This is a genomic window from Paraburkholderia nodosa, from assembly GCF_001718195.1.
Lineage (GTDB): Bacteria > Pseudomonadota > Gammaproteobacteria > Burkholderiales > Burkholderiaceae > Paraburkholderia > Paraburkholderia nodosa_A.
In genome coordinates this window covers 1-115,343 of sequence record NZ_MCNV01000021.1, presented here as the reverse complement: position 1 = coordinate 115,343, position 115,343 = coordinate 1, and the positions used below count along the sequence as shown (strand labels likewise).

Here is a 115,343-nt window from a genome sequence, read left to right as displayed (position 1 = left end):
GGAATCTTCGGCCGCGCGAAAGAAAGGCTGTTGGCGACCTTGGCCAGATCGTCGACGACGCCCGACATCATGCGCGAGTGGAACGCGTGCGAAGTGTGCAGGCGTCGATGCTCGATGTCGCGCGCCTTGAGCGTGGCCTCGCATGCCTCGATGGCCGCGAAGGGGCCTGCCACGACGCTGAGCGTCGGCGCATTGATCGCGGCGAGATCGACGTCGGCGGGCAGCATCGCGCTGAGTTCGGCCTCCGACAGGCGCACGACCAGCATCGCGCCCGGTTCGGCCGACTGCATGAGCGCGCCGCGTTGCGCGATGAGGCACAGCGCATCCTCGAAGGCGATCGCCTCCGCCACGCACGCCGCAACCAGTTCGCCGACGCTGTGGCCGATCATGGCTGCCGGCTTGATGCCGCGCGAGATCCACAACTGCGCGAGCGCATATTCGACGAGGAAGAGCGCAGGCTGCGCGTAGATCGTCGAGCGGATCGGGTGCGGGGTGTCGTCGCCTTCCGGGGCTTCGCTCAACAGCAGCGTGCGGATGTCCAGGCCGAGATGGGGGGCGAGCGCCTCGGCGCCCCTGTCGATCCACTCGCGATAGACCGGTTCGGTGCGATAGAGCGCGGCGCCCATGCCCGGATACTGCGCGCCCTGGCCGGGGAACATGAAGACGACTGCAGGCGTGGCCAGCGGGGCCTGTGCTTCGATCGCGCCTTTCTGCAGCTTGGCCTGGGCCTGCTCCACGCTCTCGGCGACAACAACGGCGCGGTGCGCGAAATCGCGGCGTCCCGTTTGCAGCGTCGCGGCCACGTCGGCCAGTGCGATCTCCGGATGGTTTGCGAGGTGCGTGGCGAGATTCGCCTTCGCGCGCTCGAGTGCGGCGGCGCTGCGGGCCGATACCGGCAGGATCTGGAGTTGTTCGCTTTGCTCGCCCGGGGCGGTACGGCTAGGCGCCTCTTCGAGCACCACATGCACGTTCGTCCCGCCGACGCCGAGGGAACTCACGCCGGCCCGGCGTGGCGTAGCGCCCTCAGCCCAGGGACGCTCGGCTGTATTGAAGAAAAACGGACTGCTGGCCAGGTCGATGCCGGGGTTGGGCGAACGGAAATGCGTGAGCGGCGGCAAGGTGCGGTTGCGCAGCGCGAGCGACGCGGCGATGAAACCCGTCACGCCCGCGGCCGCGTCGAGGTGCCCCACGTTGGCCTTCGCCGAGCCGAGTGCGCAGAACTGGCCGCCCTCGGCGCCGCCCAGGCGAAACGCCTGCACGAGGCCCGCGAATTCGATCGGATCGCCAAGCGGCGTAGCCGTGCCATGGGCCTCGATATAGCCAATCGAGGCCGGATCGATGCCGGCCTCGGCATGCGCGATCGCAATGGCGCGGGCCTGGGCATCGACGCTCGGCGCGGTGAAGCCGACCTTGTCGGAGCCGTCGTTGTTGATGCCCACGCCGCGGATCACCGCATAGATCGGATCTTCGTCGGCGATGGCGTCTTCGAGACGTTTGAGCAGGACGACGCCCGCGCCGCTACCGAACACCGTGCCCTTCGCATCGGCATCGAACGGACGGCACACGCCGTCGGGCGCGCCCATACCGCCTTCTTCGTAGAAGTAACCGCGCTTTTGCGGGAAGGTGATCGAGACGCCGCCGGCCAGCGCCATGTCGCAGCGTCCGGCACGAAGGTTCTCGACGGCGAGGCTGATCGCGGTGAGCGAGGTGGAGCATGCCGTTTGCACGGAGATGGCCGGCCCCGTGAGCCCGAGCTTGTAAGCGGTGCGGGTCGCGACGAAATCACCGGCCCCGACGAGCTTTTGATACTCGCCGATCTGGAACTGGCTCGTAAATTCGTCGATGACCGCGCGATCGGTGAGGATGTGCTTGAGGAAGTACGTGTTCATCGACGTGCCGGCGAACACCCCGACGGCACCAGCGATCGTCGCCGGGTCGTAGCCAGCATCTTCGAACGCTTCCCAGGCGATCTGGAGGAAGAGGCGCTGTTGCGGGTCGGTGAGCGCGGACTCGCGCGCGAGCATGCCAAAAAAGCCGGCATCGAAGTGATCGACATCCGCCAGTATCGGCCGCGCCTTGACATAGCTCGCGTCGCGGCGCGACTTGTCGTCGAAACTGTCCTCCAGTTCCGCCAGGTCGAAATGCGTGATGCAGTCGCGCCCCGCGAGAATATTGGCCCAGAATTCGGAGACGTTGCGGGCGCCCGGAAACCGTCCGGACATGCCGACGACTGCGATGGCCCCGCCTTGCACGCCTCGGCGCTGGAGGATTGCGTCTTTGCCCGCTGCGGGGAGCGTCGTACGCAGTTGCGCAGCCAGCGCCTCGACATTGGGGTGACGGAACAGATCCACCAGCGCGACCTTGGCCGCGATGTCGCGCGCGATGATGGCGTGCGCGCGCATCAGATCGAGCGAGCGCAAGCCGAGGTCGAAGAAGTTCGCGCGGCGATCGACGGATTTGCCGAGAAGCCCTTCGAATACGGACGCCAGCTTGTCGGCAATGTCGTCGTCCATGGGCGTGGGCGCTGCCGATGCTTCGGATTGCGTATCGATTTCCGCAAGCAGCGCTTTGCGGTTGATCTTGCCGTTGGGCGTCAGCGGAAAATCCGGCAGCACACGCAGCTCCGACGGCATCATGTAGTCGGGCAGGGCGGACTTGAGATAGGCGCGGATTTCTTTCAGGAGAACGTCCGCGTCCGCAGCATCGGCTTTCACGAAACCAGCGATGGCCTTGCCCATGCGGCCATCGAATGCTGCCACGGCCGCGTCAGCGACGCCGGGCGCCACGCGCAACGCATGTTCGATTTCGTCGAGTTCGATGCGTTTGCCTGCAATCTTGATCTGCCGATCGTTGCGGCCGAGGAATTCGATTGCGCCGTCCGCGCGGCGGCGCACGAGGTCGCCCGTGCGGTAGAGCTTCATGCCGGGAGCGAAAACGTCGTCGACGAACTTCTCGGCCGTCAGTTCGGGGCGATTGAGATAGCCAAGCGCGACGCCGTCGCCGCCGGTAACCAGTTCGCCGACCTCTCCATCGGCAACAGACATGAGCTTGTCGTCCACGATGTAGGCGCTCGTACCCGCGATGGCGTAGCCGATGGGAATGGCATCGCCATGCGCGAGCGCCTCGCCGTCACGCGGAATGCGGTAGCAGCAGGTGAAGGTCGTGTTCTCGGTCGGGCCGTAGCCATTGATGATCTGCAGACCCGGATGAGCCTCCATGACCTTTCGAACATGGACGGGGGACAGCACGTCCCCGCCCGTCAGCGCCTCCTTGAGCGGAAGAAAGGCTTCCAGCCGATAGTCGGCGAGCGCATTGAAGAGGCCAGCCGTGAACCAGGCGCTGGTAACGCCAAGTCGCGCTATCTCGGACGCGATCGTGTCGAGAGAGGGCTGGACCTCGTTGATGATGGCGGCACAGCCGCCGTTCAGGAGCGGTCCCCAGATCTCCAGCGTGCTCGCATCGAAGGCGAGCGGCGCGAGGTTGAGGAAGCGCGTGTGGGGTGAAAGGTCGGTGAACGTCTGGCCCTGCACGAGGCGCAGGATCGCGCGCTGCGGCACGATCACGCCCTTGGGTTTGCCGGTCGAGCCAGAGGTGTACATCACGTAGGCAGCGTCGTCACGAGCGCTAGCGTAGAGCGGTGCGGGCTCGGCCGCCTCGGCCGCGGCCACGACATGCTCGAGATCGACGCAGACGCCGTTCAGTTCGCCAACGCTGGCGAGCGCGGCCGCTTCAGCGATGATGAGCTTGGGTGAGCAGTCGGAAACGATGAAATCGAGTTGCGTCTTGGGATAGGCGCGGTCCAGCGGCACGTAGACGGCGCCCAGCCGCAGGATCGCCAGCATCAAGGCCAGCGTGTCGCGGCTGCGCGCAACCATGATCGCGCAGCGCTCGCCCGGCTCGAGTCCCATTTCGTGCAGGACGGTTGCGAGCCGCGCCGAACGTTCGCCGAGGGCGGCATAATCTTCTTCGCCGGTGGCGTCAATCACAGCAAGATGATTGCCGAACTCGGCACATACGACATCGAAGCGCGCTGCCACGCCAGGTACGTGATCGGTCCCGCCCGGCAAAACGCCTGAAAGTCCATCTCTGTGTGACATTTGCTACTCCCCCATAATTTGGACGAAGGTCCGGGGTTGAGCCAGGCCTGGCGATGTACACGCGGCGTTTGCGCATAACGGCTGCCGGTGACGGGATACGCAAGCCGCCCGCAGTCCTGCGCGGCTGGCGTGTCTCCCACGCCCGAAGCCTGCTGTAAGAGGAAGTTAAACTTCCACGTGATGCCTATCCGTTCGCCTTCGCACACACGATGTGCTGCAGCAACACATCGCGCTGGGGCGGCGGGGGCGCACGGAGCGCAGGCCGCGGCCTGCATTCCGCCATGCGAGCGGGTTTGGCGGTATTCGCGGCGTGGGTCCAGGGTGCGTTGTTTCGAGGCGAAGACTGGCGATTCCTGTGTTGCGTTGTGCGTGGCAACAAGCGGATCGTGCGGCCGGAATGGACGATGCCGGCGTTCCCGAGGCCTTGGGAAGTCAGTTCATGTCGATGATCGACCAGCCACTGTGGCGGGCCGCCACTGCCCCCGCACAGGTCGGACTGGGTGACAGGGCGCGAACGCGCCAATGCGAGGCTTCCTGAGCCGCGCCCCCGACGAAGCGCGGTGTCGTGTCGCCATGAACGGCAAGATCGAACTCGAAATGCTCCGGCGGCAGGATGAAGCCGCTCCCGAGCGCCTTCAGGCAGGCTTCCTTGCGCGCCCAGGTTTCAAAGAAAACCATTTGCCGTTCCGATGCCGGGAGCGCGTCGAATTGTTCGCGCTCCCTGGCGGAGAAGACCTGGAGCGGCATGTTTTCCTCGATCGCACGAACCTGTTCAACGTCGATGCCCACCTCGAAGCCGTTCGAAATGGCGAGCGCCGCCGTATTTTCGCTGTGGCTCAGGTTGAAGCAGATCCGCCATCCAGCAGGTTGGCTCGTGCAAAACGGTTTGCCTTCCGGACCATACTCAAGTGCGACCGCCCGCGGGGATCGCGCGAGATAGCGGCCAAGAACTTGTCTGACTTCTCCCCGTCCAATTACGTACCGGCGGCGATGCAACTCGAAGCGAAAGTTGCCGGCGCGCTCGTGTTCCTGCGCGGATAGCATCGCCCAGTACCGATCGAAATCGCTCCCACAGGCATCGAGGTCCCATTGCCAGACATGGACCTCTTGCATGGTGGGCGGCGTGAGCGGCGACGAGGACATTGAGGGCCTGGTTCGACTTGCTGTTGGAAGTGTCGGGGCGGCAGGGCTTCGCGCCCATCCGGTTGAGTGCGCAACGAGCGGCCGACACACAAGATAATGTACAGATACAACTCTCGCGGATTTGTTGGGCAACCCACGGAACAGGTCTCGCGACACGGCCTACGATTCGTCAGAGCGTGAAGAAATTACGCTGTACTGCGTGCGCGCGTGTGTACGGGGATCGACGAGCCGACGCGACAATTGCCGAAACGAGGCGTCGACACAAATCCTGTGAGGCTCTCCGAAAGTAGCTGGGCTGCACGGTCCTTTGTGACTCGAGGCAGTGCCGGACGAATCGTCTATTGGTTTGGCATCCAGAACGCCTGTCGATTGTGTTCGTTATTGAACTGAGTCAGTTCCATGATCTCCTTGAAAAGACTGGTCCGAAACCCGTTTGGGGAAGGCATGTCGCTCGATTCTGTATGGAATTAGAAAGTATGTTTAATTGTTATGTAAGAAATATTGCCGGATTTCCAACCGCTAGATCGATTTCCGGTAATGAACGGTAAGAATGGGTGCGATTGACGCGCTACCAGATCAAGATCGATAGTTTTACTCTTTGCACGAGGAAGTTGTCGAAATTCAGATTCGAGGTGTGGGATGGGGCGTGTTTTTGACAATGTCTACAACGTGAGTGTGATCATTCCACACTACAACAGCCTTGATTTGCTTTGGGTTGCAATAGAATCGATTTCCAGTCAAACCGTTGTTCCGCGGGAAATTATCGTCGTCGATGATGCATCGGGGCTGCAGTTCGAATTGCCGAGCCGTTGCGGAGACAACATTGTCTTGCGCCTGATTCGTGAAAGCGAGAACCATGGCGCGGCGTGGTGTCGTAACCGGGGCATTGAAGAGGCCACCGGTGATCTGATCGCCTTCCTGGACGCTGACGACCGATGGCTCCCGAACAAGCTCGAATGCTGCATCGCCGCATTCGGACCCAAGCCTGCCGGCAACGAAGCAAAGGTACTCTTCAGTAATGTCGTGCTAACGGACGCAGGCCGGCGCATCCTGGGCAACCGCTCTCCCTACGATGGCCAGTCGATGCTCGACTTCGTCCTGCTGGAAGGGGGCTATATTCAGACCTCGTCGATCATGATGTGGCGTCATCAGTACCCGCTGATCAGTTTCGATGGCTCGTTGCGCCGTCATCAGGACTGGGATTTCGCCATTCGGGCTGAAATGGCTGGCTGCGTCTTTGTTTATTTGCACGATGCACTGGTGGAGTATTCCCTGAGCGAAAGTCCCGCCAGAATATCGAAGGCGGTCAGTTGCGAACCTAGTCTCGAGTTTTTCGAAAAATATAGCAAGCTGATGTCAAAAGGGCATGTCTCGTCGTTTATATTTAATGTCCTGATTTACAAGAAAATGAGTATTGCCTTGAGGCTTGCCATTGTTGAGCGAGTTTTGTTGAGGGAGATTGAGATGCCCAGCAAGGATTGGGCGTCGCTGTTCGCCAGGCTGGTCATCGGATGGGGCGGAGTGAATCTAATCAAACAGTTGAGACGGATAATCCACGCTGAGGATTATTCGACGTGAGATGCATCGGCCTTAAAAAATAAAAGTCATAGCCAGCGACCCGGTAAGCTTGCCCCCTCCAGTTGGATCGCCTCGAAGTTCGACGCTCTTGTCAAGGGCTGGTTCTTCCCCTTTATATTCTCCGCGCGGCCCCGTTATGTCGAGGACGTTTACAAACGTCGCGCGCGCTGCATCCGGCTGGGGTTGTGTATGTCGGCGCACAGAGGGTGCGCCTGCGCTCTGCTCTAATCTCAAGGCCGCAAGCGGCAGCGTGTGGAGAACGTTTCGACTTCGAGGCCCCAAATGCGTCAATTTGTCCGCGATTTGTTTTACTCATCCGTCGCCGATAAACAGGTCAATTTACCGTTGCCGCCGACGTCGCTCGCGATCCATTCGCGCAAGCTCAATATATTGCTGCTCGGCACGTGTTCTGTGGAGATGCTCGTTAAGCGAAGCGCAAACTCGGGGCACAACATCCGCCACATACTGATGGGCTCGAGACGCCACGCTCCGATCCCGGAGGCCGCGCCAACCGATGACGTCGTCGTCGTGAATCTCACGCTCCGTCACATTCTGGGCGAAGTGACGCAAACGCCTGAACCTGTCGTGGACATGGTCTTCTCGCGTCTGCGTTCCGACGACGAAGCGCACGCTTTTCTGGAAAGAACAGGGGAGTATCTCGCCCAGAAAGTGGCACAAGTCGCCGCGCAGATCACGACGGCTCCTGTCGTCTTCATGTCGTTTTTCGAGCCGAGCTTCAACTACGACGGCGATCTCATCGATCCATTCGGTATGACATCGCCTGGATATCTGGCGCGGGAGATCAACCGACTTTTGTCGGACGCCGTGCGCAAGACGAATAATTGCTACTTTCTCGACGCCAATGAAATATTGAATTTTATTGGCCGCCGACACCTGCAGGATGATGTCCTGTTGAGCAGCTCGCATGCGTCGTTCATCAACGATTGGGACTTCAAGCTGGACGCAAATCGCCTGATTGCGCCCAAGGCAATCGGGAATATCATGACCTACGAGGTCGCGTCCCGCGAATTTACCCTCGCATTCCTTGCGCGGATTGAAATGATAGTCAAGGTCATCGAGCAGCAAGACCCGGTGAAGCTGATTATCGTCGATCTCGACGACACCATGTGGCGCGGCGTGGCGGCGGAAGGCGAGAGCGTGAGCCTGGAACAGCGCATCGAAGGCTGGCCTATTGGCCTCGCTGAAGCCTTGCTGTTCTTCAAGAAGCGTGGCGGATTGCTGGCGATCTGCAGCAAGAATGAAGAAGCGCCCACCATTGAACGGTTCAACGCCATCTGGCGCGGCGCCATCACCATGGACGACTTCGCGTGCGTGCGTATCAACTGGAAGCCCAAGTCGCAGAACATCCTTGAAATCCTCAAGGAGGTGAATCTGCTTCCAGGCAACTGTGTCTTTATCGACGACAACGACCGTGAGTTGTCGGAGGTGAAGGCGGCGATCCCGGCCATTCGTTGCCTCGGCGGAAATCACTACGACTGGCGGCGAATCATTTTGCGATCGGCCGAAACGCAGGTTCCCATTTTCACCGAAGAGTCAGCGCGCCGCACCGAACTCGTGCGCGCTATTTCGCAGCGCGAAGCCAGTGCCGACGCGAACAAGGGTGTTTCGCGGGAAGAGTGGCTAGCTTCGTTACAGCTTCGCCAGTCATTCTTCTTGATCAAGACGCCGCAATCCAGACACTTCGATCGCGCGTTCGAGCTTATCAACAAGACGAATCAATTCAATACGACGGGGAAAAGATGGGAGCGGTCAGAGTTCGAGGCGTTCATAACGCAGGGCGGGTACTGCGTGGTCTCTTCGCTGCGAGACAAATTGATCGACAACGGCATCATCTCTGTTTGCCTGATCAATGGCGGGAAGATTGTCCAGGTCGTCCTGTCGTGCCGCGTGTTTGGGCTCGGCGCTGAGTTGGTCGTCGGGGCGATAGCTACGCGGTTGGCGCTGAAGTCGGGCTCGGAAGTCCGCGCCGAGCTGGTCGATACCGGAAGAAATGCGACCTGCCACGACTATTTCAAACGGCTCGGTTTCTCCGAAACGGCCGCGGGTTTGTACTCGCGCGCCGCGAACGAAGTGCCGGCCTACATCGAGATCGAGAATCTGGGCGCGGCCGAGTTTCCTCCTGTGCGGATCTAGTGCAGCGCTCGATTGAGGCGTTTGCAAAGCAACACAAGCGCCCCGCTCGCCACCGACGGCGCCCGATGAAGGCAACCGGGGGGGAAGGTCCGGTGTGCTGACTAGGCGTTCGCGCAGCGCTGGTTCTACAGATCAGCCTTGATTGGAGGTATTCCGTCGTTTTCGGTAACGATGACGACCTATGCGCGGATACCGTTAGCGCTGCTTTCCCTGAGCTTTGCCGTGATCGCGGGCGGCGCCACCTTATTCGCCCTCTGGAGCACTGGTTCACGATCCTGTTGGCCACTCCGGTCCTGATTGTTGTCAGCTATACGACCTTCCGCTTGATCGAGAAGCCCGCCATGCAAAACACCGAAAGTGTTAGCAAGCGGGTGCGAGGCAATGTTTGCGAAACGCGGCGCTTATGCATTACTTCTCATGCCCAACGCTGGCCGGCGCTTTTATCCGCGAGTTGCGCAGGGGCCAATGGCAGGCCACTGCCGCAACCAGCAAGACATAGGTCGCGAGGAAGTAGTAGGTTAAAGAATGCACTCGAATATCAAACAATCCTTCGAGGCATAGAGGCAGGATAGTCAGGAAAGGGAAAATCTTCAAAAATAGGCCCACCCACCCATCGCCTCGTGACGAGAGGATCATGGACAGATAGAGGCAAACCGCAAAAACGCTGAAATCATACGACATCAACCTCGGGTTGAGCAGAATGAGGATGGCGAGGAAATAAAACAACTCGCTGGCGGAGCTGATCTGCATAGCGCGTTGCCCATGCCTGTATCGAAGAGCTGCCGATATCAGTACAACGAGAAGCATCAGGAGAAGATGGAGAACAAAGCCGACTTTCCCCATGCCGAACCTGGAAAACACGCCGAAAATTGTCAACCCGGCATCTCCATGCTGGATGATCTGATTGTAGATGGCGCCCTGGAATCCAGCCCACAGTTGCGGATAGAGAGCAGGCTGCGCAATGTAGATGCCGGAAACCGATAGCAGCACCGCGACGAATGCGAACAAACTGCGGCGGGGCAGAAAAAGATAGAGCAAGGCATAGGCAAGGAAGTAGGGCTTTATGGCAGAAAATAATATGATCGCGATCGCATGTGGTATCAACGTATAGACCGACCGTCTCGTGTATAGAAAGTACGATAGCGAAACGAGAAGCAGGTGTGCGAAGACGCTGATGTTTCCCGTCTGGATCGAAGCGAAGCCCGATCCGCTAATCAGGAATCCGAGAACCAGGCAAGGCGCCAGGCGGTGATAGGGGATTTGAGACTTGAGACTCAGGCTAACGCAGGCGATGCCTGCCGCGGAAGCTAGAACCAGGAAAGCAAATGCTGTCGGGAAGTCGACAGCGGAAAATACCTTGAGGAAAGCGGGCGGGTAGACAAATGGAATGGCGCCCGATGCGCACGCATAGGGGTTTGGTCCCTGTGAATAGCAACTCAAACCCTTCTCATAGACATGGTAGTCCCAGAAAAATGAGCCACTTGGTCCGCTGAATGCGAGAACTAGTAAGAAACAAGCGGCGGCAGATAAGCTCCAAAGAAGCCATGCTTTGTCTTCGGTAACGCTCGCCATATCTAGCTTCAAGTACGCCCCCATCTCTGTTAATGACCGTCAAACTCCATGGCGCGAAAATCGCTGAGCATGAATCTCGTCTGCGAATTCCTTAACCGGTCGCCGCGCAGATTTTGATCGTGCGGTCGATCGCGTATTCGGGTATTCGTTGGGGAAACTTGAGGAAGCCACTACGACTAGTCCATAGAGCGAAAACGCGAGCGCTGTCCACGCTCCCTAGGTTCTCGGACGGCCGCACACGCACGCTACCGGATGCAGTGCTCAACCGTAGAGCATGGTTGGAAGTGGGTCTGTGCGCCAGCGTACGTCGCCCGAGCATGTAAATACGAAACGCCGCGCGACTTGTGAGTGCTGCGCGCCGTAGCAGAGCACTCGTGCGCATGTGTCATCGATGTGTTCGTCAGTCCGAGGGCATTCGCCCTGGGCCTGCCGCCGGAACGGGAAGTGCACCGCGCCCGGCTTCTCGTCGTTGTCAGATAGCGAGCAGCATGCTCAGGCCGGACAGCGCAATCACAGCAAGGCTCGCACGATCCTTGAACGCAAACACGATCGGGTCGTCGTGCATCATGCCGCGAAACGCGCACATCCAGATCCGGCTCACCCAGAAGAGCGTGAGTGCGAATGTGGCCCACAATGCCTTCGGGTGGTGATACAACGCCTTCATTTCCGGCGTGTTCAGATAAAGTGCGAGCACGAGCACGGCGAGGTATGCGGAAGCCGTGCCGAACGAGCGCAAGATCGAGATGTCCTGCGTGATGTAGCCGCGGCCGGCGGCTTCGGTCTTGCCTTCGCGCACGATCATGTCGAGTTCGACATAACGCTTGACCATGGCAAGCGAGAGGAAAATCGGCACACAGAACAAGATTAGCCAGTACGACAGCGGGATGCCAGTTGCCGCGCCGCCGGCGATCACACGCACGGTGTACAGACACGCAAGCGTGAACACATCGACGAGTGTCATGCGCTTGAGCGCGAACGAGTAGGCAACGGTGGCCACGAAATAGCCGGCCATTACGACGCCGAACTCGCGCGGCAGGAGTGCTGCGAGGCCACCGCCGGCGGCGAGCAGTCCCGCGGTAAGCACGATGCCGAATTTCAACGACAGCTTGCCCGACGCGAATGGTCGGCTGCGCTTGCGCGCGTGCCGCCTGTCGGCGTCGAGGTCGAGCATGTCGTTAAGCAGGTACACCGACGAAGCAGCCAGGCTGAACGACAAAAAAGCGATACAGGCGGCAGCGAGTGCGGAACGCTCCGTGAATTGGTGTGCGGTGAGAAGCGGCACGAAGATCAGCACGTTCTTCACCCACTGATGCACGCGCATTTCCTTGAGCACGAGCGGAATCAGCCGGCGCTTTTCCTCGAAAAAGATGATCGCCGCATTTGTCTTGCGGGCCGCGGCGGCAATGTGCTTGTCGCCGACCACGATCGCCTGGCGGGCCTGGCGCCATACCGGCAAGTCTGCACGCGCATCGCCGCAGTAGTCGAAGCCGTGGTCGCCGAACTGCTCAACGAGCGCCCGCGCCTTGTTTTTGCCGAGCAGGTTGTTGCTGACCGTGCTCGCGAGCACACCGGTAAAGAGTCCAACGTGTGTGGCGATCTGGGAGGCGAGGCGCTGGTTAGTGGCCGTGCACAGATACAGATCGCGCCCGCTTGCTCGCTCGTCGCGCAGCCAGGCGAGCAATTCAGTGTTGTAGGGCAGGACGCCAACGTCGATGTTTACGCGTTGGGCGATCTGCTCCTTCAGATAGGCGCGCCCGCGCAACGCCCAGGCGAAGCACAGAAAGATCGACAGCGGACTTTGTTTGACGAGCACAAAGAAGGCTTCAAACAACAGGTCGGTGCGCGTGAGCGTTCCGTCAAGGTCCACACACAGCGGGACAGGGTGTGCTGCGGGCGTGGCCATGTTCATTCTCCGTGCCGGGACAGGAACAGGTGGACAGGTTGTCGGGGCATTGGTCGGAGCGCAGCACAGCCCGCGCTCGCATAATCTGCGATCCGGAAAAGGATCGTAACGACGGCGGCGTAGGGCCTCTGTGCTGCAGCGCACACGTGCTCAATAAAAAACGAAGCGTTTGTCGAGGTGGTATTTCGTGACATAGCCGATCACCAGACCGAGTGCGCCACCCGCCAGGCGCGCGATTTCCTCGTGAAAGAGCGCATCCGCGGCGAATTCCACCGTCCAGAAAACGACTGTGGTGCCGAGTCCCATGGCAACGTACAGCGTGAACGTGCGCACACCGTGTGCAACGCTGCGGTGCTCGTAGCGGAATATCCACGCCTTGTCGAGCAAGTATTTGACGACCAGCCCGACGCCTGTTCCGATGCAGACCGAAATTGCAACTGCATACAAGCCCTGGTACAGGTGGAACGCGAGGCTCTGGCTGCCTAAATTCGCGCCGATTGAAATGGCAGCGAACACCGCGTACCAGAACACGAGCCGCGAACGGCTGAGCGTCATGCTGGCGGCCGGACTGCTCATAGGGAAATCCTCTTGAATACGAAACCAGGCAACGAGCGGATCACGAGCATGATTTCTGCCCAGAACCACGGCGTGTAGATCGAATCCTTGCCGCGCTCCACGGCGCGCACGATGTCTGTCGCCACGCGCTCGGGCGAGGCGACGAGCGGGCCCGGCAGCGCGAGTCCAGCTGTCATTGGCGTGTTCACGAAACCCGGCTTGATCGTGAGGACCCTCACGTTCGACTTGAACAGCCGCGCGCGCAGCCCTTCGCAGAAGGTCGTCACCGCCGCCTTGGCGGTGCCGTAGACGTAGTTCGAAGGGCGGCCGCGGTCGCCTGCCACCGACGAGATGACGGCGATCGAACCGCTCTTTTGTGCCTCGAACACGGTGGCCAGCAGGGTGAGCAGGGCGATCGTCGAGAGGGCGTTGACGGTGATCTCGCGCACCGCGGCCTGTGGATCGCGTTCGCACTCCGACTGATCGGAGAGCGTGCCGTGCGCGAGTAGAACGATGTCGATGCGGCCAAGCTCTGTCATGGCGGCGTCGAGCATGGCGCGGTGCTGTTCGAAATCGTTCACGTCGAGCACGAACGTGCCGACTCGGCCTGCACCGCGCACGCGCAGGTCCTGGGCAACCGCGTCGAGACGCGTCGCATGGCGCCCAGCCAGCATGAAGTTCGCCCCACGTTTGATCCATTCCCGGGCACAGGCCACGGCGATGGCGGAAGAGCCGCCCACGATCAGAATGTTCTTGTCCATTACCGGGTTGTCCGTTGCCAGAAGCGCGACATCAAGGCCGGGTCGCGCAGTTGTTCGAGTGTCTGCCACGCTGGATAGGCGGCACGAAAATCCGCACCACTCATGTGGGCGTCCTTGGCCGGATATTGGCGGCCGCCCGCTTCGCGCACGATCGCGTCGAGTCGCGCGAAAAGCGTCGCGTTGCGCGTGTCGTGCTGGGGAAAGTCGAGGGCGAGCGAAATTCCCTGCATGGGGAACGAAAGCAGCCCTGGAGAGACGAGAGGACCACAGCGCTTGAGCACCGCAAGGAAGGAGCCCGCGTGGGTCGAGGCGATCGCGTCGAGGAACGCGTACAGAGCGTCGCGGGCCGTGTTATCAGGCACGACGAATTGATACTGCTGAAAGCCGCGTCGCCCGTACAGACGGTTCCATTCCTCGATGCTGTCGAGCGGATAGAAGTAACTCGCGCAGTTGACCACGGCGGGCCCTGCCTTGCTCGTCGCGCGGCGATAGTAGAACTCGTTGAAGAGCTTCAGCGTGTAGCGATTCACGGGAGACCACGGCGGGGCGAACGGCACGCGCCGCACGGGGCGGCGCGGCATGTCGAAGCAATGGTCGGTTGCGTGGTCGGCGCTGGCATAGATGCCGCGCCCAAGCGAGGCGCCGCGTCCTAAACAGTCGATCCACGCCACGCCGTACTCGTGCTTTGCGTCGTACTCGTTCGACAGCGCAAGAAACTCATCGAGATTGCCGAAGGGACGTGTGTGGGTGGCCAGGCGGCTCGACTCGACAGGCATCAGTTGCAGTTCGACCCATTCGACGATCCCTGTCAGGCCAAGGCCGCCGATCGTTGCGCGATAGAACTCAGCGTTTTCCTCGGGCGCGCATTCAATTGGCTCGCAATCGGAGCGCAGTAGCGAAAAGCGACGCACATGTCGTCCGAAGGTGCCGCGCACGTGGTGGTTTTTACCGTGCACGTCGTTGGCAACCGCGCCGCCGAGCGTTACGAATTGCGTTCCGGGCGTGACAGGCAACATCCACCCGCGCGGGACCGCAAGCGCAAGCACATCGCCGAGCGTGACGCCCGCCTCAGCACGAATGACGCCGGTTTTCCAATCGGCGGCAATGAAGCGGTCAAGACCGCGAAGCATAAGGACGTGGTCGGTGGCGGCAAGACAGCTGTCGCCATAGCTGCGACCATTGCCGAAGGGTAATGTCGTGCCGAAACGCGTGGCGGCGTCGCGCAGTGCAGCCTGCGCGTTCTCTCGCCAACCGGGCTCGCGGCCGGTTTGCGGTGCATACGGGTAGTGGCCCCAGGAGCTGAGCTTCGAGACGCTCATGACGTGCGGTCGCCGGTTAATGGATTAACAGTAGGCGCATATTAGGGACCCTGCGCGGGGATGACCGTGCGCCGGAACACAAAGACCGTCCGCCGCTCGCGAACTCTGCCCCGACGGCAGCGTTCCGGATCGCAGGCTTTGCATGCGATCTCGATACGTTCCTCAGGAGAAGCGACACATGGCGTCGCTTAAACCGGGGCGAGCGAACTGCCTGGCGATCTCGTGGTCCGAGCCGTGTATTTCTATCGCATCTGTGAGTGGCGCAGCTTTATATGGCGGAACAAGCCTGCCATTTGTCTGGGTACAAACGATTGCGATCATGTATGGCCGGGACCAACATCCATCTGCGTATGCAGGTCATTTTCGGCGCTCGCGTTGATTGATTGCGGCAACCGCTCTCACTTACAAGATCGCACTTCTGACATGCACGGTCGTCCGCGACGCTCATATTCTGGGCGCTCGTGTTCATCGCGCGTTTCCCCGATCTGTCGCACACTGCTGATGCAGTGTCAAATTACTTGCAAAGCAGGAGCAGGCGCTCCTGGTCCGAACACGGCCGTGCATTGACTTGTTCTGTGGCGACGGCGCGCGGCGCCGCGGCCGCCTGCATCGCGGCACGATGCGCGAAGCACGCCTTCAGGCGTCGCTCAACGGGCGGATAGTATTGCCAGCCTTTGCCGAGGCCCGGCAGTTCGAGCTTCACTTGCTTCCATTTCGGATGCCCGTGCTCCTGCAGGTTGTCGAAGTTCGCGCAGAGCGAATCGGCAAAGCGCTTCAGGTTGCCGACCGTATCGCGCAGGTTGTAGTCATAGGTGACGAGAAAGGCCTTGACCGTCCACGTCGGCACGTCTTCCTTGAGCCAGTTCGGGTAGCTCGACACGTGAATCGTCGCGGGATAGTAGGTCTGCTTTGCGCGCGCCGTTTCCGGCGCGTTCGCATCGACGCGCAGGAAGCGGATCTGCTGAAGCAGTTCGGGGTTCATGTCGGTAAAGAGCTTGGCGGGTTGCCCGGCGACGATGATCGCCACGTCGATCTTCTTGACGATGAGTGCGGCGAGTGCGTCCTCGTTGCTCAGGTGCTGCGCGTTCTGCTCCGGAATCGGCTGGCCGAACATGAGGCGGTACAGCGTCGTCGCCGACTGCGCGGTGCCGCTGCCGATCAGCCCGACGCTCATCACCTTGTCCTTGATCTCGTTGATCGTCTTCATCGGCGAGTCGTTACGCACCACGAAGTAAATCTCTTCGTCGTAGAGCGGCATGATGAGCCGCAGTGGCCGTATCAGCGTGCCGGCCTCTTCGTTGCCGGAATTGGCCATGTCGACGTAGGCCTGATAGACGTCGGACTGCACGAGCGCGAGCTTGACGCCGGGCTCGAAACGCATACGCTGCACGTTTTCGGCCGAGCCTTTCGATGGGATCACTTCGAGATCGATGCCCGCTGGCTGCGCGACCCATTTTGCGAGGTCCTGGCCGATCTGAATATACGTCCCGCGCTCCTGGCCGGTCACGATCTTGTAGTTCGCGTCTGCGGCAGCGGCGAGCGCGAGTGTCGAAAAGAGCAGGGTAATCAGCGCCGCCAGTCCTGCGAGCATCGTTTTCAGCATGGTCTCTCTCCCGCCTTGGATACGTTCTACGACAGACTTCGATTTAATCTGTAATCGTTTTCAATGCGTGCCGTCGGTGGATGGGGCGTCCTTCCACCCAAGTTGACGAATCGCGCGCTCCTGGGTATCGACGCCGTCGTCGTTGTTGGCAGGGACGCTGGCGCCGGCGGCAGCAGATTGATTTGCAGCTGCCGACGTGACGCTCGTATCCGCACTTTCGACGTCCGTTGGATGTCCGTTAGCTGGCGTGCTACTCGCGCTCGGCAGCGGGGGAGGTGACGCGACTATGGCCGGGGCGTTCGGCGCGGCCGGCGCGGTGGCACCCCAATCCCGCGACGACGGCAGCGGAACGCTGCTTGCATCGCGCGGCCGCGGCACAGCCGCGTCCGATTGCGCGGGGCCGATCGGCGTACGAAGCGGCGACCAGCCCGTCGCCAGGATGGCGCGCTCCATCAGCGATCGTGCGTGCAGGCTGGCCGGATCTATCGCGAGCGCCAACGATGCCTGTTCTCGCACGCAATCCCAGGCACGTTGCGAGGCACATCGGTCCGCGCTTTGCAGCGCATCATCGCGGCGTTGCTCCGCAGGTGCGCTGTCGCGCTGTATCTCGCGCGCTGCCTGATTGTTCGCGCCACGTGAAAGTGTGGCATTCGCGCTTGGCAAGCTTTTCTCAGCGAGGCTCGCGCGCGTCACGCGTACTTCTCTTTCCTGGCCGCGCCTTTCGCCGTATAGCAGAAACGCAGCGTATGCGATTGCGACAATGAACCAGGCGAGCAAAACGCCCTTCACGAAGCGCCCTTTACCGGTGCGCCAGAACGGCCGGTGTTCCTCGAGTTGATAGTGGTGCAAATAGTCTGCGTGCACCGCCGGGCGATGGGATGCGGCCGCGCCGGCAAGCGACACCTTTGCAACGGCAGGCATAGGCGCTGCCGAGGAACCGATGACTCTTAAGGTGGCTTTCGGGCGCGCGTGCGCAGCCGCGTCGAGCGGGCGATCCGTGCCGCAATAAGGGCAGGAATCGACGTGCTGATAGAGCGTCCCGCCACAGAACTTGCATGGTGTGGGGAAACTCTGGTTACGAGTCATCTGAACTGACATGCTGTCGTTCCACCGTCATGGCGACGCCATTTCGGCATGTTCAGGATCGTCGTTGAAGCGATCGGCGAAGCCTCGCGGAACTCACGATCTGCATGCGCAGGAGAGTGGCGGTGCCCGACCGGGCGCAGCCGCTCGAAAGATCATATGAGTGATTTTCCGTTCATCCGTTGATTGCCGGTGTTGCCTACCGCACATATGCGCTGCCTGCGAGCAGTGGGGCACCAACAAACCGCTTGTGCGTATAAATCGTGCCTGATCATGGCGGGATCGGGGATTTCCCCGAGAGACGTCCCGGAGGACCCGGCAGCCCGGGGCCCGCTCGCTGGATGCCGGGGCTTCCTGAGGCACGCGGTTTGTTGTCGGGGTCGGTGTTGAGGCAATCTATCATATTGTTTTTATTGAAGAATATTTTGATATGGCACTCAATCTCGACATCCAATAGTTCCAACCTGAACTAGCAAGAGTGCCTCTGGGGTTGAATCAATTTCAACGGAAATTCGCCATTCCGCCCCTTCTTGAATTTGTCACTCCCCGTCCATATAATTAGCACTCACCGCATGAGAGTGCTAACAACTCCGGTGCGAACAACATCTCTGGCTGGCGGTAGTCGGCAGCCAGGTTTTCTTGAGTCGCTTCAAGTCCTAATCAAGAGAGGATCTATCCATGAACCTTCGTCCTTTGCATGATCGCGTGATCGTCAAGCGCCTGGATCAAGAAACCAAGACCGCTTCGGGCATCGTGATCCCGGACGCAGCGGCAGAAAAGCCGGATCAAGGCGAAGTCCTGGCCATCGGCCCGGGCAAGCGCGACGACAAGGGCGCCCTGATCGCGCTCGACGTGAAGGTCGGCGATCGCGTTCTGTTCGGCAAGTACGCTGGCCAGACCGTCAAGGTCGATGGCAACGAACTGCTCGTGATGCGTGAAGAAGACATCATGGCCGTGGTGAACAAGTAAGTTCATTCCACCGCTCACTATTCAAGAATTCAAGGAGTTAGAAGATGGCAGCTAAAGACGTCGTGTTCGGCGATTCCGCCCGTTCCAAGATGGTTGAAGGCGTGAACATTCTCGCCAACGCAGTGAAGGTCACGCTGGGTCCGAAGGGCCGCAACGTGGTGCTCGAGCGCTCGTTCGGCGGCCCGACGGTCACCAAGGACGGTGTCTCGGTCGCAAAGGAAATCGAGCTCAAGGACAAGCTCCAGAACATGGGCGCGCAAATGGTCAAGGAAGTTGCTTCCAAGACCAGCGACAACGCCGGTGACGGCACGACGACGGCTACGGTTCTGGCCCAGTCGATCGTCCGCGAAGGCATGAAGTACGTCGCATCGGGCATGAACCCGATGGACCTGAAGCGCGGCATCGACAAGGCCGTCGCAGCAGCAATCGAAGAGCTGCGCAAGGTCAGCAAGCCCTGCACGACCAACAAGGAAATCGCTCAAGTCGGCTCGATCTCGGCAAACAGCGACACGTCGATCGGCGACCGTATCGCTGAAGCGATGGACAAGGTTGGCAAAGAAGGCGTCATCACCGTCGAAGACGGCAAGTCGCTGCAAGACGAGCTGGAAGTCGTCGAAGGTATGCAGTTCGACCGCGGCTACCTCTCGCCGTACTTCATCAACAACCCGGACAAGCAAGTCGCCGTGCTGGAAAGCCCGTTCGTCCTGCTGTTCGACAAGAAGATCTCGAACATCCGTGATCTGCTGCCGGTTCTGGAACAAGTCGCGAAGGCTGGCCGTCCGCTGCTGATCATCGCTGAAGACGTCGAAGGCGAAGCGCTCGCAACGCTGGTCGTCAACAACATCCGCGGCATCCTGAAGACCGTCGCCGTCAAGGCTCCGGGCTTCGGCGACCGTCGCAAGGCCATGCTGGAAGACATCGCGATCCTGACCGGCGGTCAAGTCATCGCTGAAGAAACCGGCCTCACGCTCGAAAAGGCAACGCTGGCCGAACTCGGTCAAGCCAAGCGCATCGAAGTGGGCAAGGAAAACACGACGATCATCGACGGCGCTGGCGAAGCCGTGAACATCGAAGCGCGCGTGAAGCAAATCCGCACGCAGATCGAAGAAGCGACGTCGGACTACGACCGTGAAAAGCTGCAAGAGCGCGTTGCCAAGCTGGCAGGCGGTGTCGCAGTGATCAAGGTCGGCGCTGCGACCGAAGTCGAAATGAAGGAAAAGAAGGCACGCGTGGAAGACGCGCTGCACGCAACCCGCGCTGCCGTTGAAGAAGGCATCGTCCCGGGCGGCGGCGTTGCGCTGATCCGTGCACGCACGGCAATCGCCAGCGTGAAGGGCGCCAACGCAGACCAGGACGCCGGTATCAAGATCGTCCTGCGCGCCATGGAAGAGCCGCTGCGCCAGATCGTCACGAACGGCGGCGAAGAAGCTTCGGTCGTCGTGGCAGCAGTTGCTGCTGGTCAAGGCAACTACGGCTACAACGCTGCGACCGGCGAGTACGTCGACATGGTCGAAGCCGGCGTGGTCGACCCGACGAAGGTCACGCGCACCGCACTGCAAAACGCAGCTTCGGTTGCCGGCCTGCTCCTGACGACGGACGCAGCCGTTGCTGAAGTGCCGAAGGAAGATGCTCCGATGCCTGGCGGCATGCCCGGCGGCATGGGCGGCATGGGCATGGACATGTAATTGCGATCCGGAGTTGGTGCTTCAGCGCCTACTCCGGTCCCATGCAGAGCCAGGCTCACGCCGAAATTACATTGAAGTGCACAAGTGCAGGGGACGCGCCGTGAGGCGTGTGCCCCTAGCCCGAAAAGAAGAGCCCGCAGCGATGCGGGCTTTTTTTCGTCTGTGCGGTTTGCACGCCTGGCCTCCGCGTAGAACGCCAAGCCGTGGTCTTATTGCTTCGCTTCGCCGGGCGATGCTTCGTCGGCGTCGGTGTCGTTGCTGCGCGCCCAGAAGAACCGGTCGGGCAGCCACGCGCCCATCCCCGGCCTGAACGCGTTCTGCACGGCCTGATACACATATTCCTGCGCTTCGCGCACGGCCTCTGGCGGCTCTTGCCCATTGGCAAGCAGCGCGGCGATGGCGGCGCCGAGCGTGTCGGTCACGCCCATCATCGGCTGGGTGGAGCGGTCCCACAGATCCTGGCGCAACTGGCCGTCTTCGCAATACAGCGTGTTGACCACGCGATGCGTGCCCGTTTCCATCGCCAGGATGTACTCGCAACCGGTGGCGAGCAGGTGCGCAATGGCCGCGTCGACGCTGGGCGCTTCCGCGTCGCCGTCCGGCTGTGCGAGCGCGATCAGCGTGGCGGAGTCCGCCACGAGCAGCGTGGTCTGCGGCACGAGCAGGTCGGCCATCGCTTCACGCAGTTCGTCGGCGGCGAGGACGTGTTCGTCGTCGAGCGTGAAGTCGGGGGCGAGGATGAGCGGCAAGTCGTCATAGTCGGCGACCACCTCGGCGATCGCGCTCACGACCTCGGCGCGCGCGCCCGCGCCGACCTTGAACGCCGCGATGGGCATGTCTTCGAGCAGCATGCGCGCCTGCGTGGCGACGGTTTCCGGGTCGAGCCCAGTCACTTCGTCGCAGCCCGCGGAGTCGCGCACCGTGTAGCCGGTCAGCGCGGTGACGCCGTGGCAACCCATGCTGGCGAGCGTGAGCAGGTCGGCTTGAAGTCCGCCGCCGCCGGTCGGGTCGGAAAGGCCGAAGGTGAGGACGATGGGAGGGGTGTCGCTGGGCATGAACGTGGCGAGATGGATTGGACTTCGGGCGCGGCGTACCGTGCCGTCATAAGCGAATGCTTTAATTATGCGGCCTATCGACGAATCCGGGGGACGGATGACCCCGGCGCGCGCGAGGATTTCTCCGCGCTGCGCGCGCCGCCCGCGTCAACGCATTCCGTTTGATCCCATGCAGGCCAGATTTCCTCTTGCTAGGCATGGAAACGGCAACAAGGTACCATCATGGCTCTCGTTTCCCCGATTTTTTTCCGACTGGTTTCGGACTTTTCGACGCGGCATAAGAATGGAATATAGAAGCTGGATGTGCCTGATCTGCGGCTGGATTTATGACGAAGAAGCCGGTTTGCCAGACGAAGGCATTGCCCCCGGCACGCGCTGGGAGGATGTCCCGATCAACTGGACCTGTCCTGAGTGCGGTGCGCGCAAGGAAGACTTCGAGATGGTCCAGATCTGAGCGCGTTGTTCAGGTAGCTGGCGATAGCCGGCGCGCAGTCTGGCTGCAGATTCCGGAAGTGTGGCGGGTGTGGAGTGCGGTGACGCAACAGCGGGCACCGTATTTGCGCTTGCCGTCGCGGTCGTCGACGTCAGCGTCGACGCCATAGTCGAGATTGCCCGCCTGGTCGGCCCGCTAACGTTTTCGGCGCTGCCCTATGAGTCATCCTTCAAGCTCTGATGTGCGGTTCGAAGCGTTGCCGAATCCGCGCGGCGGCACGGTGCCGTTCGCGCACGGCGCGCTCGCCCAGGCGCTGGACGCGCTCGAGGAGCAGCGTGATGTGGCCCGGCCGCTGCGCCAGGCTGCCCGCACGCTGCACGACGCCGGCTGGCTTGCCGCCGCGCGCTTTGCCGATACGCTGCTCCTCGCTTCCCCGCTCGCGCTCGCTGCGCCCGTGCCCGTAGAGCCGCCGCCGGGCTTGCCCGTGCGGCCGCTCCACGCACCCGAGGAAGCGCAGGGCGCTGAATTCCGCGTCTTGTTCAGCGAGGCGCTCAAGGAACTCGTCGCCGCGCTCGAGCGCCGCAATTTGCGCGAGCTGGCGTGCTCGCCCGCGCTTTTTGCGCGGCAGCATGCGCTCGTGGCCGCGCTCGCGGAGCACGTGCCGGGCATCGCGCTCGCCTATGAGGACGTGGCGCTGCAGGGCCGGCCGCTCGCGCCTGCTTCGCTACATCCGCAGCCGGCGCAGCGCTTTGGCCAGGTGCGCGCGCGCTTCGAGCAGGCGCTGCTGCATGCGCTGAAATCGCACGTCGGCAACGGCAGCCGTGCGGCCAACGCGCTCGCGCTCGCGGCATTCGACGAGATGGACGCCTGCATGGCCGAGCTATCGAGTCCCGATCCCTACGACTTTTGGCGGCTTGCATCCGCGTGTGGACGTGCGCTGCGACGTGGCGTGGCGTCGTGGGGCGATGAGGGCGTGCGGCGGCTTTACGCGCGCTGCAATCTGCTGATCGGCGAGCACGCGCGCGGCCTGCGCTTCGCGCCGCAAACGCTCGTGCGCTCGACGCTGGCGTTGTTCTGGCGGGACTACGCGCTCTTCGGAGCGGCTGCGGAAGACACCGCGGACGTCGATCTGCTGCATGACTACGGGTTGACCGTCGAATGGCATATCGCCGGCACGCAAGCCTCGGAGGCGCTGTGGGAAGCCGGCAGCGCGCAGGCCGGCGCGCTCGCGGCACGCGTGGCGCCCACGCGCGAGCTGGGCGCGCTGGTCGTGAACGGCAACGCGTATGAAGATTTTCTGCAGACTGCCGATGCGGCGATGATCGCGCTCAGCACGCACTCACGCACGCTGACGTTGCGCGGCGCGGGCGCTGAGGCGGCCGACGCGCTGGTCGCAGCCGAGGCGGCGTACCGCATAGGCGCCGCGGCCTGGGCGCTCGGGCTCGGTCACGTCGGCCAGCTCGCGGATGCGCTGGGCCTCGCCTGGCGGCGCACCGCGCATGCGGCAACGCTCTCGGCCCTCGAGGCGCGGGGCGCGCCGTCGGTACAGGCGCCCGGCGCCGAGGCAATCGAGCACGCCAGCGAGGCGCTGCGCGCCATGCTGCACAAGGTCGCTGCAGGCATCGCGCAGCCCGACGCCACGCCGGCGGTGCGAGCGCTTGGGGCGGCGATCGTCGGCGGCGCGGCGCAAACTGCGGCGCAGCCCGCATTGCAATCCATTGCGCACTGAATGCACGGGGCGGGCGGATCCACGGCGCGCGTCTGGCTGCCGAGGCACCGGGCACCGGCCTTGCGCCATCGGCCCAGTGCCTTGCAAGGGCACAGCGCGCGCGTGTTAGAGTGAGCCATTCCCTGCAATGCGCAACGCGTAGCGGCTGGCAGAGCGAGGCGGCCATCGGGCGCCCGACTTCCGGCCTGGCAGCGCGCCGCCATTGCGCATCGTCTTTGCTAGAATTCAAACCATGTCCAAGAGTACCGATCGCATCAATCTGACCAACCAGTTCCTGATCGCCATGCCGAACATGGCGGACCCCACGTTTTCAGGAACGGTGGTCTACCTTTGCGATCATTCGGAGCGCGGCGCGCTCGGTCTCGTCATCAATCGGCCCACCGACATCGATCTCGAGGCACTCTTTTCCCGCATCGACCTCAAGCTCGAAATCGAGCCGCTCCTGCACGTGCCCGTCTATTTCGGCGGCCCGGTGCAGACCGAGCGCGGCTTCGTGCTGCACGCGCCCGCCGAGGGCACGAGCTATACGTCTTCGATGTCGGTGCCGGGCGGGCTCGAAATGACCACGTCGAAGGACGTGCTCGAAGCCGTTGCCAACGGCAGCGGCCCCGAGCGCTTCCTGCTCACGCTCGGCCATGCGGGCTGGGGCGCGGGTCAGCTCGAAGACGAAATCTCGAAGAACGGCTGGCTCACGGTCGAGGCCGATCCGAAGATCGTATTCGACGTGCCCGCCGAGGAGCGCTTCGAAGCGGCGCTCGCGCTGCTCGGCATTTCCTCGACGATGCTGTCGGGCGAGGCGGGTCACGCATGAGCGTGGCCGCTGGGCGAGGGGCCGGCGAGGCCACCTTGCTTGCGTTCGATTACGGCGAAAAGCGCATCGGCGTGGCGCTCGGCAACGCGCTCACGCGCAGCGCCCGGGCGCTCACCGTCATTCCCAACAAGAGTCGCGACTATCGTTTCGAAGCGATAGGCGAGTTGCTGCGCGAATGGCAGCCTGATGTGCTCGTGGTCGGCTTGCCGTGCCATCCGGACGGCACGCCGCACATCATGACGCAGCACGCGAAGCGCTTCGGCAACCAGCTCAACGGCCGCTTTGGTTTGCGGGTGGTGTGGGTGGACGAGCGCTATTCGTCTGTCGACGCCGAAGCGCGGCTGCGTGAGCGCGGCGAACGCATCGAACATGTCGACGCCGAAGCGGCCTCCGTGATTCTCCAGCAGTACCTCGACGAACTCCCGCTCTGATTAGCCCGCGAGTTGCCCGATGCGAGTTGCCTGATGATTACTCCCGACGCTGAAGCGCTGTACTTCGCCCTTCTCGACGAGATTCGCGCGGCTTATCACGCCGATGCGTTTGGCGCGCCCGACGGCGTGGCGATCGTTGGCATTCATAGCGGTGGCGCGTGGATCGCCGAGCGGCTCGCGCAGGACGTCGGGACGCTCGAGTCGGGCGTGCTCAACGTTGCGCTGCACCGCGACGACTATGCGAAGAAGGGCCTGCATCGCAAGGCGAGCCCAACGGCGCTGCCGTTCGCGGTGGAAGGCCGCCACATCCTGCTCGTCGACGACGTGCTGTACACGGGCCGCACCGTGCGCGCCGCGCTCAACGAGCTTTACGATTACGGGCGCCCGGCCTCCGTCGAACTCGCGGTGCTCGCCGAGCGCGGCGGTCGCGAGCTGCCGGTGTCTGCGCGTTTTACCGGCGGCGCAGTGAGCGTCGGCGCACACGAAACGCTCGTACTTGCGCACAGTCCCGACGGCCGCTTCGCCTTTGAAGTGGAGCAGGGTAGCGGCAGCTGACGCGCGCATCGAACCCATTCGGCGGCAGCGACGGCAGACGCACAGGCATGCACGCTGGCCACACGCCGCCCATCACATCCAGGACACGCGATGAACACACAGCCCACGCCCGCCGCGTCCCCAGCGGACGATACGCGTTTTCGCTACGGCTTCCTCAAGGGCAATCCGCAGCTCACGAAGAACGGCGAGCTCAAACACCTGCTGTCGATCGAGGGGTTGTCGCGCGCGATCCTCACGCATGTACTCGACACCGCCACGCAGTTCGTGAGCGTGACCGACCGCGACGTGAAGAAGGTGCCGCTGCTGCGCGGCAAGTCGGTGTTCAACCTGTTTTTCGAGAACTCCACGCGCACGCGCACCACGTTCGAGATCGCGGCCGCGCGTCTTTCGGCAGACGTGCTCAACCTGAACATCAACGCTTCATCGACGAGCAAGGGCGAGTCGCTGCTCGACACCATCGGCAATCTTTCGGCGATGCACGCCGACATGTTCGTCGTGCGCCACGCGTCGAGCGGCGCGCCGTACCTGATCGCCGAGCACTGCGCCCCGCACGTGCACGTGATCAACGCCGGCGACGGCCGCCACGCGCACCCGACGCAAGGCCTGCTCGACATGTATACGATTCGTCACTACAAGCGTGACTTCACGAACCTGCGCGTGGCGATCGTGGGCGACATCCTGCATTCGCGTGTGGCGCGCTCGGACATCCACGCGCTCACCACGCTCGGTGTACCTGAGGTACGCGCCATCGGCCCGCGCACGCTGTTGCCGGGCGGCCTCGAGCAGATGGGCGTGCGCGTGTTTCATAACCTCGACGAAGGCCTCAAGGATGTCGACGTCATCATCATGCTGCGCCTGCAGAACGAGCGCATGAGCGGGGCGCTGCTGCCTTCCGCGCAGGAGTATTTCAAGAGCTGGGGCTTGACGCCCGAGCGCCTCGCGCTCGCCGCGCCCGATGCGATCGTCATGCATCCGGGGCCGATGAATCGCGGCGTGGAGATCGACTCGCAGGTCGCCGACGGTCCGCAGTCGGTGATCCTCGACCAGGTGAGCTTCGGCATTGCGGTGCGCATGGCCGTGATGGGCATCGTCGCCGGTAACAACGATTGAAGCGCTCAAGCGGCAAGAACGAAAAGGGCAGCAGATGAAGATCCATATTCAAGGCGGCACGCTGATCGATCCGGCGGCCGGAACCGAACAGCAGCAGGACGTGTATATCGAAGCGGGCAAGATTGCCGCGATCGGTGCGGCGCCCGCGGGCTTCGAGGCGGACCGCACGCTCGATGCGCGCGGCCTCGTGGTCGCACCCGGTCTCGTCGACCTGAGCGCGCGCCTGCGCGAGCCGGGTTACGAGCACAAGGCCACGCTCGATTCGGAGATGAACGCGGCGCTCGCGGGCGGCGTGACGACCCTCGTGTGCCCACCGGACACCGACCCCGTGCTCGACGAGGCCGGCCTCGTCGAGATGCTCAAGCACCGCGCGGGCAAGCTCGCGCGAGCGCACGTGCATCCGCTGGGCGCGCTGACCGTGGGGCTGAAAGGGCAGGTGATCACCGAGATGGTGTCGCTGACCGAGGCGGGCTGCATCGGCTTCACGCAAGCCGACACGCCGATCGCCGATACCCAGGTCCTGCTGCGGGCGCTGCAGTATGCGAGCACCTACGGCTACGCCGTGTGGCTGCGGCCGCAGGACGCGTATCTGTCGAAGGGCGGCGTGGCCGCGAGCGGCGCGCTGGCTTCGCGCCTCGGCCTCTCCGGCGTGCCGGTGAGCGCGGAGACGATCGCGCTGCATACGCTCTTCGAACTGATGCGCGTGACGGGCGCGCGCGTGCACGTGCAGCATCTTTCGTCGGCGGCGGGCGTGGCGCTCGTGCGTGCCGCGAAGGCCGAGGGCTTGCCCGTGACCTGCGACGTGACGGCCAATCACCTGCATTTGATCGACATGGACATCGGCTATTTCGACGCCCAGTTCCGGCTCGACCCGCCTCTGCGCCAGCAGCGCGATCGCGAGGCGATTCGCACGGGTCTCGCCGATGGCACGATCGACGCGATCTGTTCGCAGCACACGCCGGTGGACGACGACGAAAAGCTGCTGCCCTTCGCCGAAGCGACGCCTGGCGCGACGGGGCTTGAACTGTTCCTCTCGCTCACCGTGAAATGGGCGCAGGACGCGCGCGTCCCGCTCGCGAAGGCGCTTGCCCATGTGACATCGGCGCCTGCTGCTGTGATGCAGCGCGACGCGGGGCGGCTCGCCGTGGGCGCGAGCGCGGACCTGTGCGTGTTCGATCCCAATGCGCACTGGCGCGTCGAACCGCGCGCGCTCAAGAGTCAGGGACACAACACGCCGTTCCTCGGCTACGAATTGCCCGCCGTGGTGCGCGCAACGCTCGTGGCGGGGCGCGTTGGCTTCGAGCGGGGGGGCGATCGAGTTGCAAGCGCATGACAGATTTGTGTCACGCAGGTCTGCTAGGATCTCGCGATTCAGCCTATCGTCAAACATGAGCCTCTTCATTCGCAAGACCCGCCTGCTCGTGCATCTGCTGCGCGGCGCCTGCACCGTCGCACTGCGCTTTCCGCGTGCGAGTGCCGATCAGCGCCACGCCATGAACCGTGCATGGTCCCTCAAGATGCTCGAGCTGTGCGGCCTGAAGCTCGTCGTGCACAACGACGCGGCTCGGCTCGACGCGGGCGCGCTCGTCGTGAGCAACCATATCTCGTGGATCGACATCTACGTGATCAACGCTTGGCGGCCCACGCCGTTCGTCTCGAAGGCCGAGATCCGCAACTGGCCCCTCATTGGCTGGTTCGCGCAGAATCTCGACACGGTGTTCGTCGAGCGTGAGAAGCGCAGCGATGCGAAACGCATCATGCATGAGCTGGCGGCGCGGCTCGAGCGCGGCGAGCTGATGTGCGTGTTTCCCGAAGGCACGACCTCGGATGGCCTCGCGCTCAAGCCATTTCACTCGAACATGTTCCAGGCGGCGGTATCGGCTGGGCGGCCCGTGCAGCCGCTGTGCATTTTGTATGAGGATGCGCAGGGGCGGCAGTCGGTGGCGCCGGCGTATATCGATGACCTCTCGCTCAAGGATTCGCTCGACGCGATGCTCAAGTCCGGGCCGCTGACCGCTCACATTTATGTCGGCGAGGCGATCGAAGCGGGGGATGACCGGCGCAAGCTGGCGGCGCGTGCGCAGGAAGCGGTGGGGCTGGCGTTGGAGACGATGCGTGGGGAGGCGGCGGCGCTTCCGCATGGCGTCGCGCAGGCGACTTGACGCCAGACGGCGTGCGCCTGCGCGCTCGTGGGTGCGTTAGTCGTTCGTAATAGCGCGACAACTCTCGCAGGGCACCTGCGTGAGGATGCGTTTGCCCGGATCGCCGACGAGATGGATTGCCGAAAGCTCTTCGCCCCAGACGCAGCCCGAGTCGAGCCCGACCAGGTTCCTGCGCAGAGTGAGGCCAAGCGCCGCCCAATGGCCGAACACCACGGTGATGTCTTCGGTTTTCCGGCCCGGCACGTCGAACCACGGCATGAAGCCTGGCGGCGCGGAGTCGAGGCCGCCGCTGGTTGAGAAGTCCATCACGCCGTCACGGTCGCAAAAACGCACGCGTGTGAGCGCGCTGCAGGTCACGCGCAGGCGCTCGATGCCCTTGAGATCCTTGGACCAGCGGTTCGGCTGGTTGCCATAGAGACCGGCGAGTGTTTCCCGCCAGTTGTCACGGCGCAACGCTTTTTCGAGTTCGTGCGCGAGTTCCATCGTGAGATCGACGTCCCACTGAGGCAACACGCCTGCATGCACCATCAGCATGCCGTTCTCGTAGTGCGCGATCGGGCGATGGCGCACCCAGTGCAGCAGGTCTTCGGCGTCGGGCGCACCCAGGATGTCGCCGATGGTGTCGTCTTTCTTCGCCTTGCGAATGCCCGCCGAAACGGACAGCAAATGCAGGTCGTGATTGCCCAGCACCGCCACCCCGCGATCGCCGAGTTCGATCACCTCGCGCAACGTTTCGAGCGACGCGGGACCGCGATTGATCAGGTCGCCCGCAAACCAGAGCGGCGTGTCCGGGGAGGGCGCAGCTTTGGCGAGCAGTTCGCGAAATGGTGAGAGGCAACCCTGAAGGTCGCCAAAAGCGAGAGGGGCGAGATGCGGCGCTTGCTCTTTCATTCGGTGGATGGCTGGCGGTGTACGGCGTGGCGCGAGGCAATGACGGTATCACAAGATGAGTGCCGTCGCGTGACGCCGCGGAAACCGCCGAATGCGTGGCGGATGAACGATTCGACCCCGGCATGGCACGAAAAATGCCAAACGAATTTGTCAAGCTGTTTCAAGATGTTAGGGGGGTGGCGTTCGTGCACGGTATCCTTATAATTCTCTATCGATAAAATTAGAACCAGAATCTGCGGGGTAGGTAAGGCTGAATCTGCTGGATCGGGCGCTTCTCCCGCACGAAGGCTATTTCTACAGTTAGCTTTCAGGTCGTCTGGTGTAAAGATTGACGCCAGAATTGCTTCCGCACTCGCGCAATACAAGGAGTTCCATGATTCTGGTTACGGGCGGTGCCGGCTTTATCGGCGCCAACTTTGTGCTTGACTGGCTGAGTCAATCGGACGAAGCCGTACTGAACGTCGACAAGCTCACCTACGCGGGCAATCTCGGGACGCTGAAGTCCTTGCGGGACGACACGAAGCACGTGTTCGCGTGCGTGGACATTTGCGACCGCTCAGCGCTCGACGCGCTCTTCGCCCAGCACAAGCCGCGCGCGGTGCTGCACTTCGCGGCCGAAAGCCACGTCGATCGCTCGATTCACGGTCCGGCTGATTTTGTTCAGACCAATGTCGTCGGCACCTTTACGTTGCTCGAAGCGGCTCGTCAACACTGGAGCGACCTGGCCGCCGCCGAGAAGGCCGCATTTCGTTTCCTGCACGTCTCCACGGACGAAGTGTTCGGCTCGCTTTCGGCAACCGACCCGCAGTTCTCGGAAACAACACCGTATGCGCCCAACAGCCCGTACTCCGCGACCAAGGCGGGTTCGGACCATCTCGTGCGCGCCTACCATCACACGTACGGCCTGCCCGCGCTGACGACGAATTGTTCCAACAATTACGGCCCGTACCAGTTTCCGGAGAAGCTGATTCCGCTGATGATTGCCAACGCACTCGCTGGCAAGCGGCTCCCGGTGTACGGCGACGGCCAGAATGTGCGCGACTGGCTCTACGTGAGCGACCATTGCAGCGCGATCCGCGAAGTGCTCGCCCGCGGCAAGGTTGGTGAGACCTATAACGTCGGCGGCTGGAACGAGAAGAAGAATCTCGAAGTCGTGCACACGCTGTGCGCCTTGCTCGATGAACTGCGCCCGAAGGCGGCGGGTTCGTACCGCGATCAGATTGCCTACGTGACGGACCGACCGGGCCATGACCGCCGTTATGCGATCGATGCGCGCAAGCTCGAACGCGAACTCGGCTGGAAGCCCGCCGAGACGTTCGAAACCGGGCTTGCGAAGACAGTGCGCTGGTATCTCGACAATCAGGCATGGGTCGACGGCGTGGTGTCGGGCGACTATCGCAAGTGGGTCGAGACGAATTATGCGAAGCGCGGGTGAGGAACAAGGCGATGGCACGTAAAGGCATCATTCTCGCGGGTGGCTCCGGAACGCGGCTGTATCCGATCACGCACGTCGTGTCGAAACAGCTGCTGCCGGTGTACGACAAACCGATGATCTACTACCCGCTGTCGACGATGATGATGGCGGGCATTCGGGACGTGTTGATCATCTCGACGCCGCAGGACACGCCGCGCTTCGAGGCGATGCTCGGCGACGGCAGCCAGTGGGGGATGAATATCCAGTACGCGGTGCAGCCGTCGCCCGACGGACTCGCGCAGGCGTTCATCATTGGCAAGGATTTCATCGGCAACGATCCGTCGGCGCTGATCCTTGGCGACAATATTTTCTACGGACATGATCTCGCAAAGCAGCTCGAGCATGCTAACGGGCAAGAGACCGGCGCGACGGTGTTCGCCTATCACGTGCACGATCCTGAGCGTTATGGCGTGGTCGAATTCGATCAGTCGTTCCGTGCGATATCGATCGAAGAGAAGCCCGCGAAGCCGCGTTCGAACTATGCGGTCACGGGGCTGTATTTCTACGACAACCGCGTGTGCGATATCGCCTCCGACATCAAGCCTTCGGCGCGCGGCGAGCTCGAAATCACCGATGTGAATTCGCGCTATCTTGCTGACGGCGCGCTCAGTGTCGAGATCATGGGGCGTGGGTACGCCTGGCTCGATACCGGTACGCACGATTCGCTGATCGAAGCGGCGACCTTCATTGCGACGCTGCAGAAGCGCCAGGGTCTCGTGGTTGCGTGTCCCGAGGAGATCGCGTATCGCAAGCAGTGGATCGATGCGGAGCAGGTGTTGAAGCTTGCAAAGCCGCTGGCGAAGAACAGCTACGGGCAGTACCTCCAGAACATTCTCACTCATCAGGTTGCATGGCTATCCAGGTAACGGCGACGGCACTGCCCGAAGTCAAGATCATTGAGCCCAAGGTGTTCGGTGACGCTCGCGGGTTCTTCTACGAGAGCTTCAACGCGCGCGAGTTCGCCGAGCACGTGGAGCAGGGCGTCGAATTCGTGCAGGACAACCACTCGCGTTCGTCGCGAGGGGTGCTGCGCGGGCTGCACTATCAGATCGAGCATGCGCAGGGGAAGCTCGTGCGTGTGGTCGAAGGTAAAGTGTTCGACGTGGTGGTCGACGTCCGCAAAAGCTCGCCGCGGTTTGGCAAGTGGGTTGGCGTGAATCTGTCGGTCGACAATCATCGCCAGCTGTGGGTGCCGCCGGGTTTTGCGCATGGCTTTGTCGTGTTGTCGGAGTCCGCGCAGTTCCTGTACAAGACGACCGACTACTGGTACCCGGAGCACGAGCGCAGCATCATCTGGAACGATGCGGACATCGGCATCGAATGGCCGATCGAAGGCGAGCCGGTGCTGGCGGCGAAGGACGCAGCCGGCGTGCGTCTGGCCGAAGCCGTACTCTACGCTTGAGGCTGTTATGAGTCGGGAAATGACGATCCTCGTGACGGGCGTGAACGGCCAGGTTGGATTCGAATTGCTGCGCTCGCTGCAGGGGCTTGGCCGCGTGGTGCCGTGCGACAGGTCGACGCTCGATCTCTCCGATCTAGAGCGTGTGCGAGCCTTCGTACGGGACCTGAAGCCGTCGCTCGTTGTGAATCCGGCTGCGTATACGGCGGTGGACAAGGCCGAGACCGATACCGAGGCTGCACGACGCTTGAACGTCGACGTGCCGCGCGTATTCGCGGAAGAGGCTGCGCGTGCCGGTGGCTCGTTCATCCACTATTCGACCGACTACGTGTATGACGGTGCGAAATCGAGCGCGTACGTGGAAACCGACGCAACGAATCCTCAGAACGTGTATGGGGAAACGAAGCTAGAAGGCGAACGTGCGATTGCGGCGACGGGATGCGCGCACCTGATCCTGCGTACGAGCTGGGTGTACGGCCGGCGCGGTAAGAATTTCTTGCAGACGATGCTGAAGCTGGGCAGCGAGCGGAAAGAATTGCGAGTCGTTGCGGACCAGATCGGCGCGCCGACCTGGGCGAAGACGATTGCGGCTGCGACGTCGCACATCGTCGCGCAAGGTGCAGCGGCAGACGACATCGACTGGTGGGTGTGTCGTTCCGGCGTCTACCATCTGACGTCGGCCGGAGCGACGTCGTGGCACCGCTTTGCTGAAGCGATATTCGCGGCTGCGATGGGCGTGGATGCGCCGACGGTCTTGCCGATTCCCGCAAGCGACTATCCGACGCCTGCGAAGCGGCCGGCCAATTCGAGAATGTCGCTGGACAAGCTGACTGAGGTGTTCGGTTTGCGGATGCCGGATTGGCAAGATGCGCTGCAGTTGTGTTTGGCTGAGTAGATTAGACAGCAGTTTGAGAAGGTTGCGGTAATGGAAGCATGTGCGAGTCCAACAGAAGAACCGCGGCGTTCATTTTCGATTTGTGACGATGTATATGAATCCTGTTTATTTTCTCCATATCCCTAAAACGGGAGGCTCTTCGCTCATATCCTATCTGGAGGATCAGTTTGACACGGGCGAAGTTTGTCCGGCGCAGGTGCTGGAGGAGTTGTACGCACTGCCCGCGGGGGCTATGGACCGATATAGGTTGTTTCGCGGGCATCACTGGTACGGCTTGGGGGGGTACGATGCGCGAGCGTTGACCTATATCACGATGCTGCGAGACCCAGTTCAGCGGACTGTTTCGTGGTATCTGCACGCCCGCCGTCATGCAGATACGTATCGCCATCAGCAAATGAATGATGAACGATGGTCGCTGCTTGACTTTGCTCGAGATCCGCATACGAACTGGGATATCGTCAATACGCAGACTCTCTTTTTGGCAGCCGACTTTGACTTCGAGAAGCTGACCCGTGATCCAGTTGGTTATGGGCGCGCGGCTGTACAGGAATTTGCTGCACGCAGGCATGACCGGACACTGCTGGATCGTGCCAAAAGACGGCTTGAATCGTTTGCATTTTTTGGAATCACTGAGCGCATGCGTGATTCCATGAGTCTTCTTGTTCACTCGATGGGATTTTCTCCCGAATATTCCATTCCACAACTCAATACAGCATCAGACCGCCCGGGAACCCATACCCTTTCAGCGGAGGAGCTCGAAGCGATCAATGAGTTGATCCCGCTGGACCAGGAACTCTACGCTTGGGGTTGCCAACTATTCGAAGACCGCTTGGGTGGCATGATGCGCTCTCTGCTGACCGAGCGCTTTGAGCGATCTGACGAATTGGTCAAAAAGTCTTGGCATGTGCCAATTCATGAGCGGGCGAGGACCCAGATCGAGGTGGCGGTGCAAGGTGCTCCGTCAGAAATTGCCGTGGAGGAATCTTTCTCCGTTCGCGTGCGGTTGTCCAACCGGTCCCGCTACCAGTTGTCCAGTCGCGCGCCGAATCCGGTGCATGTTTCGTATCACTGGTTTGATGCCCAGCGTTCGCAGGTTGTGGTGTTCGACGGTGAGCGAACGAGGCTGCATGCATCGTTGATGCCGGGTGAAGAGAAAGAAATGCAGGCGTCTATCGTGGCGCCATCCGCTGGTGGGCGGTACGTTCTACGTGTGACCCTGGTGCAGGAAGGTATCGCCTGGCTCGATCATGGCAATTCCAGTGCCTTTGGGGATGTCGGGATTACCGTTAGGTAAAGCTGGCTTTCAGCGATGACAGGTCCCTGCCAAGTGGATTCTATTTAGGGGCCGATTATTACCAAGCGTTGCAGGCGACTGGAGTTCGCCAGCTATAATTCTTGCCCAACCCGGTTGGCCTGATCGGCTGACACCACGTTGGCGGCGCATCGATATGACTGGCGAAGGACTTCCTTCGCCAACGGATACTAAATTTGGAGTGAGTGTGATGTTAATTCCCGTCATCCTGTCCGGTGGTGCTGGCACGCGACTTTGGCCAGTTTCCCGCGAAGGGCACCCCAAACCGTTCATGAAACTCGCCGATGGTGAGAGCCTGCTCCTGAAAACGTACCGCCGGGCGGCTGCGGTGGTTGGCGGCGATGCGCAATCACAATGCGGAGAGATCTTGACGGTCACCAACCGCGATTACTACTTCATGAGCAAGGACGAATTCTCCAGCGCGAAGCTCGGTGAACTTCAGTCCGGCACGTTCATGCTTGAGCCTATGGGCCGGAACACTGCCCCCGCCGCGGCAATGGCAGCGCGCTACGTGGCGGAAAAGTACGGCCGCGACGCATTGATGCTGGTTCTCGCGGCCGATCACCTCGTTCAGGACCAAGCAGGGTTCGCCGCGGCCGTTGCGAGTGCAGTCGAATTAGCGAATCGAGGCAAGCTGGTCACGTTCGGCATCGTGCCGACGAGTCCGGATACCGGTTTCGGCTACATCGAAGCAGGAGAGAAAATCGGAGACGGCCGCACGGCGCTGCGCTTCGTCGAGAAGCCGGACGCGGTGAAGGCCGCGGAATACGTCGCCGCGGGCAACTACCTGTGGAACTCGGGCATGTTTTGTTTCAAGGCAGGCGTCATTCTGGACGAGATGGCTCGTTCTGCCCCGGACGTCGCAGCGGCGACCGACGCATGCTGGGCGGCGTTGCAGGCGAGCAAGCCGTCGGCGCAGATGCTCGAAATTCCTGCCGAGTCGTTCCAGGCGGTGCCGGACATTTCGATTGACTATGCAGTGATGGAGCGCTCGCCGAACGTGGCGGTGGTGCCGTCCACGTTTGGTTGGAGCGATATCGGCTCGTGGGGGGCGATTCGCGATCTGGTCGCTCCGGACGAGGACAGTAACCGTGCCGTCGGCGATGCAATCTTTGTCGATAGCCACAACACCTATGTGCAGAGCCCGGATCGTCTGGTGGCAGCGGTCGGCGTTGCCGACTTGATGATCATCGATACGCCGGATGCCTTGCTGGTCGCGAATCCGGATCGCGCGCAGGACGTGAAGCAGGTCGTGGCGCGCCTGAAGAAGCAGAATCACGATGCATACAAACTGCATCGCACCGTGAGCCGCCCGTGGGGGACTTACACGGTGCTGGAAGAAGGCCCGCGTTTCAAAATCAAGCGCATCGAGGTCAAGCCTGGTGCAAGCTTGAGCCTGCAGATGCACCATCACCGCAGCGAACACTGGATCGTTGTGTGCGGGATGGCCAAAGTCGTCAACGGTGATAAGGAAATCTTCGTTCACACCAACGAGTCGACTTACATTCCTGCCGGGCACAAGCATCGCCTCGAAAACCCGGGCGTGCTGGACCTCGTGATGATTGAAGTCCAGAGCGGCGAATATTTGGGCGAAGACGACATCGTTCGCTTCCAGGACGTCTACGGGCGGACTTGATGCTAGGGATGCTGAGAGCCCTTTGGGCCTATCGAGGCTTCATTGTCGGCAGTGTGAAGCGGGAGTTTCAGTCCAAGTACCGCAACTCGTTGCTGGGTGCTGCCTGGACGGTGCTCAATCCGCTTGCGATGATCGTCGTTTATACGGTGATCTTCGCGCGGGTCATGCATGCACGGCTGCCTGGCGTGGATAGCAATTTTGCATACAGCATCCATTTGTGTGCCGGTGTCCTGCCTTGGGGCATGTTCGTCGAAATCGTCAGTCGCGCACAGAACACGTTCATCGAAAACGCGAACATGATCAAGAAGCTGAGCTTCCCCCGGTTGTGCTTGCCGGTGATCGTGGTGGTCAATTCGCTCGTCAATTTCTTGATCGTGTTCGGATTGTTCACGGCGTTCCTGTTGATCACGGGTAATTTCCCTGGCGTAGTGTTTCTTGCGGTCATTCCCCTGCTGGTCCTGCTGACATTGTTCGGTATTGGCCTTGGCATTACGTTGGGCGTACTGAACGTGTTTTTCCGTGATGTCGGGCAGTTCTTCAATATTGTGCTGAACTTCTGGTTCTGGCTGACCCCGATCGTCTACTCGGTAGACATTTTGCCGAAGCAAATCCAGTCCGGAATGCAGTTCAACCCGATGGCGCCGCTGGTCGAGTCTTTCCAGGTCGTAATGATGCAATCCAAATGGCCTGACTGGCCACAGCTCTGGTTCGTTACCGTCCTGGGCATTGCGTTGTGCCTTGCAGGCTTCAGCTTGTTTCGGAAACGTGCAGGCGAAATGGTGGATGAACTCTGATGGGCACCATTACGGTTACTAATCTTGGCAAGGCCTACAAGCAGTACCCGACACGCTGGTCGCGTCTCGTCGAGTGGATGGATCCGCGCGGCAAGCCGCATCACACTCCGCACTGGGTGCTGCAGGACGTGAACTTCTCCGTTCGTTCCGGTGAAGCGCTAGGCATCATCGGTATCAACGGTGCAGGCAAGAGCACCTTGTTGAAAATGATTGTCGGCACCACGCAGCCGACCGTCGGCAGCGTGAGCATGACAGGGCGTGTCGCTGCGTTGCTGGAGTTGGGCATGGGGTTCCATCCCGACTTCACCGGGCGCCAGAACGCCATGATGGCTGGGCAGTTGCTGGGTTACAGCGTAGAAGAGATTCTTTCGCTGATGCCGGAAATCGAGGCGTTCGCAGAGATCGGCGAATATATCGATCAGCCGGTGCGGGTGTATTCGAGCGGTATGCAGGTGCGTCTCGCCTTCAGTGTGGCGACGGCCCGGCGGCCGGACGTGCTGATCGTCGATGAGGCACTCTCGGTCGGCGACGCTTATTTCCAGCACAAAAGCTTTGATCGCATTCGGGAGTTTCGCAAGCAGGGCACGACGTTGCTTATCGTCGCGCATGACAAGGCGGCAATTCAGGCGATCTGCGATCGCGCCATTCTGCTGAATGCAGGGCGTCTGGAGATGGAAGGGCCGCCTGAGGCGGTCATGGACTACTACAACGCGATGCTCGCAGAGCGCAAGAATCACGAGGTCAAGCAGGAGACGCTCGAAGACGGAACGGTGCAAACCGTTTCGGGAACAGGCGAAGCCGTGATCGAGGAGGTTGCACTGCTGGACGCATCGGGGCAACCCATCGAGGTCGCAGGAGTCGGGCAACCGGTCGCACTGCGAGTCAAGGTCAAATGCGTGCATGCGATTCCCGAACTGGTGGTCGGGTACATGATCAAGGATCGCCTAGGGCAGACGGTGTTCGGAACGAACACCTATCACCTGAAGCAGGTGTTGGTCGATCTGGCCGCTGGCCAGTCGCTAGAACTGAATTTCGAATTCATGGCCAATCTTGGCGTGGGGAGTTATTCGGTCGCTGTGGCGCTGCATACCGGGAATGTCCATCTCGCCAATAACTATCAATGGCGCGATCGTGCGTTGGTGTTCAACGTCGTCAACGTGAAGATGGACGATTTTGTCGGAGTGGCGTGGCTGCAGACGACGGTGAGGAGCGTGTCGTAGTGGATAGTTTCTATCGTGCGTTTGAAGATCGGTACCGGGGCTCGCGCGAGCTGATCAAAAGTCGGCTGGCGAAATACGTGCCGTTCTTCCAGCCGCTGGCGTCGCTGTATCCTGGGGCGAAAACCTTCGACCTGGGTTGCGGCCGTGGAGAGTGGCTGGAGCTCATGAGCGAAGCCGGCTTCGCCCCGACGGGCGCGGACCTGGATGCGGACATGCTGGAAGCCTGTCGGGAGCGCAATCTGCCAGCGATTCAGGGCGATGCGATCGAGCATCTTGCGTCGCTCGAATCGGGTAGTTGCGCGTTGATTTCGGCCTTCCACGTCGTCGAGCACGTGAGCTTCGAGCAATTGCGCAGGATCGTCGGCGAGGCGTTGCGCGTGCTCTTGCCTGGCGGCCTGTTGATTCTCGAGACGCCGAATCCGGAGAATCTCGCAGTGGCGACGTCCAATTTTTTCCTGGATCCGTCGCACCAGAAGCCTATCCCCGCGTTGCTGCTTTCGTTTGTGGCAGAACATGCCGGGTTCGATCGCGTCAAGGTGGTCCGTTTGCAGGAGTCCCCGGAACTTCGCAACGCTGCCGCGCAGATTCATCTGCTGGATGTCGTGGGTGGAGCGAGCCCTGACTATGCGATTGTGGCGCAGAAAGATGCGGGCTCGACGCAGGGGGCGTTTGACGATGCCTTTGCTGCGGACTACGGTCTGACACTCGCTGCATTGGCTGATCGTTACGACGCGAAGCTCGAATCGAGCATTGCACGCATCTTCCCGATGGGTGATCGGCTTCAGTCCGTCGAGGGGCGGTTGGGAATTGCCGAGGGGCGATTGCAGCTCGCCGAAGGGCGACTGCAGCTCGCCGAGGAACGATTCCAGTTTGCCGATGAGCAGCGTGCACGTTCGGAGCGCTTGCTGCAAGACATGGAGTCCCGGGCACTTCGGGCGGAAGACCTTGCGAGACAAGCGAGCACTCAGGTCGTCGAAGAGCAACTGCATCATGCTGAGGACCGGTATCAGTTACTCGAGGCGCAACTGGAACGCACCGAGGCGATGCTGCGCGACGCTGAAGCCCGAGTCCAGCAGGCAAACGCCCACTTGCAGGCCGTCTATCGCAGCACGTCATGGCACGTCACCGCGCCCATGAGGTGGGTAAGCCTTGGCTTGCGTGGCAAGGCATTGGCGCCGGCAAGGCAGGCAGTCAAATCGACGCTCCAGAGCGGCGCGCGCTATGCGAGCAGCCGACCCTGGTTGCGTCAGCTAGCAGTAACCGTGCTGAATCGAATGCCGCGAGCGAAAGCTCGCCTTGTGCCTATCGTGGCAGCGTCAATGTTCACCCAACCTGTCGACACCAACATTGGGTCCATTCGTGTTGAGGATCTGGATGAACATGCAAATCGTATTCACGCCACTCTGATTGCCGAATTCGATAGATCGCAGCGGGAGAAGAATTGATGCGCATTGTTATCGACATGCAGGGTGCGCAGACCGAGAGTCGATTCCGTGGAATTGGCCGCTATGTGCTGGGGTTCGCCAAGGGAGTGGCGCGTACCCGAGGCAAGCATGAAGTCATCCTTGCCCTGAACGGTATGATGCGCGAATCCATTGAGGCGATTCGCGCGGAGTTCGAAGGGCTGCTGCCTCAGGAGAATATTCGGGTTTGGCACGCGCTGGGTCCCGTAGAGGAAGTCAGCGACGCGAATATAACCCGTCGTGAGATCGCTGAACTCAGTTGGGAAGCATTTCTGTCGAGTCTGAGGCCGGATGTTGTCCATGTAGGTAGCCTTTTTGAAGGCGTGACCGGATATGGGGTATCCAGCATTGGTCAGTTCGATCAGATCGCGCCGGTCACCATAACGTTGCATGACCTGATTCCGCTTGTTCATGCAAAGCGATATCTTGAGCCTCATCCGGTCACATCTCGGCATTACTATCGAAAGCTTGGCTACCTGAAAAAGGCAGCCAGGCTGTTGACGAATTCCGAATTCTCCAGGCAAGAGGGTATCGAATATCTGGATTATCCGGCTGACCAAATCGTTGCAGTCTCTTCCGCGATTGAGGATTCCTTTAAGCCCAGGTCCGTCGATGCTCTGGAGGCGGGGCGTCTGCGCCAGAAGTTTGGCATCAACGGCGCTTTCCTGCTGTATACGGGGGGGGCGGACGAACGCAAGAATCTTCCTCGTTTGATAGAGGCCTATGCGTCCCTGGCGCAGGGTATTCGTGCCGATGTGCAGCTAGTGCTTGTCGGCAAGATTCCAGAAGAAGTTGTGGCCGAATTGCGTAATCACGCAGATCAGGCGGGCGTGACGGAGTCAGAGCTTAAGTTTGCGGGTTTCGTGAGTGACGACGATCTGCATTCTCTGTACGCAATCTGTGACGCATTTGTATTCCCGTCGTGGCACGAAGGGTTTGGCCTTCCCGCGCTTGAAGCAATGGCCTGCGGAGTCCCGGTAATTTGTGCGAGTGCAGGCAGCTTGCCGGAAGTCATGGGGTGGGATGATGCGATGTTTGACCCGATGGATGTCCCGGCCATGTCCAGAAAAATCGCTCAGGTACTGACCGATACAGACTTTCGCGAGAAGTTGCGTGAGCATGGTCTTGTGCAGTCGAAGAAGTTTTCCTGGGATGCAGTCGGTCGCAGAGCGATTGCCGAATGGGAGAAAATCGAGCGACCTTGCAGCAAGACATGGTTCGAGCAATCACGTGAGCAGGAGCGCCTGTTCGAGCTGGTCGCAGCTAAGGTCGCTCGAGCGAATGCATCGGATATGCTCGTGCCGCTCGCCGCTTGCCTTGCGCAGAACCAGAAGACCGGATACGTTCGCCAAATATTGGTCGATGTTTCGGAGTTCTGCAAGAATGACGCAGGCACGGGAGTGCAGCGGGTCGTTCGGAGTTATCTGCGCTGTCTGCTGAACGATCCGCCTAAGGATTATCGGATCGAGCCCGTCTACGCGACGCTCGACGGCGGGTATCGGTACGCGCGCCGGTTTACCCAGGAATTCCTTGGGGCGTCAGTCGATGATGCGGTCAAGGATACCAACGTGCAGTGGCAGCGCGGTGACGTCTTTCTGGGGCTCGATATGCAGCATTCGGTCCAGATCGCGCACGCGCAATTTTATCAACAACTCAGAAGGCAAGGGGTTTGGGTCAAATTCCTGCTTTATGATTTGCTGCCCATCGAGTTTCCAGAATATTTCTTTGATCCGAACTTAAAGGCGCTGCATGAAAGACTGCTGGCGGTGATGGCATCGACGGATGGCGCGATATGTATATCGAAGGCGACATCCGACGCACTGCAGAACTGGATTCGAGAAAACGAAATACCGAGGTCTCAGAATTTCGAGAGATCATGGGTGCATATTGGCGTTGATTTTCCAGAGGTAGTGGAAGGCGCATTGCCGCCAGATGCCGGTGGCGTAATTGCAGCGATGCAAGGCCGCCCGAGTTTCCTGTGTGTATCGACGATCGAGCCGCGAAAGAGGCAGGTTCAGATACTGGAGGCCGTTGATGCGCTGTGGTCGGCAGGACATGACGTGTGCGTAACGTTTGTGGGCCGCCTCGGATGGAAGATGGACGCTTTTGCGGAACAGATGCGCACTCATCCCGAGTTCGGCAAACGTCTGTTCTGGCTGGCCGGGATCGACGACAACTATCTGGTCAGTCTGTACAAAGCCGCGAGCGGGTTGATTGCTGCAAGTATCAATGAGGGCTTCGGCCTCTCGTTGATCGAGGCGGCATACTACGGACTTCCTGTCATTGCGCGTGACGTTCCGGTATTTCGCGAAGTGGCGGGCGAAGGGGCCTACTATTTCAACGGGGACTCGGCCGGCGAGTTGAGCACGGCGTTGATTCAATGGCTCGAACTGTACAAGACAGGTTCGTACCCAAAACCGTCGAGCATTTCGTGGTCGACCTGGGACGAAAGCGCCCAGGAGCTGAAGTCCCGTCTTCTCGATGGGGCGGCGACTACTCGCCAACTGCTCGTAGACATTTCTGAATTGGTCCAGCGCGATGCCAGGAGCGGTATTCAACGGGTCGTGCGCAGTATTCTCCGGGAATGGCAGAAGAAGTCTCCCGAGGGATATCGCGTGGAACCCGTCTATGCGACGGCGGACCAGCCCTATCGGTACGCTCGGAAATATATGGCTCGCTTTCTGGGTGGAGACGACAGCCGAGTGAACGACGAACCGATGGAATACGGTGTCGGCGACATTTTCCTCGGGCTGGATCTCGCGCCGGCGGTCGCACCGCACTATGCCGATTTTTATCAGCGTCTGCGTGAGCAGGGTGTGCGAGTCAAGTTTGTTGTTTATGATCTCCTGCCGCTGAGAGACAACCATTTCGAGCAACACGTCGTCGATCACTATGTGCGTTGGTTGGACGTGGTGGCTCAAAGTGACGGAGCGATCTGCATTTCGAAAGCGGTTGCCGATGAACTTGATACGTGGATGGCGGAGCGGAAGGTAACGCGGCAGCGTCCATTTAGCTTGAACTGGTTCCATCTCGGGGCGGATATTGAGAATTCCGTTCCGACGAAGGGAATGCCAAACGATGCGGCGAGCGTATTGACGAATCTCGACGCGCGTCCGAGCTTCCTGATGGTAGGAACGTTGGAGCCACGCAAGGGGCATGCTCAGGTACTCGATGCATTCGAGCAATTGTGGGCGACAGGTCTCGACGCCAATCTCGTCATTGTCGGCAAGCAAGGGTGGATGATGGACGCTTTGGCGAACCGCATTCGCTCGCACACTGAGCGGGACAGCAGGTTGTTCTGGCTGGAGAGTATCAGCGACGAGTATCTCGAGAAGGTGTACGGGGCGAGCGATTGTCTGATTGCCGCTTCCTCCGGCGAGGGCTTCGGACTTCCTTTGATTGAAGCGGCACGGCATGGAGTGCCGATCATGGCGCGCGACATTCCGGTCTTCAGGGAGGTAGCGGGCGAGCACGCCTGGTACTTCAAGGCGGACGCAGCGTCGCAACTTGCCGCTGCGGTTCGCGAATGGATTGCAGGTAAGGAGGCCGGAACCATCCCAATGCCGACCGACATGCCGTTCTTGTCGTGGGAGCAGAGTGCAATGATGCTCGCACAGAACGTGTAGTCAAAAGAATCTTGGAGTGCCTGGCGTCGCAGGAAAGCTGATGAGCCGGAGGTACGTTTTATGAGTTGGAGAGTTACGTTGGAGCGAATTTGAGGGGATTATGAAGACTTCTATTATTACTGGCATCACTGGCCAGGACGGTGCCTACCTTGCTCAGATCCTGCTCGAAAAAGGCTATTCCGTTTACGGCACCTATCGCCGCACGAGTTCGGTGAACTTCTGGCGAATCGAAGAGTTGGGTATTGCGAAGCACCCCAACCTCCATCTGGTCGAATACGACTTGACGGATCTGTCGTCGAGCATTCGCCTGCTGCAAACTACCGGCGCGACTGAGGTATACAACCTCGCTGCGCAAAGCTTCGTCGGCGTTTCCTTTGACCAGCCGGCCACCACGGCGGAGATCACCGGCATCGGCCCGCTGAATCTGCTCGAGGCCATCCGCATCGTCAACCCGAAGATCCGCTTCTACCAGGCGAGCACGTCCGAAATGTTCGGCAAGGTGCAGGCCATTCCGCAAATCGAGTCGACGCCGTTTTACCCGCGCAGCCCGTACGGTGTCGCCAAGCTCTACGCGCACTGGATCACGGTGAACTATCGCGAAAGCTACAACATCTTCGGTTGCAGCGGCATCCTGTTCAATCACGAATCGCCCCTGCGTGGCCGCGAGTTCGTGACGCGCAAGATCACCGACTCCGTCGCAAAGATCAAGCTCGGCCAACTCGACGTGCTCGAACTGGGCAATATCGACGCGAAGCGCGATTGGGGTTTCGCGAAGGAATACGTCGAAGGCATGTGGCGCATGTTGCAGGCCGACGAGCCGGATACCTACGTGCTGGGCACGAATCGTACCGAGACCGTACGCGATTTCGTGCGCATGGCATTCAAGGCAACTGGGGTCGACCTCGAGTTCAGGGGGCGTGACGAGAACGAGACCGCGGTCGACGCTGCGACCGGCAAGACGCTCGTCAAAATCAACCCGAAGTTTTATCGTCCGGCCGAAGTGGATCTGCTGATCGGCAATCCGGAGAAGGCAAAGATGCAACTGGGCTGGGAGCCGAAGACCACGCTCGAGCAGCTGTGCGCGATGATGGTCGACGCGGACCTGCGTCGCAACGAGTGCGGCTTCTCGTTCTGAGGCATCTCTGGCGCCGGTGACGGGGCTCGCCGGCTGCATGAGCCGTGTTTTTGCACGGTTGTTTGCTGCAGCAGGTGACCCCGTCGTCGTCGCTTAAAAGAATAATGCGGAAAGACACACCGCGCTGGATGTACAACAAGGGGCATGGGTGAAGGTTGGTTTTGGTACGACGGCATTGGCCCGTAGCATTGCGCACGGCGGGGTGGACGGCATTGGCTCGTACACCCGGGAGCTGGGGCGAGCCCTGCTTGCCGGCGGCGGGGTCGATCTCGTCCCCGTCGGCTTTCGTGCGTTCGTCGGCGAAGACGTGTTGCCGGGTGCCCGCCCGCCCGTGAATCTCGGCCGCCACGCGGTCATGGCGACACTGGGCGCCGTGAGCCCGTGGAAGTGCGTCGCCGAGAAGGACCTCGTCGCACAGCACGTGGACGTGTTCCATGCAACCGATCACCTGATTCCAAAACTGTCTGCGATACCTGTTATCGCGACCTTGATGGATGCCATTCCGCTGTCGAATCCCGAGTGGACGACCGTGAAGTTGGCCGCGTTGCGCCGTTGGCTGTTGCGGCGCTCGGGCGCGTGGGCGGATCATGTCGTCACGATTTCCGAGTATTCGAAGCGCTCAATCGTGGAGCACTTCGGCATCGCACCAGAACGCATTTCCGTCGTTCCTCTGGGTGTGCACCCGCGTTTTTTTGAACAGATCGACCAGTCGGCTCGCGATGAGGTGCTGAAGCGCCTGGATCTGCCTGAGCGGTTCTTCCTGTGCGTGGGCACCTTGCAGCCGCGCAAAAATATCGAGCGGGTTCTGGACGCGCATGCGAGTCTGCCGGCCGGGCTGCGTCGGGATGTGCCATTGGTCGTCGTGGGCCGGGCCGGGTGGGGGTGCGAAAGCCTTGTCGCCCGCCTGCGCGCGAGCGAAGCTGAAGGCAGTGCGCGCTGGTTGCAGTATTTGCCGGATTTCGACGTGCGCGCTCTGATGCAATCGGCCACCGCGCTGGTGTTTGCGTCGCTGTGCGAAGGATTCGGACTGCCGGTTGTGGAAGCGTTCGCTTCTGGCCTCCTGGTCATTGCGTCCAATACGACGTCCGTTCCCGAAGTGGCGGCAGATGCCGCCATCATGGTGGATCCCAGCAACGCAGGTGACATTGCCGATGCCATGCGCCAGGTGACCGAACATACACGCGATGCCGACGCGCTCCGCGAGGCGGGGCTCGCGAGGGCGCGCGAGCTGACGTGGCAGGCCTGTGCCGAGAAGACCGTTGCGGTCTATCGATCTGTCCTGGATGGTTCATGTCGCTCCTGATTCAATCCACGCGGGAGAATGCAGCGTGAAGTTAGGGGTCGATATCACCTGGATGGTTGGCAACTACCGCGGCATGGGGCGATTCGCGCGCCGTTTGATCGAACCGGTGAGTGCGTCGGTGCTGGGTCTCGCCCCGAGTGGCGTGACCACGACGGACTGGCCGTGTGTCAGCGGTGGCCGCGGTTTCTTTCCATGGTGGGAGCAGGTCGAGTTGCCGCGACTGTGCGAGTCACAGAAGCTCGATTACCTGCTGTGCCCGTACAACACGGGACCATTGCGATCAACGGGGCGGACCCGGCTGATCTCGGTCATCCACGATCTGATTTATCTGCAGCCCTGGCGTGTGCTGCCTCCGGCAAGATCCCCGTATCAGACGTTTGGGCGGGTGTACAGGCGGCATGTGGTGCCGAGGCTCGCTCGCCGCGCTGACGTCGTGCTGACCGTATCCCGATTCACCCAGCGGGAACTCGTCGAGCAGTTCGGACTGTCGGAGCAGGGCGTGCATGTGATTCCGAACTCGATTGCGGACGACTGGTTCGTTCGCCCGCTGAGTCAGGCGGATCGCCAGCCTTACCTGTTCACCGTGGCGGGCGAGGTGCCCAGCAAGAACGTCGATCGCCTTCTGCAAGCGTTCGCATTGGCGAGGCCGAAGGTGGGCGAGGACGTCAGCTTGCGCATTGCCGGGATCAAATCCACGCATCACGAACATTATTTGCAACGCGCAGCTGCTCTGGGACTCGCGGGCCATGTCGAGTTGCTCGGGTATGTTTCTGAGAAGGAGCTGAAGCAGCACTACCGGCAGGCACGCGCATTCATCTTCGCTTCGTTGTTTGAAGGATTCGGCATTCCGGTGCTGGAGGCGATGGCTTCGGGTACGCCAGTCGCGTGCAGCAACACGACCTCCATGCCTGAGATCGTCGGCGGCTGCGGCCTGAGTTTCGACCCTTGGTCGGTTGACGATATCGCCGGACAGATCCGGGGGATATGGACCGGCGGCGAAACGTTCGAAGCGAGAGTCCGCGACGGGGTAGAGCGCGCGCGTATGTTTTCAGAGACGAGCGTAGCGCCGTCGATTCAGCAATTCTGGGAACGTTTGTCGTGACCACAGACAAGAAAAAACTGCTGGTGCTGACACCCAGGCTTCCTTACCCAGTGATCGGCGGAGACAAACTGCGGATCTATCATCTGTGTAAGGCGCTGTCGTGCCAGTACTCGCTGACGCTGCTGAGCCTGTGCGAGACGAGCGAAGAGATGGACTGCGAGCTGCCTGACGACGGCGTGTTCGACCGGGTCGAGCGGGTCTTTCTGTCGAAGGCGCATTCGTATATGAACACGCTGCTTGCATTGCCCACGCGAACGCCGTTGCAGGTTGCTTACTATCGGAGTCGGGCATTCGCAGCGGCAGTTGAACGGTTGTTGCCCTCGCACGATGGCGTACTCGTCCATCTGGTGCGCTGTGCCGAGTACGTGCGCAAGTCGGACAAGCCGCGCGTGCTCGAAATGACCGACGCGATTTCGCTGAACTACAGCCGGGTCAAGCAGCTCAAGAATGCACGGGGGCTCAAGTCGCGCGTGCTCAGTCTCGAAGCGCAGCGCCTCGGCGACTACGAGCGAACGATCGTCAACGACTTCGATTTGTCCGTGCTGGTTTCGCAGACCGACAAGGATTACCTGTTTCCCGGTTCGAACGCCGAGAACGTCATGGTGTGTTCGAACGGAGTCGACCTGTCTGGGTTGCCGTATTCGGTGCGTAGTACGGCAAGCCGCATACTGATCTTCATCGGCGACATGCGGACGGTCCAGAACGAGGACATGTGCCACTTCTTTGCGCAAGAGGTGTTGCCCTTGCTGCGCAAGCGTGCCGACTACCGGTTCAGGATCGTGGGTTCGATTTCGCCCGCGCTTGCAGAGCGATTCAGGGCCTATGACGGTGTCGAGGTGACCGGGCGGGTTGCGTCGGTGGCAGACGCCGCCAGGGACGGCGCCATAGGCGTGTGCCCGATGCGCATCGGGGCAGGTGTGCAGAACAAGATTCTGGAGTACATGGCGCTGGGGTTGCCTGTTGTGGCGACGTCGTGCGGGCACGAAGGGCTCCATGCCGAGGCCGGTCGAGATCTGGTGATCGCGAACACGCCTGAGGAAATTGTTGATCGAATCGAGTGGCTTATGCTCAACGAAGCCGCGGCGGTCGAAATGGCGGTGCACGCTAGGCAATTTGTGGAGCGAGAGCATGCGTGGGGGCGGATGGTTGAACCGCTTATTGCGCGGCTAGGAGCGCTGCTCGCGTGAGATTTGGTGCGCTTGTTCCCGATGGTGCAGCCCACTCGGGCCTGCCCGTGAAGTTATCAGTGATCTTCTATTCTGGACTTAGGCCGCCCAGTCGGCTTGAGCCATTCAAGGCATCGTCCCAATCATCGCGCTAAACGCACGTTTAGCGAAATGCCAATTGAGACGCTAAGTGGCGCCAATTTGCGTGCGCCGCTGCACTTCCTACGTTATTGCATCGAACCAATGCCTGGTTATTTCGCGGCGATCTTCCAGAGTCCCCGTGTCGCCGCATCCCGCCATATTCGATAACGTCGCGCATCGCGCCTGGGGTTCGCCTGAAACCAACCCGCCGTCGCTCCCTCGTTTTCTACGACAAGACGCTTCTGCACAGTTTGATAGACGAGATTTCCGTTGATGAAAATTGGCTGATTCTCGAACTGAACGACGTCGCCGTCTCGTACATTGTCAAGAAGGCCACTATGTAGCGCGGATACGAACGAATCACGTGGCTCTCGGTATATCGCATCAAAATATGCCGATTGATGCATATTCATTTCCCAGTTGGCCCCAACGTAGACGCCAGAAGGAATTGCCAACAGGAGGGCCCACACTACTCGGTGCGCCGGGAGTAGGCGATCGATCAGCGTGGCGGCCAAAATAGCCAGCCCAAAGTACTCGTAGTAGACAGGAAGGTGTGCGGATCCCCAGTTGAGAGAGGATTGGTACTTGGAGGAAACTGCTATCAATACAGGAGTTATGAACAAGAAGACGCTCGCACCGAGTAGCGTCGACTGAGGCAGCGATTGTCTCGGGCGCTTAGCGTTCGCCAGCGCCATGAACAATAGTATCCAGACGCAACCAGCAATCCACGCAAGCTTGCTGTGCATGACTAGCTGCAAAAGGCTGCTGGGGGCAACTGCATCACGCCCGCTCAGTGCGTAGAAACTGCCTGGCAGAGCCCCGACAAGCTGCTTGAAATAGGCCAGTGGAATGGCAGAGAAGCTTCCGACCCGTGAACCGTCGTAGGCGTTCGTGGCCGATCGTTTCAAGATGAGATCGGCAAAGACGAAGCAGAAGAATGGAGCAAGCACGATATAGCCATTACTCATCCTTTTCCGCGTTCTTGAAACTACCGCAATCAGCGCTATCGGGACGTAGATCACGTTGACTTCGTAGCACAGCATCGATGCGATGGCGACGGTTGTCGAAGCAATCAGCAACCACGTACGCTCTGTTTCATGCCAGCGCTGCAACAGCAAAAGCGACACGCTCAGTAGAATTCCCAGCACTTGACTGAACGTCGCATATGCTGCGATTGGATCGTCTCCATTCCGTATCTGAAACAGAGGCATCAAGAACAACAGGAAGAAGCCGACGACATGCCACCTCACGCCAACGCGGCGTAATAGCACAACGGTAAGGCCGACGTGAACGAGCAGAAGGGAGATATCAATCAGGCGTACCGCGAGTACGTCACGGACGAGATAGAAGAATCCGTACAGTGCGGGCCAGCAAAATAAAATTCGTCCATACTCGGTCAACCACGCATAGACCACCGTGACCGAAAAAGACCAAACGTCGGAATGAAATCGGTTGATCAACCCCCACGTTTGACTGTTGAGCGAGTCATCGAACCAGAAGCCATTCTGCGCATACGGAAGCATCAAGACACCCGTTAGGATAAGCCCCAGCGCTGCAACAGTACCAATTCTCCAGGGGGGTGGAATACGCTCGTCCATTCAGCTAATCCGTTATCTTGGGTTGGGCAGGATCATACACTGCGTGCCGGCGACACCGGATGCACCCTCGACACGCAACTTCCTGACCACTACCAGTCGCATCTCCTTGACCGTCTGCCAACATTCGGGTCCCTGCAAACAGGCCGCCTGGTCTTAAAGAAGGAGAGACCTGGCAGGCAACCGATATGTAGTTACTCGGTCACGGTGACGCTTCGATCCATAGCTTTTGTAGGCCGATTGCGAGCTTCCGAGCATCTGCGCTTATCCCGAGCTCGCTCGGGGATACCGGTTGCGGCGGGCGAATCTCGATGCGTTGTGCCCCATTTACGCTATCAAATTGTAAAGAGAACTCCTGCATATCGGTGGTTGGAACGAAGCTTCGAATTTGCTGACCGATGACCACGATAACGGGGTGCCCTGCATTCGGACCAAAAGCCTGAGCACGCAGGTGAAGGATAAAGCGCTTCGGGAGTGGGTCCGTGAACTGTAGGTTGACCTCGGGGGCAATATTGGCGTCCGACCAACGCCCCCAGCTCTCTCGGGCCGACAAACCATCGAGGTTCTCCACAAAACTCGGCAGGCCAGAGCGCGTAAAGTCGACGCCTTCGGAAAGACTTCCGTGATACCTGACACCGAATGCGTCCACGATAAAACCTGCGCGCTCCATGATTTGGGCGGGGGACAGGCTGGAGGGGAGCCTGTCGATGCTTTCGCCTTTCACTCTTAAGTCAAAGAAAACTTGGCAGCCGTCCTCGCTAGTTATCGCGGGCGGGTGCCCCAAAATGTGAGTAAGCTCCGATTCGATCGCAGCTCCTCTGTCTGCGTAGCCACGCCGGTCCAAATAAAGTCCGCTAAAGCCGATCTTCCGGGCAATCTCAATTTGTTGGTTCAGAGGCTCACGTGCCAAGGCACGGAAAAAGAGATCACCGGGTCGGCCCTTCATTGCCCCGTAGCTCCACGCCAGCGAGGTCGAGTGCAGATACCCTCTGGCGAGATCATATGTCTGTAGTCTATCGACCGGCGGTGTTTCGGGAAAGCCGACGTAAGGGAGTTGATAGATCGCACTTTCCCGGGGGACGGCTCGTTCGATCTTGGCGATGAACTGGGCGTCGCTGCGATATTCCACTTTGTCTGCGGCAAGGCCCGCTATCGAAGGTGATGCAGTCTGATCCCATACCGCAAATGCGCAAAGGAAGAGGCTAACAACCGCGGCTAAGGAGGGGGAACTATTGCGGCTCTTGCTGCGCATGAGCCATTGCTCGATTGCGATCAATGTTGCAGTAATCGAGGTGAATGCTATAAAGACGCTGACTCGATTCCATGCGCGAATCAATGGGCTGATCAAGAGGCTAAAGATCGATGAAAATCCACCTACGGTACAAAATAGTGTTAGAACTATTGTAAGTGCGGCAAGAACGTAGAGTCGATCCTCAGATCCTCCCTTATTTTCTCGGCGTGCTATCAGAGCGATAAGTAGCGTGATGAAACCGACGCTTCCGATGATCCCCAGCGATGCGGTGCTGTTCTCGTTTACAAGCGGAAAATCATTCGAATATGCAAGATTCAATTTGGCAAAAGCGGGAAGCCGATGCCCAGGGCGAGGCAATAGGAGCTGCACAATCTTTAAGCCGTATATTTCCGTGCTCTGCGGAGATCGATCTGCCACCTCCTGATCTACACCGTGTTCGGCGCGATAAATAACGTTAGGAGCCACATTTGCGACTATGCCGGTGGTTACAATCGCCACAGAAATCAAACACGCTCCGATGGACCTGATTGAGCGCGTGCGGATGTAACGCACCATTCCGGCGGTAAAAAATGTAAGAGCGCCAAAGAAAGAATAGTAGACTCCAAAGCAGGAGAGGGCAGCCAGGGTGGCGATATCAAGGATGCGACTCGATAGGGGACGCCTGTTGTCGAAAAAAATAAGATCGCCAATATGAATTCGGTACGCATACCAAATAAAAATCGGTGCAGCAAAATACCATGTGTAAAAAAGATGACCGGCGCGCAGAAAGTGAAATGCCAGGGTTGTGAAGATGAATCCGCCGGCGAAACTAAAGGACCGAGATACGGACAGTTTTCGCAACACAAAATATGCGGCGAGGGCATTTATCGGGAAGCCTGAAAGATAATAAATATTGAACGCCATTCCGGCGCTCCCCGAAAGAATGCCCAGAATCTTCAGTACAAGAATGCTCCCAGAGTCTGGAATCGGATAGTCGTAAAGTTCCGCACCAAATGGTGCTCCCATCATGTCTGTATGGAAGATCCATGGATTTTCCATGGCGCGTTTGATCCATGTAAGGATCAACAAGCCATCGCCTGAGTAGGTAAGCGGGACACTAATGTCAAAATATCTTCCGCCAATGGCTAACCATCCAGTGGCTAGCGTGGCCAAAGCTAATACTGACGGGACGCCCCACACGACGCCCCTGTTTCTTGTCGGCGAATGCGTACTCAACGTATCTTTTGCGGTGAGATCTGTCACGGAGGTGAATTTAAGAATTAGGCTGCGGGCGCAATAGAGTCCGATTTTTCAACGGCAGCCGAGCTAGCATCGTCAGACGAAGCGATGCCGTTGATTCTCTCTCGTTCAATCACTAACGGACGTCTCTGGGCATAAGTCAGAATTGCGCCCACGTACTCACCCAGCAAACCGATGAAAAACAATTGCACTGACGAAAAAAAGAACAACCCGATGAGCATCGGGGCGCTTCCCATGGAGAAGCTGTTCCAGTACATCAACTTCAACACCAGGTATACGAGCGACAGACAGAGGCTTACACCTGACAGGAAAAACCCTCCGATAGCAGCAAGCCTGAGCGGCACCTTCGAATGCGAGGTGATGCCAAGCATCGCGATGTCGTACAGCGTATAGAAGTTGTTCTTGGATATCCCACGTTTGCGTCGCGGTTGCACATAAGGCAACTGGATCACATCGAAGCCGATCTCGCAGATGAGCCCGCGAAAGTACGGATAGGGATCGTCAATCTTCCGCAGAATTTCAATAATTTTCCGATCGTAGAGCCCAAACCCGGTGAAGTTTTGAATGAGCTTCACGTTTGCAATGCGCGTGACTAGACGGTAGTACGCACGACGCAGCGCAAAAAAAAGCGCAGACTCTTTCGACTCAGGCTTCACCCCGATCACGATCGGTGCGCCCGCAAGCCACTTCTCGACAAAATCACGCATCAGGTCAGGCGGATCCTGGAGGTCGGCGACCAGAAGAATCACAGCGTCACCCTTTGCCTGCATCAGTCCATGCATCGGAGAACGGATGTGCCCGAAATTTCGCGCATTCACAATCACGCTAACGGCAGGGTCTGTCGCCGCAATACTGCGCAGCTTGCTGACAGTCGCGTCTGTGGACGCATTGTCGATGAACAGGTGATCGTATGTCACACCGGGAATCGTCGAGAATACTCGGCGAGCCTCGTTGTACACCGCCTCGATGTTTTCCTCCTCATTGAAACAGGGAGTGACGACCGTAACGTGCTTCATGGGAAATTGAAAACAAACTGACGGTTAAGGATGAATGCAAGCAGACTGAGTGGAATCAGCATGAGTGCATTTGCGACGTAAACGCTGGCGCCATGATCTAGCAACAAACGTACGCCGCCGAGATTCACCAGGTAGACGACACAATAGACGCCCACGAAACGCCAGAAACGCGAGCGAGGCGCACCGGAGAAAACCAGTCGCCCTACGCTCTGGAAGTTGAACAGGACGCCACCGACCGTTGCGAGGCCGATTGCGATTGGGTAGACGACACCAACGTAGGTGAGTACGGCGAACAACGAGTATCCGAATGCGGTGTTCAGCCCGCCGACAACCAGAAAGCGAACAAGCTGAATTGCCGTTTTTCGCATTGGCTCGCCAGCGAGACCACGCTCGCTTCCCGTCTCGCCTACAAACTCGTCGGGCTTACTGTTGGAGTTGGGCGCTTGCATCAAGTGCCTTTCTGATCCGTTTCTCAACACTCTCAGGGGCCAAACCGTGGCTCTCCATCAGATACGTATAGTTACCGCATATCTCGCTGAAACGATCTTGAATGCCGACGCGTACAAATGTTCCAAGGTAGTGACCCATCAACGTTTCAGCGACCAGGCCGCCAAGTCCGCCGTAGATCGAATGTTCCTCGAACGTGATTATTGCCTCTCGGCCCTTGGCCAAGGTGCGCAGTGACAATTCCGGGAATGGTTTGAGACAAGGGGCGGAAACGACGTCTGCATTGCCCAGTGCTGCAGCCACTTTTTGTGCCAACTTGACGCCAGAGCCAGTGGCAACAAACAGAAACGGCGCGCCAGTGTTAGTCGCCGCAATCAAATCGCCGTTTGACCAGTTGCTTAGAGGCGCACTATGGATGTCACCGAGGTCGGCCTTGCCAATTCGAAGGTACGCGGGACCCGGATTGCGCATGATACGCTCTGCGCATGCAGTTAATTCGAATCTGTCGCCAGGCGAATAAATCGAAATTTGGGATACAGCGCGCAACGCGGCGATATCTTCGGTGGATTGATGGCTAGTGCCAAGCTGCGCGTAAACGACTCCAGCTCCGTCGCCGATAAAGGTAACGGGCAAATTCTCATAGCAGACATCGATCTTGATCTGCTCAAGCACGCGGATCGGTACGAACGCTGCCAAGCCATAGACGATTGGGCGGAACCCCGCCTTCGCGAGTCCGGCAGCGACGCCAACCATATTTTGCTCGGCTATGCCGCAATTCAGATACTGATCGGGGCATGCGTGCCGGAACGCATCGAAAAGCGCGTAACCGTGGTCGCCTGTCAGCAGCAACACCGTGGGGTCTTGTTTGGCTGCAGTTACCAATGCGTTCGAAAATGCGTCTCTCATTGCTGGCCTCCCAGTTCAGACACGGCAGCTTCATAGGTCTGCGATGTGAGCCGCGTGTAGTGCCAGATATTGTCGTGTTCCATGAACGAGACGCCTTTCCCTTTGACTGTCTTGGCTATTAGCGCCTTTGGGCGTCCGTTCTTCTGGTTTTTGAATTGGTGATAGGCGGCACCAATCGCAGCTTCGTCGTGGCCGTCGATGCTCAACGTGTCGAAATCGAAAGCCGCGAACTTCGCGGCTATATCGCCAAGGCCGATGACCTCATCGGTCGAACCCATGGCTTGAAAACCGTTCACGTCTACGATTACTACCAGGTTGTCCAGTTTGAACTGAGCAGCGAAAAGGGCGGCTTCCCAGATTGGCCCTTCGTTCAATTCGCCGTCTCCAACAAGCGCATAGCACATTTGCTCCGTCTTTTTTCTCTTCGCACCCAATGCGAGTCCGACGCCAACAGACAGGCCGTGTCCTAACGAACCGGAAGTGACTTCGATACCCGGCACGTGTGCATCTGCCAGCCCTTTAAGATGGGTGCCGTTTCCGAAATACCGAGCGATGTCCTGCGCCGCGAGCCAGCCGATTTCATGCAGGCAGGCATATTGCGCCATAACACCGTGCCCCTTACTGAGCACCATGTAGTCGCGGCGTGCGGAGCGTGGGTCGTTTGCATCGAAGCGCAAATGGCTTCGGTAAAGCACTGCAAGCAACTCCACGATTGAAAATGCGCAGCCAATGTGGACTGTCGACCCCGCAAATGCCATATCCAAGATGGTCTTGCGCAGGCGAACTGCATCGAATTTCGTCATGCCGTGACCGCCATGCGGTTCCAGTTGATCGTCTTGAGTAAGGCGTCTTCGAGAGGCGTTATTTCTGCGACATTGAGGACGCTGCGCGCCTTTGTCGTATCCGGAACGTACCTCGGGGCGGGGGCGCCTGTCGGGGATATGCGCGGCGTCGCCAGGATGTTGGAGCCGCACAGGGCTTCGATCATGCGTGCCAGATCAATAATCGAAATCTCACGCTCGGATCCTACGTTGTATGCCTGGCCGCGTTCGCCGGAATGCAACATTTGAAGGAGCCAAACGCAGGCGTCCGCCATATAGAGATAACTGCGCATCGGGCACCCGTCACCGTTGATGGTGATAGGGCGACCAGCCAAAGCATCACGAATAAAATTTCCAGCCGCGAACGGGCCGTCAAGCGGGATGCCTGGACCGATGAGTGCGTAGATCCGGGCAATAGTGGCGCACATATTGCTCTGGTGCCCGTACGCCGACACCAGCCATTCCGCTGCGCGTTTGCCTTGACCATACGCAGCGCTCACGTCGAGCGGATCGGGTGCTCCGCTAAATGTCTCCGGTACGTGGGTGAGCGCTGGCGGCTGAGTACCATATATCGCGCCGCTCGATGTGAGCAGAAAGCGCGACGCGCCGTGTGCCTGGGCGAAGTCGAGCACATTTCGCGTACCGATGATATTCGTATCGAATATTCGTAGCCTGTCCGAGGCCTTCGCTGGATCGGCAACATCAGTTGCCGCATGAATGCATAAATCGATTGGTCCGGCGTTTGCCCTGAAATCCGCCACATCGCCTCTGATTAGCGTTACTTCAGCGCTATTGAATAGATGAGGCGCGTGGCCTTGTGCCTTGTCGGGGTCACGACTCAGCGCGACGATTTCGATCCCGCTACCTCGTACGCGGTTGGCATGCTGCACCACCTCGAGCAGCCAGGAGCCGATAAAACCTGTTCCACCGGTGATGAAAAGCCGCGCGCGATCGAACGCAGACCAGACCTCGGCGGTCTGGTCGACGATCAAATCGAGATCCTCAACGGGCAGCGGCTTACGCATATTTTTAAATCAGAAGTTGACGCCGAGGAATGTTTCGATCTTTTCGGCGACGAAGTCGAGCATCTCCTTGCTGAGGCCAGGGTACACGCCGACCCAGAAGGTGCGGTTCATGACGATGTCGGTATTCGTCAGTTCGCCGCTGACACGGTATTCCCTGCCAATCATGTACGGCTGACGCGTGAGGTTGCCAGCGAAAAGCAGTCGCGTACCGACCTTGTTCTGATCGAGGTAGTCAAGCAGGTCAACGCGGTTGAACTCGGCTTCTGGCTTCAAGGTAATCGGGAAGCCAAACCATGACGGATCGGAATTCGGCGTCGCGTCGGGCAAAATCAGAAAGTCCTTGCAGCTTTGCAACCGGTCATGCAGATATGCGAAGTTCTCGCGACGCGCCTGCACGAAACCATCGAGGCGATCCATCTGCGCAAGCGCACACGCCGCCTGCATGTCCGTGATCTTCAGGTTGTAGCCGAGATGCGTGTAGGTGTACTTGTGGTCGTAGCCTTCTGGCAAGTTGCCAAGCTTCCAGCAGAACCGTTTGCCACAGGTGTTGTCCTTGCCAGGTGCGCAGTAACAGTCACGCCCCCAATCGCGGAACGATTCCGCGATCAACTTGAGTTCGGGGTTATTCGTGAAGACAGCGCCGCCTTCACCCATAGTGATGTGGTGCGCGGGATAGAAGCTGAGCGTGCCGATGTCGCCGAACGTACCTACGAGTTGACCGTTATAGGTCGCGCCAAGCGCATCGCAGCAGTCTTCGATGAGCCACAGGTTGTACTTCTTGCAAAGGGCGACGATGACTTCGAGATTGTAAGGATTGCCCAGTGTATGAGCGAGCATGATCGCTTTCGTCTTCGGCGAAATGGCTGCTTCGATCTTGCTTGCGTCGATGTTGTACGTACCTAGTTCTACGTCGACAAAAACCGGTACTGCGCCGAACTGGATAATAGGATTGACGGTGGTCGGGAAACCCGCCGCAACTCCGATTACTTCGTCACCGCGTTTGATCGCGCGATCGCCGAGCTTCGGGGAGGTCAGCGTTGAGAACGCAACCAGATTAGCGGACGAACCCGAGTTGACGGTAATCAGGAAATTCACGCCGAGATACGCTGCGAGTTTCTTTTCGAACTCGTCATTGAAACGCCCGGTCGTAAGCCAGCCGTCGAGCGATGCTTCGACCATGAGCTCCATCTCGCGTGCGCCAATCACCTTGCCGGAGGGCGGGATCACGGTTTTTCCGGGTTCGAATGCGGGCCGTTGCGTGGCAAGCGAACCGTACTGCTGCACGAGTTGGATAATCTGCTCGCGGATCTGATCTTTATTCATGGCGGGTAGTCTTAAGACTGAGTGTATTCGTCAATTTGGGCTAGTGTAACTGCGCGCATATCTTCACCACGGGCGGCGGCCTTGTACCAGCTGACAATGTTGTCAAGTGTCCGGTCGAGACTCCACCGGGGGCGCCAGCCGAGGCGCGTACGCGCTTTCGAGCAGTCCAGTTTCAGATAAGTGGCTTCGTGCGGGTGCTCATTGCCGTCCAGCGCCCAGCGCGCATTGTCACCCCATTGTGATGTGAGCCGCTCGACGATCGCTTGAACAGGCTGAGCATCCGAATCATTTGGCCCGAAGTTCCACGCGTCGGCATGACGCGGTCCAGCGGTATGCAGGCTTTCTGCGAGGGCAAGGTAACCACTGAGTGGTTCGAGGACGTGTTGCCACGGCCGAATCGCGTGCGGACTGCGGATGCTGACTGTCTCTCCATTGCCGATTGCGCGGATGATGTCGGGGATGAGCCGGTCTACTGCCCAGTCTCCGCCCCCGATGACATTGCCTGCGCGAGCGCTTGCGATTGCTACGCCGTGTTTATCGTAAGCTGCGGGATTGAAGAAAGAGCTACGGTAGGCGGCGGTGACCAACTCAGTGCAGCCCTTACTGCTGCTGTACGGATCGTAGCCACCCATTGCTTCGTTTTCGCGGTAGCCCCATTCCCATTCCCGATTCTCGTAACACTTGTCAGTGGTGACAATAACGACGGACCGCACGGTGGGGACGTGTCGAACAGCCTCGAGCAAGTGCACTGTACCCAGTACATTCGTCTCGTACGTCTCCACCGGATTCACATACGATTCGCGCACGAGCGGCTGGGCTGCCATATGAATCACAACGTCTGGCGCAGCCTCTTTGATCGCATTCAACAGGGACTCGCGGTTGCGTATATCCCCGATGATCGATTCAATGCCGTCAGCAACCCGCGCAAGCGCGAACATGTTCGGCTCGGTAGTGGGGGCGAGCGAAAAGCCCGTGACTCTGGCGCCGAGCGCCTGTAGCCAGAGCGTCAGCCAGCTGCCTTTGAAACCGGTATGCCCCGTAAGAAAGACTTTCTTGCCACGCCAGAATGAACTGTCCGTCATCACCACACCTTCCAGGGCGCCTTGCCACTCTGCCAAAGCTCTTCCAGGTAATTCTTGTCCCTCAACGTATCCATGGGCTGCCAGAAGCCTTCATGCTCGTACGCCGAAAGTTGACCACTACTGGCGAGTTGTTCCAGCGGCTCGCGTTCCCAAATGCATTGGTCGTCCGGGATCAGGTCGATCACCTTCGGCGATAGCACAAAGAATCCGCCATTAATCATTCCGCCGTCGCCCTTCGGCTTTTCCTTGAACGAACTGACTTTGTTTTCCCGGATATCCAGTGCGCCGAAACGGCCTGGCGGGTAAGTGGCGCTGAGCGTCGCAAGGGTTCCGCGCTGCCTGTGATACTCCGTGAGCGTATTGATGTTGATGTTGCTAAGCCCATCACCATAGGTGAAGCAAAAAGATTCCTCATCCTTAACGAAGTCTTTCACCCGACGCAGACGGCCGCCCGTCATCGTCGATTCTCCGGTGTCGACTAACGTCACCTTCCAGGGCTCGGCATATTGCTGATGAACCTTCATTTCATTCGTACGCATATCGAACGTCACATCCGACGTATGAAGGAAATAGTTCGCAAAATATTCCTTGATTACATAGCCCTTATAGCCGCAGCAGATCACGAAATCGTTGACCCCGTAAGCCGAGTAGATCTTCATGATGTGCCACAGAATCGGTTTCCCTCCGATTTCTATCATTGGCTTCGGGCGATTGGCCGTGTCTTCGGAAATTCGAGTCCCAAGTCCGCCTGCGAGAATGATAGCTTTCATCGAAATCCTGTGGTGTATTCGGTAGATTCTGGAAGGCAATGATTGGCTTACGGGCCGGAGCGACGGAAGTCGCAAAACTGCACGACAATTCACCGTTGAGCACTACGCGGCTATTGGGGCATCATCCCCGTTGCTTACTTTGTGTGATTTTGTAAGGTCTTGGAAGCGGAACCTGAGCATTATATTGTTCCGCTCTGGTATTGCATAGCAACCACCGAACGGCGGCTTTGTGCTGCCTCCAACCGCTTCCGGCTTCTATCGACATCTCCCGCGAGGCCAGCGGATCGATCTCCAGGACGGTCGGATCAGCTCCAGCGCGTTTGCTGATGCAGGCCAGCAGTCAGTTCGATGCGTACCTGTCGGGTGCCGTCCCTTGACGATGCCTGCGATTTGTCGCTTTGGGTGCGTTGCGTTAACGTTGGAAGTACATGCATCTGGTCCTGGTGTCGCCGCAGGCCACGCTGCTTAGTTGAAGGTTCGGTGCAAGTGGCGTTCCCATGCCACCATGATTTGCACGTGGTCAGCCGCATTCGATCCAGTCCCGAGGCGACCATCCGTTACACTATTGTTATGCGCCAATCGAGCGCGAACGCCGTACGATCGCGCTCCTTCACTGGCCGTATTCGTATTTTTCTCGTCTAGAGCTACCTGGAACCAACACCAATGCATGTCGTGGTAACGGGCGCGAATGGCTTCGTGGGCCGCGCCCTATGCCGTACCCTGGTCGAAAACGGACACCGCGTAACCGGTATCGTCCGCCGTGCTGGCACAGCACCGGTTGGCGTCGCGGAATGGGTTCATGGCAGGCCGGAATTCGCCGATATCGACGTGCATTGGCGGGCGCCGTCCGGCGATGTCGACTGTGTCGTGCATCTTGCCGCGCGCGTGCACGTCATGAATGAAACGGAGAGTGACGAGACGCAGCGAGCCTTCAATGCGACCAACGTCGAGGGGACGCTACGCGTCGCGCGCGCCGCACAGCGCAATGGCGTGCGTCGATTCATCTACGTGAGCAGCATCAAGGCAATCGCGGGGAGCGGGGGCACGCGCGAACCGCTGCGAGAAGACGCGCTCGCGCAACCCGACGACGCCTACGGCCGCTCGAAGCTTGCGGCGGAACGGTCACTGGCCGAGTTGCGCAGCGAGACGGGACTCGATGTCGTGGTCGTACGGCCACCACTCGTCTATGGCCCGGACGTCGGCGCCAACTTCCGCAAGATGCTCGATACCGTCTGGCGCGGGACACCGTTGCCGTTGGGCGCCGTGGATGCCCAGCGCAGCCTGCTGTTCGTCGACAATCTGGCCGACGCGCTCATGCATTGCGCATCCGACGCACGCTCAGCAAACGGTTGTTTTCATCTGGCAGACGATGTCGCGCCTTCCGTCGCGGACCTGCTGCGTGCCACTGGCAGGCATCTCGGCCGCCCGGCACGGCTCATACCGGTGCCCGTGTCGCTTCTCAAACTCGCCGGCAGGCTCACGGGAAGAACCGCGCAAATCGAGCGTCTCACCGAAAGTCTGGTTCTCGATGCATCGGCGATCCAGCGACAGTTGTCGGGCTGGCACCCGCCGTACACGCTGGACGAGGGACTGCGCGCGACGGCCGACTGGTATCGCGCATGTCGCAAGGAGCAGGGGCGCGCATGAGCGAGGTTTTTGACGTAATCGCAACATCCGGCTGGATCGTGCTGCTTACGGCCGCGGCGTCGGCCCTGGCAAGTTTTCTGATCCTGCGGGGCTTGCTTTCGAGCGGTCTCGGCTGGCGTATCGCGACCGATGTGCCGAATCATCGCTCGCTTCACGTCAAGCCGATTCCGCGCGTGGGCGGTTGGGGGATCGTACCGGTCGGCCTCGCGGCGCTTTTATGGCACGCACCGCAGATGTGGTTGATCGCGGCGGGAGCGGCGGCGCTCGCCTTGATGTCGCAGATCGACGATCGTCGCGATTTGCCCGCGCGCATCCGGTTTGCCGTCCATTTCGCGGCAGTGGTCGCGCTGGTCGTCATCTGGCCGGCGGACGCGCCTTGGTGGCTGCTCGCAGGCATCGGCTTCCTGATGCTCTGGCTGATCAACCTGTACAACTTCATGGACGGCGCTGATGGCCTCGCAGGCGGCATGGCGCTGTTTGGTTTCGGCGCTTACGCGGCGGCGGCTCTGGCCACAGGGCATCCATCGCCGGCGTTGGCACAGGTGGGTGCCGCCCTCGCCGGGGCAGCACTCGGCTTCCTGTTCCTCAATTATCACCCGGCGAAATTGTTCCTGGGTGACGCCGGTTCGATCACGCTCGGCTTTCTGGCGGGCGCACTCGGCTACTGGGGCTGGCGCGGCGCCGTCTGGCCGCTTTGGTTTCCAGCCCTTGTTTTTTCCCCGTTTGTTGCGGATGCGTCGATTACATTGCTGAGGCGCGTGTGTCGTGGGGAAAAATTCTGGCAAGCGCATCGGGAGCACTACTATCAACGCATGGTGCGCTCGGGCATCGGTCACAGCCGCACCGCAATCTACTGGTATGCCGTGATGTTTGCCGGCGTCATCGTCGCGCTATGGGCGCTGGGGCGGCCGATGTGGCAGCAATGGCTGATTTTTGCAGCGTGGTACGGCGTTCTGGGCGGCTGTGCCGTCGTCATCGATATGCATTGGCGAAGCTTTCAGAATTCTAACGACAATTAGCTTATCTCCGCAGTCGATTCTTCCCTTTAAATGCTGACGCATCTGTAACGCGGCTGAGACGTTTGTTTCTTTAGGGAAATTCCTGCGGCGCATCGCAAGCATTAAGATCAGTGCGCGGTGCGCTCCGATCGTTTGGTACCTCGTCAGGCTTGCGGGCATAATAACTGCTGCGGCGCCGCGGCATGGAGCGGGTCCCTGTGGCAGCAATGGCCAAGTTTAGGTGCGTGGTCTGGAGATTTGCCTCCCGGGAGATCGTCATCGATCTTCACAGGGCAGCCTCCCCAGAATCTGACGCGAAATAATTTCGAGGTTTGCCGCCAATGTTGCGATCCAAGGCATCTTGGTTGTCGTTCGGTGTTTTCTTCTTCGACATGCTGGCCGCAGTGGCGGCATGGCTCGTCGCGTACGTCGTCCGCTTCAACGGTGAAATTCCGGCTCCCTTTTTTAAGGGCGCATGCGTCGCACTCTTCTGGGTCCTTCCCGTCTACGGCGCGATGTTTCGCACCTTCGGCTTGTACCGTGGCTTGTGGGTATTCGCGAGCCTGCCCGATCTGATGCGCATCGCAAAGGCGATCGTGGTCGGTGCGCTCGTCGTGATGATCGGCGCGGTCATGTTTCAGCCGAAACCGATCATTCCACGCTCGGTCCTCCTGCTTACGCCGATGCTACTGTTCCTCGCGATGGGCGGCGCGCGAGCGATCTATCGGGCCAGTAAAGAGTTCTATCTGTACGGCGGTCTTGTCGGTCGCGGTAAGCCCGTACTGATTCTCGGCGCGGGGGGCGCGGGCGCGAGCCTCGCGCGTGAATTGTCGCGCTCGGGTGAGTGGCGCCTGGTCGGTCTGCTCGACGACGACGTCGCGAAGCGGGGCCGCGAGATCTATGGCTACAAGGTCCTCGGCACGATCGATGAAATCGCGCGCTGGACGGAGACGCTCAAGGTCGAGCATGTGATCATCGCGATCCCGTCCGCGCCCATGGAGACGCAGCGACGCCTCGCTACGCTCTGCGTGCGCCTTGGCGTCAAGGCGATGGTCTTGCCTTCGCTCACGGCCCTCATGCCTAGCCAGGGTTTTCTTTCCCAGATTCGCCAGATCGACCTGGAAGACCTTCTTGGCCGTGAAGCGGTCAACATCGACACCGCCCACGTCGAGGCGCTGCTGCGAGACCGCGTGGTGATGGTCACGGGCGCGGGTGGCTCGATTGGCTCCGAACTCTGCCGCCAGATCCTGAAGTTCCAGCCCGCACAGCTCATCGCGTTTGACTTGTCCGAGTACGCGATCTACCGCCTCACCGAAGAGATCCGTGAGCGCTTTCCCGACCAGGCGATGATCTCGTTCATCGGCGATGCGAAGGACTCGCTGCTGCTCGACCACGTCATGTCGCGCTACGCGCCACATATCGTCTTCCATGCGGCGGCATACAAGCACGTGCCGCTGATGGAGGAGCTCAACGCGTGGCAGGCTCTGCGCAACAATGTGCTTGGCACGTACCGCGTCGCGACCGCGGCGATCCGCAACAACGTGCGCCATTTCGTGCTGATCTCGACTGACAAGGCCGTGAATCCGACCAACGTCATGGGCGCGAGCAAGCGCCTCGCCGAGATGGCGTGCCAGGCGCTGCAGCAGACGAGCGAGCGCACACAGTTCGAGACCGTTCGCTTTGGAAACGTACTGGGTAGCGCGGGGAGTGTCATCCCGAAGTTTCAGCAGCAGATCGCGAGGGGCGGTCCCGTGACCGTCACGCATCCCGAGATAACCCGCTTTTTCATGACGATTCCCGAGGCGGCGCAGCTCGTGCTTCAGGCATCGAGCATGGGGCAGGGCGGCGAGATTTTCATTCTCGACATGGGCAAGCCGGTCAAGATCGTCGATCTGGCGCGCGACCTGATCCGGCTTTATGGCTTTGCCGAAGATCAGATCCGTATCGAGTTTAGTGGCTTGCGTCCCGGCGAGAAACTCTATGAGGAGTTGCTGGCCGATGACGAGATGACCGCGCGTACGGCGCACCCGAAGCTGCGCATCGCGCGGGCGCGCGAGGTGCCGGTCAATCTGCTGGACGAACTGTTGCCGTGGCTTATGCAGCACCGTGTTCCAGGCGACGACGAAGTGCGCCGCGATCTTCGCCGCTGGGTGCCTGAATACCAACCGTCGAGCGTGTCGAAGCTTCAAAGTGTGAGTGGGACGTCGGTGAGAGCCGCTGGCTGATACCGGGGGCGAAGCCGCAAAAGCGCCTCGCCGGACATTGCTTATTTTCCACCGATGCCCGCGCGAAGACTAGCGACCTTGAGCGATCGTTCTCTGACGCGGCCAATCGCAAATTGGCGGTCGCGCACCAGGTAATCGACGATATGGTCGACGCAAGTTTCGACCGAATTGTCTTGCGTGTGCAGTGTGAGATCGGGATGAGCCGGTGGGTGATAGGGTGAAGCGATACCAGTGAACTGCGCGATCTCACCGCGGCGGGCGCGTTGATATAGCCCTTTGGGGTCGCGCTTTTCGCAAACTTCGAGCGGCGTGTCGACAAACACTTCGACAAACGCCGATTCGCCGACGATGCGCCGTGCATTTTCCCGGTGCTCGGGCTCGGGCGAAATGGTCGCCGTGACGGCTACAAACCCCTCATTGCAAAACAGCGCCGCCACATGGGCGACGCGCCTGAGATTTTCCGTACGCTCGGCGTCACTAAAACCAAGATCTGAATTGAGGCCCGTACGCAGCACGTCGCCGTCGAGCATCGTTGCTCGAAGGGCAAACGTTTGCAGTCGACTGACCAACGCGCGCGCGACGGTCGACTTGCCCGCTCCGGACATGCCGGTGAGCCAGATGACAACTCCAGCCGACGTTGCTGTATTCACTTCTTACCGCCTCGATCAACGTAAACCTGATTCGCATTCTAACGTTTCGAAGCAGTTTTTGTAACGCGGATGTAATAATCCGCAACAATTTTGCAGGCTTGTAATCATGCGTAACGGCGGCAAATGTGGCGAACACCATGGTGACGCTCGCCGGCAGTTACTTGATTGCAGAAAAGGTGCTCTTAACCTACCCACAAGGGATTGCGGCATTACAGATGGTGCGTAGTCGGCAACTCTAGCTAAGGCTGTCGCAACGCTTCCTAATTCGCCGAGCCACGCGCTCGACTTTTGCATGCCGTATGGGCTGATAGAGTTGTTGATCAGCGATAACCGATTCAGAAACGACTTCGGGCGCGCACCTGAGCAAATATTGATGATCGGCTAGAACCATAGCAACGAATTGGTTTCCAGATTCTCGTTGCCGTAGATAGAAGCGTTAGGCAGCGCTGGAACGACGCCTGGTCTACGTGCTGCAGGCAACTCACGCCCATAGGCCGAAAATTGGTGATCGGGCGGCGCGGCGTCGCCGTTTTCGGCGAGATTCGCCCCGATAGGGTGCCTGCATGCCTGCCCTTGTCTCAGGCCGACTTTCACCGAGGCTAATATCGATGAAATCTCAGTCGAAAATATCGACGATGAAGTCGTGGGCTATTGCGAAGCACGAAATCGCCCAAAACCGAACGAATAAAAAAATCCCCTACAACCGCTCGGATTTACCATCCGACCGTTCCGTAATCGCCGCGAGGACGGCCAGCATGGTCGCGTAGAAAGACACCGTGCTCTTCAGGTCGAACGTCTCTACAGTCAGCCCAAAAACGAAAAACATCAGGACGAAGGACAGTCCCATGAGCGCTGTGCGCCGCGTTGTCCTCGATCCGGACTTGAGCTTCGCCGCGAAAAATATCGCGGGCACGATGTAGATCGAGAGCAGCGCGAGGCCGCCCACAATGCCATAGTTGGCCATGTAGGCGAGCAACTGGTTATGCACTTCGCCTTCGCCGAATGCGGCCGCCTTCGGGGTGAGCGCGCCTTGCTTGGCCATCGAGGTCATCTTGTCGCGGAACCCGTCGCCACCGAGGCCTAGCACCGGGTGTTCGGCGATCAGCGTGGAAGCTGCCTCGTAGAGCTGCAGGCGTATGCCAACCGACGTGTCGCGGTGGCCCTGCGTGTACTGCGCGAGGTCGGATGACACGTCGCCGACGCGCTGGCGTACCGTCCCCGACAGCCCGTAGACCATCCCGAGCAGCAGCGCGACAGTCACCGGCATCAGCACTTTCCAGTGAAGCGGCTTCCCGCGGCCGAGTTCCCATACGATCAGTACGGCAACGAGAGGGATCGCAGCCCAGCCACCACGCGAGCCCGACAGCAGCGAAGCGGCAAGGCCGGCAAACAGGCCCGCGAACTTGAGCGCACGCATGAACGTCGAGTCCTTGCGCCACCAGTTCAGCGCAATTGCCGACAGCACGCCGAGCGCGACGGCGAGATCACCGAAATGGATCGGATTCAGGAACGCGCTGCCGATGCGTCCGTCGCCCCAATCGCGCGGCATGATGACGGCAATCACGAGCGAGGAGAGCGCCCCCAGCGTAAAGGAGAGGTCCGCCCAGGCGAAGGTCCGCAGCGGCGCACGGCGCAGGGCGAGGAAGATCGGGACTGCAAGTAGGAACCGCGAGGGCGAATCCCAGGTGCGGAGCAATGGATGGTCGTGCGAGAGCGTGCTGAGCGCCACGGCGGCAACAGGGGCGCACAGTGCAATGCACAACGCCAGCCCGAGACGGTCGGGACGCGCGTAGCCATACGGCGCGCCAGCCGGCCGCCAGCACAACGCCGCTAGGGCTATGACACCCGCGCCGATCGATACGGCGCTTGAGGCGCCCTGCACGAGCATTGCAATAGAGGGAAAGCCGAGCAGGAAAGCCGCGGTCAGCCAGTCGCCGGGCTCGGTGCGTCGGGAGTCAATCGTCACTGCTGTCTGCATCGCTACACTGCTCTTGTCGGTAAGGGCGGGACTGACTACGTCTCCCGCATTACGTCCCCAATTCGCACCCTCTCGGTTACGAAGTATGACGGGAAACCTGCCATTGTACGCACACATTCTCCCCGCTCGCGTTTTCCCCAAAAAATGCGCACGTCAGGACGGATAGCGTGCTCAAAATAAGGGAGCGAATGCCCGTCGAGCTTGACATAAGCCTGCGCGCGCTCCAGGATCGCACCTCCCGAGAGCAAGCTGCCAAGAATAAATAATATGCGGACGCGGGAAGACTCAAGCGCTCCGAATGCGATTGCACGCCGTGCGGGCAAGGTGAGCAATCAGAATTTCGCAAGGCACTTCGATTCGCCCATGGGGCAAAAGAGCGCCGATGAGGAACCTGCGCGCCGCATTTTGAATCTCGGATTAATCGATGTTTCAAAACCGCTCGCGAAGAACCTGCGCATGGCATCATTCGCATACTTGAGGGAAAGAACATCGTGAAATCAGCAATCATTACTGGCATAACCGGCCAGGACGGCGCCTATCTGGCGGAGCAGCTTCTAGAGAAGAGCTATATCGTCTACGGCACTTACCGCCGGACGAGTTCCGTCAACTTTTGGCGTCTCGAAGAGCTTGGCGTCGCGCATCATCAAAATCTGCGCCTCGTCGAGCACGATCTGCTGGATGCGGGCAGCTGCATTCGCCTGATGGAGCGTGCGCAGCCCGACGAGGTGTACAACCTCGCCGCGCAAAGCTTCGTTGGCGTGTCGTTTGAGCAGCCGGCGCTCACCGCGCAGGTGACCGGAGTCGGCGCACTGAATCTCCTCGAGGCGCTGCGCATCATCAATCCGAAGGCGCGTTTCTATCAAGCCAGCACGTCGGAGATGTTCGGCAAAGTGCAGGCTATTCCTCAGACGGAATCGACGCCCTTCTACCCGCGCAGCCCTTACGGCGTCGCCAAGCTCTACGCGCACTGGATCACGGTGAACTACCGTGAAAGCTACGGTATGTTTGCGTCGAGCGGCATTCTCTTCAATCACGAGTCGCCGCTGCGCGGCCGCGAGTTCGTGACGCGCAAGATCACCGATTCGCTCGCGAAAATCAGCCTCGGCCAGCTCGACGTGCTCGAGCTCGGCAACCTCGACGCACAGCGCGACTGGGGCTACGCGAAGGAATACGTGGAAGGGATGTGGCGCATGTTGCAGGCCGATCAGCCCGATACTTATGTGCTCGCAACCAATCGCACGGTGAGCGTGCGCGATTTCGTCAACGCGGCGGCGAAGTGCCTTGGCATCGAAATCGAATGGCAAGGCACCGCGGAAAACGAAATTGGACGCGATGGCAAGAGCGGCAAGACGATCGTGCGCGTGAATCCCGCGTTCTATCGTCCGGCCGAAGTCGACCTGCTCATCGGCGATGCACAAAAGGCCCACGACGAGCTAGGCTGGGCGTCGAAAACATCACTTGAAACACTGTGCCAGATGATGGTCGAAGCGGATATCGCGCGTAACAAGAAGGGGACGTCGTTCTGATGGCTTCAGTGCTGATTACAGGAGCTGAGGGCTTCACGGGGCGTTATGTTGCACAGGCATTGCGCGAGCGCGGCCATCAGATTTCGAGTCTCGTGCGGTGCTGTGATGAGCCCAAACCTGACGTGTACGCGTGCGATCTTCAGGATCGCGCGGGGCTTGCAGAGGTGGTGGCGCGTGTGCGACCCGACTGGGTCGTGCATCTGGCCGCCATCTCGTTCGTCGGGCACGGCAATCCTGGGGAAATTTACGCGACCAACGTCGTGGGATCGCGCAATCTGCTCGAGGCGCTCGCCGCGAGTGAAAAGAAACCTTCGGCCGTGCTGCTTGCAAGCAGCGCGAACATTTATGGCGCAGGCCCGCTCGGCCTGCCGATCCCGGAGACGGCGCCGTATCATCCTGCGAACGACTACGCCGTGAGCAAGGTCGCGCTCGAATACATGGCGCAACTCTGGACGGACCGGTTGCCGATCATCACGGTGCGCCCGTTCAATTGCATCGGTGTTGGCCAATCGCCGAGCTTTCTCGTCGCGAAGATGGCGGATCACTTCCGTCGGCGTGCGCCGGTCATCGAGCTGGGCAATCGCGACGTGGCTCGCGACTTCTCCGATGTGCGCTGGGTGGCCGACGTGTATTGCAGGCTGCTCGAAAAGGCGCCAGTCGGCGAGGTGTTCAACGTGTGTTCGGGCCATGCGGTCACGCTCACGCACGTGCTGCAGACAATGTCCACGATCACCGGCCACGATATCGAAGCGCGGACCAATCCCGACTTTGTGCGTGAGCACGAGGTGAAATCGCAGTGTGGCGACAACCGCAAGCTGTTGAGCGCCATCGGCCAGCTCGATGCGCCGACACTCTACGACACCTTGCAGTGGATGTTGTCCGATAGCGTCGCCACCTGATGGTGGCGGGCAGTGTGCGTTCTGCCTGTTACCGATACATCGCGCCGAGGGACTGCGCTCGTGTCATTCTTTGCAGCTGCGCCTGCCCAACAAACCAGCGCGGCTGCATTCAGCCTTACTCAAACCCGCGCGGATTCTTCTCCTGCCAGCGCCAGTGGTCCACGCACATGCGCTCGATCCCGAACTCCGCTTTCCAGCCGATGACGTTTTCCGCCGCGACCGGATTCGCATAGCACTCGGCGATGTCGCCAGGTCGGCGCGCCACGATCTCATAGGGCACGGGGCGTCCTGAGGCCTGTTCGAACGCCTTCACGACTTCCAGTACGCTGTAGCCGCGCCCGGTGCCGAGATTCACGACCAGGCCTTCGCCACGCGAGGCAAGCGCGTCGAGCGCCTTGAGGTGGCCCTTGGCGAGATCGACCACGTGAATATAGTCGCGCACGCCCGTACCGTCCGGGGTCGGATAGTCGCCGCCGAACACCCGCAGCTTTTCGAGCTTGCCCACCGCCACTTGCGCGACATAAGGCATGAGGTTGTTCGGAATGCCGGCCGGATCTTCGCCGATCAGCCCGCTTTCATGCGCGCCCACCGGATTGAAGTAGCGCAGCACGGCAATGCGCCACTCCGGGTCCGAGATCGTGACGTCGCGCAGGATCTGCTCGGCGATGAGCTTCGATTGGCCGTAGGGATTCGTTGCCGAGAGCGGAAACGTTTCGTCGATCGGCGAGCGTTCGGGCATGCCGTACACCGTGGCCGAAGAGCTGAACACGAACTGCTTTACGCCGTGCTGGCGCATTATGTCGAGCACCACGAGCAGGCCGTCGACGTTGTTGCGGTAGTACTCGATGGGCTTCGCCACCGACTCGCCAACGGCCTTGAGCGCTGCGAAATGGATCACGCCGGTGATGCGATGTGCTTCGAAAACGCGCGTAACGGCGGCGGCGTCGCGCACGTCGGCTTCGTAGAACGCCACGGGCTTGCCGGTGATCTGCTCGACGCGCTTGAGCGATTCGCTGCTGCTGTTTACGAGATTGTCGATGGCGACCACCTCATAGCCGCCATTGAGCAGCTCGACGCAGGTATGCGAGCCGATGTAACCTGCGCCGCCGGTGACGAGGATGGTGCCCTTTGAGTTCGTCGCAGTCATGCCGTGTTCGTTCCCGTGAAATCCAGACTCGATCAAAAAGTCGACCCGGTGATTTCCCGGATCAGTTCCCGGTAGCGTTGTACCACAACGCGCTCATCGAATTCTTTCTCGATTTTTTTTCGGCCGCGCCCGGCCATGGCAGCGCGCGCCGGTCCGTCGAGGTCCAGCATCTGCGCGAGGCTGGCGGCAAGCGAGGCGGCGTCGCGCGCTTCGCACAGCAGGCCGTTCACGCCATCGGCAACCACTTCGCGGCAGCCGGGCACGTTGGTCGCCACGATCGGGCGGCCCATTGCGCTCGCTTCCATCAGCGTGCGCGGCACGCCTTCGCGGTACGAGGGCAGCACGATGCAGTCCGCATCGGCGATAAAGGGGCGCACATCGGCCGTTTCGCCCAGATATTCAACTACGCCTTCGCGTTCCCAGGCCGCGACTTCTTCGCGCGAGATCGCGCTCGGATTGTCCACGCCCACTGGGCCGAGCAACCGGAAACGCGCGTGCGGATAGCGCGCGCGCAGCGAGCGCGCGGCCTCGACGTACTCTGCCACGCCCTTGTCCCAGAGCAGCCGGCCAATCAGAACGAAAGCAAACTCCGCGCGCTCCGGCAGGGGCGTGAAGGGGAAATCGTCGAGATCTACGCCCTCGCCGTGCAGCAGCCTCGCGCGTTCGGGATGCGCGAGCAGATTGCCATCCTTGAAAGCGGCCTCGTCGTCGCGATTGAGGAACCACACTTCACGCGGGAAGCGGAACGCGAAGCGATACAAGCGCTTGGCGACCTGCGCGGCGCGGCTCTTCTGGATGAACACGTAACCGAGGCCCGTCGTGACCGCGACGGAAGGCGTGCGCGCGAGCCAGGCGGCGATCGACCCGTAGATATTCGGCTTGATCGTGTAGTGGAACACGACATCCGGCTTGAGCGCGCGATAGTGGCGATAGAGCGCGAGGAGCGTGCGCAGGTCGTCGAGCGGATTCGTGCCCTTCGAGGCGACCGGCAGTTCGACACAGCGGCAGCCCATGGCGGCGAGCGGCTCGAAGGTGCGGTCGCGCGGCGCGATCACGGTGACTTGCGCGCCCGCCTGCGTGAGTGCACGCAACAGGCCGCGCCGATAGGTATAGATCGCCCAGGCCGTGTTGCAGACGAGGGCGACGTGCAGCGGACGCCGTTGCGCGGCGGACTGGGGCGCGCTGGCCGCGGCGGTTCGGGTGGGTGACGAGTTCACGAAAGGGGGGCGTTGATGGCAGGCGAGGGCGGCAGCGGCCGGGGCGCACATTTTAGCCGACGGGCACCGGGACCCGCCCGACCGAAGCAGCGCGCGCAGGTCGCGCGCTGCAAGCTAGTATGACGATTCGCTGCGCCTCGCGCGCCGTTGGGCTACACTGCGCGCGCCGCGCATGTTTCCAGCCCCCGCCTTGCCTTTAGCCATGCTTCGTTCCCTTGCCGCCCTCCTGATCTTCCAGTGTCTCGGCGAGAGCGTGTCCTACGTGTTCTCGTTGCCCGTGCCCGGTCCCGTGATCGGCATGCTGCTCCTGTTCGCCTTCGCGTTGATGCGACCCGCCGCCGCCGAGGCCATCGAGCCGACTGCGCTCGAATTGCTGCGCCATCTCTCGCTGCTCTTCATCCCGGCGGGCGTGGGCATCATGGTGTCCGCGCAGGCGGTGCGCGGCGAGGCGCTTGCCGTGATCGCGAGCCTCGTCGTGAGCACGACGCTCGGCATCGCGGTGACGGCGCTCGTCACGCGCGCGCTTCTGCGTCGCCAGCGGCGCAACCCGACGGCCGGGGAGGGCGCATCGTGAACAGCCACCTGCCTATCACGAAGCTCGACGCGATCTGGGTCTACCTCGCCGCCACGCCGCTGCTCGGCTTGACGGTGACGCTCGTCGCCTATCTCATCGCCATCAATATCTACGCGCGCGCAAAGCACAATCCGCTCGCGAACCCGGTGTTGATTGCCGTGGCGCTCGTCGTCGCGGCGCTCAAGATCACGGATACGCCGTATCGCACGTATTTCGAAGGCGCGCAGTTCGTGCACTTCCTGCTCGGTCCCGCCACGGTGGCGCTCGCGCTGCCGCTCTATCGTCAGTGGGACAAGCTGAAGCGCGGCGCGCTCCCCTTGCTCGGCGGGCTCGTTGCGGGCTCGCTCACGGCGATCGTGTCGGCGGTCGGCGTGGCGGAACTCTTCGGTGCCTCGCATCAGACCATTGCTTCACTCGCGCCGAAGTCTGTCACCACGCCAATTGCTATGGCCGTTGCTGACAAGATCGGCGGCATCCCGTCGCTCACTGCTGTGCTCGTGATATCGACGGGCGTGTTCGGCGCGGTGACCGCGCGCTGGATTCTCGACGTGGTTCGCGTGCGGGAAACCGAGGTGCGCGGCTTCGCGATCGGCGTGGCGTCGCACGGCATCGGCACCGCGCGTGCGTTTCAGGTGAGCGAGGAGATGGGCGCGTTTTCGGGGCTCGGCATGGGCCTTAACGGTGTGTTTACCGCGTTCGTCGTGCCGGTGCTGTTGCCAGTGCTGCTGCGCTGGATCTAGGCTGAGCCGCGCGCGAACAGCGCGCGCTTCACCTTGTGCAAGGTGCGATAGGGCGATTTCGCAAGGCCTGCCCAGTCGCACCGGTTCATAACATTCAGATTGGGATTCACTGTCCGCGTCGTACGCAGATTCCTACTGAAGTAGCCGCATATTTGCCGAGGCGCAATTTCATGTGGGGGATGCCAGAATACGGAGGGACATCAACATGAAAATCGAGCGGATGTGAATACGGTGCAAGCGAAAAAGGCTGCACGTCGTGCCCTCTTGCACGAAGGCGACGCACAAGCTCCTCCATATCGCGCCGACGATACAGGACCGTGGGACCGCTTTCTACCGTCTCATCTTCCGAAGAGAGATTGAACTCTGTCGTATGGACCGCAATACCTCCCGGTTTCAACGTCTTTTCGACACTGTTGATGACAAATTGCATACCAGCCTCGAGACTTCCGAGATGCTCGAAGCAGCAAGATGACCACGTAAAATCAAAACCAGTCAGATCATCCGGTATTGCGTTCATGTCGCAGAACCGATGTGATACTTTTTCATTGAAGATGTCGTTGCTGACGATTGACGGATACCTAAGATCGTCCAGCGCCGAAGAGTGTTGACCGGTAGTAGACCAGCCGCTCGCCACACCGATCTCCGGCGGTGCATCAGTTGCGAGTACGCTGCATCCCTTCTTCGCAAAGAGCGCGGGAAGCCTTTCAAGGCCAATTCCGAAGCCGAGACCGCGGCTTCCCTCTACCAGGACCCCCGCCTTCTCGAGATGATGAATGACGAACACCCACTCCCAAGTCTTGCGGTGATACGTGAAATGATGGTGAATATCACCAAGGATTTCCGCATACCGTGGATGCAGCATGTCTACTACGCTGCACGTCGAATGAAGCATGAACGGATCCGATCTGCCCAATATCGGACCCGGTGGGAGATAGATACGCTCGCGATAGAGCTCGGCGTTTCTCTTTTCAAAGCGCTCGGGAAGTGATTGGACGAAGTCCTGCAACTCGTTGAGCTTCTCCCCAAGGTTCCGGAGGTCCGGCGTCAGTCCCTTACGACATTCGTCGATCTGCAAGGCCATCGCATGATGCAATTCCTCCGTTGCAGCTCTTTGTGTCGCGAATTGCCGCTCGATTTCGCCGTCGATCCTGATTTTGAGTCTGTTCCAAACCGGGCGACCGAGCGCCTTCAATGTCTGCTTCAGCACAAAGAGTTCCTAGGAAATAGTACACGATCGGTGGAGCGATCTATGGTACACCAGACCCATGTCACGGATACGCGGTGCATGAGTAAGGACGGCTTGTTGGTTTCGGGTGGAGCGTTCCTGGAAACGATACGGTACATGCACTATATGCGATTGGCATATTCTTGCGTTGCATAACACATCCTTACACGCGCATGAGGTTGAGCCGATATACTCGCTGGCACGCTGATGAGTGACCTTCACAAACAGAATGTTCGGAGAAACAAATGGGTTTGTTGGGCAGAATCACACCGTTCAGGCAAATATCGCGCGCGTACGGGGCACTACTTACTGCGAATCATTCGCTCGCAGTGCTGGCCCAGAGACATTCAGCGCTGGGAGAACTGGCGCAACATTTGGCTGCCGTTGCTCAAAAGCTGGATAACCTTACGAACGAAGTCGAGCGCCTTAATGCTCCCGGCGTTTCCCTGCCTCAACCTCCGTCGCAGGTGCAAGCGCGTTACGATTTCAACGATGTTCTGCACGAGGGCCGCAGCGCACTGATGCGGGAGATGCCCCCAAATGCGGAACGCGTTGTTAGCGCAGGTTGCTCCGGGCGCTTGTATTTCGAATGGATCGAGAAAACATACGGCTACATCCCGGAGCACATCGGCATCGAATACTACCTGCCAAAACCCCACCTGCTTCCTGACAACGTTACATGGATCGCGAACACCGCGGGAAACATGGAGGCAATTGCAGATCAGACGTGCGATCTGCTGATCTCTGGCCAAAACATAGAACACCTCTGGCCAGAGGATGTAGTTGGTTTCCTGATGGAATCGGCTCGTGTCCTGAGGGCGGGCAGCACACTATGCGTGGACTCTCCCAACCGCGCATTGACGGCACGTCTAAACTGGACTCATCCAGAACACACGATTGAGCTGACTGTTCCCGAGATCCGCCATCTTCTTGAGCTAGCGGGGTTCGACGTCACAAAAGAGGCGGGGATTTGGCTCTGCGAGGACCCGAAGACCCGCCGTCTCTTGCCTATTGACCCGAACACGCCAGATCCAGAGTGGTCCGTGAGCGAGCGCATTTTTTCCGCCGCGAGCAAGCCCGAGCATTCCTTCCTCTGGTGGATAGAGAGCCGTCGTACTGAACGTAAGCCAGATCGGGAAGCTCTCCGCAAATTTCTCCACTCCATCTATGCGATCGCGTGGCCGGAACGCATTCAGCGACTCGTCCTGGGACCAAGCCTCGTAACTGAGCGTCGAAGCGATGGAGAATGGATCTCCGTTCCACCGGGGTATGACGGCGTAGTATTTTTTGGGCCGTATATGCCATTACGAAGGGGCCGACATCGAATCACATTTGAGTTTGAGCCGGATCCATCCGCTACAGCTGCTTTTGCGCGATGCGATGTCGCAATTGGTCCTGAAGGTACAGTCATCGCAGAGCGTGAAACAATGCCCGGGCAAACGCAGACAGTTTTAGAAGTCGAAATCCAGGAACTGACGTTTGGCGGCCAATTTCGCTGTTATGCCACGGGACGTGCGGCGTTTGCGGTGCGAAGGCATATCTATCTCGTCGAGACGCTAAGTGAGACGGCGACCTCGGCCATAACATCATGACTGCTGCCGTTGAGTCGATTGATCAGCGAGTTATTCGACGCGCCAAAATATCGACTTCTCGCAACCGACAGCGACACTTCGACTGGAATGGTGCTTTTTTTGTGAAGTTTTTGGTGCACTCGCCTTTGACAGGTTCTGGCATACTGTTGCATAAATTGCACGTACGCTTTTCTTTGAAGTTAGAAAAGTGAGCAATAAATCAAAAACTTGTAGAAGTCTTGGCCGAACTGTCGGCGTTTAGGCGCCTAAACGCCGACAACAAATGAGGAGACTTGCGTGTCCACGAGCTTATGCCTTCCCTTGGAGCCTTACGGGCCTTAAACGATAACTGCTACGAACGACGATCTAGAAAACCGCCGAGCGCGCAGTTCCAGCTTCGCGCCGATCCGGCCACTACGCCAGCGAACTTTGGCACCGACTATCGCCGCTTGCTTCAAATGGGAGTCTGGCCATCTCAACGTGCCTTGGCGGCGGCGCTCTCTGTCTCTGGTAGCCACGTCTCCCGATGGATCTCCATCGCAGGACTCCCAAAACCAGTTCTGGACGCTTTTGGGGGGATGAATTACATCAGCTTCAAGCTCGGCAAGGAACTATCGAAGTTGGTCCGAGAAATCGAACCTTTCGAATTGTACAAGCACGCGGCCAAAGTAAATGGATCGCGACTCGTTGACCCCAATGAAATCTCATCGCCATCAATATCTACGCGTGCGCAAAGCACAATCCGCTCGCGAACCCGGTATTGATTGCCGTGGCGCTCGTCGTCGCGGCGCTCAAGATTACTGACACGCCGTATCGCACGTATTTCGAAGGCGCGCAGTTCGTGCACTTCCTGCTCGGTCCCGCCACGGTCGCGCTCGCGCTGCCTCTCTATCGTCAGTGGGACAAGCTCAAGCGCGGCGCGCTGCCATTGCTCGGCGGGCTCGTTGCGGGCTCGCTTACGGCGATCGTGTCGGCGGTCGGCGTCGCCAGGCTCTTCGGCGCTTCGCATCAGACCATTGCGTCGCTTGCGCCAAAGTCTGTCACTACGCCGATTGCCATGGCGGTTGCCGACAAGGTCGGCGGTATTCCGTCGCTCACTGCCGTGCTCGTGATATCGACGGGCGTGTTCGGCGCGGTGAGCGCGCGCTGGATTCTCAACGTGATTCGCGTGCGCGAGACCGAGGTGCGCGGCTTCGCAATCGGAGTCGCCTCGCACGGCATCGGAACCGCGCGTGCGTTTCAGGTAAGCGAGGAGATGGGCGCGTTTTCCGGGCTTGGCATGGGGCTAAACGGTGTCTTTACCGCGTTCGTCGTGCCTGTCCTGCTGCCGGTGCTGTTGCGGTGGTTGTAGAGCGTTTCCGGTGCGGGGTGGCTTGTCCGTTTCCGGCTACTCCGGATTTACCGGTGTTCAGCCTGACGGACGGTAGAGGTGCACTCTGCTGCGCAAGGCTGGTGCTGGGCCCGGCAGGACCTACCGGAAGGGGGACGGCCGGTCGACGATGGCGCGGCTGACTGGCGGGGACTTGATCGGGGTCATCGTCGATATGCGCAGGTAGCTCCGGCGTGCCGTCCGTGCGCGTCTCGTTGCCGGCGCCGCAGTGCTTGTTTGCCTGCTGTGCTGTGCTGGGCGCCGCGCGCCCCGAACTCTCGGTATTCAACGTTTCAACGTTGCGTTGCCGTTTCCGGCCCGGTTCTTCTGGGGCTGGCGTGATGTGGCATCGGGGAGACGGGTCGTGTTGCGGGCGATCCTTCGCGAGGGCCGGCGGGCGGCTGTGGGACGCTGCACGTTGCCGGGACGGCAGGCTCGGTAAACAGCTGATGCCGGGTCCAGAAGATCACGAAGGCCGGCACCGCGAGCGCGTGGAGCAGCAGAACGCCCATTGCAAGCAGTGCCGTGCCTTGCACGCCCCGACGCATCGAGCCTGCTGCCTTGCGGGCCGCTTTATCCACGTTGGACACGGCCGCATCGATGGAGGCAACGAACCGCCCACGGGCCTCTTCGAGCGCCGCGGTGTGGTCAGTGGCGCTTTGCACAAGCATGCCGTGCTCACCGGTCAACTGGCGGCTGACGTCCTGCGCGATGCCATTTGCGCCTTTTTCGATCAGCCGGCTGATCGTCTGCGCCGAGAGTTCGGCCAGCAGCTTCTGGTATCGGGCGGTTGATTCCCGCTCCAGCGCGTCCAGCGTATCCTGGTGGCTTTTCAGTGCTGCTGACTGCGCTTCGGCCATGCGCTGGACCTGGGCGCTCACAGACTGCGCGCTGTTGCCGATCTTGCGCAGGGCTCGGTCGGCGGCCTGCCCGATTTCCTTCGCCGCGTCCGCCGTCTGCATTTTCAGCTCGTCCAGGGTCATCTGCGTGATCGCAAAGGGTACCCATGACGGATCGTCAAAGCTCAGGCCGTACGCAATGGCCATTTCGTGGATACGTTCGCGCTCTTCGTCGTCGATGCGCGAAAGCAGCCGGTCGAACGCCTCCGTGCTCACTTCTTCTTCTCCGTGAGCCCCAGCCACTGCGCGGCCTCATCCAGCTCGCCGTCAAGCGCCTGCATCCAGCGGTGCAGCCGCGAACGCTGGGGTGTCGTCAGCCGTCTGTCCTCGCGTGCCTGCGAGAACGTGAGCATCAGGTCGTCTATCGCAACGAGTACGCCCGCCTGAAGCTTCGGCAGGGTGATCTCGATTCCACCCGCTTCGCTGAGCATCGCGCGCCCGGGACTGGCCTCGGCATGCGTGCCGCCATACCACATGAAAAAATCCTCGCGATCACCGAACCACTGGTTGATCGCCACCACATAGTCGGCCTGTTTGCCGGCGAGTTCGATCATCTCGCGAACCGTGCGGGTGCTCGAGCTGAATGGCGAAAGGACGTTGACGAGCGTAGGCCGGTAGCCGCAGCGTGCCAGTTCCGCAAAAAAGCCGGTATCGCGATCGAACGCGCCAAGCTGCGTGAGCGAGGCCGCCGGCAGGTCAGCCAGGATGAGCGCGCGCCCGGGATCGATGGCGGCGAGCAGCTGGTCACGCTCACGCTCCGTGCCCGTAAAGCGCAGCGGCACGACGCCGTCCATGACCTGATCCGCAAGCGGTGCGCCCGTCTCATCGAGCCTGGCGTAAAACTGGAAGAGGTTGCCGACCTCCCCGTCGCCGTCAATCATCAGCACATCGCGTTGCTCACGTCGCAGGCGATCAGCCAGTGCCCGCGTCATGAGGCTCTTGCCCGTGCCACCCTTGTCACCGCAAACCATCACGAACCGTTTCATCGCTGTCCTCGCTTCGTTGCCCCCGGGGTCAGCGTTGAACCCAGGGCGGGGGTGGCCCCGGCGTGCTGCGCGTGTGCGTTTTGCTGCGTGACGTGTGCCGCGGTCTGCGTTGGTGGTCCAGCCTGTGGCGTTGCGATACGGCTGGTTTCCGCCGTTTTCCTAACGGCGTGAGCCGATGCAGTCTTGGGCCTGGGACGTTTTGCGCGCACCCGACGCCTGTCGGACGTTGCGTCTTCCAGCGCCCGGCGTAGCGCCGTCTGGATCGTGTTGGGCGACACATCGATGCCTGCGGACTCGCGGAAGAATGCGGAGAGATCGCGCAGGCGCCAGCCCGAGTGCAGCGCCTGGCGCAGCACGTCGGCGCGCCGCGCGATCTCGTACGTGAGCGAGCGCGCAGGCTCAGGCGGCGGGCGCTCATGCAGCCCCTGAAGGGCTGCGTCCAGCTTTGCCCACTGTTCAGGCGTAGTCCGCTCACCTTTCGTGCTCATTGTGCGGTCCTCCCGATGTCGTTTCCCTCAGGGCGTGACTGAACCATACACAGATCCCGGCGTGCCATCTGTTACGCACAGACACGCTTTACTTCACGGTTGCCGCCTGGATACGCCGCGGTTGTTCGTGGTTATCCATACCGGAAATCTTCGCTTACCATTTTTTCCTTCGCAGGCGCGTGCACCGGATGCACACTGGTTTCGCGCCCCCGTCTCACCGGCACTTCATGAGCACAGCTCACCGGCTGCTCGCCGGCATCCCGGCGACCTCGCCAGGCGCGAGGTGTCATGCATGGCGGTACCTGGCAATCCGGCGCCCAGCGGTCGCCTGTGCAGCTCTGCCGCAGGCGATGCATGGGCGATGTATCGATGATGCGCTCGCTGCTGGCGCCCAGAGCGTGGCCGCTAACGGCGTTTGCCAGGCTGCGAGGTTCTGCGCTCGTGCGGGCTCGCGCATGGTACTGGCAACATCCATGGAGGTAACAGCATGTCCGCCAGCGAGCAAGCCACGCAGTACACGAATGTCAGGTCGCGCCTGACGCGAGATGAGCACAGCATCCTCGTCCAGAAGGCCGCCGACTGCGGCATCACGCTTTCCGAGTATCTGCGGGCCTGCGCTCTCGGGCGCAGGACACGCAATGTCAGCACAAGCCGCATGCTCGATGCGCTGGTCATGCTTGGCCACGAGCAGCGCCGCATAGGCGAACTGGTTACGCGTCTGGGTGACGCGCAGATGCTTTCGGTGACGGAGCGTGCGGTGCTCGTGGCGCAAATCGAAGCCGCCCAGCAGGCTGTCATCGACGCAATCCGCGGGCTCGACGATGCTGGCAAGGGTGCTGACCAAAGGGCGTGACGCGGGGCGCGGGTGTCGCTCGCTGATCAGCTATGTGATGCGCTCCGCTGAGGAGGGCGAACCCGAAGTCGAGCTGCTCACCAACTGCCTGTCGCTTGAGACCGCGCATCTGGAGATGCGCGCCGTGGCGCACCGTAACGTCCGTGTGCGCGGACCGGTTTTCCATTTCGTCGTTGCCTGGCGCGAGGGTGAGCAGCCGCACAGCGCCCAGGTGTTCGAGGCAGGCCGCTGCGCACTCGAAGCACTGGGCATGCCGCACGGGGAGCATCAGTACGTATTCGCCGTTCATCGCGATACTGCCAGGGTACATCTGCACGTCGTCGTGAATCGCGTGAACCTGCAAACGGGCCACGCCGTGCATCCTGGCCTGAGCTACCTGAAACTCGGTCGCTGCATGCGCGAGCTGGAACTGCGTCAGGGCTGGGAGCACGATCGTGGGCCCTTTGTGGTCGTTGAGCGTGACGGAGAACCCGTCGTTGAGCGCGACCTTCCATCGCCGGGCAATGCGCGACACAGCCTGCCCGCGCGGGCGCGCGACATGGAGAGCTTCAGCGGAATCGAAAGTCTCGCCACGTACATTGGCGGAGCGCCACTGCGCGACGTGCTGGCTGCGCTGTCCCAACCCGGCGTCACCTGGCAGGATCTCCACGAGGCGCTCGCGCAACACGCACTGGAGTTGCGCATCAGGGGGCGCGGGCTTGCAATCCATGCGAAAGGGCGCGATAGCCTCGCGCCAGTCAAGCCCAGCAGCCTGGATGAGCGCCTGGGCCGGGGCAGCCTGGAAAGGCGCCTGGGGCCGTGGGTTGAGCCCGCGCGCATGATCCGGGTCTCGGAGGCGGCGCGCCACTACGGTGAGCGTGACATCGACGAGACAGATGCGGCCAGGCGGGAGGCGCGTGCCAGCAGCTGGGCCGCCTTGCGCGCGAGGTATACCGATGAAAGGCGACGCCAGGAGCACGTGTTCGAGGCCGGGCTGCAGGAAATGCGACGCCGCCACGAGACGCAATATCGCGAGCTGCTCGAACGGCACCGTCTCGTGCGCGAGCATATCCGCCGCGGTGAGCTCTCATCGATTGCACGCCGGGCAGCCTCGTCCGTGGAGGCATTCGAGCGCGCCCGTGAACTCGAACGCCTGCGTGAAGAGCAACGGGCGGAACGCGACACGCTCGCGAGGGCGCAGACCTATCGCCAGTGGGTGGAGATGCAGGCGCAGCAGGGTGATGAGGCAGCCATCGCGCAACTTTATGGCTGGGCGCGGCGTCGCGCGCCAAGCCACGTCACGCAACCCCCGCGGGGCAACTGGATTTCGGCAACGCACTCACCGCACGCCTACCCGTTCCCGCCGGGGCGCGCGCACGTCATGGAAAACTGGGCGTGGCGCGTCGATACGGCAAACGGCAATGTGCACTATCTGCGCCAGGGCGAGCAGCGGTTGACCGACGAGGGGTGGCGCGTCGTGTTCGACTCAAACGATGCGCACCAGGATGCCATGCTCACCGGCCTGTTGCTCGCGCGTCAGAAGTTCGGGCCGCGCATCGACGTGACGGGCAGCGAGCATTTTCGTGAACGTACCGCCGTGCTCGTGGTGAAGTATCGCCTCGACATCCAGTTCGGTGATGCGGCGCTCGAGGCAACGCGACAGGCGCTCGTCCGGGAGCGGGAGGCGCAGGACATTGCGCGTACGGTTCGAGAGGCGCCCGATCGGGCGGCGCCGCGCGCACCGGTGGTAGATCAATCCATCAATCGATCGCGAGAGCGCGAACCTCAACCGATGCCCTCCCAAGCACCGGTGGACCGGCCAGAGCGTTAGCGAACGGCAAACAACGTTCGAGTCCGGACGACGCTGTGGTTCGGAAGATCGCTGTGCGATGCGCTGGATGCGCAGCGCACATGAAGCCGGCGACGCGGGCTTCATGTGTGGTGGGCGTGGCATACCCCGCCCCGTCGGGGCCTCAAAGCGTGACTGATTGTCACAGGTCGTACGTGACTGGTCGCGGGCGCCGGACTAGCACGCCATGTTGATGCCGGTTTCTTGTCGAATGCGCAGAACTGGACTATAAAGACAGGGACAACCTGATCCGGTCAACGTGCGAAGCACGACCGAGTACGCGTTAGCGGCCCGTTATATCGATGTGCAAATGCGCGCCGTGACGTAGCAACATTCGAAAGCCTGCGCGAGCAGGCTTTCGGCTTTTCAGGTTGCGGTTTTCCTCGCTGGCCTCAGCCTCTGTCAGGTGGTGTCACAGGTCGCCCAATTGTGCCGTCGATATTCCGGGCCTCATGGAGACGGAGGCTGCAAGTGAAATTCTCGCTGTTCAAGCCAGACGCGGTCCATACCCGGCTTGCGCCCTCGGCCGCTCACTGGTGCCGGTGGCGGCGATTCGAGAGTCTGGTTCCCGCCTGATCGCGCTTGCGGCACGCCTCAAGCGTCTTTTTCGGCCACGGATACCGGAAAGGCTGTTGAGGGCGCAACGACTGGGCGGTCCATGTCAAGGCGATTCCGCACCGGGCAGCAGGGAAGAATACTGCCCAACATCGGGAGGCGCGGCCCGTGATGAGTTGTGGCTCCTGCGACGGGTCGAACTGTCACGTCGTCATCGAAACACACATGAGGGGCTGGCCGCGGCCGTCAGTGTTGTCGCCGGGTGGCTCAAGCCGCACGACGAAGTCGAGTTCGCGTTCCACGAGCCTTGCGAACTGTTCCTGTACGGCATCGAGCTTGAGGAGGCACTGCACATGCCAGTTCAATCCAACCATGAGCCAGTCCGACAAACCATTCCATTCACTCAGGAGGATGGCGCCGGCGGTGCCGTTTTCTTCTGCGAACTTCTCGATGCGCCGCTCGATGATGCGCGCGTCATCCCGCAGCATCGTGCCGGAGACATTCAGCGATACGGTATGCGCGGTTTGATCGTGTGCGAGATACACCGTGGCGAAGCCTTTGAGGTGCCGCCTGACACGGTCTATCTGGTCAGCTTCCAGGTCGTCGTGAACGGGCAGCGAGCCCGACAGGACGTAGGTTCCCTTTTCCATGACAGTCATCCCTGTACACTTGTCACGCGTCGACGATCGCGCCCGTCGAGGCTTCCTGGTCCGTTGCAACGAGCTCGCCGAGAATGAACGCCTGGCGACCCAGCAGCGATTCCATCTGGAGATGCAGGTCAGCTAGTTCATCGAGAAGTTCGACGTGGGGAGAAAGCCCGAATGCTACGAATGACGGCTCGCCATAGCGTCGCCGGCTAAAGATTGCACCGGCTGCTGCCCACTTCTGCGCGAAACGTGCAAGCGTGTCCTCGATGGATTGCTGCTCGTCCGGCGAGAGGGCGCCACGCACGCGTATTACGAGCGAATGGGTCACGGTATCGGTTGCGAAGTAGACGTCGGCTGGCCTGGCTAGACTTTCAGCGAGTTGCTGGGCGTGGGCATGTTTGAAGCTGGCGCGGACCGGAAGGGCGCCGCAGATTTCATAGTTGAACGACATGGCATCTCTCCTATCGGGTAGAAGCAAAGATCAACCGAGGCGCGTGACGGGTTCCTATCGCATCGGCGCGATATCCATACGAAGTAGTCAAACGGACACACGACAAACAATAGTATCTGATCGTGAATAATTCAAGAACAGTTTCACAAATGGATGCTTTTGCCATACGCCTGAGGCAGGAGCGACGTCGACTGGGCTTGAACCAGGCTGAGCTGGCGAGTGCCGGGGGCGTGCAGAAGCATGCACAACTCAACTACGAGAAGGGCACGAGGCATCCCGATGCAAGCTATCTTGCAGGAATTGCCGAAGCCGGCGTTGACGTGCTGTATCTTCTGACGGGGCGCCGGTCCGATCCGTCAATCGTCGCACTCGATCCCGATGAGGAGCGGCTGCTCGTTGGCTACCGCGAACTGAAGCCCCGGGAGAAGCGAGGCGTGCAGGGCCTGGTAGCGGCAATTCTCGGTTCACCCGAGAGCGGGAACACCGGTGAGACACCCGATAGCGTCGCTGGCTAATGCCTACGCCACGCACCCATATCGCCGGCAAATGGGTCACCGTCTCGCTTGCGAAATGAATGTCGGTCGGCCGCGTGAGACTTTTAGTGAGTCGTTGGGCGTGAGCAGGTTCGAAACTGGGGCGGACCGGAGCGACGCTGCGGATTTCGTCATTGGCGGACATGGAGAATTCCTCCGCAAGTGTGAAGAAGCAGGCCGAGGGCCGACGTTCGGCGCATGGGCACTACCGTTAGTACTCGAACGCGTACATTTGGCAGATTAGTAACTAAAAGCGTCTATGTCAACAAAAATTACGCAAATAGATAATTTTTCGATCCGTCTGAAACAGGAGCGGCGACGCTTGAGCATGAACCAGACAGAGTTCGCCAATGCGGGCGGCGTCCAGAAGCAGGCGCAATTTACCTACGAGAAGGGTATGAGATATCCCGACGCGAACTATCTGGCGGGAATCGCCGAGATTGGCGTCGACGTCCTGTACCTGCTGACCGGGCGCGCGTCGGATCCTGCAACACTGGCCCTCGAACACGATGAGGAGCGCCTGCTCGCCGGATATCGCGAACTGAAGCCCCGGGAGAAGAGGGGAGTGTTGGCATTGGTCGCGGCGATGATCGGTGCGGCGGAGGGCGAGGAAAATGGCGAAGAGGGACAGCCCGGGTAAGCGCGCTGCGTTCGTGCGACGTGGCCGACCGCCTCAATTGCGAGGCGTTGCAGGTGGATTGCTGATTTTCGTGCCGGGAGCCTGACGTATTTTCATCATGAGCGAGATTCCCTGTTCCCTCGAACTGCAATTGCGCTGTTGCACGAGCGACGCAGGTGCCCTGTCCGCCCATGCGATCCGCATGTGCTGCGACGGGTTTCGCCAGCATGTGAACACGGAAACACGCCGGTGGCGCTTTGCGCCTGCCGTGGTTATCGGGCCGTTTGTCCTGCTCGTTGGTCTGACACTCCTGTTCGCCTTCCACTCCTGGCGCGGCCCCACGTTCGATTGCTTCGCAGGCGTGCTCGCCTGGATCGTGATTCTTTACGGACTGTCGGGGCGGATGTGCGCGCAGCGGATGCGCTCGGCGAACCGGCTGGAGGCCGCGCGCATCGATGCGTGGGCAACCATGCTGGGTCGGCTCACGCTTTCATTTCGGCATGTCGTTGAGCTGCACGCGCGGACCATGCTCAACAGGCTGCCGGGCATTCTCTGTCGGCTGCGAGGCCGTCTGCGACTGCGGCTTGGCCTGATCGATCACACGCTCACCAGCTCGCGCCTCGTTCCGCCCGAGGCCGCGCACGCCTGAGCGTTGCGTGGATTCCTCCGCCTCTTGCCGCGCGCGCCGCGTGCTTGTCCTTACGACCGTAAAGAGGCTGCCTGCATTCAGGAGGCAGTCCTGTGGCCCGCAAAACTTCCGTCCCGATTCCGACCGCGCCGCTCGTCCCCGGTTACCTGCTGCGTTTCGTTGACCTTCGCCCTCACGTTCGCCTCTCCCGGCAAACTGTCCTGGCGCTGGAGCACGCCGGTCGCTTTCCGCGCGCCGTGCGCTTTGGCCGACGCTGCACCCTGTGGCGTTCGGCCGACGTCATCGCATGGCTGAACGATCCCGAGTACTACCGGGCGTCATGGCCGGAAGAGGGCGGTGAAAGCCCCCGCGCTGCGGCGACGGAGTCCTGGCCCTCTGCGACACGGTGCTTTCAGTGCCCCTACGGCATCAACCAGTACCGCTGATTCAAATCGGTTCACACACTGCGTTATCGTCGAGCAAGACATGAGCGTAGTACACAAGTGCACGGCACTCGGCGTCACGAGGCGAGCGCGGTCGGCTGTGGCCTATTTGTGCACAGCAACGTGGCGCCTTGACCAGGGTAGACCGGCGGCGCGGCATCTTCGCCTGCCGCATGCGACCTGGCATTGGCGTAGAATACATTAATCGTTTTGATTACTCTCGATTAGGGGACTTATTGGATATGGAAAACGCCACGAAGACCTTTACCGCGCATGTGCCTGTTGAGCTTGCCGAACAGGTAGATGCGCTGGCTGCGCGCTGGGAGCGTCCACGCGGCTGGATCCTGAATCGCGCTCTTGCTGATCTGGTAGAGCAGGAAAACGAGCGTGATCGACTGACGCGGCAAGGCCTGGAAAGCGCGCGCGGGGGTCGCACGGTCGCGCACGAGCGCGTGCGCGCCTGGGTGCACTCCATCGCAGCGGGCAAGTTCTCCGCTCTTCCGCAATCCACGGATCGCGATGCCTAATGCTATTGCGAATCGAATGGGCCGACGAGGCGCTTCAGGACCTGGAGCGTCTCGTCCTGTTCCAGCTCGTCCATAACGGAGAGCGTGCCGCGCAGGGCGTCGCGCAGGGCCTCTACGATTTCGTTGAGCAGTTGCCCTTAGCGCCGCGTGTATGGCGTCAGTTGCGCCAGTTCGACGGCGACGTACGTCGTGCACTCTGGTCCCGCTATGAAGTGCGTTATGAGGTAGACGAAGGTATCGGCGTCGTCCGGGTCGTCCGTCTCTTCGAACAGCGGGAAGACCGCGAAGTTTGATATTACCGTTTCTCATGTGAGCCGGGCGATCTGATGATGCGGGACGGAAGCGCTTTCGCGCTCACAGCCGGATAGGCCATGCGAGCGCGGCCAGATTTTACCGCTCCCAACCGCCCGACTTCACTTCAAAAGTGCCGACAGCGCTGCCCTTGTCAATGGGCCCCGGGTTGCCGGCTTTGTGAACTTTGAGCAAGTCGCCATGCGCAGGCTTGCGATGCCCAATCGTGCGCAGGCGTTGAATGACCTGAAGGTGCTGCCGCGCAATGAGCTGGAAGCGCTTGGGCGTGATCGGGTTGGTCAGCACTACATCAGGATCAACGACCCGTATCGAGTGTGTTTGCGCTTCATGCGGGCAACGTATTTGAAGTTGAGATCGTCGACTACCCCAGGAGGTGCTGCCTATGTCGCGCGACGTTTCCTATCCTGGAAATTCTGTCGGAGCAATTCACGCTTCCGATGGATATTGCAGCGTACCGGCTCGCGAAGGAAATCGGCGTTGAGCAAACGCGCATCGGCGAAATCGTTTCAGGCCGTCGCGCCATTACGGTAGATACCGGCCTGCACCTCTCCCCGCTTCTTTGGCACCAGCGATGAAATCTGGACGAGACTTCAACTGGGCTTCGATACCGCTCGTATGTAAGATGAGTTGGCTCGTCAACTCGACGCGATTCACCCGTTCTATCCGGCCTGATCCATCTCTGCTTCGCAACAAGCCGCCTGCGCGGACTGCACCGCCGAACGCTAGACGCAAATCCAGCTTTTGGGCTGTTTTTCTAGAAACGCCCGGGTTTTCCTGACACTGTCCAATGTTAGTCTTCGACGCCGATTGATCCGCCTTGATTTTCTGGAACCATCCGGGAAGAGCTTTTCGGGCGTTTCGGGTCAAGATGGACCCGGCGAAAGCACATCTTGACGGGCAAGCCCAGCCGGTGCAAAGACCTTGAGAGCGGAGTGAGGACGGCTCTCGTTGATCGCGGAGGCGACTGTGCTTTTGCCTTGCTATGTGCCGCGCGCGAACAGCGCACGCTTCATCCTGTGCAGGGTGCGGTACGGCGTCACGAAGTGCAGCAAGCTCTTCACCACACCCGCCCAGTCGCGCCAGTTCAGCACATTCAGATAACGCAACTGCAGGCGCAACGTCGATACGATCTGCCGCCGCCGCTTCGTCGCGCTAATGCCGCCTTCGTTCAGCTCATAGTAGAGCCCAAGTTCCGGCAGATTCGCGCACTCGTAGTGCTCCATCAGTCGCAGGAACAGGTCGAGGTCCTCCGCGGCCGGATATTGCACCCGATAGTTGCCCACCGCGAGCACGGCGTCGACGCGCAGCATCACCGAAGGATGCACGAGCGGCGATCGCAGCAGGCGCGTGCGGCGCAACTCGCGTGCATCGCTGCTTGGACGCAGCATGAAAAGCGGCTCGCCCGCGCGATTGACCACCTGGGTCCACGTGCCGAGCGCCGCGAGCGTGGGCTCCGCTTCCATACGCGCGCGCTGTTTCGCGAGACGCTGGGGCGCTGCGAGATCGCCCGCATCGATACGCGCCGCGTAGCGAAACCCTCGCGCCGCGAGCGCCTCGACACCCGCCTGCAAGGCGCGCTCGATGCCGCCATTCTGCGCCATGCGCAAGACTTCCACGCACATGCCGGGCACCTCGGGCGCGACGATGGCTGGCGTGCTGCCATCATCGACGACGAGCGCATAGATCGTTGCATCCTCACCGAACGAAGCGAGCGTGCGGGCAACGTCGTCCTGACCGTTGTAAGCGGGCATGAGCACGGCGACGTCGGCAAGCACGCCCTCGCGTGCATCGCGCAGTGGAAGCGCGGCGGAATTCATCATGAAGCGAGCTTGAAGCGGATGTAGTAGAGGTTCACGCAGGCCGCCGCGAGATAGCCCGCCGCGAGGCCGCACAGCGCGCCATACGAGCCGAGTCGCGGGATCGCCACGAGATTCACGGCGAACGCCACTGCGAGCGCGAGCAGCCATTTGGCGAGCAGCACGAATTTCGCCTGATATTTGAGCACGACAAGGTTGCCGATGGCTTCGAGCCCTGCTGGCACCGAAAGCCACACGGCCCAGCGGAAGATGCCGGTCGCGCCTTCATAGTCCGGCCCGAACACGCGGCCGATGATGAAACCCGCGAGGGCATCAAGCACGATCGCGCCGGCCACCATCAGTACGGCCGTCATCGCGAAGAGACGCACGAGGTTGCGCCGCAACTGCGCGGTCTGCTGCACGCGGTAAACGAAGGCGGGCGCGATCGTTTGCGAGAGCATGAGCGCGAGCGTGATCCAGTTCTCGTTGAGCTGCTGCGCGGCCGAGTAGCGGCCGAGATCGGCGAACGAGATCGTGCGCTCGAGCATCAGGCGGTCGAGCTTCAGGAACAGGTACATGCAGATGAGCCCGAGCCAGAACACCGTGCCGGCGCTTGCGAAATGCTTGAAGAGCGAGCGGTCCACATGCCAGCCGAGCTTGTCGCCGTGGCGGCGCCGGAAGTAGAGCACCAGCGCCGCGCCAATCGCCGCCGATTCGAGCGCCCAGAGCCAGCCGAAGGTGGCGGGCGCGAACGCCGCGCGCGCAAGCAGGTACACGAGCAGCGCCTTGATCACCGCCGTCGTCATGCTCGCGAGCAATTGCGGCTTGCTGTACGTCATGCTCTGCAGCCAGGCGTTGATCACGCCCACGAACGGCTCGCGAAACAGCATCGTCACCGCGAGCCCGGCGAGCATCGCGCCGACCATCGGATCGGTCACGCCGAGCGCGATGCCGGCCCACGTGAGGAGCAGCGCCGCCGTCGACACGCCGATGCGCAGCGCAAACGCACTGCCGAGCACGGTGCCGAGCTGCTCCTGCGGCCGGTTGACGATGGTGGGCACGAGAATCTCGGCGCCGCAGACCCAGGTCACGGGCGCGAGCACGAGCAAAAGCGTGTTGGCGTACTGCCACTTGCCGAAGATGTCAGGGCCGAAATAGCGCGCGAGCACGCCGCTGATGACGATGGCCACCGCGATCTGCGTGACGCGCTCGAGGCCGAGCCACACGATGTTCGCAAACGCACGGGCGACGTCGGGATTGCCAAAGCGCTTGAGGCTCAGCATCGCGCCTCGCCATGGCGGGAATCGCTAAAAAAGGGGCAGGCACGCGGCATGCGCAATCTTTCCGCCATTTTTGACGAATATTTTGGCAATAAAAGGAAACGGCGAAGCATTAAAATGGGTGCATACCACTGCCGAAAAACGGCAATTATAGTTTGTAACGGTTCCCACTTTTCGTAACGCGAAAGGCTTTCAACTGCCTGTCCGTGTTACGAATAGACCCGAATCCCATCAGGACGTGAGCCCCAACATGATTTCGAAATCGATTTTCAAGGCATATGACATTCGCGGCGTGATCGGCAAGACGCTCGACACCGACACCGCGCGCGCCATCGGCCGCGCCTTCGGCAGCGAAGTGCGCGCGCAGGGCGGCGACGCCGTGGTGATCGCGCGCGACGGCCGGCTCTCGGGTCCCGATCTCTCGCGAGCCCTGGCTGACGGCCTGTGCGAGGCCGGCGTGGACGTGGTCGACGTCGGCATGGTGCCCACGCCCGTGGGCTACTTCGCCGCGAGCGTGCCGCTCAAGCTGGTGGGCGGCGAGCGCAACGTGGACTCGTGCATCGTCGTGACGGGCAGCCACAATCCGCCCGACTACAACGGCTTCAAGATGGTCCTGCGCGGCAAGGCCATCTACGGCGACCAGATCCTCGCGCTGTATGACCGCATCGTGGCAGACCGTTTCGACGCGGGCGAGGGCAGCTACACGAAGTACGACATCGCCGACACCTATGTCGATCGCATCCTGAGCGACGTGAAGCTCGCGCGCCCCCTGAAGATCGTCGTCGACACCGGCAACGGCGTGGCGGGCGACCTGGCGCCGCGTCTGTTCAAGGCGATGGGCTGCGAGCTGGTCGAGCTCTTCACGGAAGTGGACGGCAATTTCCCGAACCACCATCCGGACCCGGCGCACCCCGAGAATCTGCAGGACGTGATCCGGGCGCTGAAGGAAACGGATGCGGAAATCGGCTTCGCCTTCGACGGCGACGGCGACCGTCTGGGCGTCGTGACCAAGGACGGCCAGATCATCTATCCGGATCGCCAGCTCATGCTGTTTGCCGAGGAAGTGCTCTCGCGCAACCCGGGCAAGCAGATCATCTACGACGTGAAGTGCACGCGCAATCTCGCGAAGTGGGTGAAGGAAAAGGGCGGTGAGCCGCTCATGTGGAAGACGGGCCACTCGCTCGTGAAGGCGAAGCTGCGCGAAACCGGCGCGCCGCTCGCGGGCGAAATGAGCGGCCACGTGTTCTTCAAGGACCGCTGGTACGGCTTCGACGACGGCCTGTACACGGGCGCGCGTCTGCTCGAAATCCTCTCGCGCGTGGCCGATCCGAGCAAGCTGCTCAACGACCTGCCGAATTCGCACGCCACGCCCGAGCTGCAGCTGAAGCTCGAGGAAGGCGAGAACTTCGAGCTGATCGGCAAGCTGCAGAAGAACGCGAAGTTCACGGGCGCGGACGAGGTCATCACCATCGACGGCCTGCGCGTGGAATACCCGGACGGCTTTGGTCTTGCCCGCTCGTCGAACACCACGCCCGTGGTCGTGATGCGTTTCGAGGCCGACAATGATGCCGCGCTCGCGCGCATCCAGGCCGACTTCAAGCGGGTGATTCTCGCCGAGAAGCCGGACGCGAAGCTGCCGTTCTAAGCCTCCAGGGGCCGCTGTGCCCCTTGCGGCTCCTTGCGTTCATATGACGCGCCTAACGGCGCCGCGCCAGTTACAGCGCGGCGCCGTTTGCATTCCTTTCCGCGCATTTCCCCGGTTTTTCTTTGCATTTGCGTGCGGCGCGCTAAAATTGCCCACCTTTTTAATCTGTCCGCACAAAGTACCCTGAGCGTGCAAAAGATCCTCATCGTGCGCGTGTCGTCGCTTGGCGACGTCGTCCACAACATGCCCGCCATCGCCGATATCCGGCGGCGGTACCCCGACGCGCAGATCGACTGGCTCGTCGAAGAAGGCTTCCAGTCGCTCGTCGAGCTCGTGGAGGGCGTGCGCCGCGCGATCCCGTTTTCGCTGCGCCGCTGGCGCAAGGGCCTCTTCTCTGCTGCCAACTGGCGCGAGATCGGCGCGTTCCGGCGCGCGCTCGCGGCCGAGAAGTACGACCTCGTGATCGACTGCCAGGGGCTCATCAAGACGGCATGGGTGGCGAGCTGGGCGCGCGGGCCACTCGTCGGCCTGGGCAACCGCACCGATGGCGCGGGCTACGAGTGGCCGGTGCGCTTCTTCTACGACCGCTCGATTCGCATCGAGCCGCGCACCCACGTGGTCGAGCGTACGCGCAAACTGGTCGCGGGCGCGCTCGATCTCGCCCCGCCGTCGCCCACCGACGATATCGAGTTCGGCCTCGACACCTACCGCGCCGCGCAGGCGCTCGCGGGCGTTGGGCTGAACCTGCCGGTACCCTATGTCGTGTTCGTGCACGCCACGTCGCGCGCCGACAAGCAGTGGCCCGACCAGCACTGGATCGAGCTTGGTCAGGCGCTCGTGAGGCGCGGCGCGTCGCTCGTGCTGCCCTGGGGCAGCGAGGCCGAGCGCGCCACGAGCGAGCGCCTCGCGCGCGAATTCGGTGAAGCCGCGATCGTGCCGCCCAGGCTCTCGCTGCCTGCCGTGGTGGGCCTGGTCGACGGCGCGGCCGCCACGGTGGGCGTGGACACGGGGCTCGTGCACATCGCGGCGGCGCTGAAGCGCCCGACCGTCGAGTTGTACAATTTCGCGACCGCCTGGCGCACGGGCGGCTACTGGTCGCCGAACGTCGTCAATCTGGGCACGGCAGGCCAGCCGCCAACGCTTGCGCAGGTGAAGGGCGCGCTGGCGGGCTTCGGGCTGCTGTAGCGGCGCGCCGCCGCAGCGCAGGCGCCTGACATACTGAGGGGCTGCGGCGCGTCAAGGCGCACCACTGAGGCTGCGGGTATAAGAATCGGCGCTCGCGGGGTTGCACGAGTGAGCGCCAGGGCTTGGCCGGCATGAATCGCGCGAGATGGCAAAGAGGCGGGCAACTGGGCACGCCACGCTCGCACCGCGCCACACCGGCAGGCAATCAGATCCATCGCTTCCAGGGGCGAACAATGAACGATTCCCAGATCATCGAAATCACGTCCGCAGACTGGCACGGCCAGCAGCTCTCGCAACCGCGCGAGACGCTGCTCGACGCCGTCGAGCAGGGCAAGGTGCTGTATTTTCCGAATCTGGCCTTCGCGATCGAAGGCGGCGAGCGCGCGCTGCTCGACCCCGCGATCGCCGACCCCAAGCGCAAGAACATCAGCCTCGACCCGAACGGCGGCGCGCTGCACGGCGTGCTCGGCGACACTGTCACGCAGACGGCCGTGCGTGCGTTGATCGCCCGCTACCAGACCTGCGCTCGCACGCTGGTGGACGGCCTCTTTCCCGAATACACCGGCAAGCTGCGCGTGGCGCCTACGAGCCTGCGCCTGCATCAGGTGGAAACGCGTGAGACCTCGTGGCGCAAGGACGATTCGCGCCTGCACGTGGATGCCTTTCCCTCGCGTCCGAACTACGGCGAGCGCATCCTGCGCGTGTTCACCAACGTCAACCCGAACGGCGTGCCGCGCGTGTGGCGCGTGGGCGAGCCGTTCGAGGACATGGCAAAGCGCTTCCTGCCCAACATCAAGCCGCAGTTTCCGGGCTCGGCGTGGCTGCAGAACCTGCTGCACATCACGAAGTCGCAGCGCAGCGAGTACGACCATCTGATGCTCAATCTCCACGACGGCATGAAGGCCGATCTCGATTACCAGAAGGCGTGCCCGCAGGAGACCATCGGTTTTCCGCCGGGCAGCGTCTGGGTGTGCTTCTCCGATCACACTTCGCATGCGGTAATGTCCGGTCAGTTCATGATGGAGCAGACCTTCTTCCTGCCGGTGAAGGACATGGTGCATCCCGAATGGGCGCCGCTCGGCATTCTCGAACGCCTCAAGGGCAAGGAACTGGTTTGAATCCACGTGCGATGCGCTTGCCGATCCACGCCTCCTGCCGCGCGGCCGCGGCGTTTCGCATGACCGTGGCCGACGCGGAGGCCCGATGCTGAGAGCGATCTATCGCGCGGCCTGGTGGCTCATTGCCCCGCTCGCGGTCCTGCGGCTATTCATTCGCTCGCGCCGGGAGCGCGGCTATCGGGAGCATATCGGCGAGCGATTCGGCTATGCGGCAGGGCGTTTGCCCGAGGACGATGCGGCGCTCATCTGGGTGCATGCCGTCTCCGTGGGCGAAACCCGCGCGGCTCAGCCGCTCGTCGACGGGCTGCTGGCGGCGCGGCCTGACGCGCGCATTCTGCTCACGCACATGACGCCGGGCGGCCGCGCAACCGGCGAGCAGCTGTTCGGCAATCGCGTGTTGCGCTGCTACCTGCCGTACGACATGCCGCACGCCGTGCGGCGTTTCCTGCACGCATGGCGGCCGTCGCTCGGCCTCGTGATGGAAACCGAGGTCTGGCCCACGCTCATCGACGAGTGCAAGCGTGCCGACGTGCCGCTCGTGCTCACCAACGCGCGCATGTCGGCGCGCTCGTTCAAGCGCGCGGCGAAGTTCGGCGCGGGCGCGCGCGAGGTGTTCGGCGGTTTCACACGTGTGCTCGCGCAAAGTCCCTCCGATGCGGAGCGCCTCACCGCGCTTGGCGCGCGCAACGTGGCGGTGCTTGGCAACCTCAAGTTCGACATGGCGAGCCCGCCGGCGCTGATCGCGCGGGGCCGTGAATGGCGGCGCGCGATCGGCGAGCGGCCGGTGTGGGTGGCGGCGAGCACGCGCGAAGGGGAAGAGGAGCTCGTGCTACAGGCCTTCGCGGCACTCGATGTGCCCGACGCCCTTTTGATCCTCGTGCCGCGCCATCCGCAGCGCTTCGATGAGGTGGCAGCACTCGTGGAGCGCAGGAACTACAAGCTCGAACGGCGCTCGCGCTGGGCGCCGCCCGCGACTGCGGCCGCTGCGGCGCACGCGGGCGTGCGCGTGTTGCCGCAGGATGTGAGTGTGCTGCTCGGCGATTCGATGGGGGAGATGGGCGCTTACTACGCTGCCGCCGATCTCGCGTTTATCGGTGGCAGTCTCCTGCCGCTCGGCGGGCAAAATCTGATCGAAGCGTGCGCCGTGGGCGTGCCGGTGCTGATCGGGCCGCACGTGTTCAACTTCACGCAGGCCACCGCCGACGCCACGGCCGCGGGGGCGGCCCTGCAGGTTAAGGATCCCGCCGATCTCGCGCGCGCCTTGCACGAACTCTTCAACGACAAGTCACGCCGGGTTGCGATGGGCGCGGCTGCCGCCGCATTCGCCTCGCGCCACCGTGGCGCGACGGCGCGCACGGTGGATGTTGTAGAGGCGCTCGTCTCGGATGTATGAATTCGCGCGCGGTAGCGCGCAGTTCGCTCAATTCCACCGCGCTCGCCGCACGTCAATGGCAGGTTGTGCGTACACCGCTTGCCGACCTGAACGAGCTCTGATTGCGCCAAGCTCGAACAGAGCATGGCAATCGGTCTGCTCGCGCGGTTCACCCAGGCAGAATATCTTTCATGACATTCACCACATCATTTGGCTCAATGCTCGTCACATCACTGGCCCCCGTCAGTGGAGCACATTTAAAAAAATCGTTCTCGACGTAGCGGGTTCTCGGGTCAATGTCATTGCTAAACAAAGCGATGGTCGGCACGCCGGCCGCGTGCGCAATATGCAGAAGCCCGCCGTCCGCCCCTACAAATAGCCTGCTCTGACTTATCAGGGAAAAGCATTCATGGATCTTCAACTTGCCAACCAATGAGGTGAGCTTCAGATTCCTGAATTGCATGCCGATCAGATCGTTTGCTTCCGCGAGTCCATTATCCGATCCGACCAGGACGAACTCATAACGCGACAACCCCGCATCATCGTCGAGCCGAGCTAGAACCTCTGCCCACTTACCGTAGATACGGGGGGATTCCCTGCCGCCGACCGAAATGGCGACTCTCCCGGCACAGCCCTCCGATGGAAAATCATCGCACCTGGGAGCGTCGAGGACGAGTCGGGCACTTTTATACAGGTCCCTCTCGGCGATCCCGCATTTCAGGATCTTGTTGAAAGCGTAGTAGCTGAACTGTATGTGATTGAAATTGCGCCCTGCATACCATCCGATCAGGCTGGTAAATCTCGATTGGCTCGCATGCCTGATTTTTTCTTTTATTACGCGAATTCCAAGCTTGTTCAGTATGATGAAATCGTATTCGCTGAAATTGATTTGACGATAATCCGTGTAGATTTTCGATATGTACCGGTCATGCCGAAAGAGCTCGGCCAGTGACGGATCGAGCACAACATCCAGCTTGTACGGGGTGCTGCCAATTAATGCCCGCCCGGAAAGATCCATCAACGCGTCGCCGATGTTGTTGACGCCGCTGTACGCCAATAAAATCCGGGCGCCATCATGCAAGTCCGCGGCTTCCGTATACAGGCCGAGCTGCCGGTTAAATGAAAGTATCGACCATTTATGCAACTGCTTTTTCAGAAGCGAAATCTTCTTATAAAAAGAGAGATTCTCGACCTCATCCTGAATGATTCCCGGATGAGGAACGCGAAGGCTTCTATCTATAAAACCATGGACCGGTTCGACTTTCCTTTTTTCACTCTGCATGAGCCTGCCCGCAACGTCCTTATCCTTTGACCGAAAGCCTATTATGCCACCGTGTGTCTGATGTACTCGCGCTCCGGCGACGCCTTAGAATCGCTAGCGCAAGTCGCCCACGAAACGTGAACAGATAACTGCAGCAGCGAGGGACGCCTAAGGTAACCGGCGGCGAAGCCGTCCGGGTTGAACGGAATGTTAGGCCGCCCATCGACAGCATGCGCCACTACCAGAGAAGCGGCGCCAGCCGGTAATGTACCCGGCCTCGATAGTCGCAGTAGCCCGCGAGGTTGGCCGCCAGGTAGACCTCCTCGCGCGTCAGCCGCCACACGATGACCGGGACGATCAAGGCAGCCGGGATAAGCGCCCACCACGAGCCCAGCGCGAGGGGTATTCCGGCGATCATGATCAGCGCGCCGGCGTACATAGGGTGGCGCACGATGGCATAGGGACCGGTGTCGATGACGTGCTGGCCCTCGGCGATCTCGATCGTGCTGGCGGTGAAGGTGTTCTCGCGGAAGGTAAGGAAAACAATCAGGAAGCCGATGGCGATCATGGAGTCGCCAGCGAGCGAAACGGCGGCGGGCACCTGGGACCAGCCGAAGCGTCTGTCGAACCCCGACGCGGCGAAGATGGCCAGAAAGACAGATCCCGCCAGCCCCTGGACGACGTTCTGCATCGGATCGGGCTCCGAGCCAGGCACCGCCTTCACTCGCCGCTCCAGCAGCGCCCTGTCGCGGAACCAGAGCCAGACGGTGATGGCCCCGGCGCATCCAAAGAACACCGCCAGCATCGCCCACGCGCGCCCATCGTCCAGCGTCCCCGCCGAACCGAAGAGCACGCCGGCGATGACCACGAACAGGAAGACGAAGCCCCTAAAAGCGCGCATTAGCAGCATAAGCAAAGCCCATAAGTGGCCGAATGCAGCACAAGAGTATAAACGCGGCGCAAATGAAGAACCGGCTGTCTTGAAGGATTTCCGTTTGCTGGCGCATGAGTTTGTTGATTTATTCAAGCCGCCGGCCTTCTCTCAATAAATGAGTACCATATCATTGCGCACGTGCGGACGATCCGACTGGCTGCGGTGGCCTTGCCGCATGCGGGTGTGCGGTTGTTCCCTCAGGACGTAAGCGTCCTGCGCGGCGACTCGATGGGGAGATGGGCGCTTACTCCGCCATCGCTGACCTTGCATTCATTGGTGGCAGTCTGTTGCCACTCAGTGGGGAGAAACTGGTCGAAGCGTGCGCAGTAGGCGTGCAGGTATTGATCGGGCCGCACGTGTTCAACTTCACGCAGGCCACCGCCGACGCCACGGCCACGGGCGCGGCCTTGCAGGTTAAGGATCCTGCCGATCTCGCGCGCGCCTTGCACGAACTCTTCAACGACAAGTCACGCCGGGTTGCGATGGGCGCGGCTGCCGCCGCATTCGCCTCGCGCCACCGCGGCGCAACGGCGCGCACAGTGGACGTTGTGGAGGCGCTCGTCCCGGATGTATGAATTCGCGCGCGGTAGCGCGTGCGCCAGTCGCACAACGACAACATGGACACGGTTGGACAAGCGCCTATGACGAAGACGATCTCGCGAATCCTCATCGCGCATCCGCGCTTTCCGCCCTTGGCTGACGACTACGCCGATGCTTTCGAGAAGGCTGGCGTGAAGGCGAAGACCTTCATCATCGAGGATCAGATCCACTGGGTCTCACGCTACATTTTTTGCAGAATCAACAAGCTCGCCCGTACGCTTCGCCTCGTCCCGAGAGGCACGGACTTGTTCCGCAAGCACCATCTGAGTGAGGCCAACCATCTGGCGACACGGCTCAGTGAAGAAGTGGCTGCCTATCAGCCCGATGTCGTGCTGTGCATTCATGGCAAAAGAGCCGAAATCTTCCGGTTGCGGGAATCAAGAGTCACGAAGGCAGGCAGGTGGGTCGAGAAAAACGACAACTGGTCCGAACTGGAAGCGGCCACGCGCGACTTTGACGTCTACTTCGCATTCGCACCCGCTGTCGTCGACGCGATTCAGTCGCATGGTCGTGAGGCTCGCTACCTGCCGCACGGTGCCAATGTTCGTCAGCATTATCCGATTGCTGGCACTGCCAAAGAAATCGATCTGGTATTTCTCGGCGCCTGGAGTCCGTGGCGTGACCAGGTCATTGCTAGCGCGTTCCAGGCGACGCAGGACATCGCGCTATATGGGCATTCGTGGATCAAGAAAAGCCGGCTGCCACGCGATATGCTGCGCCGTATCCACAAAGGAGACGTCATCCTCGGTGCGCCTCTGAATGCGCTTCACAACAAGGCACGCGTGGCCCTCAATGCGGACCGGACGGTCAGGCTCGGTCTGAACATGAGGTATTTCGAAGTGCTTGCCAGCGGGTCATGCCTGTTGACGGATAAAGCCGAGGATCTTCACGACTATTTCACCGACAACGAGCATTTGTGCGTCTATCAGGATCTCGAGGACAAGCAGCGAAAGCTGCGATGGCCCTCGACAACGAGGACGAGCGTCTGCGAATCAGCGCGAATGGTTTGCGCGAAGTTTCACAGCACCATACTTGCGACCACCGGGTCCAGTCGCTGATGGCGATGATTGGATCGCCGCAATGACGCGGCCAGTGATAAGCCGCCTTCGAACGTTGCAGGTGGAACGTCGTTGTGCTGCTCGTGTTGTAGTCAGCACCGTCTCTTCTCCTGCTGGAGGTGAGGCGCGGTTACTCACGCTGGCGACGATTTTGCTTTCATCGGCGGCAGTTTCTTGTCGCTCGGCGGGCACAACCTGATCGAAGCATGCGCCGTAGGCCTGCCGGTGCTGATCGGGCCGCACGAGTTCAACTTCAGCACCTCCGACGCCACGGCCGCGGGCGCCGCCCCGCCCCGCAGCTTCAGGTCCCCGCCGATCTCGCGCGCGGCTTGCGCGAACTCTTCAACGACAAGCCGCGCCGGGCCACCATGGGCGCGGCTGCGGCGGCATTCGCCTCGCGTCACCGCGGCGCATACGGTGGACGTTGTACAGGCGCTCGTTCCAGATGTATGACCTTGCGTGCGGTAGCGCGTAGTCCGCTCAATTCCACTGCGCTCGCCGTATCTCAATGGCAGAGTTGAACGTTCACCGCTTCCGTCCTGGGCGAGTGTGGATTACACCATGCTCGGACACAGCAGGCGATCGGCCTGCGAATCGAAGAGTGGCAGTTCGACCATAACTGAGCTCGGCCACACGGCTCACCGGCGGCACGACTCCTGTTGACCGCATTTCGGAACTTCGCGAAATCCTACCCCTCTTGGGGAAGTGGAAAGCGTGTACGACGAGCGGAAAAGCACAAGTGACCCCTGTTTTATGATGCATTTCCTCTGGCCGCTGTGTTCAGCCAGGAGCAGGTACCTGATCCACGCGGCTACCAGGGCACCGGCGACCGGATTTTCGTTCAAAGCGGGCAGGGTTGGCCCCCTGACGCGCTGAACGTGGCTGTCGAGAACTTCCTCTGGATCGTGGCGGCCGTTATGTTCAAACAATGTGCGAACGTCGACTACTACCGGAAGACCGTGCTCAATCGAATGGGGTGGCGGTGACGGGGCGGTTGACCCCGATCGCCGGAGCTTGACCTCGCTCATGAGAGGAACCCGTGGATCTTGATATCAGGCGCACTGTGCCATTCCATTGACGCCGCTAAGGGGCGACCGGGAACCTGCCACAAAGCCAGAGCATCGCGCTCTGGCTTCTCTTGCATTTCCGGGGCGCAGAGCCGCGGCGGGCAGTCTTTCAACGTCTCTGGCCTTCGGTGAGACATCATGACCCGCAACAAGCCCCCGACCAAACTCGTCACGTCGGGTACGGCTTTGCAAGCTAGGCCGATCGGCGGCAAAACGATGTCGGATCCAACTCGATCTAGAACGCCGGGCGCAGTTCGATAGCGAACTTGATCAGTTTTTCCTTACGGCGATATTTACCGGTCGTTATATTGTTGTATCCGCAATTATTACCCGATTTCTCCATTCGCCAAGAAGCGCGCTATTATTTTTTCCGAAGCCGTTGAACTACACAATAATCGCCGGTACCATTGCGCCGATTCATGCGACGTTAATCAGTCGGTTAATCATTTCCGGCTGTTTCGGGATATTCATCTGGCATACGCCGGTAATGGAATTATGCGTTTTGAACCAAGGCTGTTTGACAAGCTGTTTTATAACGCGCCGGATTCCGCTGCCGTGCGTACGCTCTCGCTCGAAGAGCTCAAGAGCACCGTGGCGCAGGATCTTGAAGCCCTGCTAAACACGCGTATGGCGTTTTCGGAGGACGACCTGGGCGGCTTTCCCGAATGTTCGCGCTCGATTATCACCTACGGCTTGAACGACTTCTCGGGGCGAACACTCGCAAGCCACGACGACCGCAAGTTCATCTGCGAATCCATCGGGCGGGCTATCGCGCGGCATGAGCATCGCCTGGTGGACGTGAGGGTGACGCTTGAGATGCGTGCGCGGTCCACCAATGCACTGCACTTCGCCATCAAGGCCATGCTGGTGGTCCATCCGGCGCAAGAACGGGCCAGTTTCGATGCACAGCTGCAGCCTTCGACACACCGGTATTCGGTCACGCGTGGGCGCGGCAAGGCTCAGGGGACGTTCGGTGGATGACCTGTTACGGCACTACGAGCGCGAGCTGACGTTCCTGCGCCGCTATTCGTCAGATTTCGCCCAACGCTACCCGAAGACCGCCGGGCGTTTGGGAGTCAGTGGCGAGCACGTCGAGGACCCGCACGTTGAGCGACTGATCGAATCGTTCGCGTTTCTTGGCGCGCGCATCAGCAAGAAAATCGAGGACGACTATCCCGAGTTCACCGATGCGCTCCTGGAGGTCCTGTATCCGCACTACCTGCGGCCCTTTCCAGGGATTTCCAGGCGCACTGGCCAGGAAATCAACCGCTGCCAACCACGCAGCGGCGATTCGATCCTCGTGTAACCCGCACACCGAAACGAACGGAAAAAAGATCATGGATGCCTACGAGCAGATCCGCGATATCAGCCAGGGCGTGGTCCAGAACGACCGGCTGCTGAAGCTCGATACCCCGCTGGGCAAGGATGTGCTGTTGCCACTGCGCGCGGTCGGCCAGTCGAGGATCGGTCGCGATTACGGCTTTACGGTCGACATGGTGTCGGCTTTCCGGCAGATCGAACTCAAGCAGTTGATCGCCCAGCCCGTCACGCTCTGGATCCGCCAGAACGATAAGACGTACCAGCCGCATCACGGTTACGTGCATACAGCGCGCCGGCTTGGGGCCGATGGGGGGCTTGTTCACACGCAGCTCGAATTTGCCTCATGGTTACACTTCCTGCGCTTTCGCAAGGATGCCCGTATCTGGCAGGATAGGACAGTACAGGACATCCTGGCCGACGTGTTCAATGCGCATCCGCAGGCGCGAGGCCGGTTCCGCTTCAACCTCTACGGGCAACTTAAGACACCGCTCGCTCCGCGCTCGTTCTGCATGCAGTACGAGGACGACTGGACCTTTGTGCACCGACTCCTCGAGGCCGAGGGCCTCTGGGGCTACTTCGAGCAGGCGGAGGATGGACAGTCGCATACGCTGGTCATCACGGACTACAACTACTTCGCGAGCGAGCTCAAGCCCGGCCAGATTCACTTCTCGCGCTCGGCGATTGACGCCGAGGTTGACGGTTTCTCGCAATGGTCGGGTACGCGCACGCTTCAGAGTGTGCGCTATACGAGTGTCACCGGGGACTACAAGGCGCCCCTGAGCAGCAAGACCCAGAGCAAGAACACCGTGCCCAATCAGGGTGATCTGCCTGACCAGACCGAGGTCTACGAATACACCGGGAAATACACGTGGCTGGACAACAACCGGGGCGACCACCTGGCAACGCTGCGCATGGAGGAGTTCGAGTCGCGCGCCAAGCGGTTCCATGGTGCAGGCAGTGTCCGCCGTATGGACGCAGGCCGGTATTTTGAACTCGTAGATCACCCCGACCATGAGAGGGACGCGCAACAGCAGCGCCAGTTCCTCGCCATCGAGGTGCAGTGGTTTATCGAGAACAACCTGCCCGCTGGCAACACGCGACCGTTCCCGGGGAGCCTGGAGGGCGAAGTCGCGCAGATGCGCGAGAGCTACCAGGGCGAGGCGTCGGAGGATGACACGCCGCGGGCACCACGGAAAACAGCGGCAGGGGAGCGCGACGGCTTCTTTCTGACGCTGGTCGAGGCTCAGCGCATGAGCGTGCCGTACCGCAGCCCGTTCGAGCACAAAAAGCCGCAGATGCAGATCCAGACGGCGACCGTCACCGGCCCGTCGGGCGCGGAGGTCTACACCGATCCGCTGAACCGCATCAAGGCTCGCTTCGAGTGGGACCGCCTGAACCCGGGTGACGAAAAATCCTCGTGCTGGCTGCGGGTGGCGATGTCGGACACGGGCGGCGGCTACGGTGGCGTGCATGTGCCCCGTGTGGGCGAAGAAATTCTCGTGGACTGGGTGAACGGGGATTGTGACCGGCCTATTGTGACGGGCCGCGTGTACAACGGTTCGGCGACGCCGAACTGGCACTCGAACGGAATACTGTCGGGCTACCGGTCGAAAGAGTATGGCGGCGGCAGTGGCTATAACCAGATGGTGCTGGACGACGCAACGGCCCAGAACCGCATGCAACTCTACTCGACAAGTGCGAATTCCCAGCTTCATTTAGGGTACCTGATAGCGCAGAACGACAATACGCGCGGTGCGTATCTGGGCAGTGGCTTTGACCTGAAGTCGGATGCGTATGGCGCAATCCGTGCGGGCCAGGGGCTGTATGTCTCGACGCATCCGGCAGGCGTTGCCCAGCCGATGAACGTGACCGCCGCAAGCGAGCAACTGGCGAGCGCGGAAAGCGTGGCCGATCTGGCGTCGCAGGCGAGTACGGCAAACCAGGCGGAGAGCTTGCAGGATGGCCTGGACGCCCTGAAAAAGTTCACCGACGCGACGCAATATAGCGTAGCAGGCAGCAGCGGTAGCGGCGGCAACACGGGCGGCGGCGGGACCGGTAACGCCAACGGATTTTCCACACCGATCATGCTGATCGCGAGCCCATCGGGCGTCGGGATGTCGACGCAGGATTCGGTCCACATCACGGCAAACCAGCAGGTCAACATCGTGAGCGGAAAGAACACGCATGTGGCCACCGGCCAGTCGCTGGTTGCCAGCGTGATGGAGAAGATCAGCCTGTTTGCCCAGAACGCCGGGATCAAGCTGTTCGCCGCGAAGGGCAAGGTTGAGATTCAGGCGCAGAGCGACGAGATGAAGCTTGCTGCGCAGAACGATGTGACGGTCACGAGTTCGAATGGCAAGGTCGTGATCTCGGCGGACAAGGAAATCTGGATCGGCGCGGGCGGCTCGTACATCAAGATTACGCCCGACCAGATCGAGAATGGGTCGAGCGGAAAGATCCTCGAGCGTGCTGCGTCGTGGAGCAAGCAGGGTGCGTCGTCGATGCGGTTGCCTGCACCGCTCACAAGCGTCCCGAAGGGCTGCGCCTGGAAAACGGCTGCCGCGTCGGCTGATAGCGCATCAAGTGTCCCGCTGGAGTAACTGCAATGGATCATCCGAATACCCCAGGCGCTGTGCAGGAGGCAGATGGCGGCTCCGAGGAAGAAGTCGTCAACGCGACCCTCGACGTCCTGCGCACGTATTTCAGCAAGAATCCGGAGATGCACTGCTTCCTGGCCGTCGATCCGGCGCAGCGGGATCTGACTGACGAAGAACGCTCAGGCCCGGACGCTGCCGCCTCGCGTGCGGTGGTGGAAATCGATCACGACGGGTTTCCGGAGGCGCATCAACCTTACCTGATTGAGCTGGACCTCGCGACGCCGACGGGTATGACGCTTTTGAAAGAGAGCGTCCGGCTGGCGCACGAAGACAGACGTCCGGAATCGATGGCTGCGGGACTGGGGCAGCGCATTGGTGGATGGCTCGCCAGTTCTGCGTCGCTTGCCGAGGTGGCTGCGCACTGGTCCGGCCACGCGCTGCAATACGACGATCAGGGTCACGCATGCGTGCTGCGTTTCTACGACGCGCGCGCGCTCAGCCTGATCTGGCCGATGCTGAGCGGGCGACAGCAGCAGGCATTGCTGGGGCCAGTCAAGGTCTGGCATGCACTTGATGCGAGTGCGAGGCCACGCGTCTACAGCCAGACTGGTGAATCAAACCGGGAACTGGCGCTGACCGCTGCTCAATGGCAGCAGATTCATCGTCATGGCCCGATCAACCGGGCGCTCGCACTGCATGCGGTGGCGAAGGGGCGTCAGCCCAAGCCATCGGACATCGAAACGGCCGTTGCCGCTGCGGAGCGGGCGGAAAGATATGGCCTTGCCGACCGGAACGACCACATCGCTTTTATTGGTCACGCGCTGGCATGGCATCCACAGTTCGATCTGTATCCGAAGGTGCTGAGTGTCCTGGGCAACATGGCGCCGGATGATTTTTATACCGCAGGCATCAGCGAACTGACGCAGGCCGATATTGCGGACATCCGCAGTGGCGCGTGGTATGACCGGCTGACCCCGCCCACGCTCCGCTAAAGCCCGCTTTTGGCACAGTCTGAATCAGATACGTAGGGAAATGTATGGCAGCCAAACCGAAGTGTGACAATTGCGAGAAAACCGGCCTGGCGATCCTGCCTGTGCGATACACGGTCCTGCCCAAGGACGTGAAAGCCCAAATGCCGGGCGGCCTGAGCGGGGAGCGCGTGACGGGTGTCGGCTTGACGGATCATCACTACGGCGTGCGCACGTTACGCGAGGGCTGGATCTATCTCTTCTACGAAGTGGGTGCGCGAGGTAGCCAGTACTGGGAGGTCTACAAGGTGACTGCGGACGGTCGTCTCTGGAAGCACGACCTGGCGTCGCCGGCATCTCCGACGCTGTCCGGCGAAACCAGAACCGATCCGGCCTGCGCACAATGCGCCATCGCCGTACCGATGGATATCATCGCCATCGAGCAACCGAAGAAGTGTACCGGGAAGGTCTACATCGCATTTTCCGAACATGCATGGCACGCCGAAGTCTTCAATCACTACAAGACGGATGCGAAGCTGCGCACGGCGCGGATGCAGTACATTGAGCCGTCGAAGTGGATCAAGGGGGGCGCGGATGCCCACGGGCATGCCATTGCGGCGACTGAGTCTGCCATCGACGCTGTACTTGAATACATGCCGGCGTTCGATCCGAAGCAGTTCAGCCTGCCCGACGACAAGCAGCCGTTCAGCACGGATAAGGGCGACTACAAGGACGACTGGCTGAAGCTGAAAGTCACGCGCTATCCCCTTTTCATCCGGCAGGCCTCGCCGCTCTCGACGAGCCAGGCGCTTGTAAAACTGATGCAGCAGGTCGGTACAGACGCTTCCGGGTCATCCCATCCGCCAATGCTGCTTGCGCTCTGGGACAGTATCGGCAATGTCCACGAACTCAACGGGTTCCGCAGCGATCCTGTGTCATGGCTTGACCGTTACGTGGCGACCGAGCGCACGCTGCAGGTCGGGGCGCAGCATGATGTTGACGCGGCGAAAGCGATCGTCCAGTCGCGCAATGAGGAGCGGGTCAAGGGGCAGGATACCGTGATGAATCCCCTCGCCAGCCCGGACGCGCCGGCGATGCTGGCAAAGCAGCGTGCCCAGGCACTGGCCGGTGCCGATCCGGCGCGGGCTGCGCAGATCAACGCGTTCTACGACGACCAGGCCTGGATGGCAGCCAACAATACGCCGCCCAGTTACCAGCGACGGCTCAACGTGATTGGAATCAGTTCCTCGGCCACCAATCCTAATTCAAGCGCACCCTATACCGGTGCGTATCGCGACGAGGTCATGTCGGAGGCCCGTGCGTATGCACAGAAGAAGGGCGGGCAGCATGCCCGCGATCTTCAGTCGCAGATTGATTCCTCGACGGCCTATGAGTGGTCGAAATACGCGGCGCGACTCAGGGCGAAGGATCTCGATCATTTTCGCGACCAGTACCAGAAACTACGGACGTCCGTCCATGACCTGCAGGAAACCCGGAGCGCAGACGTTGGGGCCTGGCTGCAGGCGCAGCTACTGTTCGACACGCTGGAGGACTATGGGTCCACTGACCTCAATGATGCGGCCGCGTTCGAGATTGTCGTCACCGACGCAACGGCGGGATTGGGTAGTACGCCCACGGGGAAGAAGATTCTCGATACGCTCGTCGCGCAGTGGAATCCCGTCGAGCTTCCGAGTCTCATCTGGCGCGTCTTCGCGATGAACCAGATGGACGCGCGTCAGGAGCTTGCGGAATATCTGAAGACCGCGCAGGCGAAAAAGGATACGCCGCTGGCTGCGCCTGCGGGCCAGGCAGCAGGCGGTCATAGCCCCGGTGTCGATGCCGTGATCAGTGCATCCGGCACGCTCGCCAAACTGAACGGTTACTACAGCAAGCTCGCGTCGCTGGCAACTCAAAGCGATCCGGCAAAGATCACACCAGCAGGCAACGCGCTCAAACGTCTTCATGCCGACACGTTCGTGATGAGCGTCGGGGATGCGATCTATCGAAAATTCCGGATTAACCAGATGGGTGATTTCGTCGGTGAGAAACTCATCCAGACGCTTTTACTCACACGCGCCGGCGTGTCCAACACCGATGCGATCGCTCTGGTGCGCAAGCAGGCGGATCTCGAACTGATGAGTCGCGAGGAAAAACTCTCGCGTGTACGCGCTGCGGTTCCCTTCCTGCGCGCGGGTGCTTCCGCGAAAACACCGCCTGCCACGAAGGATCTGTACGACACGTGGCATCAGATGGCGCAAACCGAAGACGGCGTGAAGTCATTACGAGCGGCCCGGATTGGTGTCGTAGCAATGCTGCTGGAGTCGGTCAACTTCTACAAGCTCATGACGGGTGCCAAGGACGATGATACCAACAAGAAACTGGTGCAGTCCGGCGTCTCCCTGCTCTCATCGATGATCACGATCACCATGACACCGTATTATGCGGCGCTGAAGAACTCGAATCGCACGCGGGCCTGGAAGTTTGTGGGGGGAGGATTGGGCGCGATCGGAGCCGCGATTTCCGTCTGGATGGACTCAGCGAAAGCCATCGATGCCGGTTCTAAAAGGCAGTTTGATGCAACGATAATTTACACAATTAAAACACTCACAGATTTCGGTATTACCGGCGCCATCGTGATCGACACCATCAGTACATCGGCCCCGTTGCTCAAGACGATCGCGAGGCGATATGGCACGGAAGCTGTGATTGCGGCCGTAGAGGCCATAACGGAGAGAGCAGCTGCCTGGGCAGTTCTAAGAGGGATCGGCATGCTGCTGGGATGGGAGGCGGCGATCGGTCTGATCGTGCTCCAGGCCGCTGCGGACTGGCTTACGCCCACCGCCCTTGAAACGTGGTGCTCGGAATGCGCCTTTGGAACGGGCCGCACATCGTTCTTCCGCGCCAAGGACTACAGTGTGAAGCTCTATACGGACCCTGCCGAGCAGGAGAAGGACTATGTCTCAGCCATGACCCAGTCGATATGAAAAATCAAGAATCGAGGCAATCCACGGTCCTTCTGTCAGGCACGATCTCGGAACTGAAACGTTCGCGCCGGACTCGTGATTTTGTTCTGACGCAGGTTCAGCATCGACAGATCGGTGCGACTGCCGTGGCTGCGTCGCTGATGGGAGCAGGAGCCATCGGTATTGGCCTCATCAGCATGGCAGGTAATTCGGAAGAGGAGGCGGACTGGGTGCAGTTCAATCTGGACGGCAAACAGGTCGAGGGCTGGCTATGGATGATGCCGATGCTTAACGGTGACTCTGTTGAGGTCGCCGCAGAACAGATCGGCGAGAACCGGTACGTCGCCTATGCAGTCAGGCGAAAGGAAGACGGCTTGCTGGCGATTTATCCCCACGCAACCGCAGGGCGCAGCGCGCATTTCCGGAAATCGGTCAAGGCGTGGATATTAGTCTCAATTGCCATGTATGCAATTCTTCCCATTCTTTGGATCGCTCAGAGAGGGGTTGAGATATTCCAAAATGAAGGAGTAAGGTTTGGTCTTTTGATTGCCCTGCCATTCTGGATGGTTTTTTCTGGAATCATTGCATTGAGGGTCTCGTGGAAGCTCATGGGGTTCGTCAGAATGGCAGAATATATTTTTTCAATTTTCGAATGGAAAAATATACAAAAAATTGATCTCCGAAAAATTTCGCGGAAAAATCGCCTGGGCGACACATCCGCGAAATTCGGAAACCTCTATTTCAGGTACAAGGAATAGCTGATTTCGGAATCCTGCTATATGAGAAGCCAAGATTTGGGCCAATCCACGGTCCTTCTGTCAGGCACGATCTCGGAGCTGAAACGTTCGCGCCGGGCTCGTGATTTTGTCCTCACGCAGGTTCAGCATCGACAGATCGGCGCGACTGCCGCGGCTGCGTCGCTAATGGGAAGCGGAGCCATCGGCATTGGCCTGATCAGTATGGCAGGTAGTTCGGAAGAGGAGGCGGACTGGGTGCAGTTCAATCTGGACGGCAAACAGGTCGAGGGCTGGCTATGGATGATGCCGATGCTGAACCGCGATGTCGTTGAGGTTGCTGCAGAGCAGATCGGCGAGAACCGGTACGTCGCCTATGCAGTCAGGCGAAAGGAGGATGGTCTACTCGCGATTTATCCGCACGCGACCGCAGGAAGGAGTGCGCATTTTTGGAAAGCGGGTAAGGCATCACTATATTGGGTGATTGCAACTTATCTGGTGTTGATGATTATCGGGGTGATAAAAATAGGTGTAAAAATATTCATGAGCGACAATTTCATAACATTTTTATTGATATCTGCCCCATTTCTTGTAGTGTTTGCCGGAATTGTTTCCTTGCGTGTCGCCTGGAAGCTTATGGGCTTTGTCAGGTTGGCTGAACTGATTTTCTCGACGTTTGGCTGGAGCAACATAAAGAACATCGATCTCCGCAAGATTTCTCGAAAAAATCGCCTGGGCGACACATCCGCCAAATTCGGAAACCTCTATTTCAGGTACAAGGAATAGCTGATTTCGGTATCCTGCTATATGAGAAGCCAAGATTTAGGCCAATCCAGCGTGTTGCTGTCAGGCACGATCTCGGAGCTGAAACGTTCGCGCCGGACTCATGATTTTGTTCTGACGCAGGTTCAGCACCAACAGATCGGTGCGACTGCCGTGGCTGCGTCGCTGATGGGAAGCGGAGCCATCGGCATTGGACTGATCAGTATGGCAGGTAACTCGGAAGAGGAGGCGGACTGGGTGCAGTTCAATCTGGACGGCAAACAGGTCGAGGGCTGGCTATGGATGATGCCGATGCTTAACGGTGACTCTGTTGAGGTCGCCGCAGAACAGATCGGCGAGAGCCGGTACGTCGCGTATGCAGTCAGGCGAAAGGAAGATGGCTTACTGGCGATTTATCCCCACGCAACCGCAGGGCGCAGCGCGCATTTCCGGAAATCGGTCAAGGCATGGCTATGCTGGACAATTGTGGGTTATTTAGCGGTAACCACGCTAATGGTAATTCAGGCCGGGGGGGAATTATTTCATGACGACGGTGCAAGATTCTTTTTCTTGATGGTCATCCCATTTTTGATGGCTTTTACTGGAATCATTGCCTTGAGGGTCTCGTGGAAGCTCATGGGTTTTGTCAGGATGGCTGAACTGATTTTCTCGACATTTGGCTGGAGCAACATAAAGAACATCGATCTCCGCAAGACTTCACGGGAAAATCGCCAAGGCGATAAATCTGCGAAATTTGGCAATCTTTACTTCAGGTATAAGGAATAGCGGGGTCCGAAATTCTGGATAACGTGATACCTGATTTGAGCAATGGCAGCAAGCGAGGTAGTCCTATGAGCAAGGCCCTGGTATGCGATGGCGACCCGACCACGACTGGCGGACATGTCATCGCAACGACATCAAGCATGTACGACGGCCACAAACGTATCGCCCTTGATCACGAGATGGCCACGTGCGGCAAGTGCCCGGGCGAACATCCGATCCAGGGCACCGGCACAGACATGGAGGAGGATGGGCGAGCCTGTGTGCTCGACGGCGATCTCGTGCTGTGTCCGTGCAAGGACAACCACGTCAAGGCCGGCGGCGCCGCCGGGTGCGCGACTGACTGACGCGGAATACGTACCATGTCGACCTGGCCCGAAGATTCACGTTCCCTCGAACGCCTGCTCGCTGAACCCTGGCGTACGGAGTTCTTCCAGACAGCGCGCCTGCTCGAACGATGGTTCGTCGGTCACGGTCGCGCGCGGCAACAGGATGCGGTGCCTGACCGCATTACGTTTCGCACGACACTGTCAACGACATTACCGCCGAGCGAAATCGAGCAGATTGTCTCGTTTAATGCTGCGGGTGAGCGGTTGGGCGACAAACAGCAGCGCGCCGCGGCGGACGTGTTCCGGGTCGACGTCACTCCGGCCTTCTTTGGCCTGCTTGGCAGCCAGGGGGCGCTACCGCTGCGGTATACCGAGCAGATCACGCGGGAGCACCGTGATCCTCGCGCAGAATATCCTCCAGTTCGGCCCGACATGGAACGCGGTAGGTGCGTACAACGCCGCGTCGCCCGACAGGCGGCTTGCGTATGCGCGCAAGGTTTATGATGCCGCTCAGTCCATTTCCGGTTCACCGGATACGCCCATGCCCATTCTCCCGCCCTCGTTTACGCCGCCGCAGGCGTACATCCCGTTTGCGGGCCTCGAAATCACCAGCGCACCCGCCGTGTCGAAGAACACCGCGTCGGTCTCGTCCGACGCACTGTGGTATGCGATTCGATCGACGTCGACCGGGGTGCCCGTGAAGCAGCCCTCTGCGACGCCAGCGCAGTCTATCGATCCGCAGCCGGCACCGCCGAAGTCTCCGGTGCCCGGCACGAGCACCGATGCGCTCTGGTACATCACAAAGTAATCGGATTCCCATGACGGATATGTCGAGCGAATGTGAGCGACGGACAGTCCCAGACGCCGGTCCGAGCCTGCCCGTCTGGTTTAAGTCGGCGTTCGCGCACGTCACTCAGGACGAGTATCGGAAACTCGTGCAGGTCTGGAGTGAGGAGCTGGCATTGCGGGACATGGCCGCAACGTTGTCAGCGCTGCAACCGGAACATCTGGCGACAATTGCGTGCCCATATTGCGAGAACCGGAATGTCTCAGTGATAAAACCCGACCAGGCGTTCTATCATTGCGACGCCTGCGATTCGAATTTTTCCCGTTCGAAGAACACACCGTTTTATCGCCTTCAGCGTCAGAGCTATCCACGCATCTATGCAACGGCCGTTTTGCTGTGGGCCTCATGGACGCCGTTTGAAGCGTGGCGGATCTCGGGAGCCAGTGATGCGGGCCTGTTCAGGCGATACCGTAAGCGACTTGAAACCCTGTTTTCCGATGTGCTGGAGCAGTGTCGCGAGGCAGGGACGTTACCTGTTTCGCGACCGCGCTACCGGTTGGGCTTTTCGCCGGCCGACCAAGGGCTCCAGTGCCTGCGCTGCGGATCACCCGTGCAGTATTTCCACCGCAGCGATGGCGACAATCCCGGCGTTCAATGTATTGCCTGCGGGTACCAGACATACCTGCTTGCGAAACATCGGCAACGATTGCCTGTGCCGCAGGACGTAGCTTGCCCGCACTGCGACGGTCGCGATATTGCGAAGATTAACGAGGCAAGAACTCAACGTATCTTCTACAGATGTCGGGCGTGCAAGCGGATGTGGTATCCGGATGCGAGAAAGCTTAAAGTGTCTGCCGTCCTTAGACGCGAAGCTGATGAGAAACGGTGATCACCAGACAGTTTATGCCGCTGTGGGGGCCGGCGAGAACTCGACAACGTGTTCTACGTGGCAACGATCGCCGGCTCGGCACGCTTGATGGAGGCACTGGTGAAGAAGGACGTCCGTCCTCAAGCCCGCGGCACAAGGTGGCTCGCGGCATCCCTGGTCTGGTTCCTTGACGCTGGAGTCAACATAGATGCATTGGAATGAGCTTGCGGATTGGGCAAAGAATATGCCGCAGGACGCGGCGAACAACCGCCTGGAAGCCTGGATGAAACGCCTCCACCTCAGGACCCACCCGTCCAGTCATGGCGTGCCGTTGCAAGCGACGCTCGATCGAGACAGTGAAGTGTTTCGCGGTTCTCGCTCAGCCATGACTTGCGCGCAAAGGAATTGCGGTCCGATTATCAAGCGGAATTACAAAGACTCCTCTCAAGTCCACGTCAGGCACCTGAAACGCAAGTGAAGACCTGTGCGTCTAAAGCGCAGCGCACTGACAGCCGTGAAAAACCAACGGGCTCGCCTGCCGCTGCTCGGCAGGTGTAAAACTTGGCTGGCACAGGTCACGGGGAGAGACGACGCAGTCAACGGACGTTATCAGCCAAGGTTGAACATCCGAATGAGCGCCGCTCACTCGAGTTTCAGTGCGCGCGCGGTGTGGGGCAGCAGGAAGGAGTTCAACCTTCCTCGTGCCAGGGTGTGAGCTTGCGCTGCACGGCACGCAATCCGAGTTCGAGCACGAGCGCAATGGCGCCGATCAGCAGAATGCCGGCGACCACAACATCCGTGACGAGAAAGCGCGAGGCCGAATACACCATGAAGCCCAGGCCTCTCGTGGCAGCGATCAGTTCGGCGGCCACGAGCGTGGACCATCCCGCGCCCAGCGCAATTCGCACGCCCGTGAGGATTTCCGGCAGCGCGCTAGGCAGCACTACGTGGACGAGCAACTGAAAACGAGTCGCGCCTAGCGACTGCGCCGCAAGCAATCGGCTTTTCGCTACGCGGTTCGCACCCGCAGCAGTGGCGATGGCCAGCGGCGCGAAGATCGTGAAGTAGATCAGCAGCACCTTCGACAGTTCGCCGATGCCGAACCAGATCACCATCAGCGGCAGATAGGCGAGCGGCGGCACAGGGCGATAGAACTCGATGATGGGGTCGAGCACGCCGCGCGCGACTCGGCTCGTGGCGATGCCGATGCCTGCCGGAATCGCGGTGACGACTGCGAGCGCGAACGCAAGTGCAATGCGCGAGAGGCTGGCGGCGAGATGCTGCGTGAGCGTGGCATCGTCGAAGCCATCGGTATAGAGACGCACGAGTTTGCGCAACACGGCCTCAGGCGTGGGCAACAGCACGGGAGGCAGCCATTGCAGATGACTCGCGAGCCACCAGAGCGCCAGCAGCGACCCGAGCGTCGCGGCGGTGGCAACATGGCCTGCGTGAAAGCGCGGAGCATCGTTGCGCGCTCGCGTTGGCTCCCGGGTATCTTGATGGGCTTCTGCTGCTGCAAGCGTCGCACTAGGGGAGTCGTTAATCGCCATATCAGGCCCCTTCGGTTTCGCGCATCAACTGGTCGAGCAACTCCAGATGAATCGCGGTGAATGCCGGATCGCTGCGGATGGAGCGCAGCGATTCGCCCTGGGCATAACGGCGCGAGAAATCGAGCCGATGGCGCGCGACGACGCGGCCCGGGCGCGGCGAGAGAATCAGCAATTCGGTCGACAGCAGCACGGCTTCTTCGATGCTGTGCGTGATGAGAAAAATGCCCTTGCTGGTCTGCCTCCAGACATCAAGCAGCAGGCTCTGCATGCGTTCGCGCGTGAGCGCATCGAGTGCGCCTAGCGGCTCGTCCATCAGCAAAAATGCGGGGTCGGCGGCGAGCGCACGTGCAAGGCCCACTCGCTGACGCATGCCGCCCGAGATCTCGCTGATGCGGTGCCGCTCGAAGCCGCCGAGCTTCACGAGCTCGAGTACTTCGGACGCGCGATGCGCGCGTTGAGCGCGGCTCGCGCCCTGCATGCGCAGGCCGAACGAGACGTTGTCGATCACGTTGAGCCACGGCATCAACGCATCGTCCTGGAAGACCACGCCGCGGCTCGCATGAGGGCCGCTCACTGAAACGCCGTCGAGCGTCACCGTGCCCGAGGTGGCCCGCTGGAAACCGGCGAGCAGCGAGAGCAAGGTGCTCTTGCCGCAACCGGATGCACCGAGCGCCACGACGATCTCGCCGCTCTTCACCGACACCGAGACATCCTGCAACGCGGTGAGCGCACCGCGCGCACTTTCGTATATGACGCTGACGTGTTCTGCTTTCAGCTCCGCCATGTTCGACTCCTGTGCGCCGGTCTAAACCGGCAGAGTGTTGTGAATGAAAGAGTCATACGTTGAAGGCCTAGCCAGCCACGGCGGCCCCGAGTCATGCGTGTGTATCCGCAAGGATGCAGGCGAAGCGTTGATAGGGGTACGCGTGGGCCGGGTATTGAGCCGCGAAATACATGCCCCACGGCGAAAGTCGCGGGATGACCGGGGTGCCGAGGCGCTGGGAGTTCGCCGAAGGCCACACTGGTGCTGCCGCCATGGCGAGGCAGTGCCGGACCCCGCGCGGTCAGAGACCCCGCGCACGCGCGGAAACAT

At 60.5% G+C, this 115,343-nt stretch carries 96 protein-coding genes and 7 pseudogenes (1 of these 103 running past the window's edge); 65 read left to right on the top strand and 38 right to left on the bottom strand.

Features of this window, described 5'->3' with window-relative positions; all coding sequences use genetic code 11:
* Positions 1 to 4,097, bottom strand: partial view of a hybrid non-ribosomal peptide synthetase/type I polyketide synthase gene (locus BFD71_RS28745; protein ID WP_069267701.1) — the 5' end (the start) only. The gene continues 5,797 nt to the left of window position 1, outside the view; the window shows 4,097 of its 9,894 coding nt (coding positions 1–4,097); its start codon is at positions 4,095 to 4,097; its stop codon lies beyond the left edge, outside the window.
* Positions 4,098 to 4,529: 432 nt separating this feature from the next.
* Complete coding sequence (locus BFD71_RS28740) at positions 4,530 to 5,240, bottom strand: 4'-phosphopantetheinyl transferase family protein (protein WP_069267700.1); 711 nt, start codon at positions 5,238 to 5,240, stop codon at positions 4,530 to 4,532.
* A gap of 639 nt (positions 5,241 to 5,879) precedes the next feature.
* Between BFD71_RS28740 and BFD71_RS28735 the strand changes: the two genes are divergently transcribed.
* The gene (locus BFD71_RS28735; protein ID WP_069267699.1) at positions 5,880 to 6,818 is read left to right on the top strand and encodes a glycosyltransferase family 2 protein; all 939 of its coding nucleotides are present in this window, start codon (positions 5,880 to 5,882) and stop codon (positions 6,816 to 6,818) included.
* 282 nt (positions 6,819 to 7,100) lie between these two features.
* Entirely contained in the window at positions 7,101 to 8,972 is a 1,872-nt protein-coding gene (locus BFD71_RS28730; RefSeq protein ID WP_069267698.1) for an HAD-IIIC family phosphatase, read from the top strand.
* 408 nt (positions 8,973 to 9,380) lie between these two features.
* Here BFD71_RS28730 and BFD71_RS28725 read toward each other — a convergent pair whose 3' ends face one another.
* From BFD71_RS28725 to BFD71_RS42345, 7 genes are all read right to left on the bottom strand, one after another.
* A complete protein-coding gene (locus BFD71_RS28725; protein ID WP_141710829.1) occupies positions 9,381 to 10,544 on the bottom strand; it encodes a hypothetical protein in 1,164 nt (387 codons plus the stop codon).
* A gap of 472 nt (positions 10,545 to 11,016) precedes the next feature.
* Positions 11,017 to 12,447 carry a UbiA family prenyltransferase gene (locus BFD71_RS28720; protein ID WP_069267696.1) on the bottom strand — a complete coding sequence of 477 codons (1,431 nt, stop codon included), beginning with the start codon at positions 12,445 to 12,447 and terminating at the stop codon, positions 11,017 to 11,019.
* Between the two features lie 150 nt (positions 12,448 to 12,597).
* A complete protein-coding gene (locus BFD71_RS28715) occupies positions 12,598 to 13,023 on the bottom strand; it encodes a GtrA family protein (protein ID WP_083245525.1) in 426 nt (141 codons plus the stop codon).
* A complete protein-coding gene (locus tag BFD71_RS28710) occupies positions 13,020 to 13,763 on the bottom strand; it encodes an SDR family oxidoreductase (RefSeq protein ID WP_069267695.1) in 744 nt (247 codons plus the stop codon). Before BFD71_RS28710 ends, BFD71_RS28715 begins: the two co-directional genes overlap by 4 nt.
* Positions 13,763 to 15,082 (bottom strand): FAD-binding oxidoreductase, encoded by a 1,320-nt coding sequence (locus BFD71_RS28705; RefSeq protein ID WP_069267694.1) that lies wholly within the window; start codon positions 15,080 to 15,082, stop codon positions 13,763 to 13,765. Before BFD71_RS28705 ends, BFD71_RS28710 begins: the two co-directional genes overlap by 1 nt.
* A gap of 514 nt (positions 15,083 to 15,596) precedes the next feature.
* Positions 15,597 to 16,685, bottom strand: a complete 1,089-nt coding sequence (locus BFD71_RS28700) for a TAXI family TRAP transporter solute-binding subunit (RefSeq protein ID WP_069267693.1) — start codon at positions 16,683 to 16,685, stop codon at positions 15,597 to 15,599.
* Between the two features lie 60 nt (positions 16,686 to 16,745).
* Positions 16,746 to 17,783, bottom strand: a complete 1,038-nt coding sequence (locus tag BFD71_RS42345; protein WP_256094957.1) for a hypothetical protein — start codon at positions 17,781 to 17,783, stop codon at positions 16,746 to 16,748.
* Between the two features lie 663 nt (positions 17,784 to 18,446).
* On the opposite strand from BFD71_RS42345, the gene groES reads away from it, so the two are divergent.
* Both groES and groL read left to right on the top strand, forming a co-directional pair.
* Positions 18,447 to 18,737: a co-chaperone GroES gene (gene groES, locus BFD71_RS28690; RefSeq protein WP_028202123.1), complete on the top strand. Its 291-nt coding sequence runs from the start codon at positions 18,447 to 18,449 to the stop codon at positions 18,735 to 18,737.
* Positions 18,738 to 18,781: 44 nt separating this feature from the next.
* Positions 18,782 to 20,422, top strand: a complete 1,641-nt coding sequence (groL, locus tag BFD71_RS28685; RefSeq protein ID WP_042262253.1) for a chaperonin GroEL — start codon at positions 18,782 to 18,784, stop codon at positions 20,420 to 20,422.
* Positions 20,423 to 20,631: 209 nt separating this feature from the next.
* Here the strand turns inward: groL and BFD71_RS28680 are convergent, their stop codons facing one another.
* Entirely contained in the window at positions 20,632 to 21,477 is an 846-nt protein-coding gene (locus BFD71_RS28680) for a hydroxymethylpyrimidine/phosphomethylpyrimidine kinase (protein ID WP_069267691.1), read from the bottom strand.
* A 283-nt stretch (positions 21,478 to 21,760) separates the two neighbouring features.
* Here BFD71_RS28680 and BFD71_RS28675 point away from each other — a divergent pair, with 283 nt between their 5' ends.
* The 8 genes from BFD71_RS28675 (at position 21,761) to BFD71_RS28640 (ending at position 28,708) form a co-directional block, all read left to right on the top strand.
* Positions 21,761 to 21,931, top strand: coding sequence for a rubredoxin (locus BFD71_RS28675; RefSeq protein WP_008342674.1), 171 nt, complete (start codon positions 21,761 to 21,763; stop codon positions 21,929 to 21,931).
* A gap of 196 nt (positions 21,932 to 22,127) precedes the next feature.
* On the top strand, positions 22,128 to 23,639 hold the full coding sequence (locus tag BFD71_RS28670) for a hypothetical protein (RefSeq protein ID WP_069267690.1): 1,512 nt from the start codon (positions 22,128 to 22,130) through the stop codon (positions 23,637 to 23,639).
* Positions 23,640 to 23,871: 232 nt separating this feature from the next.
* Positions 23,872 to 24,450 (top strand): YqgE/AlgH family protein, encoded by a 579-nt coding sequence (locus tag BFD71_RS28665; RefSeq protein ID WP_028202127.1) that lies wholly within the window; start codon positions 23,872 to 23,874, stop codon positions 24,448 to 24,450.
* Positions 24,447 to 24,881 carry a Holliday junction resolvase RuvX gene (gene ruvX / locus BFD71_RS28660; protein ID WP_069267689.1) on the top strand — a complete coding sequence of 145 codons (435 nt, stop codon included), beginning with the start codon at positions 24,447 to 24,449 and terminating at the stop codon, positions 24,879 to 24,881. The genes BFD71_RS28665 and ruvX overlap by 4 nt, the downstream gene beginning before the upstream one ends.
* A 33-nt stretch (positions 24,882 to 24,914) precedes the next feature.
* Positions 24,915 to 25,436, top strand: coding sequence for a bifunctional pyr operon transcriptional regulator/uracil phosphoribosyltransferase PyrR (gene pyrR / locus BFD71_RS28655; RefSeq protein ID WP_069267688.1), 522 nt, complete (start codon positions 24,915 to 24,917; stop codon positions 25,434 to 25,436).
* A gap of 90 nt (positions 25,437 to 25,526) precedes the next feature.
* Positions 25,527 to 26,546, top strand: a complete 1,020-nt coding sequence (locus BFD71_RS28650; protein WP_069267687.1) for an aspartate carbamoyltransferase catalytic subunit — start codon at positions 25,527 to 25,529, stop codon at positions 26,544 to 26,546.
* A gap of 34 nt (positions 26,547 to 26,580) precedes the next feature.
* Positions 26,581 to 27,879 carry a dihydroorotase gene (locus tag BFD71_RS28645; RefSeq protein WP_069267686.1) on the top strand — a complete coding sequence of 433 codons (1,299 nt, stop codon included), beginning with the start codon at positions 26,581 to 26,583 and terminating at the stop codon, positions 27,877 to 27,879.
* A gap of 55 nt (positions 27,880 to 27,934) precedes the next feature.
* Positions 27,935 to 28,708 (top strand): lysophospholipid acyltransferase family protein, encoded by a 774-nt coding sequence (locus tag BFD71_RS28640; protein ID WP_069267685.1) that lies wholly within the window; start codon positions 27,935 to 27,937, stop codon positions 28,706 to 28,708.
* Between the two features lie 36 nt (positions 28,709 to 28,744).
* Here the strand turns inward: BFD71_RS28640 and BFD71_RS28635 are convergent, their stop codons facing one another.
* Positions 28,745 to 29,599, bottom strand: a complete 855-nt coding sequence (locus tag BFD71_RS28635; protein ID WP_069267684.1) for a symmetrical bis(5'-nucleosyl)-tetraphosphatase — start codon at positions 29,597 to 29,599, stop codon at positions 28,745 to 28,747.
* A 373-nt stretch (positions 29,600 to 29,972) separates the two neighbouring features.
* Here BFD71_RS28635 and rfbB point away from each other — a divergent pair, with 373 nt between their 5' ends.
* The 14 genes from rfbB to BFD71_RS28565 all read left to right on the top strand — a co-directional run bounded on the left by rfbB (position 29,973) and on the right by BFD71_RS28565 (position 48,145).
* Complete coding sequence (rfbB, locus tag BFD71_RS28630) at positions 29,973 to 31,034, top strand: dTDP-glucose 4,6-dehydratase (protein WP_069267683.1); 1,062 nt, start codon at positions 29,973 to 29,975, stop codon at positions 31,032 to 31,034.
* An 11-nt stretch (positions 31,035 to 31,045) separates the two neighbouring features.
* On the top strand, positions 31,046 to 31,939 hold the full coding sequence (gene rfbA / locus BFD71_RS28625; protein ID WP_069267682.1) for a glucose-1-phosphate thymidylyltransferase RfbA: 894 nt from the start codon (positions 31,046 to 31,048) through the stop codon (positions 31,937 to 31,939).
* Positions 31,924 to 32,475 (top strand): dTDP-4-dehydrorhamnose 3,5-epimerase, encoded by a 552-nt coding sequence (gene rfbC, locus BFD71_RS28620; protein ID WP_069267681.1) that lies wholly within the window; start codon positions 31,924 to 31,926, stop codon positions 32,473 to 32,475. Before rfbA ends, rfbC begins: the two co-directional genes overlap by 16 nt.
* 7 nt (positions 32,476 to 32,482) lie before the next feature.
* Positions 32,483 to 33,367: a dTDP-4-dehydrorhamnose reductase gene (gene rfbD / locus BFD71_RS28615; protein WP_069267680.1), complete on the top strand. Its 885-nt coding sequence runs from the start codon at positions 32,483 to 32,485 to the stop codon at positions 33,365 to 33,367.
* An 88-nt stretch (positions 33,368 to 33,455) separates the two neighbouring features.
* Positions 33,456 to 34,661: a sulfotransferase family 2 domain-containing protein gene (locus BFD71_RS28610; protein ID WP_141710828.1), complete on the top strand. Its 1,206-nt coding sequence runs from the start codon at positions 33,456 to 33,458 to the stop codon at positions 34,659 to 34,661.
* Between the two features lie 208 nt (positions 34,662 to 34,869).
* Complete coding sequence (locus tag BFD71_RS28605) at positions 34,870 to 36,315, top strand: mannose-1-phosphate guanylyltransferase/mannose-6-phosphate isomerase (RefSeq protein WP_069267678.1); 1,446 nt, start codon at positions 34,870 to 34,872, stop codon at positions 36,313 to 36,315.
* Positions 36,315 to 37,109: an ABC transporter permease gene (locus tag BFD71_RS28600; RefSeq protein ID WP_069267677.1), complete on the top strand. Its 795-nt coding sequence runs from the start codon at positions 36,315 to 36,317 to the stop codon at positions 37,107 to 37,109. Before BFD71_RS28605 ends, BFD71_RS28600 begins: the two co-directional genes overlap by 1 nt.
* A complete protein-coding gene (locus BFD71_RS28595; protein WP_069267676.1) occupies positions 37,109 to 38,329 on the top strand; it encodes an ABC transporter ATP-binding protein in 1,221 nt (406 codons plus the stop codon). The genes BFD71_RS28600 and BFD71_RS28595 overlap by 1 nt, the downstream gene beginning before the upstream one ends.
* A complete protein-coding gene (locus tag BFD71_RS39480; RefSeq protein ID WP_083245524.1) occupies positions 38,329 to 39,774 on the top strand; it encodes a class I SAM-dependent methyltransferase in 1,446 nt (481 codons plus the stop codon). The genes BFD71_RS28595 and BFD71_RS39480 overlap by 1 nt, the downstream gene beginning before the upstream one ends.
* Complete coding sequence (locus BFD71_RS28585; RefSeq protein ID WP_069267675.1) at positions 39,774 to 43,418, top strand: glycosyltransferase family 4 protein; 3,645 nt, start codon at positions 39,774 to 39,776, stop codon at positions 43,416 to 43,418. Before BFD71_RS39480 ends, BFD71_RS28585 begins: the two co-directional genes overlap by 1 nt.
* 100 nt (positions 43,419 to 43,518) lie before the next feature.
* Positions 43,519 to 44,553, top strand: coding sequence for a GDP-mannose 4,6-dehydratase (gmd, locus tag BFD71_RS28580; protein WP_069267674.1), 1,035 nt, complete (start codon positions 43,519 to 43,521; stop codon positions 44,551 to 44,553).
* A gap of 148 nt (positions 44,554 to 44,701) precedes the next feature.
* Complete coding sequence (locus BFD71_RS28575) at positions 44,702 to 45,856, top strand: glycosyltransferase family 4 protein (RefSeq protein WP_069267673.1); 1,155 nt, start codon at positions 44,702 to 44,704, stop codon at positions 45,854 to 45,856.
* A 25-nt stretch (positions 45,857 to 45,881) separates the two neighbouring features.
* Positions 45,882 to 46,958, top strand: a complete 1,077-nt coding sequence (locus tag BFD71_RS28570; protein WP_069267672.1) for a glycosyltransferase family 4 protein — start codon at positions 45,882 to 45,884, stop codon at positions 46,956 to 46,958.
* Positions 46,955 to 48,145: a glycosyltransferase gene (locus BFD71_RS28565; RefSeq protein ID WP_069267671.1), complete on the top strand. Its 1,191-nt coding sequence runs from the start codon at positions 46,955 to 46,957 to the stop codon at positions 48,143 to 48,145. The genes BFD71_RS28570 and BFD71_RS28565 overlap by 4 nt, the downstream gene beginning before the upstream one ends.
* A gap of 230 nt (positions 48,146 to 48,375) precedes the next feature.
* Here BFD71_RS28565 and BFD71_RS28560 read toward each other — a convergent pair whose 3' ends face one another.
* The 10 genes from BFD71_RS28560 to rfbF form a co-directional block, all read right to left on the bottom strand.
* Positions 48,376 to 49,863, bottom strand: coding sequence for a hypothetical protein (locus tag BFD71_RS28560; protein ID WP_069267670.1), 1,488 nt, complete (start codon positions 49,861 to 49,863; stop codon positions 48,376 to 48,378).
* A gap of 199 nt (positions 49,864 to 50,062) precedes the next feature.
* Positions 50,063 to 52,150 (bottom strand): DUF7024 domain-containing protein, encoded by a 2,088-nt coding sequence (locus BFD71_RS28555; RefSeq protein WP_256094956.1) that lies wholly within the window; start codon positions 52,148 to 52,150, stop codon positions 50,063 to 50,065.
* A gap of 221 nt (positions 52,151 to 52,371) precedes the next feature.
* Complete coding sequence (locus BFD71_RS28550; RefSeq protein WP_069267668.1) at positions 52,372 to 53,367, bottom strand: glycosyltransferase family 2 protein; 996 nt, start codon at positions 53,365 to 53,367, stop codon at positions 52,372 to 52,374.
* Positions 53,364 to 53,816 carry a GtrA family protein gene (locus BFD71_RS28545; RefSeq protein ID WP_083245522.1) on the bottom strand — a complete coding sequence of 151 codons (453 nt, stop codon included), beginning with the start codon at positions 53,814 to 53,816 and terminating at the stop codon, positions 53,364 to 53,366. The genes BFD71_RS28550 and BFD71_RS28545 overlap by 4 nt, the downstream gene beginning before the upstream one ends.
* A complete protein-coding gene (locus BFD71_RS28540) occupies positions 53,791 to 54,720 on the bottom strand; it encodes a transketolase family protein (protein ID WP_069267667.1) in 930 nt (309 codons plus the stop codon). The genes BFD71_RS28545 and BFD71_RS28540 overlap by 26 nt, the downstream gene beginning before the upstream one ends.
* Positions 54,717 to 55,523 (bottom strand): transketolase, encoded by an 807-nt coding sequence (locus BFD71_RS28535; RefSeq protein ID WP_069267666.1) that lies wholly within the window; start codon positions 55,521 to 55,523, stop codon positions 54,717 to 54,719. The genes BFD71_RS28540 and BFD71_RS28535 overlap by 4 nt, the downstream gene beginning before the upstream one ends.
* Positions 55,520 to 56,566: an NAD-dependent epimerase/dehydratase family protein gene (locus BFD71_RS28530; RefSeq protein WP_069267665.1), complete on the bottom strand. Its 1,047-nt coding sequence runs from the start codon at positions 56,564 to 56,566 to the stop codon at positions 55,520 to 55,522. Before BFD71_RS28530 ends, BFD71_RS28535 begins: the two co-directional genes overlap by 4 nt.
* Before the next feature lie 9 nt (positions 56,567 to 56,575).
* The gene (gene rfbH / locus BFD71_RS28525) at positions 56,576 to 57,889 is read right to left on the bottom strand and encodes a lipopolysaccharide biosynthesis protein RfbH (RefSeq protein ID WP_069267664.1); all 1,314 of its coding nucleotides are present in this window, start codon (positions 57,887 to 57,889) and stop codon (positions 56,576 to 56,578) included.
* An 11-nt stretch (positions 57,890 to 57,900) separates the two neighbouring features.
* Positions 57,901 to 58,971 carry a CDP-glucose 4,6-dehydratase gene (gene rfbG / locus BFD71_RS28520; protein WP_069267663.1) on the bottom strand — a complete coding sequence of 357 codons (1,071 nt, stop codon included), beginning with the start codon at positions 58,969 to 58,971 and terminating at the stop codon, positions 57,901 to 57,903.
* The gene (rfbF, locus tag BFD71_RS28515) at positions 58,971 to 59,741 is read right to left on the bottom strand and encodes a glucose-1-phosphate cytidylyltransferase (protein WP_069267662.1); all 771 of its coding nucleotides are present in this window, start codon (positions 59,739 to 59,741) and stop codon (positions 58,971 to 58,973) included. The genes rfbG and rfbF overlap by 1 nt, the downstream gene beginning before the upstream one ends.
* Before the next feature lie 663 nt (positions 59,742 to 60,404).
* Between rfbF and BFD71_RS28510 the strand changes: the two genes are divergently transcribed.
* The 3 genes from BFD71_RS28510 to BFD71_RS28500 all read left to right on the top strand — a co-directional run bounded on the left by BFD71_RS28510 (position 60,405) and on the right by BFD71_RS28500 (position 64,611).
* Positions 60,405 to 61,388 (top strand): NAD-dependent epimerase/dehydratase family protein, encoded by a 984-nt coding sequence (locus BFD71_RS28510; protein WP_069267661.1) that lies wholly within the window; start codon positions 60,405 to 60,407, stop codon positions 61,386 to 61,388.
* Entirely contained in the window at positions 61,385 to 62,407 is a 1,023-nt protein-coding gene (locus tag BFD71_RS28505; RefSeq protein ID WP_069267660.1) for an MraY family glycosyltransferase, read from the top strand. The genes BFD71_RS28510 and BFD71_RS28505 overlap by 4 nt, the downstream gene beginning before the upstream one ends.
* 320 nt (positions 62,408 to 62,727) lie before the next feature.
* Positions 62,728 to 64,611: a polysaccharide biosynthesis protein gene (locus BFD71_RS28500; RefSeq protein WP_069267659.1), complete on the top strand. Its 1,884-nt coding sequence runs from the start codon at positions 62,728 to 62,730 to the stop codon at positions 64,609 to 64,611.
* A gap of 41 nt (positions 64,612 to 64,652) precedes the next feature.
* Here BFD71_RS28500 and cysC read toward each other — a convergent pair whose 3' ends face one another.
* Together cysC and BFD71_RS28490 are read right to left on the bottom strand one after the other, a co-directional pair.
* Positions 64,653 to 65,261, bottom strand: a complete 609-nt coding sequence (gene cysC, locus BFD71_RS28495; protein ID WP_256094955.1) for an adenylyl-sulfate kinase — start codon at positions 65,259 to 65,261, stop codon at positions 64,653 to 64,655.
* 697 nt (positions 65,262 to 65,958) lie between these two features.
* A complete protein-coding gene (locus BFD71_RS28490) occupies positions 65,959 to 67,356 on the bottom strand; it encodes an O-antigen ligase family protein (protein WP_256094954.1) in 1,398 nt (465 codons plus the stop codon).
* Between the two features lie 374 nt (positions 67,357 to 67,730).
* On the opposite strand from BFD71_RS28490, the gene gmd (BFD71_RS28485) reads away from it, so the two are divergent.
* Together gmd (BFD71_RS28485) and BFD71_RS28480 are read left to right on the top strand one after the other, a co-directional pair.
* Positions 67,731 to 68,765 (top strand): GDP-mannose 4,6-dehydratase, encoded by a 1,035-nt coding sequence (gene gmd / locus BFD71_RS28485; protein ID WP_069267656.1) that lies wholly within the window; start codon positions 67,731 to 67,733, stop codon positions 68,763 to 68,765.
* A complete protein-coding gene (locus BFD71_RS28480; protein ID WP_069267655.1) occupies positions 68,765 to 69,664 on the top strand; it encodes an NAD-dependent epimerase/dehydratase family protein in 900 nt (299 codons plus the stop codon). Before gmd (BFD71_RS28485) ends, BFD71_RS28480 begins: the two co-directional genes overlap by 1 nt.
* A gap of 115 nt (positions 69,665 to 69,779) precedes the next feature.
* Here the strand turns inward: BFD71_RS28480 and galE are convergent, their stop codons facing one another.
* Both galE and BFD71_RS28470 read right to left on the bottom strand, forming a co-directional pair.
* Positions 69,780 to 70,811: a UDP-glucose 4-epimerase GalE gene (galE, locus tag BFD71_RS28475; protein ID WP_069267654.1), complete on the bottom strand. Its 1,032-nt coding sequence runs from the start codon at positions 70,809 to 70,811 to the stop codon at positions 69,780 to 69,782.
* Between the two features lie 32 nt (positions 70,812 to 70,843).
* On the bottom strand, positions 70,844 to 72,028 hold the full coding sequence (locus BFD71_RS28470; RefSeq protein ID WP_370684324.1) for a glycosyltransferase family 4 protein: 1,185 nt from the start codon (positions 72,026 to 72,028) through the stop codon (positions 70,844 to 70,846).
* Between the two features lie 202 nt (positions 72,029 to 72,230).
* On the opposite strand from BFD71_RS28470, the gene BFD71_RS28465 reads away from it, so the two are divergent.
* Together BFD71_RS28465 and BFD71_RS28460 are read left to right on the top strand one after the other, a co-directional pair.
* Positions 72,231 to 72,602, top strand: a complete 372-nt coding sequence (locus BFD71_RS28465) for a CidA/LrgA family protein (RefSeq protein WP_069267653.1) — start codon at positions 72,231 to 72,233, stop codon at positions 72,600 to 72,602.
* Positions 72,599 to 73,342: an LrgB family protein gene (locus tag BFD71_RS28460; RefSeq protein ID WP_256094953.1), complete on the top strand. Its 744-nt coding sequence runs from the start codon at positions 72,599 to 72,601 to the stop codon at positions 73,340 to 73,342. Before BFD71_RS28465 ends, BFD71_RS28460 begins: the two co-directional genes overlap by 4 nt.
* 106 nt (positions 73,343 to 73,448) lie before the next feature.
* Here BFD71_RS28460 and BFD71_RS28455 read toward each other — a convergent pair whose 3' ends face one another.
* Positions 73,449 to 74,549, bottom strand: coding sequence for a hypothetical protein (locus BFD71_RS28455; protein WP_069267652.1), 1,101 nt, complete (start codon positions 74,547 to 74,549; stop codon positions 73,449 to 73,451).
* 263 nt (positions 74,550 to 74,812) lie between these two features.
* On the opposite strand from BFD71_RS28455, the gene BFD71_RS40825 reads away from it, so the two are divergent.
* Together BFD71_RS40825 and BFD71_RS28445 are read left to right on the top strand one after the other, a co-directional pair.
* Positions 74,813 to 76,159 (top strand): methyltransferase domain-containing protein, encoded by a 1,347-nt coding sequence (locus BFD71_RS40825; RefSeq protein WP_141710827.1) that lies wholly within the window; start codon positions 74,813 to 74,815, stop codon positions 76,157 to 76,159.
* A 682-nt stretch (positions 76,160 to 76,841) separates the two neighbouring features.
* Positions 76,842 to 77,489: pseudogene (locus tag BFD71_RS28445) on the top strand (LrgB family protein); the annotation flags it as partial.
* Positions 77,490 to 77,800: 311 nt separating this feature from the next.
* Here the strand turns inward: BFD71_RS28445 and BFD71_RS28440 are convergent.
* Genes BFD71_RS28440 through BFD71_RS28430 form a run of 3 tightly spaced genes read right to left on the bottom strand, consistent with a single transcriptional unit; the run spans position 77,801 to position 79,880 of the window.
* Positions 77,801 to 78,622, bottom strand: coding sequence for a hypothetical protein (locus BFD71_RS28440; protein ID WP_069267650.1), 822 nt, complete (start codon positions 78,620 to 78,622; stop codon positions 77,801 to 77,803).
* A complete protein-coding gene (locus tag BFD71_RS28435; protein WP_069267649.1) occupies positions 78,619 to 79,392 on the bottom strand; it encodes a nucleotide-binding protein in 774 nt (257 codons plus the stop codon). Before BFD71_RS28435 ends, BFD71_RS28440 begins: the two co-directional genes overlap by 4 nt.
* On the bottom strand, positions 79,389 to 79,880 hold the full coding sequence (locus BFD71_RS28430) for a hypothetical protein (RefSeq protein WP_069267648.1): 492 nt from the start codon (positions 79,878 to 79,880) through the stop codon (positions 79,389 to 79,391). The genes BFD71_RS28435 and BFD71_RS28430 overlap by 4 nt, the downstream gene beginning before the upstream one ends.
* Before the next feature lie 487 nt (positions 79,881 to 80,367).
* Between BFD71_RS28430 and BFD71_RS28425 the strand changes: the two genes are divergently transcribed.
* Together BFD71_RS28425 and traI are read left to right on the top strand one after the other, a co-directional pair.
* Positions 80,368 to 80,733, top strand: a complete 366-nt coding sequence (locus tag BFD71_RS28425; protein ID WP_069267647.1) for a plasmid mobilization protein — start codon at positions 80,368 to 80,370, stop codon at positions 80,731 to 80,733.
* A complete protein-coding gene (gene traI, locus BFD71_RS28420) occupies positions 80,702 to 82,543 on the top strand; it encodes a TraI/MobA(P) family conjugative relaxase (protein ID WP_083245518.1) in 1,842 nt (613 codons plus the stop codon). The genes BFD71_RS28425 and traI overlap by 32 nt, the downstream gene beginning before the upstream one ends.
* A gap of 776 nt (positions 82,544 to 83,319) precedes the next feature.
* Here the strand turns inward: traI and BFD71_RS28415 are convergent.
* Positions 83,320 to 83,766 carry a hypothetical protein gene (locus BFD71_RS28415; protein WP_083245517.1) on the bottom strand — a complete coding sequence of 149 codons (447 nt, stop codon included), beginning with the start codon at positions 83,764 to 83,766 and terminating at the stop codon, positions 83,320 to 83,322.
* Between the two features lie 22 nt (positions 83,767 to 83,788).
* Positions 83,789 to 84,214, bottom strand: coding sequence for a hypothetical protein (locus tag BFD71_RS28410; protein WP_069267644.1), 426 nt, complete (start codon positions 84,212 to 84,214; stop codon positions 83,789 to 83,791).
* A 149-nt stretch (positions 84,215 to 84,363) separates the two neighbouring features.
* Between BFD71_RS28410 and BFD71_RS28405 the strand changes: the two genes are divergently transcribed.
* The 6 genes from BFD71_RS28405 (at position 84,364) to BFD71_RS28385 (ending at position 87,257) form a co-directional block, all read left to right on the top strand.
* On the top strand, positions 84,364 to 84,729 hold the full coding sequence (locus tag BFD71_RS28405; protein ID WP_069267643.1) for a helix-turn-helix domain-containing protein: 366 nt from the start codon (positions 84,364 to 84,366) through the stop codon (positions 84,727 to 84,729).
* A 346-nt stretch (positions 84,730 to 85,075) separates the two neighbouring features.
* A complete protein-coding gene (locus BFD71_RS28400) occupies positions 85,076 to 85,387 on the top strand; it encodes a helix-turn-helix domain-containing protein (RefSeq protein ID WP_370684325.1) in 312 nt (103 codons plus the stop codon).
* A 97-nt stretch (positions 85,388 to 85,484) separates the two neighbouring features.
* Entirely contained in the window at positions 85,485 to 86,015 is a 531-nt protein-coding gene (locus BFD71_RS28395) for a hypothetical protein (RefSeq protein ID WP_141710826.1), read from the top strand.
* Between the two features lie 92 nt (positions 86,016 to 86,107).
* Complete coding sequence (locus BFD71_RS39475) at positions 86,108 to 86,440, top strand: helix-turn-helix transcriptional regulator (RefSeq protein ID WP_083245516.1); 333 nt, start codon at positions 86,108 to 86,110, stop codon at positions 86,438 to 86,440.
* Positions 86,441 to 86,679: 239 nt separating this feature from the next.
* Positions 86,680 to 86,964, top strand: coding sequence for a CopG family ribbon-helix-helix protein (locus tag BFD71_RS39470; RefSeq protein ID WP_083245515.1), 285 nt, complete (start codon positions 86,680 to 86,682; stop codon positions 86,962 to 86,964).
* The gene (locus BFD71_RS28385) at positions 86,964 to 87,257 is read left to right on the top strand and encodes a type II toxin-antitoxin system RelE/ParE family toxin (protein WP_083245514.1); all 294 of its coding nucleotides are present in this window, start codon (positions 86,964 to 86,966) and stop codon (positions 87,255 to 87,257) included. The genes BFD71_RS39470 and BFD71_RS28385 overlap by 1 nt, the downstream gene beginning before the upstream one ends.
* 97 nt (positions 87,258 to 87,354) lie before the next feature.
* Here the strand turns inward: BFD71_RS28385 and BFD71_RS42890 are convergent, their stop codons facing one another.
* Positions 87,355 to 87,561: a hypothetical protein gene (locus tag BFD71_RS42890; protein ID WP_069267640.1), complete on the bottom strand. Its 207-nt coding sequence runs from the start codon at positions 87,559 to 87,561 to the stop codon at positions 87,355 to 87,357.
* 29 nt (positions 87,562 to 87,590) lie between these two features.
* Between BFD71_RS42890 and BFD71_RS42885 the strand changes: the two genes are divergently transcribed.
* Positions 87,591 to 87,851 carry a hypothetical protein gene (locus tag BFD71_RS42885; RefSeq protein WP_370684322.1) on the top strand — a complete coding sequence of 87 codons (261 nt, stop codon included), beginning with the start codon at positions 87,591 to 87,593 and terminating at the stop codon, positions 87,849 to 87,851.
* A 405-nt stretch (positions 87,852 to 88,256) separates the two neighbouring features.
* Here BFD71_RS42885 and BFD71_RS28370 read toward each other — a convergent pair whose 3' ends face one another.
* Entirely contained in the window at positions 88,257 to 89,093 is an 837-nt protein-coding gene (locus tag BFD71_RS28370) for a glycosyltransferase (protein ID WP_141710831.1), read from the bottom strand.
* On the bottom strand, positions 89,093 to 90,355 hold the full coding sequence (locus BFD71_RS28365; protein ID WP_069267638.1) for an oligosaccharide flippase family protein: 1,263 nt from the start codon (positions 90,353 to 90,355) through the stop codon (positions 89,093 to 89,095). The genes BFD71_RS28370 and BFD71_RS28365 overlap by 1 nt, the downstream gene beginning before the upstream one ends.
* Before the next feature lie 247 nt (positions 90,356 to 90,602).
* Here BFD71_RS28365 and BFD71_RS28360 point away from each other — a divergent pair, with 247 nt between their 5' ends.
* From BFD71_RS28360 to waaA, 4 genes are all read left to right on the top strand, one after another.
* On the top strand, positions 90,603 to 91,997 hold the full coding sequence (locus BFD71_RS28360) for a phosphomannomutase/phosphoglucomutase (RefSeq protein WP_069267637.1): 1,395 nt from the start codon (positions 90,603 to 90,605) through the stop codon (positions 91,995 to 91,997).
* A 183-nt stretch (positions 91,998 to 92,180) separates the two neighbouring features.
* Positions 92,181 to 93,182, top strand: coding sequence for a lipopolysaccharide heptosyltransferase I (gene waaC / locus BFD71_RS28355; RefSeq protein ID WP_176732973.1), 1,002 nt, complete (start codon positions 92,181 to 92,183; stop codon positions 93,180 to 93,182).
* 233 nt (positions 93,183 to 93,415) lie between these two features.
* The gene (locus BFD71_RS28350; RefSeq protein ID WP_069267635.1) at positions 93,416 to 94,300 is read left to right on the top strand and encodes a Kdo hydroxylase family protein; all 885 of its coding nucleotides are present in this window, start codon (positions 93,416 to 93,418) and stop codon (positions 94,298 to 94,300) included.
* Positions 94,301 to 94,385: 85 nt separating this feature from the next.
* A complete protein-coding gene (waaA, locus tag BFD71_RS28345) occupies positions 94,386 to 95,693 on the top strand; it encodes a lipid IV(A) 3-deoxy-D-manno-octulosonic acid transferase (protein ID WP_069267634.1) in 1,308 nt (435 codons plus the stop codon).
* Positions 95,694 to 95,841: 148 nt separating this feature from the next.
* Here the strand turns inward: waaA and BFD71_RS28340 are convergent, their stop codons facing one another.
* Positions 95,842 to 96,954, bottom strand: coding sequence for a glycosyltransferase family 9 protein (locus tag BFD71_RS28340; RefSeq protein ID WP_069267633.1), 1,113 nt, complete (start codon positions 96,952 to 96,954; stop codon positions 95,842 to 95,844).
* A 217-nt stretch (positions 96,955 to 97,171) separates the two neighbouring features.
* Positions 97,172 to 97,843 carry a methyltransferase family protein gene (locus BFD71_RS28335; protein ID WP_069267632.1) on the bottom strand — a complete coding sequence of 224 codons (672 nt, stop codon included), beginning with the start codon at positions 97,841 to 97,843 and terminating at the stop codon, positions 97,172 to 97,174.
* Between the two features lie 219 nt (positions 97,844 to 98,062).
* On the opposite strand from BFD71_RS28335, the pseudogene BFD71_RS28330 reads away from it, so the two are divergent.
* The 17 genes and pseudogenes from BFD71_RS28330 to BFD71_RS40815 all read left to right on the top strand — a co-directional run.
* Positions 98,063 to 98,442: pseudogene (locus BFD71_RS28330) on the top strand (3-deoxy-D-manno-octulosonic acid transferase); the annotation flags it as partial.
* Positions 98,443 to 98,484: 42 nt separating this feature from the next.
* A pseudogene (locus BFD71_RS28325) lies at positions 98,485 to 99,459 on the top strand (glycosyltransferase family protein); the annotation flags it as partial.
* Entirely contained in the window at positions 99,426 to 99,551 is a 126-nt protein-coding gene (locus BFD71_RS43055) for a glycosyltransferase family protein (protein WP_441830573.1), read from the top strand. The pseudogene BFD71_RS28325 and the gene BFD71_RS43055, both read left to right, overlap by 34 nt.
* A 109-nt stretch (positions 99,552 to 99,660) precedes the next feature.
* Positions 99,661 to 99,978 (top strand): annotated as a pseudogene (locus BFD71_RS42340) (3-deoxy-D-manno-octulosonic acid transferase); the annotation flags it as partial.
* Positions 99,979 to 100,002: 24 nt separating this feature from the next.
* Positions 100,003 to 100,257: pseudogene (locus BFD71_RS40820) on the top strand (integrase core domain-containing protein); the annotation flags it as partial.
* Positions 100,258 to 101,087: 830 nt separating this feature from the next.
* Complete coding sequence (gene tssE / locus BFD71_RS28310) at positions 101,088 to 101,573, top strand: type VI secretion system baseplate subunit TssE (RefSeq protein ID WP_370684321.1); 486 nt, start codon at positions 101,088 to 101,090, stop codon at positions 101,571 to 101,573.
* Positions 101,566 to 101,835 (top strand): annotated as a pseudogene (locus BFD71_RS28305) (type VI secretion system baseplate subunit TssF); the annotation flags it as partial. The gene tssE and the pseudogene BFD71_RS28305, both read left to right, overlap by 8 nt.
* 94 nt (positions 101,836 to 101,929) lie before the next feature.
* On the top strand, positions 101,930 to 104,512 hold the full coding sequence (locus BFD71_RS28300; protein WP_069267625.1) for a type VI secretion system Vgr family protein: 2,583 nt from the start codon (positions 101,930 to 101,932) through the stop codon (positions 104,510 to 104,512).
* A 5-nt stretch (positions 104,513 to 104,517) separates the two neighbouring features.
* Positions 104,518 to 105,501, top strand: a complete 984-nt coding sequence (locus BFD71_RS28295) for a DUF4123 domain-containing protein (protein ID WP_069267624.1) — start codon at positions 104,518 to 104,520, stop codon at positions 105,499 to 105,501.
* 44 nt (positions 105,502 to 105,545) lie between these two features.
* Positions 105,546 to 108,461 carry a T6SS effector BTH_I2691 family protein gene (locus BFD71_RS28290; protein WP_069267623.1) on the top strand — a complete coding sequence of 972 codons (2,916 nt, stop codon included), beginning with the start codon at positions 105,546 to 105,548 and terminating at the stop codon, positions 108,459 to 108,461.
* The gene (locus BFD71_RS28285) at positions 108,458 to 109,198 is read left to right on the top strand and encodes a putative type VI secretion system effector (protein WP_069267622.1); all 741 of its coding nucleotides are present in this window, start codon (positions 108,458 to 108,460) and stop codon (positions 109,196 to 109,198) included. The genes BFD71_RS28290 and BFD71_RS28285 overlap by 4 nt, the downstream gene beginning before the upstream one ends.
* Before the next feature lie 21 nt (positions 109,199 to 109,219).
* Positions 109,220 to 109,960, top strand: coding sequence for a putative type VI secretion system effector (locus tag BFD71_RS28280; RefSeq protein WP_069267621.1), 741 nt, complete (start codon positions 109,220 to 109,222; stop codon positions 109,958 to 109,960).
* A gap of 21 nt (positions 109,961 to 109,981) precedes the next feature.
* Complete coding sequence (locus tag BFD71_RS28275) at positions 109,982 to 110,722, top strand: putative type VI secretion system effector (protein ID WP_069267620.1); 741 nt, start codon at positions 109,982 to 109,984, stop codon at positions 110,720 to 110,722.
* Positions 110,723 to 110,787: 65 nt separating this feature from the next.
* The gene (locus BFD71_RS28270) at positions 110,788 to 111,063 is read left to right on the top strand and encodes a PAAR domain-containing protein (protein WP_069267619.1); all 276 of its coding nucleotides are present in this window, start codon (positions 110,788 to 110,790) and stop codon (positions 111,061 to 111,063) included.
* A gap of 15 nt (positions 111,064 to 111,078) precedes the next feature.
* The gene (locus BFD71_RS39455; protein ID WP_083245513.1) at positions 111,079 to 111,549 is read left to right on the top strand and encodes a type VI secretion system baseplate subunit TssG; all 471 of its coding nucleotides are present in this window, start codon (positions 111,079 to 111,081) and stop codon (positions 111,547 to 111,549) included.
* Positions 111,443 to 111,688: pseudogene (locus tag BFD71_RS39450) on the top strand (transglycosylase SLT domain-containing protein); the annotation flags it as partial. The gene BFD71_RS39455 and the pseudogene BFD71_RS39450, both read left to right, overlap by 107 nt.
* 175 nt (positions 111,689 to 111,863) lie before the next feature.
* The gene (locus tag BFD71_RS40815; RefSeq protein ID WP_141710824.1) at positions 111,864 to 112,721 is read left to right on the top strand and encodes a hypothetical protein; all 858 of its coding nucleotides are present in this window, start codon (positions 111,864 to 111,866) and stop codon (positions 112,719 to 112,721) included.
* A gap of 668 nt (positions 112,722 to 113,389) precedes the next feature.
* Here the strand turns inward: BFD71_RS40815 and tauC are convergent.
* Positions 113,390 to 114,250, bottom strand: a complete 861-nt coding sequence (tauC, locus tag BFD71_RS28260) for a taurine ABC transporter permease TauC (RefSeq protein WP_069267617.1) — start codon at positions 114,248 to 114,250, stop codon at positions 113,390 to 113,392.
* Between the two features lies 1 nt (position 114,251).
* Entirely contained in the window at positions 114,252 to 115,034 is a 783-nt protein-coding gene (locus BFD71_RS28255; protein WP_069267616.1) for a taurine ABC transporter ATP-binding protein, read from the bottom strand.
* Positions 115,035 to 115,343 lie beyond the last annotated feature (309 nt).

What these genes read in the sequence shown, in the direction of transcription:
- BFD71_RS28740 (WP_069267700.1), bottom strand. Translation starts at nt 5,240, where the DNA reads ATGTCCTCGTCGCCGCTCACGCCGCCCACCATGCAAGAGGTCCATGTC.
- BFD71_RS28735 (WP_069267699.1), top strand. Translation starts at nt 5,880, where the DNA reads ATGGGGCGTGTTTTTGACAATGTCTACAACGTGAGTGTGATCATTCCA.
- BFD71_RS28730 (WP_069267698.1), top strand. Translation starts at nt 7,101, where the DNA reads ATGCGTCAATTTGTCCGCGATTTGTTTTACTCATCCGTCGCCGATAAA.
- BFD71_RS28725 (WP_141710829.1), bottom strand. Translation starts at nt 10,544, where the DNA reads ATGGCGAGCGTTACCGAAGACAAAGCATGGCTTCTTTGGAGCTTATCT.
- BFD71_RS28720 (WP_069267696.1), bottom strand. Translation starts at nt 12,447, where the DNA reads ATGGCCACGCCCGCAGCACACCCTGTCCCGCTGTGTGTGGACCTTGAC.
- BFD71_RS28715 (WP_083245525.1), bottom strand. Translation starts at nt 13,023, where the DNA reads ATGAGCAGTCCGGCCGCCAGCATGACGCTCAGCCGTTCGCGGCTCGTG.
- BFD71_RS28710 (WP_069267695.1), bottom strand. Translation starts at nt 13,763, where the DNA reads ATGGACAAGAACATTCTGATCGTGGGCGGCTCTTCCGCCATCGCCGTG.
- BFD71_RS28705 (WP_069267694.1), bottom strand. Translation starts at nt 15,082, where the DNA reads ATGAGCGTCTCGAAGCTCAGCTCCTGGGGCCACTACCCGTATGCACCG.
- BFD71_RS28700 (WP_069267693.1), bottom strand. Translation starts at nt 16,685, where the DNA reads ATGCTGAAAACGATGCTCGCAGGACTGGCGGCGCTGATTACCCTGCTC.
- BFD71_RS42345 (WP_256094957.1), bottom strand. Translation starts at nt 17,783, where the DNA reads ATGTCAGTTCAGATGACTCGTAACCAGAGTTTCCCCACACCATGCAAG.
- groES (WP_028202123.1), top strand. Translation starts at nt 18,447, where the DNA reads ATGAACCTTCGTCCTTTGCATGATCGCGTGATCGTCAAGCGCCTGGAT.
- groL (WP_042262253.1), top strand. Translation starts at nt 18,782, where the DNA reads ATGGCAGCTAAAGACGTCGTGTTCGGCGATTCCGCCCGTTCCAAGATG.
- BFD71_RS28680 (WP_069267691.1), bottom strand. Translation starts at nt 21,477, where the DNA reads ATGCCCAGCGACACCCCTCCCATCGTCCTCACCTTCGGCCTTTCCGAC.
- BFD71_RS28675 (WP_008342674.1), top strand. Translation starts at nt 21,761, where the DNA reads ATGGAATATAGAAGCTGGATGTGCCTGATCTGCGGCTGGATTTATGAC.
- BFD71_RS28670 (WP_069267690.1), top strand. Translation starts at nt 22,128, where the DNA reads ATGAGTCATCCTTCAAGCTCTGATGTGCGGTTCGAAGCGTTGCCGAAT.
- BFD71_RS28665 (WP_028202127.1), top strand. Translation starts at nt 23,872, where the DNA reads ATGTCCAAGAGTACCGATCGCATCAATCTGACCAACCAGTTCCTGATC.
- ruvX (WP_069267689.1), top strand. Translation starts at nt 24,447, where the DNA reads ATGAGCGTGGCCGCTGGGCGAGGGGCCGGCGAGGCCACCTTGCTTGCG.
- pyrR (WP_069267688.1), top strand. Translation starts at nt 24,915, where the DNA reads ATGATTACTCCCGACGCTGAAGCGCTGTACTTCGCCCTTCTCGACGAG.
- BFD71_RS28650 (WP_069267687.1), top strand. Translation starts at nt 25,527, where the DNA reads ATGAACACACAGCCCACGCCCGCCGCGTCCCCAGCGGACGATACGCGT.
- BFD71_RS28645 (WP_069267686.1), top strand. Translation starts at nt 26,581, where the DNA reads ATGAAGATCCATATTCAAGGCGGCACGCTGATCGATCCGGCGGCCGGA.
- BFD71_RS28640 (WP_069267685.1), top strand. Translation starts at nt 27,935, where the DNA reads ATGAGCCTCTTCATTCGCAAGACCCGCCTGCTCGTGCATCTGCTGCGC.
- BFD71_RS28635 (WP_069267684.1), bottom strand. Translation starts at nt 29,599, where the DNA reads ATGAAAGAGCAAGCGCCGCATCTCGCCCCTCTCGCTTTTGGCGACCTT.
- rfbB (WP_069267683.1), top strand. Translation starts at nt 29,973, where the DNA reads ATGATTCTGGTTACGGGCGGTGCCGGCTTTATCGGCGCCAACTTTGTG.
- rfbA (WP_069267682.1), top strand. Translation starts at nt 31,046, where the DNA reads ATGGCACGTAAAGGCATCATTCTCGCGGGTGGCTCCGGAACGCGGCTG.
- rfbC (WP_069267681.1), top strand. Translation starts at nt 31,924, where the DNA reads ATGGCTATCCAGGTAACGGCGACGGCACTGCCCGAAGTCAAGATCATT.
- rfbD (WP_069267680.1), top strand. Translation starts at nt 32,483, where the DNA reads ATGAGTCGGGAAATGACGATCCTCGTGACGGGCGTGAACGGCCAGGTT.
- BFD71_RS28610 (WP_141710828.1), top strand. Translation starts at nt 33,456, where the DNA reads ATGTATATGAATCCTGTTTATTTTCTCCATATCCCTAAAACGGGAGGC.
- BFD71_RS28605 (WP_069267678.1), top strand. Translation starts at nt 34,870, where the DNA reads ATGTTAATTCCCGTCATCCTGTCCGGTGGTGCTGGCACGCGACTTTGG.
- BFD71_RS28600 (WP_069267677.1), top strand. Translation starts at nt 36,315, where the DNA reads ATGCTAGGGATGCTGAGAGCCCTTTGGGCCTATCGAGGCTTCATTGTC.
- BFD71_RS28595 (WP_069267676.1), top strand. Translation starts at nt 37,109, where the DNA reads ATGGGCACCATTACGGTTACTAATCTTGGCAAGGCCTACAAGCAGTAC.
- BFD71_RS28585 (WP_069267675.1), top strand. Translation starts at nt 39,774, where the DNA reads ATGCGCATTGTTATCGACATGCAGGGTGCGCAGACCGAGAGTCGATTC.
- gmd (WP_069267674.1), top strand. Translation starts at nt 43,519, where the DNA reads ATGAAGACTTCTATTATTACTGGCATCACTGGCCAGGACGGTGCCTAC.
- BFD71_RS28560 (WP_069267670.1), bottom strand. Translation starts at nt 49,863, where the DNA reads ATGGACGAGCGTATTCCACCCCCCTGGAGAATTGGTACTGTTGCAGCG.
- BFD71_RS28555 (WP_256094956.1), bottom strand. Translation starts at nt 52,150, where the DNA reads ATGGAAAATCCATGGATCTTCCATACAGACATGATGGGAGCACCATTT.
- BFD71_RS28550 (WP_069267668.1), bottom strand. Translation starts at nt 53,367, where the DNA reads ATGAAGCACGTTACGGTCGTCACTCCCTGTTTCAATGAGGAGGAAAAC.
- BFD71_RS28545 (WP_083245522.1), bottom strand. Translation starts at nt 53,816, where the DNA reads ATGCAAGCGCCCAACTCCAACAGTAAGCCCGACGAGTTTGTAGGCGAG.
- BFD71_RS28540 (WP_069267667.1), bottom strand. Translation starts at nt 54,720, where the DNA reads ATGAGAGACGCATTTTCGAACGCATTGGTAACTGCAGCCAAACAAGAC.
- BFD71_RS28535 (WP_069267666.1), bottom strand. Translation starts at nt 55,523, where the DNA reads ATGACGAAATTCGATGCAGTTCGCCTGCGCAAGACCATCTTGGATATG.
- BFD71_RS28530 (WP_069267665.1), bottom strand. Translation starts at nt 56,566, where the DNA reads ATGCGTAAGCCGCTGCCCGTTGAGGATCTCGATTTGATCGTCGACCAG.
- rfbH (WP_069267664.1), bottom strand. Translation starts at nt 57,889, where the DNA reads ATGAATAAAGATCAGATCCGCGAGCAGATTATCCAACTCGTGCAGCAG.
- rfbG (WP_069267663.1), bottom strand. Translation starts at nt 58,971, where the DNA reads ATGACGGACAGTTCATTCTGGCGTGGCAAGAAAGTCTTTCTTACGGGG.
- rfbF (WP_069267662.1), bottom strand. Translation starts at nt 59,741, where the DNA reads ATGAAAGCTATCATTCTCGCAGGCGGACTTGGGACTCGAATTTCCGAA.
- BFD71_RS28510 (WP_069267661.1), top strand. Translation starts at nt 60,405, where the DNA reads ATGCATGTCGTGGTAACGGGCGCGAATGGCTTCGTGGGCCGCGCCCTA.
- BFD71_RS28505 (WP_069267660.1), top strand. Translation starts at nt 61,385, where the DNA reads ATGAGCGAGGTTTTTGACGTAATCGCAACATCCGGCTGGATCGTGCTG.
- BFD71_RS28500 (WP_069267659.1), top strand. Translation starts at nt 62,728, where the DNA reads ATGTTGCGATCCAAGGCATCTTGGTTGTCGTTCGGTGTTTTCTTCTTC.
- BFD71_RS28490 (WP_256094954.1), bottom strand. Translation starts at nt 67,356, where the DNA reads ATGTGTGCGTACAATGGCAGGTTTCCCGTCATACTTCGTAACCGAGAG.
- BFD71_RS28480 (WP_069267655.1), top strand. Translation starts at nt 68,765, where the DNA reads ATGGCTTCAGTGCTGATTACAGGAGCTGAGGGCTTCACGGGGCGTTAT.
- galE (WP_069267654.1), bottom strand. Translation starts at nt 70,811, where the DNA reads ATGACTGCGACGAACTCAAAGGGCACCATCCTCGTCACCGGCGGCGCA.
- BFD71_RS28465 (WP_069267653.1), top strand. Translation starts at nt 72,231, where the DNA reads ATGCTTCGTTCCCTTGCCGCCCTCCTGATCTTCCAGTGTCTCGGCGAG.
- BFD71_RS40825 (WP_141710827.1), top strand. Translation starts at nt 74,813, where the DNA reads ATGGGTTTGTTGGGCAGAATCACACCGTTCAGGCAAATATCGCGCGCG.
- BFD71_RS28435 (WP_069267649.1), bottom strand. Translation starts at nt 79,392, where the DNA reads ATGAAACGGTTCGTGATGGTTTGCGGTGACAAGGGTGGCACGGGCAAG.
- BFD71_RS28430 (WP_069267648.1), bottom strand. Translation starts at nt 79,880, where the DNA reads ATGAGCACGAAAGGTGAGCGGACTACGCCTGAACAGTGGGCAAAGCTG.
- BFD71_RS28425 (WP_069267647.1), top strand. Translation starts at nt 80,368, where the DNA reads ATGTCCGCCAGCGAGCAAGCCACGCAGTACACGAATGTCAGGTCGCGC.
- traI (WP_083245518.1), top strand. Translation starts at nt 80,702, where the DNA reads ATGCTGGCAAGGGTGCTGACCAAAGGGCGTGACGCGGGGCGCGGGTGT.
- BFD71_RS28415 (WP_083245517.1), bottom strand. Translation starts at nt 83,766, where the DNA reads ATGGAAAAGGGAACCTACGTCCTGTCGGGCTCGCTGCCCGTTCACGAC.
- BFD71_RS28410 (WP_069267644.1), bottom strand. Translation starts at nt 84,214, where the DNA reads ATGTCGTTCAACTATGAAATCTGCGGCGCCCTTCCGGTCCGCGCCAGC.
- BFD71_RS28405 (WP_069267643.1), top strand. Translation starts at nt 84,364, where the DNA reads ATGGATGCTTTTGCCATACGCCTGAGGCAGGAGCGACGTCGACTGGGC.
- BFD71_RS28400 (WP_370684325.1), top strand. Translation starts at nt 85,076, where the DNA reads ATGAACCAGACAGAGTTCGCCAATGCGGGCGGCGTCCAGAAGCAGGCG.
- BFD71_RS28395 (WP_141710826.1), top strand. Translation starts at nt 85,485, where the DNA reads ATGAGCGAGATTCCCTGTTCCCTCGAACTGCAATTGCGCTGTTGCACG.
- BFD71_RS39470 (WP_083245515.1), top strand. Translation starts at nt 86,680, where the DNA reads ATGGAAAACGCCACGAAGACCTTTACCGCGCATGTGCCTGTTGAGCTT.
- BFD71_RS28385 (WP_083245514.1), top strand. Translation starts at nt 86,964, where the DNA reads ATGCTATTGCGAATCGAATGGGCCGACGAGGCGCTTCAGGACCTGGAG.
- BFD71_RS28370 (WP_141710831.1), bottom strand. Translation starts at nt 89,093, where the DNA reads ATGAATTCCGCCGCGCTTCCACTGCGCGATGCACGCGAGGGCGTGCTT.
- BFD71_RS28365 (WP_069267638.1), bottom strand. Translation starts at nt 90,355, where the DNA reads ATGCTGAGCCTCAAGCGCTTTGGCAATCCCGACGTCGCCCGTGCGTTT.
- BFD71_RS28360 (WP_069267637.1), top strand. Translation starts at nt 90,603, where the DNA reads ATGATTTCGAAATCGATTTTCAAGGCATATGACATTCGCGGCGTGATC.
- BFD71_RS28350 (WP_069267635.1), top strand. Translation starts at nt 93,416, where the DNA reads ATGAACGATTCCCAGATCATCGAAATCACGTCCGCAGACTGGCACGGC.
- waaA (WP_069267634.1), top strand. Translation starts at nt 94,386, where the DNA reads ATGCTGAGAGCGATCTATCGCGCGGCCTGGTGGCTCATTGCCCCGCTC.
- BFD71_RS28340 (WP_069267633.1), bottom strand. Translation starts at nt 96,954, where the DNA reads ATGCAGAGTGAAAAAAGGAAAGTCGAACCGGTCCATGGTTTTATAGAT.
- BFD71_RS28335 (WP_069267632.1), bottom strand. Translation starts at nt 97,843, where the DNA reads ATGCTGCTAATGCGCGCTTTTAGGGGCTTCGTCTTCCTGTTCGTGGTC.
- BFD71_RS43055 (WP_441830573.1), top strand. Translation starts at nt 99,426, where the DNA reads ATGGCCCTCGACAACGAGGACGAGCGTCTGCGAATCAGCGCGAATGGT.
- tssE (WP_370684321.1), top strand. Translation starts at nt 101,088, where the DNA reads ATGCGTTTTGAACCAAGGCTGTTTGACAAGCTGTTTTATAACGCGCCG.
- BFD71_RS28300 (WP_069267625.1), top strand. Translation starts at nt 101,930, where the DNA reads ATGGATGCCTACGAGCAGATCCGCGATATCAGCCAGGGCGTGGTCCAG.
- BFD71_RS28295 (WP_069267624.1), top strand. Translation starts at nt 104,518, where the DNA reads ATGGATCATCCGAATACCCCAGGCGCTGTGCAGGAGGCAGATGGCGGC.
- BFD71_RS28290 (WP_069267623.1), top strand. Translation starts at nt 105,546, where the DNA reads ATGGCAGCCAAACCGAAGTGTGACAATTGCGAGAAAACCGGCCTGGCG.
- BFD71_RS28285 (WP_069267622.1), top strand. Translation starts at nt 108,458, where the DNA reads ATGAAAAATCAAGAATCGAGGCAATCCACGGTCCTTCTGTCAGGCACG.
- BFD71_RS28280 (WP_069267621.1), top strand. Translation starts at nt 109,220, where the DNA reads ATGAGAAGCCAAGATTTGGGCCAATCCACGGTCCTTCTGTCAGGCACG.
- BFD71_RS28275 (WP_069267620.1), top strand. Translation starts at nt 109,982, where the DNA reads ATGAGAAGCCAAGATTTAGGCCAATCCAGCGTGTTGCTGTCAGGCACG.
- BFD71_RS28270 (WP_069267619.1), top strand. Translation starts at nt 110,788, where the DNA reads ATGAGCAAGGCCCTGGTATGCGATGGCGACCCGACCACGACTGGCGGA.
- BFD71_RS39455 (WP_083245513.1), top strand. Translation starts at nt 111,079, where the DNA reads ATGTCGACCTGGCCCGAAGATTCACGTTCCCTCGAACGCCTGCTCGCT.
- BFD71_RS40815 (WP_141710824.1), top strand. Translation starts at nt 111,864, where the DNA reads ATGACGGATATGTCGAGCGAATGTGAGCGACGGACAGTCCCAGACGCC.
- tauC (WP_069267617.1), bottom strand. Translation starts at nt 114,250, where the DNA reads ATGGCGATTAACGACTCCCCTAGTGCGACGCTTGCAGCAGCAGAAGCC.
- BFD71_RS28255 (WP_069267616.1), bottom strand. Translation starts at nt 115,034, where the DNA reads ATGGCGGAGCTGAAAGCAGAACACGTCAGCGTCATATACGAAAGTGCG.